Source organism: Prochlorococcus sp. MIT 1327, from assembly GCF_047304785.1.
Classification (GTDB): Bacteria; Cyanobacteriota; Cyanobacteriia; order PCC-6307; family Cyanobiaceae; genus Prochlorococcus; species Prochlorococcus marinus_D.
In genome coordinates this window covers 2,392,195-2,507,537 of the sequence record NZ_CP138972.1, presented here as the reverse complement: position 1 = coordinate 2,507,537, position 115,343 = coordinate 2,392,195, and the positions used below count along the sequence as shown (strand labels likewise).

Genomic DNA, 115,343 nt, shown 5'->3' with positions numbered 1-115,343 from the left:
TTACGATTCGATCAGAATCTTGCAGGCCTTGATGGCTCGTTATTTCCCCTCTGCAGTTGCTCTGGTCCTGGTGGGTGCGACTGGCCTGACTGGATGGTCGTCATCTGTCCAGGCGCAGGGATCTCTCTTTACAGCAGCCCCTGTTGAGCAGAGCCGATTCATTTTGGTGGCTGCCCCGATTGGCAAGGGTGAGAGGTCGCAGTTGAATATCTACGAACAACGCAGTAGCAAACGAGCCTGTTTTGCAGTTGATGGAAGCTTGCCGGCTGTTGTTGATCCTCTGCTTGCGAGGTTTGATTTCACCGGGATTTGCAATCGATACATTGACGGCAATGGCTATTCGTTGCGGATAGGGGGCGATGACCTAGGAACTCACTATCGCTTGAGTGTGGTGAGGGCTGATGGGGATATGCATTTGCTAGCCATCCCCACTAGGGATACCTCTAGCCCAGCCCTGATCGTGGCCAGGGCTGGTGGTGCTGGGGTTTCTAGCAGTGATTTCCTTAAGTTGAACTTCGAGCCTGGTTGGCAATTGATGCGTCGCCAATATGGGCAACGTACGCTTGGCCATCTGTATGTGTTCAGCGAAACTTGGCCTGGAAGTTCAGATGAAGGTGTCACGGCAGAGGAAGTTGTAGTTGATGAAGTCGTTGAGGAGGTAACTGCAGAGGAGGAGGTAGATGTTGAGGAAATAGTCGTTGAGGAGGAAGCTTTTGAAGAAATAACTCCTGAGACATCAACTGTTGAATCTCTTGATCGATAAGTAGATTCAGCCTGTTACTCTGTCTTTCTACGAATTTGTTGCTTGCTCAATGAACCAGGCCATGCTTGGAGGAAATTAGTGAAGTTAACTTGTCGGAGCCGTTTTAGTGGCAAGTTTTTAAGAGTATGGTCTTTGCTGGCCTGAAGAGTGCCTTTTTCACGAAACTTCTGTGGAGAATGATATTCGTAAGAATCGGAAATATGCTGGCCACAGTGCATTCCATTGGCGTGAGTTTTGGTAGGTTAAGTAATTTTTTTGAGTTGATTGGGCAGTGTGGTTACCTGTTGAAATGACTCGCATCCTGATTGCCTGTTATGACGTAACTAAAATCAGTTCAACGGTCTCTTCGCTATGGTGCACATTGTTAATTGCTTGTGCAAATAAATGGTTTGCCTACGGGCTTGAATAGAGCTTGAATGATCTTGGCGAAGATTAATGATCAACTCCATCTGATTCGACTTTAGCGTTGTAGGAATAAGCTTGATACGGCTGATTGCTGAAGGCGAAGGGGATTAGCTGGCGAAATCTTCTTTGGCATCGCCACAATCAAAACTACGGAAACACATTGTTTCCGCTATCGCACTTTTATTGACTTTGTCTTGATCATGAAGATCGGCCAGAGATCTGGCGACTCTAAGAACCCTTAGACCGCTGCGGGCACTGAGTCTGCGGTGATTCACAACTTGCTCCCAGAGCTCTAGAGCCTTTTCATCCAGTTGGCCGATTTGCCCTAAATCCTGGGCCGAGAGGTCACGATTCAGCTTGCCATCAGGATTGCGAACAAACATCCGCGCGCGCGCGCGCAAGATCTGCTCGATGCCTATTAACTCTTGATCATTGAGATCAGTGGGAGTGAAGCCGGTAACCGATTTGCGCAGCTGAGCTGCGGGCAGGTGCTTGAGACGCAGTTGTAGATCCAGGCGATCCAATAAGGGGCCAGAGAGGCGGCTCCAATACCGCTGGCGTTGGGATTGGCTACAGCGGCAAGGATGCTCTTCATCTCCAAACCACCCGCATGGGCAGGGATTGGTTGCTGCTACAAGGGTGATTTGAGCAGGGAAGGCACATGTCTGCCTGGCTCGATTCAGACGAATGACTCCTTCCTCGAGTGGTTGTCGAAGTTGGTCGAGAACTTTGCGTGGAAATTCAGCTAGTTCATCGAGAAACAACACACCACCATGGGCGAGGCTTAGTTCTCCTGGCCTGGGGTTTGCACCGCCTCCAACGAGTGCAGCAATCGTGCAACTGTGATGGGGAGCCCGGAAGGGTCGCTGTTGTATTAACTGGGGAGTGCTCTTCAGCATTCCTGCCACAGAGTGAATACTGGTGATTTCCAAGGCCTCTTGGCGCGTGAGCGGCGGCAGCAGCTGGGCTAAATGTTTAGCCAAAAGGGTTTTCCCACAGCCAGGTGGCCCCACCATCAGGAGGTGATGGCCTCCGGCGGCAGCCAAGGCAAGGGCTTTATGGCCCAAGGCGCAACCAAGCAGTGGATGAAGTTGATCGTTTGGTCTGGGCGTGATTTTTGCCGTGACGGCCGCTTTGGATATGTGTTTAGGTGCTAGTGGTTGGGGTTGGTGCAATAGATCTACAACCTCGCTGAGGGAATGAGCAGCTCTTACTGTTAAGCCAGGCACAAGGCTTGCTTCTGCGGCATTGGCTGATGGCACCACTAGCGCTCGTACGTTTTGCGCGGCGGCCAGGTTGGCGATGGCAAGGATTCCTCTGCAGGGCCGCAAGCTGCCATCGAGCCCGAGTTCTCCAGCGCAGCAGAGATTGGCAAGCAACGGACCATCCAGCTGGCCACTGGCTACCAATAGGGCCAGGGCGATAGGGAGATCAAAAGAAGGTCCCTCTTTACGAAGATCGGCAGGAGCCAGGTTCACCACGACTCGCACGAGTGGCCCGCGAAAGCCACTGTTGCGGAGTGCTGATCGCACTCGCTCACGAGATTCCTGTATGGCGGCGTCGGGTAGCCCTACCAGTTGCAGCCCTGGCAGCCCAGGCAATAGATCCACTTCCACGGTGACGGCTAGGGCCTCAATGCCATGCAGAGAACCACTCAGGCAACGTGCCAGCATTTGTAATCAGACGGTGCATGGATTTCATGCCCAAGCCGTCCCATCCTCAGACTGTGACTCAATGGCTGGTGACACTATTTTTGGCCAGATGCTTCGCGGTGAGATTCCTTGTGATGAGGTTTATAGCGATGAGAGATGTCTGGCCTTTCGCGATATTCAGCCTCAGGCCCCGGTTCATGTGCTGGTGATCCCCCGCAAACCGCTGGAAAGCCTGCGGGCCGCTGATTCCACGGACATGGAGTTGCTGGGGCATTTGCTGCTGGTGGCAGCCAAGGTGGCCAAGCAGGAGGGCCTTGATGACTTTCGCACCGTGATCAATAGTGGTAGTCAGGCAGGGCAAACCGTTTTTCATCTTCATGTTCATGTGATCGGTGGCCGTCCGCTGGCCTGGCCTCCCGGTTGAGGCTTGAACTGGCAAGAATGAGGCGATGACAACCACCAACAGCAAGGGAACTTCCAAGGGGCTCTCTAGCCAGCTCGGCAAGCTGCAACGACTAGCGCAGCCTTACTTCCTTCCAGTTGAGGAAACTCGCACTTGGCAATTCCTGTTGCTGGTGATTGCTCTGCTGGTACTGGTAGTCGGCGTCACCTTGCTGTTGTTGACGGGGGCTTTAGCTCTCAGTGGTGAGCTGATCCCTGCCATGCAGGATCGATTCCTGCCAGGCGTGCCGGAGCGCCTGGCAGCGATTTGGGACGGATGGATTGGGCCGCTGCTCATCGGTCTCATGATGTTGGGCGCTGGATGTTTCATCGCCTTACGCGGCAAGCTCCGCGAAGGACGTTGGTTGCCTTGGCTGCTGCTGGGCGTGATCTCGTTAATGATTCTGGTGATTAACGGAATCAACGTTGGCATCAGTTTCGTTGCCCGCAATGTGGACAACACCTTGGTTGCTTATGACCGGGATGGTTTTTGGAAGATTGTTGCTATTTATGCTTTTTGTTTGGTATTGGCGCTTCCTATACGTGCCTTTCAGAGTTATCTGATTCCCAAGCTTGGGCTGATGTGGAGAGAATGGCTTAGTGGTCGGCTGCTGATGCGCTACCTGTCTAATCGTGCTTATTATATTCTTAACCCAAATGATGAATCTTCGCCTGAAATTGATAATCCTGACCAGCGAATTTCTGATGATACTCGTAGTTTTACTGGGACAAGCTTGAGCGTTCTGGTGGAGGTAATCTCTGCTCTTCTTACATTCGTGAGTTTTATTATTGTCTTATGGAATATAAATGGGAATCTGGCTTTGCTGTTGCTTGCTTATTCAGTGATTGGAACGTCATTAATCGTTTTTGCTAGTCGACGTTTGGTTGCTCTGAATTATCAGCAGTTGAAGTTGGAGGCGGATTTCAGATATGGCTTGGTTCATATAAGAGATAATGCTGAATCGATTGCATTTTATGGTGGTGAAGCTCAGGAGGGTGTCGAGGCTAATAGGCGTCTCGATGGGGCTATAAGGAATTACGACAGGTTGATTGTTTGGGAAGCCCTGATTAGCGTTATCCAGCGCTCTTATGATTACTTCTCGCGCTTTCTTCCCTGGCTGGTGATCGCACCGATCTATTTTGCTAGAGAGGTTGATTTTGGTGTATTTGGGCAAGCCAGCATTGCCTTTTCGCAGGTTTTATTTTCCGTCAGTTATATCGTTAATAACATTGACCGGCTTGCTGCTTTCTCGGCCAGTATTTCTCGTCTTGAGGGGTTTCAGGGTCGGGTAGAAGAGATTGGTGCAGGCAATGAAGATGGGTTGCCTGGTAAGCCCAAGGTGTCAAATGTGGTTGGCGGAAATCGTCTTCTGCTTAGTCACGTGAATCTCACGCCGCCTGGCAGCGACAGGATGCTGATCCGAGATCTCAGTCTCAGCCTCGAGGAGCAGCAGCGTCTGCTGGTGGTAGGTCCATCGGGCTGCGGAAAAACATCCTTCCTGCGCCTTGTCAGTGGGCTCTGGCCTGGTTCTGGTGGTGGTGAATTGCAGCGACCAGCTGCTGGGGAACTTTTATTCATCCCTCAGAAGCCCTACATGCTGCTAGGGACATTGCGCGAGCAGCTTTGTTATCCAGCTGAGGAAGATCGTTTCAGCGATGATCAATTGAAAGCAGTTTTGGAGGAGGTCAAGCTTGATCAGATGATTGAGCGCTATCCCAATCTTGATGTCAAACAAGATTGGCCGCGGATCCTTTCTCTTGGAGAACAGCAGCGCCTGGCTTTTGGGCGGCTGCTATTGAATGCGCCTCGTTTTGTTGTTCTTGATGAAGCGACCAGTGCTTTGGATGTCAAGCTAGAAAAGCATCTCTACAAGCTGCTAAAGGATCGTGATTTGGCTGTCATCAGTGTCGGTCACCGTCCTACTCTGATCGAATTCCACGACTCAGTGCTGCAACTTGTGGGAGATGGAAGCTGGCGTTTGATCCCTTCCGCAAGCTATGACTTTGATTGATCCTGAGCAGGTTTGATGACTTCAACAAACCAAAACCTTCCAGGCGATCAGGACCTTCCCAGCGAACAGGCTGTCTTCGAGGAATCCGAGCAGGGTTCTGAAAGTTCAGAGGTCCAGCCACCCATCAATAGTGCGACGACGGGAGATCCCCCCGCTTTTGGTTGGAGTGCCTATGCAGAACGGGTCAATGGACGTTTCGCGATGATTGGATTGGCCGCTGTGCTGCTCATCGAAGTGGTGAGTCGCGACACCTTCGTGCATTGGGCCGGTTTGCTGTCCTGAGTGGTTGGGTGTCGAATCAGCTTGGTAAACGGATCAGGTCCACATCCCAACGACCATCTCGGCTGACTTGAACTGCTAGAAGCCGACCCTTGCCATCCAGAATCACATGGCGAGGGATCCCTTTGGCGCTGAGCTCAAGCCGATGAACAGTGCCCATACTGCGGTGATAGAGCAACAGTTCCGTTTGGTCGTCACGCTGTCTTACTAGCGCCAGGCGTTCGCCATTGGCACTCACGCTCACACTGATTGGCTGAGCATCAGGTCGATTCAGGCCTGGAAGTAGTACCGATCTGCGGCTTCGTAGGTCGATCAATTCAATTCTTTCTTTTCCTTGATGGTTGGCCAGAGTGGCCAACCAACGCTTGCCAAGGGCCGGTTGGCGACGACTACTAGCAGATTGGAGCAGTGAGCGATTGATGCCTTGGAGTGGCCTCAATCCTTCTCTTCCGCAAGCAACCAGCCCAAAGCAAAGAAGCAGAGTTGCAAGCCAACTCGGCAGATCTCGTAAGAGCCCATATTTCACGGTCTAACCTCTTTCGTTGGAGTTGAGCGCTTCAGCCCTCTGATTGGATCTGGTTCAAGGATTTGTGATAGATCGAAGAGCTCTACGCGCCAATGCCCCTGATCGGCTACTTGCAGAGCTAACTGGCGTGCATCTGGTGCCAGGCTGAGGCTCACAGGATCTCTCCCCCCCGGTAGGGGAAGCGGGTGGATTCTTCCGGTTAGACGGTCTTCAATGATCGTTAGACGACGATTGCCTTTTTGTGTGATCACTGCCAGATAACGTCCATTCCAGCTCAGGGAGGGAGAACTGTGAGGTTGGTGACGGGAGAAATGGCGTAGTGGCAGGATCTTGCCGTCTCGAAGATCGCGGAGCTGAACGGTTGGCCTGCCTCGCTGATCGACGATCACTGCCAGCATTTCGCCATTGCCGCTGAGGGCAGGGTCTTGCTGGCTGCGCTGAAGCAGGCCACCTGGTGCTCTCTCAATCGAATTGATGCAGCTCCCAAGGCCCAGGCACCCCAAAAGCAGGATCAGTTGCTGCAGGTTGTTGGCAATGGGCTTCAGTCGTCAAAACGGGAACTGTTGTCGCGAGGTCTTGAACTTCGCGGAGCTGAGCGTCTTGGCTCAGGCATTGATGATGAAGGAGGTGCGGCTTCTGTTCTGGTGGCTGAGGGATTGCCTTGTGGGCGGGAGGGTTTTGATGCTGTGGGCCTGGATCCCGTCGGCCTGGACTTTGCAGGAGAGTAGGCCGCATCTTCAGCCTCGGGACGAATCTGAGACCCCTGAGGTACACCAGGTTTTCTTGATGAGGCGTAGCCCCCTCTAGTCGTAGGCCTTGGCTCGTTGCTTAATTGGGTTCGATTGGTGGTTTGTTGATTGGCTGAGGGACGGCTGCCCCGGCGCTGATCTTGGCGAACATTGCGGCGTTCGCCAAAGTCAGGACGATTGTTTTGTTCATCATCCTGGCGGCCGAATCGGGCCATGCGACGAGAGCGTTCTGAGTCTTCGCCCCAGGACTCTTCCTCCTTGTTGCGGCGACGGCTTGCTGCTTGTTCTGGTATTGCAGCTCTTGTGGTTCTGCGAGGCCTGTATAAGTCTTCTTGAGGGCGATCAGCATCGTCGTTGTCTCGACTGGAGAAGCGTCTTCGAACCGGTTGGGGTTCCTCAAAGCGGTCGTAGGGTTCATCCCAGCCACCCCTTAGGCCACCGCCTCGACCCTGGTTGATAGGCGGAGCTGGTTCATCATCGAAATAGGAGGAGCGTCGAGCCCCCTCGACAGCTACGCCTCTCAACCTGACACTTTCGTAGGCGAAAAACATTGTGGTTCCGGCTAGCAGGAACACGCCGAACTGCAGGATCGGATCCAGGCGCCACCCCTGAAAAAAGAAAACTCCTCCACAAAGGAGGCCGATGGCTGCGAAAAAGACGTCGTAGTCGCGTGCTAAGGCAGGCTTGAACGATCGCATGAAATACAGCAGAGCACCGCCTACTGCAAGCACGATTCCAACAATGCTGCCCCAGTTAAGACTGGCATTGACCACAATTGCGCCCCCTGAAAACGCCTAAACTGGAGGTTGAAAACCAACCTCGTTGGGCTCAGTCTACGAAGTGCGCCAAGGGTGCTTTGAAGTTTCGGTCAACCCGATCACTTGCGATACATCTGGTCGTTTTGACTGATCAACACAAGGGCAACGGCAGCTGGTATTACCACGATTACTGCGGCCCAAACGAGGCTGCTTAGATAATTGGCGAGAGAAGCGGTCATAGCAGTGGTTCTGACTTGGGCGAGGCCATCATGATCTTAATGATCAGGGGTGACTTTCTACGATGGAACTGCTGATGCTTTGAGCTTTGTGACACCAGTTCTGATTCAAGCGCTGCCAACGCTGCATCTGGTTCTGGCCTTTTCGCTTGCGTTTTGGACGCTGACATTTATCTTTCGCATCGTGCTCTCTTGGTATCCCCAGGTAAAGCTCAGCGAGGGGTTTTGGCCTTTGGTGAGTTGGCCCACGGAGCCTCTTTTGGCGATGACCCGCCGTGTGGTGGCTCCCATTGGTGGAGTGGATGTCACTCCCGTGATCTGGGCTGGATTGATCAGTTTGTTGAGGGAGTTGTTGGTTGGCCAGCAAGGACTGCTCTCTCAGATGCTGCTTAAGAGCCAGGCCATTGCTTGAGATTGAGCGAAGGAATTTCAGTCGAGCATGTCCTGTTCGACAAATTTGGTGTGAACATCTCCTCTCAGAAATTCTTCCCGATTGAGCAGTTCGAGATGGAATGCAACTGTGGTGGGGATGCCTGTGACAGCACATTCATTGAGTGCTCTTTTCATGCGTTTGAGTGCCGCGTCTCGGTTATGCCCCCAGGCGATCACCTTGCCAATCAATGAATCATAGAAAGGCGGTATGTCGTAGCCGGTATAGACGTGGCTGTCGATGCGTACCCCTGGTCCTCCTGGTGGTAACCAGCCTGTGATTTGCCCTGGTGAGGGGCGAAAGTTGTGGGTGGAGTCTTCAGCATTGATTCGACACTCGATGGCATGGCCTCTTAGTTGGATGTCCTCTTGTTTGATGCTGATGGGATCGCCTCCGGCGATGTGAAGTTGTTCTGCGATCAAATCGATGCCTGTCACCATTTCTGTGACGGGATGCTCAACCTGAATACGGGTGTTCATTTCCATGAAGTAAAAGTCACCCTTGCGATCAAGGAGGAATTCCACGGTTCCAGCGCCTTCGTAGTTGATGCTCCTTGCGGCGGCCACCGCAGCCTCCCCCATGCGCAGGCGTAATTCGGGGGTGAGGGCTGGGCTGGGGGATTCTTCCAACAGTTTTTGATGACGTCGCTGAATGGAGCAGTCACGCTCGCCGAGGTGGATGACGTTGCCGTGTCGATCCGAGAGGATCTGCACTTCGACGTGTCGGGGCCGGTCAATGAATTTCTCCATGTAGAGCCCAGGATTGCCGAAGGCCGCTTCGGCCTCTCCTTGGGCGGCCTTGAAGAGGTTTTCTAGTTGGTCTGGCGTGGTGACCAGGCGCATGCCGCGGCCACCCCCACCTGCGGTGGCTTTGATCATTACTGGGTAGCCCATTCCCTTCGCCAGCTCAGCTGCTTCTTCTGGACTGGCGAGCAAGCCCTCGCTACCTGGCACAGTCGGAACACCGACTTGTTGCATGGTCGCCTTAGCGGTCGACTTGTCTCCCATGGAGCGGATGGCATGGGGTGAAGGACCGACAAAGGTGATGCCATGGTCACGACAGATTTCGGCGAATCGATCGTTTTCGGCTAGAAATCCATAGCCAGGATGAATTGCATCGACCCCGCGGGAGGTTGCAGCCGCGAGGATATTGGGGACATTGAGATAGCTCTTGCTGCTAGGGGCCTCGCCAACGCAGACGGCTTCATCAGCAAGTTGAACATGCAGCGCATTGCGATCCACGGTGCTGTAAACAGCCACTGTGGGGATATTCAGCTCTCTGCAGCTACGCAGAATTCTGAGGGCAATTTCGCCGCGGTTGGCGATCAGCACCTTGCCGATGGTCATCCCGCAGTAATCAGGCTTTGGGCGGATCGTATCAGCGCTCCTTACCAGGCCACTTTGCAAAACGTTGGACCATTGGCCGGTATGATCCTCGATCGACGAAGCCCGCGAGGTTGAGTCGGCCACGCGGATGTGGTGGAATTGGTAGACACGCACGTTTGAGGGGCGTGTGGCTTCGGCCTTGCGAGTTCAAGTCTCGCCATCCGCATTCTTTCCTTACAACTTGACCTCACTCCCTCCAGCTGTCATTCCGGACACTTCGCTGGCGGTTGTTCTGGTTTCCAATGGTCCAGGGGAACTAGCGACTTGGGTTAGGCCCATTGCTGAGAGCTTGCATCGCAGCATTTTGATGCGTCCTCGCGCTGCAAGCTCGCCTATTGACCTGAGGCTGGTGTTGGTGCCTTGCCCGAATGCCACAGGACAGGAGGCTGATGCGGCTAGGCGATGGATTCAGTTTGAGCAGATCACGCCAGCAAATCAGTTTTGGAATTTGTTGTTCTTTCCCCGACGCTATGGGCCGTGGCCTCGCCAAGGAGTGGTCGTTTTCCTTGGTGGAGATCAGTTCTGGAGTGTGCTTCTTTCAGGCCGCTTGGGCTACCGCCATCTCACCTACGCCGAGTGGGTGGCCCGCTGGCCTCGTTGGAATGACTGCATTGCTGCGATGTCTCCCAAAGTGCGGGATCAGCTGCCACGTCGTTTCCGGGACCGTTGCACTGTGGTGGGAGACCTGATGGCGGATTTGTCTTGTCTTGCAAGAGCTGAAGCGCCGCTGCCACAAGGCGAGTGGGTGGCTTTATTGCCAGGGTCTAAACGGGCCAAGCTCTGCGTGGGGGTTCCTTTCCTGTTGGAGGCGGCTGATCAATTAGCTCGGCTGCGACCTGGATGTCGGTTTTTGCTTCCTGTTGCACCCACCACAAGCGTAAAGGAGTTGGAAAGCTTTATGAGTTCGAGCAATCCGATTGCTGCTGCCTATCGCTCAGCCATTGCCATGGTCAGGCCAGCTGAGCATGATCAGCCTTGGCGAAGATTGATCACCAGGGCCGGCACGGTCATCTATCTCCAAGAGGACCATCCTGCGCATGGTCCCTTGAGCCAATGTGATTTAGCTCTCACCACTGTGGGGGCAAATACGGCCGAATTGGGGGCGCTTGGTTTGCCAATGATTGTGATCGTGCCCACCCAGCATTTGGCTGTGATGCAGGCATGGGATGGCTGGCTTGGTGTGCTGGCTCGGCTGCCTGGATTGCGTTGGTGCATTGGTGTCTTGCTCAGTGCATGGCGGCTGCGTCGCCATGGATTCCTGGCTTGGCCCAATATCTCTGCTGGACGCATGGTGGTTCCGGAGCGAGTGGGCTCAATTTCGCCACAGGATATTGCTCATGAGGCGTCAGCTTGGCTGGAATCTCCTGAACGGCTCAGGGGGCTGCGCGAGGATCTGCGCAGCCTGCGTGGGCAACCTGGGGCTGTGTCTGCTTTGGTTCAGCAGGTGCGTCGTTTGCTGCCCAAAGCTCTCGGTGCTTTTTAGAGTCGAAGGCTGTTTAGGGTCTTGCAGGTCCTCTTCCTTTTCCCTTCCATGTCCAGGTCTGATGCCTCCGCTTCCGATTCAGTGGATTGGATCAAGCTCAGCCCTGAGGAATGGCAGGCCAGGTTGACGCGTGAGCAGTATCAGGTTGCCCGTAAGGGAGGCACAGAGCGAGCATTTACAGGTGCTTATTGGAACCACAAGGCAGCAGGGATGTATTGCTGTGTCTGTTGTGGAGCCCCACTCTTCAGCTCAGCGACAAAATTCGATTCAGGCACTGGTTGGCCGAGCTTTTCGGATGGAGTCAAGGCAGGTGCGATTACCACCCATCGGGACACGAGTCATGGAATGGAGCGTACTGAGATCAACTGTGCTCGTTGTGGGGCTCATCTGGGCCATGTCTTTAACGACGGACCAGCGCCTACAGGTCAGAGGTACTGCGTGAACAGCGCTTCGCTTGATTTTTCCGAGGAGGCAGAGGTTTGATTTGAATCGAACGTCACCAAGGGTCGTCCAGTTCGGTGCCATTACGGCGTGGTGGGGGCTCCTCTACCTCTGCATCTCGGCCTCGGCCAGCTTGGTCACGTCCTGAAAAGTCGAGGGGCTCCACATCAAGAGGATCACCAAGGCTCTGTACAGGTCGACGTGAGGCTGGTCTTGGTCTCTGGGGTTGTTGATCTTCAAAGGTTCGTCTTGGTTCATAGGCAGCTGATTCTTCGAAGACTGGCCTTTGTTGATAGGCAGGAGGTTCTTCAAAGGTCATTCTTTCTTCTCTGTCATTGCGATAGCGCGATGGGGAGCTTGATGGTGTTTCATCGAGATAGCGCTGTTGGGGGATGACTTCCTGTTGACGCTCTTCAAGTTCAACGTATTCAAGTTCTTCTTCCGGCTCAAAGGTTTGAGTGGTGGAAGGTTGGAGCCGGCGCTGTTCCTGTTCAGTGGGCTGTCCTGAGTTGAGCTGGTTTTCCACTGGCACAAGATTCATCCTGTAGCGCTCTCGCTCCTGTTCTTCCCAGCTGGGGCCGCCAACTCCGAGTTTTTCGAGGAAGCCGCTATTCAGTTGCTTGAGCTTCTCTTCTGCGCCTTCATAGACAATGATCCTGTCTGCGCCGCTGCTGACCACCTCGTCTACCGGCATCTCCCAGGTACTCAAGACCCCTTCACCCAATAAGGGCACACCGATTGCTCCAATCACCAGGGTGGTGAGTTCCCCTGTTTCGATGTCGAAGGAGAACCCCAGGACTCTTCCTAGTTGCTGGCCAGATTCTGTGATCACTTGGCAGTTGATCACTCGGCTGTAGCGATCTGGGGTGAAACCCTCTTTGAGTGAGTCAGAGGAATCCACGAGGATGACGTCCCCCACCTGACGGATCCGATCAAGTGGCATCCAACGTGGGAGGCCGGGCAGGTATCGCGTTAGGGGATTGTCTCGCAGGCCTAGGGCCACCACTTCGCGGCGATCAATGTCGACCACGACTTCTCCTACTACGCCGAGACGACGTCCGGTATCACGGGTGATTACGTGGGTCCCCATGAGCTCGGAGCGCAGCCAGAGGCGGTCGCTAGGAACTTTGTCCAGTGGATCGTTCAGGGATGGGTTTGTCGTCAAACGCAGGCCCTCAACAGGGGGCGAATCGAGTCATTTTGACTCAAGGGCTTGAGGAAACAGCTCACGCCGCATTGGGTAATCCCACGACTTGAGTGTGAGCCCCACGGGCCTGGGTTACCCCGATGGTGCGGTTGGAGGCGCCGATCATTGGTCGGCGGTGGCTCACAACCATGAACTGGGCTTGTTCTGCTTGGCGGGCGATTAGAGCTGCAAGGCGTTCAACATTCACCCCATCAAGGAAACTGTCCACTTCGTCGAGGGCATAGAAGGGAGAGGGGCGGAAGCGTTGAAGAGCAAACAGAAAGCTGAGCGCCGTAAGCGATTTTTCTCCACCAGACATAGCCGCAAGGCGTCTCACTGCTTTGCCTTTGGGATGTGCGACCAGGGTGAGGCCGCCTTCGAGGGGGTCGTCAGGGTTGTCGAGTTGTAGGTGGCCATCGCCCTCAGAGAGGCTGGCGAAGATGTCACGGAAATGACCATCAACTGCTTCAAAAGCTTCCATGAAGGCTTCCTGACGAAGAGTGGCGACGGTCTCGATGCGGAGCAGGAGTTCTTCTCGCTCCTGGGAGAGAACCTCAAGCCTTTCGACCAGATCACCGAGTCGTTGTTCGAGTTGTTCGAGTTCTTCAAGGGCCAGCATATTCACTGGTTCCAGGGCTTCCATCCGGCTTTGAAGCTTCTGCAGATCGGCTTGAAGAGCCTCAAGTCCTGCGCTGCGAAGCTCTGCGGGGATCTCCGGAGGGGGGTCTGGCAAGGCTTGTTGGAGTTCTTTGAGTCGGAGGCCGCCGCTGCGAAGCTCTTCGGCAAGGGCTTGGCGATCCTGTCGGAGGCGTTCCAAGTTCCACTGGGCCTCTTGTAGGCCTTGGCGCTGGTTTGCTACTTCTGCTTCAGCGGCATCCCTGGCGCGCCGTTGTTCGCCAAAGCGAGTCTGTAGGTCTTGTTGTTGGCTTTCTAGTGTTTGTCTTCGCGCTTGCAGTTCTTGCTGCTGGTCACGCCATTGAGCATGGGCAGTTGCCAGCGCCTGGACAGCTTCCTGCAGTCTTTTTTCCTCAGCCTCCAGCCCCTTTTGTTGATCGCTTAGGCGTTCGAGGGCGAGGTGGCGATGCTGCTGGGCAGTCAGCAATTGATCCCGATTCGTTCTGGCTGTCCCAAGTGCGTCATCGGCGGTTTCAAGATCCGCTTGTAAGCGTTGCCAGGTCTCTGCATCGCCATCCGCTTGGGCTTCTTGCTCATGTTGTTCAAGTTGCTGCAGTTCAAGGGTGAGGGGAGAGAGCTTTTCGAAGAGAGCATTCAGTCGCTGCTGCTGTTGTTCTTGATGAGCTTGTAGCTCCTCCACTTTTTGAGAGCGTTGATGACGTCTTTCCATCAAGGGGCCATGGGAGCGGCGGGCTGCGCTGCGTTCGGCTTCCAGAGCGGCTTGGCGCTGTTCAAGATTCCTGAGGCAGGGGCGAGCTTCCTCGAGAACTTGGCTGAGTTGAGATTCCTCTCTGCGGCAGGCCACCAAGGTTTCTCCAAGTTCAAGAAGCCTGCGGCGTAGGGGTTCGGCCTCATCTCCCTCGTTGCTGCTACCAAAGCTAAGGCTGTTGCTACGACCAGAAAAACTGCCGCCTGTCATGGCACCGCTCTTCTCTAGCAGTTCTCCATCAAGAGTTACGGCTCGAGTTCTTCCCAACTGCAGCCGGGCAGATTTCAGGTTGCTAAAGACCAAAGTTTCGCCGAAGACGTAAGCAAAAACCTCGGCATAAATGGGCTCAAAGCGAATGAGTTCAAAGGCTTTGCCGATCAGGCCAGTGCTGCTATCAGCGTTGTCAGGCTTTCGCCCTCGCGTCAGAGCGCTACTGCTGCTGGCTGTAGGTGCTTTGATGCGATTGAGAGGCAAGAAGGTGAGTCGGCCGGCTCGCTTGCTTTTGAGCAGTTCGATGGCTTTGGCGGCAATGCGATCGTCGTCTACGACGACTTGAGCGAGTCGTGCACCCGCAGCGACTTCCAAAGCAAGTCGGTGGCGATCGTCTACCTCCCCAAGCTGGGCAACGGGGCCGTGGATCCCTTCTAGACCTGCTTCAAGCAGCAGCCTTAGAGCTCCAGTGCCACGACTCTCCTGCAGGGTCTCGCGACGACTCTCTAGCCGGGCGATCTCTTTTTCCAAGCGGGTTTGTTCTTGCTCGAGTCGACTGCGGGTCCGTTGCTGCACTGCCAGGGCTTCAGCGGCTTGCTGAACCTGCTCTTTCTTGTCGCTGATGTTCTCGAGGAGTGTTTGCCATTCCTGTTCGAGTTGATCCAGTTGTTTCTGTACCTGCTGGTCTTCGGTGCCGTCACGCTGCTGCTCTGCTTCGAGTTCCACGCGCCGCTCTTCGTCTTGTCGCAGGCGTTCTTGAAGTTGTTGTTGCTCCTGCTGCAGTGGTGTAAGGGTGGATTGAAGTTCCTGACGGCGAGAGCTGCGCTGCCGTTGTTGCTCAAGCCAAGCACCAGAGCGACCGGCAACGTCTCCAAGGCGGCGACGGGAGACCTCTACAGCGGCTTCGGCATCTCTGCAGTGCTTTTCAGCATCTTCTAAGGCCGTGCGATGGGGATCTTCGGCCTGACTGTGAGCCTCCTGTTGCAGTTGGTTGCGGCGGTTGCTTAGGTCTTGGCGAACGCCTTGGAGGCGCTGACCTTCATGTTGGTGTTGCTCTGCTTGGCGCTCGAGTTCACGAGCCTGGGTCTCCATTCCCGCCAGTTCGGCTTGCACCGCTAGCAACTGGTCTTCGCCGAGGGCCTTCACGTTCTCTTGCAGAGTCTTCAGGTTGGCGGCGGCCTTGGCCAGCTTTTCTTCGGCCTCTTGGAGGTTCGCAGCGTCGCGTACCTCTTGCTCGCCAAGCTGTTGCTGTCGGGCTTGAAGATCACGCAAACCTTGCTGGGCTGTTTCAAAGGCCAGCATCAGTTCCTGTTGCCGACCCAATTGAAGTTGCTGCCGGAGTTCCTGGTAGGTGCGGGCTTTAGCGCAGTCTCGTTCCAGGCGTTGCCGTGTGGTCAGCAGTTCCTGTTCCACGATCCGGCAGCGTTCCTGCCGCTCTTGAACATCATCGAGCTTGGCGCGAGTTTGTTCGATGCGGCTGTCGAAGAGTGCTACACCAGCCAGTTCGTCGATCAGGCCGCGGCGATCGCGGTTACTCATCGAGACGATGCGGGTCACATCACCCTGCATCACAACATTGCTGCCTTCTGGGTCGATCCTCAGTCGGCGCAGCTGGGTTTGAAGTTGCTGCAGGTTGCAGGGTTCGCCATCGGCGCTGTAGCTCGTGCTGTAGGAGCCGCCAGGCATGACCCGCAGGCGGCGGGTGACGGTCCACTCTTGTTGATCAGCTTTGATCCAAGGACCTTCCTCTGGTGGCTCTAGACCTACCTCGGCTGGATCGGGCTGCCAGTCGCTGAGGTCAAAGCGCACACTCACCACGGTTTCAGCTGCCTTGCCTGCTCGAAGGATTCGGCTGTTGACAAGATCAGGCAGTCGATCTGCTCGCATCCCCCTGCTTGTGGCAAGACCAAGGCAGAAGAGAACGCCGTCGAGGATGTTGCTCTTGCCCGAACCGTTGGGGCCTGTAACAACTGTGAAACCCTCTTCGAGGGGGATGGTCATCGACCCCCCAAAGGACTTGAACTGCGTAAGCCCAACCTGATTGATGTGAACCAACAGGTTGCACGGGCTCTTTGCAAGCCAAGTTTACCGAATTTTCTTTGAAGCTCAAGGGGTGCTACTCGGTTCAGATCTGATCCGGCAGAGCCTGTGTTCGATCTCCAAGTGCCCCTTCAGATCAGTACTTTGCAGGCGCACACTCAAGCGATCTTCGCAGTTGATCGGCAGAGAGCCGCTGAACAGTCCGCCGACGATGCGTTTAGCCCAACCGCGTCCCCCTGAGACGGCGGCGTCATGATGGTCCAGCCAAGCGAGCCGATGGGCATTGATAGGAATGGCTTCTACCGCTGGGCCATCTAATCGTGGGATCTGCGGCAATCGCCAGGTTCGACATGAGGGGCCGTCTTCCAAGAGCAAATCAAAATGACATCCGAGCGGATCGTTCGGCGCTCCACGATGTTCCAATAGGACGAATCTATTCAGAGAGAAAAGCCTAATTGCAATAGCTTAGTTGAATCAGTAATAGGAATAGAGCCAGTATTGATCAGCCTTGTATTGATGTTTGCGATCTTTAATGGCTCGCCTCCCTATGTTCTTCGTGGGAGCAGAAGTGCAATTGATCAGTACTCATGATTGATGTTTTACTCGCGGCTGCGCATATAGATTCTCTATTGTATCCACCATATTAACCAGTGATCACATTGACTGCCCTTGCTTAGGTATGGGATTTGGTCACATTTAAGTAAGGTCTCTTTGAAAAGGATGCGCAAGCTGCCTTGCCCTGTAAAACGTGATCTTTTCAGCATCGCAGGATGGTTTTGAATATCATGGCTTGAAGCCTTTGTTCACTCAATTTTGTCCCTCGAGCAACTCCGAGCCTTTCTTGTCAAAATGCAGGATGATGCTGACCTTCGCCAGCAGGTCTTAAGTGCTTCTACGGCGGATGAGGTAGCAAATCTTGCTAGCGGCTTTGGTTATGAATTTTCAGGTGACGAGCTGCTGCGTATCTCTGGACAAAAGGTGGACCGAGTGACTGTTAGAAAACAGGACGTGCCTGGAGAATATAATTAATGTTTTCCTGGAAGACTTGTTGATTTGATCCGAAGCCTAAATTTGAGAAGGAGAGTAGAAGTTTAGGGATAAGTTGCATCGGCATAAGGCTCTAGAGTTATCATTTTGGGATGGAACTTTGGCATTCCTTTGCTTGGCCTAGTATCTCTTTGTTTTGTCTACTGCCTTTTGCTTTGCATCTTCTTCGCTTCCGCTAAAACTTGGCAAAGCTCCAGAAGGCTCTCTGCCGAGATTGCAGCAAGCGGATTGATCTAAAGGAGATCATTATTATTTCGCCAGAGGTGCGCTGATGAGCTTGAGTAAATTGGTGTATTGGCTAGACGTTCTTTGAATACGATCAAGAGCTAGCAAGGATGTTTCAGTCTGATTGCTGTGGGGTGCAAAAGATCTAGGGCTATCGATCCGCTTGATTCAGTGGTTATAGACAGCAAGCCAATATTGGAGTTGATTCGAGTCAAGTCTTGCTCATCGATGCAGGCAAGATTGTTGTGCTGGTGGAGTAGATGTTTTAGCTCGCGATTCCTTCAGATAGCTCATTAGAGGTTGGTGGGGTGAAGCCAAGGCGCGCCAGGCTTAGTTCAAGCTCTTGGATGCTGATTTGCTGCCGGATGCGCTCTAGGCGAGGAGGAACGATAGGTTGCAAAGTTCCTAGAGGTTCAGCTACGGAATTGCTCATAGACTCCATCAATGCAGAGTTGTGATCATGTAGGAGTTGTAACGCACTAGATCTGGAGATGGTAGTAGCGACAGCTACACCATATCTGGCAAGTTGAGCGAAAGCTTTGTTAGAGGAGCCGTTCTGGAAAGGGCGATTCGTTTCAAGGGGTCGTGCTCAGGATCCTTTGAGTTCTGAGATACCCAAGGATTGTTGATCAACGTTTGAGCAGGTCAGATCCTCTGCAAATCAATGACGCTTATTCAATGTCACTACTCGGAGGTGGGTGATGGTTGCAGTAGCAGTTGGTATTCAGGCAGCAGGCTTGAATGCATTCCAGCTACAGGGGGTTTCGCTCTCGCACAGGCCTAACTAGGCTGAGATCAACCGTCTGGAATTCATGGAATCAGAGAATTCCGCATCCGGCGATCAACAGACCCAAGTCAACACTGAGCCTTCGCGTCCTGCAGATCCCTCTGAACTGAGGTTCCGTGAACGATTTGAAAGCTTGTTGCCCACGATCCAAGAGTATTGGCCAGATTTGGCTTGGGACACACTGGAAGCGACACGAGGCAGCCTTGACGAAATGGTTCGTGTGATTTCACAGCATTCGGGATTGACTAGCCATGGTGTGCGTGATCAGCTGGAGGACCTGTTTCAGGTTGCTGGTGACCGCACCAGGAATCTGGCCGATAGCCTGGAGCCATTGGAGAAGCAGCTCGAGCAGCTTCTCGATGAGCTGAACAGCACACTGCGGCCGCGGATTGAACGTCCTGTGCGGCAGCGCCCGTTGCTTGCTGTTGCAATGGCTGCTGGAATCGGTGTACTGATTGGAGTTATTTTCGCCGGAGGTCGGCGGTCCTGATGAGCGAAGAGCAACGTTCAAGCGGATCAGGAGCGGGTGCGCGCGTGACGGCGATTGCTGCTTCAGTCATGGATTTGCATGTGCGTATCGCTTTACAGGAGGTTGATCGAGAGAAACGCCGTTTGATTAGTGGAGGCGTTTTCCTGGCCATGGGAGGCACGTTGATGTTTCTGGCGCTGTTGGCGGTGGAAGTGGCTTTGGTGCTTTGGATGCAGGAGGTTTGGGACTGGAGTTTGATGAAGGGTTTGCTGGCTATGGCAGTTCTTGATGTTGTTTTGGCAGGAGTGAGCCTGCGGCTTGGTGGTCAGCTCGCCAAAGGGCCTTATTTGCCTCAGACCTTGGAGGGTTTGTCGAAAACCACTCGGGCGGTGCTCGGTCGCAAGTGATTCAGCGAATGGCGAAGTTTTCATTCGAGACCTCTGCATGAAAACGGGCTCTCTTGCTTTGAAGGGAGTGATTGGTATGAGAGTCGAAAAGCAGAAAAGATGGCATGCAATCAACACATCATGAACAGATTGAATCAGTCTTCAATGAGTGACCTATCCTATTTTTCAGGCTTTTAATTCAAGATGGATTAATAAGCACAACAAGATTTGATGTATGACGTTAATTGCCAAAGGAAAACTATCTTCTTCTTGGTTCTAGGGCTTTATTTTTTAAGACCACCTCGCGCCATCATTTCTAATAACGACCAAGTGATCATGCAATTCTTTTGCGTACTTTCAAGATCACGTAGCCAGCCACAAGAAGTTTAATTGTAAATGCAACAGCAAAAATAACTAGGTTGGTAGGAGTTAAGAGGTGGCTAAGCATCTTTCCATTTGAGCTTGTCTTTTATTTTAGGGCAAGAGCTTGGCAGATTGCAGACTGATGTTTTCTTTGATACCTCTTGGTCCTTATTGGATGATTAGAGCCTATAAAAAGTGCCGTGAATTTGAAGATTGCTGCTGATAGATCAAGTTTCCCTGCGGTTCAGCGAATGGCGTAGTTCAGCCAGCGGCATTCGATGCCGCCATTGCTGACTGGAATCCGCCGACTCGCTTTCATTTGAAGTGATCGGCTGAGGCTGGGATTGCCGTTCAGCAGCCATAGCTGCCAACCTGATGCATGTGTTTTCGCGTACTGACCGAGGCTTTCATAGAGAGCGGTTAGGTTTTCATCCTGGCCAACTCGGATGCCATAGGGAGGGTTGCAGACCATCACACCTGGCTGTTTTGGCAGTTCTAGGTTGCGAAAATCACAGGTTTGAATGCCTACAACATGGTCGAGGCCTGCCTCAGACAGGTTGGCTTTTGCTTGTGTTGTGATGCTGGGGTCTCGGTCGCAACCAATGATTACTGGCAGCGATTGATTTCTGCGTTCTCGTTGCTTGGCTCGTGCTTGTTCCTCGCTCCAGATTTGCGGATCGAAGTCTGCCCAGCCTTCTAGGAGAAAGGAGCGATTCAGACCTGGAGCAAGGCCAAGCTTCATACTGGCTGCCTCGATCAGCAGGGTGCCTGATCCGCACAGGGGGTCAACTAAGGGTACGCAGCCATCCCAACCGCTGAGTCTGATCAATCCGGCGGCAAGGTTTTCTTTGAGAGGCGCAGCGCCGACGGCAGCTCGGTAGCCCCTGCGGTGCAGGCTGCCAGCTGAACCGTCCAAGCTCAGCACCGCACAATCTCGACTGAGATGGAGATGTAAACAGAGAGCAGGGTCTTGCAGATCGATATCAGATCGCTCACCCCATAGCTGCCGTTGCAGATCAACGAGGGCGTTTTTTACCTGCAGGGCTGTGAAGTGGCTGTGAGTGAGGCCAGGGCCGCTGCCGGTAACATCAACGCGAAAGCTCATTGATGGATGCAGCCAGCGTTCCCAGTCGAAGGCTGATTGCACACCTAAATAGAGTTCTTTTGGCCCTCGGCAAGGGAATTGGGCAATCTCCCTGAGCAGGCGAAAGGGCAGGCGCGCTTGAAGATGTAGCCGATAGAAGCAGGCCATGTCGGCTTCAAAAGCAGCAGCGCGTCTGAGCGGGCGAACTGCTTTGGCCCCAAGCGTGGTGAGTTCTTTGGCGCCTTCTTCTTCTAATCCTTGGGGGAGTACGGCGATCGCTTGCATTGAGCTTTTACACCCCAAGGGTTGTTGAGCGACAGAACAGCATTCCTGTCAGAATGGAAGTGTCCACCTTTTGGCGGACTAGGTGATCCACACCAGTGTCTCGGACAGCGGTTCGATTCCGCTCAGCTCCATTCCTCTTTTAGGTGTCTTGGGGCTGCAATGGTTTCGACGGGGTATGAGGAGGGTGACTGAAGCCTGCTCGGTAAGAGCAAATCCGTAACTGCGAACAACATCGTTCGTTTCTCCCGTCAGCCTGCCCTCGTGGCTGCCTGACCCTAATAAGGGAGATGGGGTGAGGTCAGCCTTATCACCCAAATGACCCATGGGGCCTGAGAGGGCCCTTTAACAATCTTCAGCACTGGGTTCTACGAAGTGAAGACGGATGCGCAAAAGGACCTTGCACGCAAATCAGCACGCAAACTGGTCTGAGCACCAGCGAATTGAGCACAAGCATCAGTACCTAGTTCTATTCGCTGGGTGCTTACTCCTGGGGAGTGGGTCAGGTGTATTGCGTCGTTACACTGATAAGCACTAGATTTACTAATAGAATCTTCGATGGAAATAAAACAACCAGAGCTCCCTACTGAAATTCTTACATCAGAGTACTTTCTTGACTGGATTCAGCACACTGATCTTGATAGACAGAATTGAAGAGTTGGCCGATGAAATTGAGCATGGAGAGTAAGGAGCGGCTGATTCACTCAAGCTAGACTCATATCCATTCCTGGCGGAATTACCTAAAGATATGATCACCCAGTTCCTAGGTGATCATAAAATTTTTAAATCTAAGGAGCAACTCAGAAATTGGCTTTGCGTTGAATCCGGTGATGACCTCACCGAAGAGGGGGAATCAGTGCATGAAGATCCTGAAAGTGTCGAAAATAACCGCGAAGAATGGATCCAAAGCCTCAGAGAGAGGCTTTTTACCTACTGGTAATGAACCCAAAGAACCAAAAGATCTGTTCGGGTGATCTAATTGCAGAGTCAATGCTTGTCGCATTGGTCTGGCTCCGGCGATTGCTTGCCCGTAGAAGCGATTGTCGTCGTGAGGCGCATAAATCGCCTGTCTTCCGCAACTCGTCATCTTCGCCTCCCAGCTCGGTCTCTGATATACCAGGCAGTGATGAGTCTTCTGGGGCGATGGCTTTCGGCTCTCCTCAAAAACCTGTACCTCAACTTTCCATTGAGTCATTATAATATTAGATATTGTATTTACAAAATAATATGCTAGCGCCATGTGAGTAAATCTTGATTGCGCTACCGGATGCTAATTAGAGTCAGCCCAAAGCTTTTCATTCTTCTGGAGGTCAAACGCTATACAGATTCTTTGCGTTTTGGATTGAAAGGGCAGGGTCCTGTGAAAAAGAGCGGACGAGAAGATGTTTAAGTCTCTTGCTTCTGGTCGTATTACTCTTCTATCGAATGCTACATCTCCTTGAGGGTATTTTGGTCCTTGATGGCTGAATTCAATTGCTCCTTCTTCTGGCCTTGCCTCTCTTTCTGGCATTTGCAAATAAAAGGTGCCGGTAAGCCAGCCATGCTGATGGTTGTGAGATAGAAGGTTCCCGCCTGTTTCCATTACGATTGCCCATCCTCGCAAGATGTACATATTTTTTTCCCAGTTAGCCTTGAAATCTTTGTCTGTATTTATGCTACATGATTGATTGTAGCCGTGAACTTGCTTTATCAAGAGTTTTTTTAGTTCTTGGAATGGCTTTTGGGGGTTGTCAAGTATATTCCCTGCCGTTTGCACTCCGTTGGCTAGATGTCCTTGGACTCTTGATTGAAATGTCCCGTCTGAAAGGTGAATAAGTACTTCCTGGAGCAGTGTATCTGAGAATTCATGATTATGGATCTTATAAGTAACTATTGAGTTTAAGGTATTTCCATTCAGACCATTGTCTAATGCTTGATTATATACTACATTGGCATGGTCTATTGCTGCTATGCTTCTTTGGTCGAACCAGCGCTTGTCTATTAATTCTTTTGCACATAAATTGAATTCGATCTTTTTGTCGAGGCACAGGTAAAGGGAAAGAAGAAGGCTTTTCCCTGATTTGGTCTGGGTTTCGCTTAAGGCTTTTACTCCTTCGCTATATAATCCCATATAGTAATAAGTATCGGCTAAAAGTACTGCAGCTGTTTCTCTCGTTTCTTCGCTTTTTTTAGCTTCTCTCAGGTAAGCAAGAGCATGATCAGGTTGACCTAGATCTTTGTAGATCCCGCCCAGGTTGATGAGGGCCGTGGGGTTATCAGGCTTGAGCTCTAGGGACTTAAGGGTGGAAGCAAGAGCATGATCGAGTTCACCGAGATCTTTGTAGATCCCGCCCAGGTTGATGAGGGCCGTGGGGTTATCAGGCTTGAGCTCTAGGGATTTAAGGGTGGAAGCAAGAGCATGATCGAGTTCACCTAGATCTTTGTAGATCCCGCCCAGGTTGATGAGGGCCGTGGGGTTATCAGGCTTGAGCTCTAGGGATTTGAGGGTGGAAGCAAGAGCATGATCGAGTTCACCGAGATCTTTGTAGATCCCGCCCAGGTTGATGAGGGCCGTGGGGTTATCAGGCTTGAGCTCTAGGGATTTAAGGGTGGAAGCAAGAGCATGATCAAGCTCACCGAGATCTTTGTAGATCCCGCCCAGGTTCATGTGGGAATCGGGGTTATCAGGCTTGAGCTCTAGGGATTTAAGGGTGGAAGCAAGAGCATGATCAAGCTCACCGAGATCTTTGTAGATCCCGCCCAAGTTGATGAGGGCCGTGGGGTTATCAGGCTTGAGCTCTAGGGATTTAAGGGTGGAAGCAAGAGCATGATCAAGCTCACCGAGATCTTTGTAGATCAAGCCCAGGTTCATGTGGGAATCGGGGTTATCAGGCTTGAGTTCTAGGGACTTAAGGGTGGAAGCAAGAGCATGATCAAGCTCACCGAGATCTTTGTAGATCAAGCCCAGGTTCATTTGGGCATTGGGGTTATCAGGCTTGAGTTCTAGGGACTTAAGGGTGGAAGCAAGAGCATGATCAAGCTCACCGAGATCTTTGTAGATCCCGCCCAAGTTGATGAGGGCATTGGGGTTATCAGGCTTGAGCTCTAGGGATTTGAGGGTGGAAGCAAGAGCATGATCGAGTTCACCTAGATCTTTGTAGATCCCGCCCAAGTTGATGTGGGCCGTGGGGTTATCAGGCTTGAGTTCTAGGGATTTAAGGGTGGAAGCAAGAGCATGATCGAGTTCACCTAGATCTTTGTAGATCCCGCCCAGGCTGATGAGGGCATTGGGGTTATCAGGCTTGAGTTCTAGGGATTTAAGGGTGGAAGCAAGAGCATGATCAGGTTGACCGAGATCTTTGTAGATCCCGCCCAAGTTGATAAGGGCATTGGGGTTATCAGGCTTGAGTTCTAGGGATTTAAGGGTGGAAGCAAGAGCATGATCAGGTTGACCTAGATCTTTGTAGATCCCGCCCAAGTTGATGAGGGCCGTGGGGTTATCAGGCTTGAGCTCTAGGGATTTGAGGGTGGAAGCAAGAGCATGATCAAGCTCACCGAGATCTTTGTAGATCCCGCCCAGGTTCATGTGGGAATCGGGGTTATCAGGCTTGAGTTCTAGGGATTTGAGGGTGGAGGCAAGAGCATGATCGAGTTCACCGAGGTCTTTGTAGATCCCGCCCAGATTGAGGAGAAATGGCACAAATGTTGGGTCTAGGTCTCTTGCTCTCTCAACTAACTGTTTGGCTACTTGTAAATTCCCTTGTTGTTTGGCGATAAGTCCAAGATTATTGATTGCTGGTGCGTAGTTAGGGTTGATTTTTAGTGCAAGATCATAGTATTTTTCTGCTTCTTGGTAGTTTTGAATAGCATTAAAAATATTCCCAATGTCTTTGACTGTCTCTGCGTCGCTCCCATCGAGTTGATGAGCTTTGGCTAGGCATTGATGTGCTTTTTCGAATTGCCCTAAAGCGAGTAAGGATTTCCCTGCGTACTTATAGGCATAGGTCTCTTCTGGATTGGCCTGCATAGCATTTTGGCAAGCCTGTAGGCATTCCTGATGGCGAGCAGCGGCTGAGAGCTCTTGGATCGTCACCAAATCTGTCACGTCTTCAATCGTCGAATTCCATAGATTTTACTGGTAATTCTAAACCCTCCTCCAGGGAGATCAAAGCCTCTCTCAATCTGTCTGCAGCCTTGCTCTAATCCACATCCCAAGTATCTGAACTGATCTAAGAAGGCTTGTAAGCCCAGAATTGATACATGCCTGAGAATGTTGTTGGTTGCTGCTCCTCAAATCTACCCCAGTTATTTAGATTAGTCATGTCGCTATCATCTGGGAATTGCTCTTTATAGACTTTGAGAATTGATTCTGGGAGTATAAATCCACAGAAAATCAATCCGTGATTATCAAGGAGTGCTTGAAGTGATTCAGTAGTGAATAGATGCTCTTGGACATGAAAGCAGAGGTCCCGGAATTCTGAGAGTGAATAAAAGTCTCGTCCGAAATTTGGAAGATTCGTCAGTTCTTTGAATTCTCCTTGGAGAACTTGTTGGCGAAATTCTTTAATGCAGTTTACTGTACTTTTTAGCCCTAACTGTTTGATCCGATTACGAGCTTTGGTAATGTCATGCCTGGCAATTTCGCTATATAAGCCAAGTTTGATATAGCCATTAGGTTTTAGTTGATTGTTTAATGCCGTTAGTCCTTTGGCTGGGTTTTCCATGTGATGCAAAACACCACTGCATTCAATGGTATCAAATTTCTCGCTAAGATCTATTACGTCTAAAAGATCCATTTTTTTGAAGGATACATTGTTCATCTTATACTCTTGTGTTTTCCTTATGGCGTATGCCAGGCTGCTTCTGCTTAGATCAATTGAGGTGATTTGTGCATTTTTATAGCGGCTAGCAGCTATGACTTGATTGCCAGTCCCGCAGCCAGCAATGAGCACTTTGGGCTGTGCATGATTGGTGCTTAACGCTTCTGAGAATGGAAGATAGTCTGTTGTTGACTCCAGTTTAATGATTTCTGATATTTTTTTGGTCAATGACTTATGGGTATGGTCTGCATGGCGATAGCGAGGATATGGGTTGGCCTCGTAAATGGCCTGGACTTTTAATGAGATTGCGTCAGCAATCTCCAAACCACTTTGAATTGAGACTTTGATTCTTTCCTCTTTTTTCGGCTCCTCCAGTTGGGTTTGGAGGAGTGCCCGGCTCTCGTAGCACGGTCTTGGATAATTCTTTAGCCATTCTGAGCTCAGATTTAGTTGATGGATGGGTTTGTAGCAGGCAATAATGGCGAGGTATTGATTGAATAAATCTTGACTTACCCGTGAGTTCTTGATGAGCCAATTGACCAGTTCTTCTTCCTCTGGTGACTGGGCGTATACATATTCATTGAGGAAGCATTGGGTTGCTAAAGCTTCTGTGAAAGGTTTTAAATATTTTGGAATTGACTTATGATTGGCTGCCAGTATTAAAATCTCTTTTCTTAAGTCTATGAGGAAGTTCTCAATGTCTTGATGAGGCGGGATTAGTAATGTGAGTGACTTCCTTAGGCGCCAATCTGCTACGAGGTTGTTCAGAGCATTGTTATCTGCTGAGATGAGGGGATCTGATTTGGTAGCTTCTTGGATGGTTGGAAGGAAAGCTTGATTAAAAAGTGTGGATAGTTTTTGGTGGGTGATATTGTCTGAATTAATAAGTACTTCGTATGCTTTTGTGAGATAGTGCGCGTTGGCTGGGCTAGTTGTCAGCTGGTCGATAAATGCTTTTATGTTGTTCAGGGCAGTAGGGTTATCTGCCTTGAGTTCTAAAGATTTGAGGGTGGAAGCAAGGGCTTGATCAAGGTTGCCGAGATCTTTGTGGATACCGCCCAGGTTGCTGTGGGAATCGGGGTTGTCGGGTTTGAGTTCTAGTGATTTAAGGGTGGAGGCAAGAGCTTGATCGAGGTTACCGAGCTCCTTGTAGATGCCGCCCAGGTTCATGTGGGCAGTGGGGTTATCGGGCTTGAGCTCTAGTGATTTAAGAGTGGAGGCAAGAGCTTGATCAAGGTTGCCGAGATCTTTGTAAATACCGCCCAGGTTGTAATAGGCATCTGGGTTATTGGGCTTGAGCTCTAGAGATTTGAGAGTGAAGGCAAGGGCTTCATCAAGCTTGCCATGCTCTCTGTATAAATTGCCTAGATTGGCATGGACGTTCGGATCATTGGGATTAATCTCAATGGCTTTTTTGTATAAGGCAATTGCTTCTTCTGGCCTCTCACTGTTTTTATAAATAACCCCTAAGTTTGAAAATGTAGTTTCATTTAAGAATCCAATATCGATTGCTTGCCTATAGAGATTTTCGGCATTTTTGATATCTCCTTGTATGTGTAGTCTTATTGCTTCTTTGTGAAGAGCTTCTCCTTCTGACTGCTTCTTTAGGTTGGCAAGGTTATTGATAGCAGGAGCGTAGTCATTATTGATTTCTAGGGCTTTTTCATACCATCCAAGGGCATTAACTTGATCGCCAAGATTCATAAAAATGTTGCCTATGTCTTTAGCTATTTCAGGATCACTGCCATCGAGTTGATGAGCTTTGACAAGGCATTGCTGTGCTTTTTCTAATTGCCCTAGAGCGAGTAATGATTTCCCTGCGTATTTATAGGCAAATGCCTCCTCAGGATTCCCCTGAAGAACGTTTTGGCAAGCCTGTAGGGACTCCTGATGGCGACCAGCGGCTGAGAGCTCTTTGATGGTCGCCAGATCACTCACGAAATTAATGGCCGAATTGGGTCGACTTTACTCCCGATTACGAGCCATTCTCCAAACAAGATGAGAAGCTCTGGCTTCTCATCTTGTTTAATGCACCCTCGCTTCGCTCCCGCATTTCTTTCGCTGCCGCAGGTTGCGAGATCAATTTCTAGCGTTAGCGCCAAGGCTCAGCGGTGTAGCAATCGGCTGGCGAACTATCTCAGAAGCAAAAACGGAATTAATCACAGGAGTATCAACAGTGTTGGCGGCTTGGTGAACCACGAACAACGGCCTGCCGCTAGCGATTTTGAGGGCTGGGAGGCCACCTTGATTAATGCACTCCAGAAGAACCTAAAGGGAGGGGGGGGCTCCTCTAACTCCACTTGAGACTGCCTTGGATTTCGAAGTCTTAGCATGGGGTCATGGAAATATTCATTTGACCGCAGATCGAACTGAATCCATCAGCTTTGCCTACCTGGGTGATTATTGATTGAGAGTTATAGGACCTACCATGGCTAGTTTCATCTCCGACCCTTGAATAAGCACAGTCTTTAGGTGGCTATGATATTTAAGGTTATTGATTGGGTTGTATGAATAGGCAGGCAAGACCTCGCACTATTTAATAGCTCAAAAGTGCACTGGCCAAGCCAGTTAAATATATTTTTTGGATATAAAAAGGATGTTTCTTACAACAAGCTTTATTGTTGCTTTGCTTTAACCGGTGAGCGGATCCTGGAACTCTGTGCCCTGCATATCACCATCGTTAGCAGTGGTATTGCCATCAGCGCCGATCACACCCACAGCCGCTGGTGATTCGAGTGCCGTACATCTGCAAATGTGGTTCATCTCAGCGGTGAACTTATTTACTAGTCACTCTCTTGAGGTCTTCCATCATTGGGCTCCAGTCATGCCTATTCATTTGGCTGACTAGCCAAAGGCTTGCTTGAACGAATCACGTATTGTGCGAAAGCTGGTGGTTCTGTAGCTGCGGTTGTGAACTTCTTCGGAGTGGCCCATTGCTGCGCAAAGATCAGCCTTGTGCACCTGCATTGATTCGCAAACGAGTGAATAGGTGTCGCGGAAGCTATAGGGCCTGAGCCATTCACCTTGCTCGGCTTTCTGTTTCACCAGTTCCTGCCAATAGGGCAAACGGCGCAGGGTTTTCCCAAGGTTGGCGCCACTGATCTCCATGGGATTGCCATCGCTGCCGATCGGTAGCTTCAGCTCACAGCGCTGGATTTGACCCACAAGCTCAAAACTCTGGCCGGCTACGGGAACGGCCTCAAGCCAGCGGGGCTCATTTGATCTCTTCACGCCACGTGTTGTGTAGACCTTGCCCTGGCTGCAAAAGAGCTGAGCTTCACCGTCGGCATTGGTTCGAACGATCAGGCAGTTCACTTCCCACATCCGTAGACCGAACACCCGCAGCAGTCTGGCCACATTCGCCCAACCTTCTTCTAGGAGCTCGAATAGTTGCAAGCATTCAGCATCAGATAAGGTCGCCTTGATTCTCCTTTTAGCTGAGCTGCCGCGGAGTTTTTCGTATTCACGTGGGCTGATCAACCAGCACTGGGATTGCCTGTGTTCATGCACGGCGAATTCAAGGAAAAGTTTGAGGGCCAGGCTGCATTCGAGCCTGCTGGCCGGCATGTTGATCCACGGCTTAAGAGGCTCCCCAAATCTCACGCCTGCTTTCTGGTTTGTTCTCTTATGTCTAAGGACTTTGTCGGCAAGTTTTTTGCCTGCTCGATAATGTAAACCACATTACTCGGACATTGCAGCTTCTGCTAAAATGTAAAATACTATTAAAAAACCCTGAAGATAGAGTCTATCGAGCAACTCATGTTGATTCCAAAAAAATCAAGGAAGAACTGGTCGACTCTGTACTTTTCGCCCTGAATCAAAACAAATTCCTCTATTTGCCTTTGCTTGCCGGAACTGTCTTCAATAACCAAGTAATCACCTTTATAGAGAAAAGTATTTAACTCATTCATAACGTTTAAAACGTTGACATGAGCATCTTCGATGACAATTTTTGATTTGCCCATGAAGGAATTAGCCAGTGGCAGGCAAGCGGAATTCCCTATTTTGCAGAGATCAAACTCTATAAATGTGACATTCTTATTGACTATATCTGGTTTCTTGATGTCATAGCTGTATATATGGGTTTCAAGGCCCAAGGCGTTGCATATGTCTGACATCCAAATAGCACTACCGCCAACGCCAGAACCGATTTCAATAATTATTTCTGGCCGGACCTCGTTGATTATCATCGAATAGATCGCAAGATCATTAGCGGTCTTAAAGATCTCATAATCTTTCCATTTTATAAGCGAGTGCGTGCCTTGGGAGACAGAGATTGGCATTCCATCCAATTGCCTTTGGCCTTGCGTCTTGGCTTTTCTTTTAGCAAGAGTAATAAAACGATCTTTTTTTGAGTCAACTAGAGATTCATATATTTTAAGTTCATCACACTGTGAAGCGCCAATGCCTCTAAGAGCCCTGTCTACTGCCTTGTCAAAAAATGTTGGAATATTGTCTTGGCTGATTATTTTTCGCACATGCGAATCGATGACATTTGAAATAATAGCCTTTGTTTCTACATGGGCTGACGTCAATTCAAAGTGTTGAGTAAAGCTGGCTATAGCTTGATCGAGGTTGCCAAGATCTTTGTAGATGCTACCTATTAGCATATGGGCGTCTGCATTGTCGGGTTTTAGTTCTAGAGATTTAAGCGTGGAGGCAAGAGCTTGATCAAGCTTGCCTAGATCTTTGTAGATCCCTCCCAGGTTCATGAGGGCAGTCGGGTTATCAGGCTTGAGCTCTAGAGATTGGAGGGTGGAAGCAAGAGCTTGATCGAGTTCACCGAGCTTTTTGTAAATGCCGCCCAGGTTCATGTGGGCATCGGAGTCATCAGGCTTGAGCTCTAATGATTTGAGGATGGAAGCCAGGGCTTGATCAAGGTTGCCGAGCTCTTTGTAGATGCTGCCCAGGTTCATGTGGGCAGTGGGGTTATCGGGGTCTAGCTCTAAAACTTTCTGTGTTGCTGGCAATGCTTCTTGATGTCGACTTTCGCTTATAAGAGCAGCCCCTATATTTCCCCACGCAGCAATAAATGTCTCGTCTAGTTTGATGGATGTTTGGAATGCTTTTATGGCAGCGTTGTTTTCGCCAATTTCAAGCAAGCAGAGCCCAAAATTGAATGGAATCAACTTGTTCTGTGATTGATGAGCGTTAAGCTTTTTGTATTCAATAATTGCTTCTTTGAATTGTCCGAGATTTTGATGTGTCTGCGCTAAAAGCAGTGAGCATTGTTCGCTGGGTGCAAGAGCTGATGCTTTTGCGAGCTGTTCAAGGGCTTTTCTAGGTTGATTTTGTTGTAAAAGTAGTAGCCCCTGATTGAGCAGTGCGTTGCTGGCATGCGGATGAATGTTTAATTCCTTCTGATAGTGCTCAATTGCTCGCTCGGGATTGCTTTTGTTTTGGAAGACGAGACCAAGGATTTCATTCGCTCCTGGCGTGTTCTCGTTGATGCCTAAGGCTTGTTCCGCGAATGATTCGGCTTGATCGAGATCCTTAAGTGCCAGATGGCTTGCTGCTGCTCCGATATATGCTTGAACCAGCTTTGGATCTGCCTGTATGGCTCGTTGGAATAGCTCGACCGCTTCTTGATTATTGCCTGACTGCTTCTTTAGGTTGGCAAGGTTATTGATAGCAGGAGCGTAGTCATTATTGATTTCTAGGGCTTTTTCATACCATCCAAGGGCATTAACTTGATCGCCAAGATTCATAAAAATGTTGCCTATGTCTTTAGCTATTTCAGGATCACTGCCATCGAGTTGATGAGCTTTGACAAGGCATTGCTGTGCTTTTTCTAATTGCCCTAGAGCGAGTAATGATTTCCCTGCGTATTTATAGGCAAATGCCTCCTCAGGATTCCCCTGAAGAACGTTTTGGCAAGCCTGTAGGGACTCCTGATGGCGACCAGCGGCTGAGAGCTCTTTGATGGTCGCCAGATCACTCACGAAATTAATGGCCGAATTGGGTCGACTTTACTCCCGATTGCGAGCCATTCTCCAAACAAGATGAGAAGCTCTGGCTTCTCATCTTGTTTAATGCACCCTCGCTTCGCTCCCGCATTTCTTTCGCTGCCGCAGGTTGCGAGATCAATTTCTAGCGTTAGCGCCAAGGCTCAGCGGTGTAGCAATCGGCTGGCGAACTATCTCAGAAGCAAAAACGGAATTAATCACAGGAGTATCAACAGTGTTGGCGGCTTGGTGAACCACGAACAACGGCCTGCCGCTAGCGATTTTGAGGGCTGGGAGGCCACCTTGATTAATGCACTCCAGAAGAACCTAAAGGGAGGGGGGGGCTCCTCTAACTCCACTTGAGACTGCCTTGGATTTCGAAGTCTTAGCATGGGGTCATGGAAATATTCATTTGACCGCAGATCGAACTGAATCCATCAGCTTTGCCTACCTGGGTGATTATTGATTGAGAGTTATAGGACCTACCATGGCTAGTTTCATCTCCGACCCTTGAATAAGCACAGTCTTTAGGTGGCTATGATATTTAAGGTTATTGATTGGGTTGTATGAATAGGCAGGCAAGACCTCGCACTATTTAATAGCTCAAAAGTGCACTGGCCAAGCCAGTTAAATATATTTTTTGGATATAAAAAGGATGTTTCTTACAACAAGCTTTATTGTTGCTTTGCTTTAACCGGTGAGCGGATCCTGGAACTCTGTGCCCTGCATATCACCATCGTTAGCAGTGGTATTGCCATCAGCGCCGATCACACCCACAGCCGCTGGTGATTCGAGTGATTCAACAAAGTCATTACCCGCTTCTACGGCGTTTTGATCCTTAAAGGCTTGGTTATCCCAGGCGGCATCGCCTGTTGTTCCCTGATTATCGAGTTCATCCCAGGAGATTTGATCAGAACCGGTAAAGCTTGATTGTGTTCCATTGGCGCCATTGATTGGTTGTTGATGCAGGCTTTGGCCCCAATCGGCATCCAAGACAGCTAGATCTGCCATCGAGATCTGGCCATCAAAGTTGGCATCGACTCCTCGCGCCACACTGGCATCAACAAAGCCATCGCTATTGGCATCCACTGCATCTGGATGCTCACTGGCTTGTTGTTGTCTTGCAGCACCAGCATTGAGATAGGCCAGATCTTTCATTGAGACCCGCCCGTCGTAGTTCAAATCGCCTTGGAAGGTAATTAGGTTTTTCGAGCCCTTTTGATTCTCAAAGACGGCTGAGCCTGCTGCTTTAAGACTCAAAATGCCGTCGCTGAGATCAACAACATTGCCTGCAGCTCCTGTGATTTCAATATCAGCAACCAGTTGCGCTGTTTCTTGGCCTGCTTGCGCAAATACGCCATCAACAAAACTGCCACTCGCGAGGTTTGTTGAGGCTTGATAGCTTTCTGTTGAACTGATATAAAAACTGGAGGTATTCAACAAACTTGCATTGTCATTGGCAACTCCCGTAATCGCTATGTCTTTGGCCTGAATATTGCCCACATTGGTCCATTCGCTTGTGGCTGTAATCGTATCGCCTGTTCGTACCAGATTTGTTTGTTTTGAGTTATAAGAGCCAATATCCAGATCACTACTTAAGATCAAGCCATCGCCTTGTTCTTCTAGATTGATTGTTGCCTCATACAGGGTGACTTTGGTTCCATCAACAGCTAAATCACCACCGAGATCACGCAGGCTCTTGATCTCGCGATTCACAAAACCACTTTCATCGTTTAAAGCTTTAGAAAATACTGTTTCATCTTGATTGGCACTCAAGCCAAAGAACAGCGGTGTGCTGAGATCGTCAATGCTGCCATCTGAATTTTGATTGAGTTCGGCAAGATTAAGTTCATTGAAATCAAGATCGATCGACGCCAAAACAGCACCATCTGAGCCGATGCTCGCGCCGGCATCGGTTAGATGGTTTGCATAGAGATCACCTGGATCTAGATCTCCAAGACTTGCAGCAGCAATCCGGATGGTTCCCACATCATTATCAATGCGTACCGCATTGGCGATGGGTAGTTGCCCGCCAATCGTGATATCAGATGCCTTGATCTCATTAAACAGATAAGGATCAAAGTTGATCGTGATATCTGCTGTTTCTAGGTTGTATCCAGCGGCCAGGCTCTTGGCTGTGATATCCAACTGATAGATCTCACTGAGATCAACTGAATCACCAAGAACGGCTAATTGCTTTCTTGCTTCGGCTTGTTCTGCTTCTGTTCCTTCTTTTAAATGCAGGCTATAGCCAAGTTCGACATCAAGATCTAATTCATCGAATTCTGTTCTGGCTTTATTCTCTACCCAGCTACTGGCTATTTCAGGGTTGGTTCTTTCGTCTGCTAGACCATTAACAGCAAGGCTAAATGATTTTTCAAAAGTTAATTGCGAAGAATCGCTAGTTTCTACTCGAATCCTATAACTATCTTTGGATTGATGTTCTGATGAATCATTGGCCTTCAGTTGATTTCCTTCTATTACGAACAAGCTATTGTCTTTGTCGCCTAAGCCAGCGACAAGCGAATAGGTATGGCTATCTCCAAAATTCTGGTCGCTAGTCGAGAGAGTAGCGACAACGGAGTTAATCGCTAAACTCTCTTCAAATATTAGATTGGAAATATCAATATTATTAGGCGCCTGTTGCTCAAAGCCCGTTGTAATTCGCGAAAGGAATATATCCTCTGAACCAGTATCATCAGCTCCTGCGCTAGAGGCACTGGTTCGGGCGCTGAGATACATCTGTCCATCAGCGACGAAAAGGCTCTTATTAAAGTCAAGAGGGTCAGAGAGATCAAAAGTTAGCTCACGGCTGATCGAACCATCTTTTTCAATCTCAAATAATGTGGTTTTCTTTGGCGTAGCTGATAATTGCATGCCATTACCTAAATCGTCATAATCTGCCCCAATTGCATAGGCACTGCCTCCATAGGAGACAATGTCTTCTATTCTTTGATCATCAGAATCTCCCCAGTGCTTGTCCCATAATATGTCTCCAGTCTCTAGATCACGGCTGACCAGTCGATAAGAATAATTGCTTCCCCATTTATCTAATGCTGTCGTTCCAGCAGTTAAAAGTTGATCTTCAAAGATCGTTGAACGCATATCGGCACTCCAATTCCCTACCGTTTGTGTGCTAAACCACTCCTCGTTGCCATCTAAATCGACCTTTACAACATGTGCTCCTCTTCCGGCTGCTTTGCCTTTTCCATGTGACGACGTTCCAAGATAAAGACTTGAACCATCGCTCTCAACATCAACAAAACTACTTAAAGGTGTGTTGTAATCTTTCTGCCAATTGATCTCGCCAGTTTCCGTTTTCAGAGATTTATAGATTGCTTTGCTACTTCCATCTTGAGTACCACCAACAGCATAAAGCTGATCATCAACAACTTTTAGGTCGTAAATAGCATGGTCTTGAGTGAGCGCCTGAGTCCATTGTATTTCACCATCTGTGTTTAGCTTGTTAATCTTAGAATCACCGTTAGTTTCACTCCAAGAAATATAGATATTGCCGTCCACATCAGTGGTTGTAGTTGTATTTAAGCCTGCATTGCTACTAACAGGACGAATCCACTTGGTGGATCCATCGAGATCGGTTTTAAGTACTTGAAGTTCATTTGTTTCTTTTTTAAGAAGTGGGATGAATAGATCTTTTTTGCTGGAACTTGCTTCGCGTAAAGACGAATTAGAAAACTGTTCAGCAAATGATTTTATTTTGCTATGTTTAAGATCTTTACTCATCACCCAAGCATCTGCCAAGGTGCGATTGCCATCAATAAAGGATAGGTCTTCAATATCAATGAGTGTATCTGTACCGTCTGGGGACTCATTGCGTGTATCTACAATTTCAATAGTGTCGTCTAATAAATAGTATTGATAATCAGATTTCTTACCCGTAAAGCGTGCCTTATCTCGACCCAAACCTCCATTAATTCTATCCCTACCAGCTCCACCATGAAAGACTTCGTTTTCTTCACTGCCCTGAAAATGATCTTCACCTGCAAGGCCGAAGATATGAGTCACTCCAGCTCTGCCTATTAAAAGATCATCGCCTTGTGTTGCATTGAGGTCTTGAGTTATGTTGATACTGATTGGTATGTCAGTATTGTGATAAAGATTGGAACTATCTGTCGCCCTAAAACCAATTGAATGCAAGCCAAGATCTTCTTCATCAACAGGACGACCACTTAGGTTGCCTTGACTATCCATATACAGCCAACTTGGGCCCTGAAGATGTGAATACGAAATCGAATCTCTATTAGGATCAACATAACTATCAGCTACAGAGAAGGAATAATCTTTTCCTATAGGAACATTACCAAGGATCCATTCTTCAGTTTCATCTAAATTTTCTTCCTGCATTTCTAGCAAGTTAATATCTTTTTCGCCAGGGTTGTCAAACAGTGGAGCGCGTTGCCATTGATTATTCCAACTGGTTATAGGAGCAAGGCTAACTACTCGAAAACCAATTTCATCAGATTCAACATCGGCATTATTGCGATGTCCTTCAAAGTTCCAAGTGATACGTGAATCTGAGCTAAAGCCTGGATCTTGATCGCGAAAATCTCCGCCTACCCGATAACCTCGATTTTCAGTCCACTCATGAACATTACCAGTTTGATCATAAGTTCCATAATGACTCGGAGTTGCATAGGAGCCGACAGCTTTTGCTTCACCATCTATATCGCCAAAATTTGCATCATCAGTGGAGATTGTATTGCTTTGCGTCGCATAAGCGAAATAGCCTAATTCTCCATCCTTGCCGCCATTTGGACCACCTGAATAATAAGCAGCTTTATGCCATTCATTTTGATCAGCAATGGCAACACCTCCATTGCCCCAGAGATTTACATCGTGCCAACGATCTTGATATGAATTATTACTATTTATATTTCCATAGGTGCCAATATCAATGGACCCAGATGTCATCCAATTACTGAAGCGTGCTGCATCCTTCCAGCTGACGTTGGTTACTGGGTGGCGCTCCATGTCGGCAACACTTTTATAAACCCAATTCCCTTCCTCTCCCTCACGAACAATATTTTTTGAAGCCATATTGGGGCTCCATAATCCGTATTCGTCGTTATAACGAGCGGCATTATTCAGGAAAGTTGCATACTCGTCATTGGTGACTTCATATTTGCCAATGTAATAACCATAGCCAACACTTCCGACATCATTTTTGCCGCCAACTGTTTTTTTACCATTTGGGTTGTTCACATCGCCTACATAGACAGATTCAATTTCTAGTGAATCAAAGCTATCGTCAACTGTAAATTGCCATGTATCACCTAAAATAACAGTGTCATCAGTAATTAAATCTATATCTTCGCCCTGATTGGTTACCGTATCAATGCGCCAGTAATAGGTTTTGCCAGGAGTAAGTACTGATGGTGTGAATATATTATGAGATTTAAGTTGTGAAGCTTGGAATGTTAATTCAGACGGATCTGAGCCAAGATAAATATTATTAGCAACAGCCTCTCGCCCCTCCAGCCACATCAGGTCTGCATCAGCCTTAACGGTTAATGATCCATCTGGAGCGATAGGCATCCTGGCCGTATCCGTTTGATGGCCTGGAATCCAATAGGTTGTATCACTAAATTCATATGGTCCGATATCAGGAGATTGCCCTAGCGTTCCAGAGGTAACTCCTTCAACAGGATCGCTAAACCCAGGGATTGATTTACCAGCATCAATCAGTACCGAGTCGCTGCGAAGCCTGAAATCAAGATTGCCTGGATCACGGAGCTCTTGATGGAGAAGTTTTGGTTCTCCTCCATGACCACGGTCAAACGCTGATGAATTATTTGTTTTGTCCTCGGGGTTCAGAACAGGAAGCCATGGGATCGAATTAGCAGAATTATTGTGAACAACAGAAAGGTGATTGCCCTTTTGGGGTAATGAGGTGTCTCTGCTTATTATCCGATCATGCTTCGTAATACCATCGCCGTTATAGCCGTAGAATTTTACAGATGGAATACCAAGATCCACTGTATTATTAAAGGCTAGGTTGTTATGTATTTGGTGTTGATCTCCTTTGAGGTAAAAACCACGTCCATTTTGGAAGCTGACGTTATGGTCAACAATTCGGTCAACTCCCCCAGGGTGTCCATCAAGACGAATGCCATTGCGTGGTATGTCATGAACCCAGTTACGTCGAATGACAAGATTGTCAATTGATTGGTTGGCTGTAATACCACCAGTATCAGATGACCACTTTGTGTCATAAATATGATTAAGTTCTAAATGATTGTTGTGCCCTGGTCTCCCCAGGCCGCCCCAGCCCATATCATGTACGCTATTACGAATTGCAGTTACATTGCTCTGGCTCATCACAACAGGGCCACCATTGGAACCCCAAAGCATGATATTTGAATTATGAAAATGATTATTTTCAAGGTGAATATCAGATGATGAATTTCTGCCACCATCAAATAAAAGTCCATAACTATATGCGAATTTATTGTTCTTAAGGGTTAAATCTGAAGCGTGATTTCTTACACCCTTAAATACATTTCCTCCTGGGAATTGATTCTCTCCAAGCATCAGCCCGTTATGGGCTGGATAGAGAAAGCTACTATTTTCATAAGCAATATGATTAGAGTTGATAATCGAGAATGCGCCTGAGAAAAGGTTTACGCCATCAAATCGAAGATTATTGCTGCCGTTGATTTCAATAAGATTGTTGCCCTCGTAGCCACCTTTTTGATGAGTTCTAGCCTCTATATTTGCGTTGTTTGGGTTTTGATCATTTTCTAGCCAGGCAAAGAGATCTCCCGTATTTTTGTCGTAATACCACTCCCGTGGAGTATCAAGAAGATCAATATCACCCTCAATAAAATAATCTCCACCACCCAATTTCCCACTGCTTGTTATATTGAGAGCCTGAGGATCAGACAAGAACTGGCTTTCCCCTGCATCATGCGACGTGATGACAGCAGCACCTTTGCCTTTGATATAAGCAGTAGCACCTTCAACACTGACACCAAGCTCTTCTAGACCGCCATTATCCTCGTAAGAGCCATCAGCAATCTTTTTGGCTGAAGACCAGGTGTGCCAGAAATCAGCATCTGGCTGGTCATAGTCTTTATTGATATTGGGCCAGCGGGCCCCAGTAAGCATCTTGTTATCGATGAATAGCTGAGAGACATCAAACTGAACATCTTCATTCCATACGTTTGTTTTCCAGATGTTCCCTTCGTGAATTGCCCATGGGCTTTGGATTTGCTTGGCTCCAGAGAGCAGAACATCTTCATTGTTGTAATTCTGGAAAGTAATCCAATTATCTTCTGTGCCATGAACACCATCGAGAGTCAAAGCCTCTCGATAGATCCCGCCTCGAATATTAACAACATCGCCTGCCCCAACTTGATTGATCGCATGTTGGATTGTTTCAAATGGTGCATCAATTGTGCCTAAGTTGGCATCATCTCCATCATTAGAAACGTAATACTCAAAAGAGGTATTAGTAGTGCTTGATGCTGTCTCACCCTCAGCCTCAGCCTCAGTATTTGTAGTTGGTGCAGACACCTTTTCTGCTAGGTGAAGGCTGGGAATTGGATTGGCGACGCTATCACTGTTGGCGCTGTCATCACTAATAAGGTTTTCGCCAATACCAAGTTGCTCACCAGCACCAGCTTGGCTTGCATTGATGCTGGCCTGATCGTCTTGTTCGTTGCTGTGATCGAGGCTGCTCATCGCCGCAAGCCTCGCCAGCGGCTTAGAGCTTGCCCTTGCCCATGCTCATGCCCATCGCCATGCTCATCCGTTTGGCCTTGCCCTTGCTCATTCACTTGGCCTGCTTCCACTCGCGCCAACGCTGGCAGCATGATTTGCAGGCAGGCTGAACCATCAAGGAGCTCGCTCAGCTCCCTGGCCAAAAGATCAGTGTTGGCGGGGGGTCGCACCTTACAAGCGGTTGATCAGCACAACTTCAACCCTATTTCTAGGGGAAAACGCTTATCTCAGGCAATCACCTGCCAGAAGACTTATCGATTCACTGCCGTGATGTCGTTGAGTATGAGTTAGAAGAAGAGATGACTAAAACCTTGCGAGAGCTTGCTTTTTAGCCTTTTTCTTTTGGCTTTTAGCCTTGCCTCTGCTTGGCAGCCTTGTTGTTGGCTTTGAGGCCGTTAAGCGGTGAGCGGATCCTGGAACTCTGTGCCCTGCATATCACCATCGTTAGCAGTGGTATTGCCATCTCCGCCGATCACACCCACAGCTGTTGGGTTTTCCAGTGATTCAACAAAGTCATTGCTGGCTTCTACGGCGTTTTGATCCTTAAACGCTTGGTTATCCCAGGCGGCATCGCCTGTTGTTCCCTGGTTATCGAGTTCATCCCAGGAGATTTGATTAGAACCGGTAAAGCTTGATTCACTGCCATTGGTGCCATTAATTGGTTGTTGATGCAGGCTTTGGCCCCAATCGGCATCCAAGACAGCTAAATCTTCCATCGAGATCTGGCCATCAAAGTTGGCATCCACTCCTCGCGCCACACTGGCATCAACAAAGCCATCATTATTGGCATCCACTGCATCGGGATGCTCACTGGCTTGTTGTTGTCTTGCTGCACCAGCATTGAGATAAGCCAGATCTTTCATCGATACCCGGCCGTCGTAATTGAGATCGCCTTGGAAGGTAATCAGGTTTTTTGAGCCCAATTTATTCTCAAAGACGGCTGAGCCTGTTGCTTGAAGGCTGAGGATGCCTTGGCTGAGATCAACAACATTGCCTGCAGCACCTGTGATCTGAATATCGGCAACCAGTTGCGCTGTTTCTTGGCCTGCTTGCACAAATGCTCCATCAACAAAGCTGCCACTCTCGAGGTTTGTTGATGTTTGACTGTCGTCAGGTGAACTGATATAGAAACCAGAGCTTGCCAAACTTGCATTGGCATTAGTTAGGCCAGTAATTTGTATGTCTTTGGCCTCAATATTTCCCACATTGGTCCATTCACTTGTTGCTGTAATCGTATCGCCAGTTCGTACCAGATTTGTTTGTTTTGAGTTATAAGAGCCAATATCCAGATCACTACTTAAGATCAAGCCATCGCCTTGTTCTTCTAGATTGATTGTTGCCTCATACAGGGTGACTTTGGTTCCATCAACAGCTAAATCACCGCCGAGATCACGCAGGCTCTTGATCTCGCGATTGCTTAACCCTGCAGCATCGGTGAGATCCTTAGAAAATACTGTTTCATCTTGATTGGCACTCAAGCCAAAGAATAGTGGTGTGCTGAGATCGTCAATGCTGCCATCTGAATTTTGATTGAGTTCGGCAAGATTAAGTTCATTGAAATCAAGATCGATCGACGCCAAAACAGCACCATCGGTGCCGATGCGCGCTCCTGCATCGGCTAGATGGTTTCCATAGAGATCTCCTGGATCTAGATCTCCAAGACTTGCAGCAGCAATCCGGATGGTGCCGACATCATTATCGATGCGTACCGCATTGGCGATGGGTAGTTGGCCGCCAATGGTGATATCAGATGCCTTGATCTCATTGAAGAGATAAGGATCAAAATTGATCGTGATATCTGCTGTTTCTAGGTTGTATCCAGCTGCAAGACTCTTGGCTGTGATATCCAACTGATAGATATCACTGAGATCAACAGAATCACCAAGAACGGCTAATTGCTTTCTTGCTGTGGCTGGTTCTGCTTCTGTTCCTTCTTTTAAATGCAGGCTATAGCCAAGTTCGAGATCAAGCTCTAGTTCATCAAAATCTGCTCTGGCTTTATTCTCTGCCCAGCTACTGGCTATGTCGGGGTTGGTTCTTGTTTCTACAAGGCTATTGACCACTAAGGGAACAGGCACTTCAGTGTCGTCAAAGGATCCAGAGGAATCAGTTACTCGAAGCATCACCTTATGTTTACCTATATCTTCTGCAGAAGGTGTTGCTGTCACTGAGCCATCAACATCTACAGCAATCCATTCGGGTCCACTAAGTAGGGAAAATGACAGGGGATCATTTTCAGGGTCATAAACAGAGTGGATCAGTGATGTCGAGAAATTTTCGCCAGCTATAGATTCACCAAGTGACCATGTGGTCGCTATCCATGATGGAGCTTGATTTTGATAGTCTGGTTCATTAGAACCAATCGGCAAAAGGCTGACGACACGAAATCCTGTATCAACCTCTGCATTGACACGTTTTAGATCTTGACGACTCTCTTTAGATAGATAGGTAAGATTCTTATCGCTATTTGTTGAGCCTCCACGAACAAAAGTTCTTATCGTAGTATTGTCAGCTGCTTCTTCTAGAAGTTCTCTAACGTTGCCTGTTTGATCATAAGTGCCATAGTAACTTGCATAGTCTTCGTAACTGCCTACATCAGTTAATAGGGAAGGAGCCGATCCAATACCATAGTTAGACTCTTCTAAACTGAGATCATTACTTTGTGTGGCATAGTTCCAGTAACGATTTTCTCCATCATCTTGTCCGGAAAAATATGCAGCTTTATACCATTCATCTTCATTGGCCAGTGCAACACCGCCATTCGCCCAGGCATTTTCACTACGAGGATTTGCTCTGTCAGTAGCTATCCTGTCGTAAATCCCTTCTTCTGTGTCGCCACTTGTCATCCAATTGCAGAAGCGAAGAGCACTCCAATAATTGACGAAATTAACTGGGTGATTTTCACGATCTTCAATCGTGGCGTATGAATAACTACCATCTTCACCACTGCGAATAATAGCGCCATACTCTTCCATTTCGGAACCAAATAATGGATATTTCTTGTTGGGCTCAGTCTTTGCTGCGTTATTGAGGAATTCTATATATTGTGAATTAGTTACTTCATATTGTCCGATATGATAAGGGTAGTCTACTGAACCAAAGCCATTGACATCACTCTCGTTCCCCTCATTCTCAATGAGTACTGTTGGAATATAAACAGGCTTTTCTGATGGATGAGGGACTGTAAAGTTCCATAGATCGCCTTCAATTACATCATTATCAGTTACGGTATCAACTCGCCAAAAGTATTCATTACCCATTTCTAGATCAGGGGTGAAAATATTATTTTCCTGATTGCTCACTAACTCCAATGTGTTGGCATCTGTGCCAAAGTAAATATTGCTTGAAACAGCATCTCGACCTTCAAGCCACATTAAATCGGCATCTTTTTTTACTGTGAGGGATCCATTGGGTGCGATAGGCATACTTGCTTTCTTTGCTTGATAACCAGGTATCCAATAATTAAGATCTCCATATTCGTAGGGGCCAATGTCTGGACCATCTCCTAGATAATTATCTGTATATCCAGGAATATGAGTGCCTTGATCTATGAGTGGTGAATTCTCCTTAGGTCTGAAATCAAAGTTATCAGGATCACGTAACTCATTTTGGACATTTTGGCCAAAATCACTTCTCGAGATATTGTTTGTGATGTCGTCAGGATTAATAACAGGAGCAATGCTGTTATTGTTTCCAAGATTATTGTGAACGATTGAATAATGATTGCCTTGGTGCAAATCTTTCCCCTCTCTTCGACCATCCGCTCTATTCTCGTAGAGCTCAAAAACATCTTCAGTAAATTTTATATCAGGATCATCATAACCATAAAATTTATCATGTGAAACATGAATGTCAACATGAGTATTGTCAAGGGCTAAATTATTCAAAACAGTATGTTGGTCACCCTTGAGACGAGTGCCACGTTTTACATTAAACATCACGTTATTATTGACTGTTCCTCTCATGCCAGCAGGGTCACCATCAAAGCGAATACCGTTCCGGCCGGGTAGATCGTGAATCCAATTATTGCGAAGAACCAGGCCAGCCACACTCCCTCTATTGACTTGAATGCCTGAATCATCACCATGGAAATGGTAGTCATATATATGAGCAAGCTCGACAAGACCCTCCTGATCTTTTTTTAAGTTGTTCCCATTACCAAATTTTCCAATTCCACCAAAACCTATCGTATGGGCGGTTAACCTACTGACTACATTCCCTCGTGCTACACCAGCAGTCCATACTGCGCCACCACCAGTAGGCTTATTATGAAAATAACAATTTTCGATTAAATAATCCTGACCATGCTTACCATGATTCAATAATGTGTTGTAGGAATAGGCGAATTCAGAATTACGATAACTTATATTGACGGACATATTTGCGACGTCTCCGACAAAATTCCCCCTTGAATTATGATTATTTTCGTAATTTGAACCTATGTCATATAAAGCATCCGCTCCCAGCATATGAGTGTTGTGGCCTGAATACAAGAATGAACATTCGTCAAAATCTATATCAGTACTTTTCCAAAGCTCAAATGTACCTGTGTGCAATGTGATTCCATTAAAGTTTAAGAATGAGGAGTCATTTACTCGTAGTAATTGATCTTCATTGCGATAGTCGCTAGTTAAATAGCCCCTAGCATTAATATCTCGATGATTAGGATTACCATTGTCATCCATCCATACATAAAGCTCTCCAGAATTCTTGTCGTAATACCACTCTCTAGCTTGATCTAGCAGATCTATGTCAGATGTTATGTAATAGCTATCCTTGTAGGCCCTGTCTAAATCAACATCACCACCTTCTATTATAAAATTAGATTCACCTGCTTTGTGCTCCGTTATATGGCTGACTGATCCTTTGTAAGTGACAAGTAATCCATCTTCAACGCTGAAGTCTAAAGATGCAAGGCTATGCTTTTCTTCTACGTTTTCGAAACTACCATCATCACCTGGCTTTAGCTCGAGACTTGTATTATTGATGTCCCAATAACTATAAGGTGTTGGGTTCTCACCATCCGAATCATCGAGCTGATCCCAATCCTTCGTGATGTTTGGCCAACGGGCAGCCGTGAGCATCTTGTCATCAAGGAACAGTTGTGTGACATCAAAATCAACTGTTGTTTTCCATATGTTGCCTTCGTGTTGTTCCCATTGAGTTGTTATTTCTTTCGCCCCAGTGATTAAGACATCCTCACCTTGATAACCTTTAAATGTTATGGGATGATCCGCCGTTCCATGTATATCTTCTAAGAGTAATTTCTCGCGATAGATGCCGCCTCTGATATTGACAACATCTCCAGCTCTAACTTTTGTGATTGCATGCTGAATTGTTTTGAAAGGATTATCGAACGTGCCTAGATTGTCATCATCTCCATCATTGGAAACGTAATACTCAAAAGAGGTATTAGTAGTGCTTGATGCTGTCTCAGACTCAGACTCAGACTCAGACTCAGACTCAGACTCAGACTCAGACTCAGACTCAGACTCAGACTCAGACTCAGACTCAGGCTCAGGCTCAGGCTCAGTATTTGTAGTTAGTGCAGACACCTTTTCTGCTAGGTCATCGCTGGCAATTGGGTTGGCGACGCTATCACTGTTGGCGCTGTCATAGCTAACAAGGTTTTCGCCAACACCAAGTTGGTTATCAACATTCGCTTGGCCAGCATTGATGCTGGCCTGATCGACTTGTTCGTTGCTGTGATTGAGGCTGCTCATCGCCGCAAGCCTCGCCAGCGGCTTAGAGCTTGCCCTTGCCCTGGTTCCTCTGGCCGCAACGCTGGCAGCTTGATCTGCAGGCAGGCTGATCCATCAAGGGGCCCGCTCAGCTCCCTGGCCAAAAGATCAGTGTTGGCGGGGGGTAGCACCTTACAAGCGGTTGATCGGCATAATTTCAATCCTATTTCTAGGGGAAAACGCTTATCTCAGGCAATCCCCTGCCAGAAGACTGATCGCTTCACAGCCGTGATGTCGTTGAGTGTGAGTTAGCAGAAGAGCTGGCTAAAAGGCTTGCAATAGCTTGCTTTTAAGCCTTTAAGCGTTTGCTTTTTAGCCTTTGCCTTTTGTCTTTTAGCCTTGCCTCTGCCTGGCAGCCTTGTTGTTGGCTTTGAGGCCGTTAACCGGTGAGCGGATCTTGGAATTCAGTGCCAGCAATGTCGTTATCGCTGCTGTCGCTATTGCCATCAGCGCCGATCACACCCACAGCTGTTGGGTTTTCCAGTGATTCAACGAAATCATTACCCGCTTCTACGGCGTTTTGATCCTTAAACGCTTGGTTATCCCAGGCGGCATCGCCTGTTGTTCCCTGACTATCCAATTGCTCCCAAGAAATTTGATCAGAACCGGTAAAGCTTGATTGTGTTCCATTGGCGCCATTGATTGGTTGTTGATGCAGGCTTTGGCCCCAATCGGCATCCAAGACAGCTAAATCTTCCATCGAGATCTGGCCATCAAAGTTGGCATCCACTCCTCGCGCCACACTGGCATCAACAAAGCCATCGCTATTGGCATCCACTGCATCGGGATCCTCACTGGCTTGTTGTTGTCTTGCAGCACCAGCATTGAGATAAGCCAGATCTTTCATTGAGACCCGGCCGTCGTAATTCAAATCGCCTTGGAAGGTAATCAGGTTTTTAGAGCCCTTTTGGTTGCTAAACAGATCTGATCCATCAGCTTTCAAGCTGGCAATGCCTAAGCCGAGATCAACAACATTGCCTGCAGCACCTGTGATCTTGATCGCTGCATGCAACTGGCCTGATTCTTGCGCGGTGGAGTCGAATGCACCTGTGTCTGAACGAAAGCTGCCGCTGTTGAGGCTGTTGCGCGTGACCTGATCACCGTTTGCGCCGATGCCTTGGTAGGCAAAATAACTTTTCTCTTCTAATAGCTCTGCATTGCTGTTGGTGATGCCAGTGACTTGGATGTTTTGCGCCTCGATATTGCCAAGATTGGTCCAGGTGCTTGTTGTTGAGATGGTGTCACCTGAGCGAAGCAAATTTGTTTGTTTTGAGTTATAAGATCCAATATCAAGATCACTACTTAAGATCAAGCCATCGCCTTGTTCTTCTAGATTGATTGTTGCCTCATAGAGGGTGACTTTGGTTCCATCAACAGCTAAATCACCGCCGAGATCACGCAGGCTCTTAATATCGCGATTCACAAAACCAGTTTCATCTTCTAAAGCTGTAGAGAAGACAGTCTCATCTTGATTGGCACTCAAGCCAAAGAACAGTGGTGTGCTGAGATCATCAATGCTGCCATCTGAATTTTGATTGAGTTCGGCAAGATTGAGTTCATTGAAATTCAGGTCGATCGATGCCAAAACAGCGCCATCCGCGCCGATGCTCGCGCCGGCACCAGACTGATCAACTCCATAGAGTTTTCCTGGATCTAGATCTCCAAGACTTGCAGCAGCAATACGGATGGTTCCCACATCATTATCGATGCGTACCGCATTGGCGATGGGCAGCTGCCCGCCAATCGTGATATCAGATGCCTTGATCTCATTAAACAGATAAGGATCAAAATTGATCGTGATATCGGCTGTTTCTAAGTTATATCCAGCTGCAAGACTCTTGGCTGTGATATCCAACTGATAGATATCACTGAGATCAACAGAATCGCCGAGAACGGCTAATTGCTTTCTTGCTTCGGCTTGTTCTGCTTCTGTTCCTTCTTTTAAATGCAGGCTATAGCCAAGTTCGACATCAAGATCTAATTCATCAAAATCTCCTCTTGCTTTATTCTCTGCCCAGCTACTGGCTATGTCGGGGTTGGTTCTTACATCTGCTGTCTGGTCTTCTACGTTGTCATCATTAACGGGTTCTTCTCCATCATCATTAACAGAAGAAGCCTCTGCTTCTCCAGGAGTAAACAAGAGCGAGAAGGTTGAACTTGCACCTGGCAGGGCTAATGCTGATTGCTCCGAGGATTCTTGTGGCTTTAATTGCCTGAACTTCAGTGTATATTCTTCTCCTGAACCCGAAGTTAAATAGTCAAGGCTATTGCTGCCTGTTCCAGTAACAGTGCTAATAACATTGTTGTTAGAATCAAGGATCGCGGCTTCATATTCTGCGCCGTCAGCAACATTCACTTCGACATTCATGTTTTGCTGGATACCCGACAACGCTGATGTTTCTATGTTGTAGTAAAGCCATTCGCCATCTTCTGTTGCCGATGAAGGAGAGGTTGTGCCAAGCTCAAGTGTAGGAGCAGAAATCACACCTAATTTGGCCGCTTTGTTTTCTAGGTTGTTGTAATTAAATGATGGAGTTGGATCATTCGGCAGGTTGAATTTTAATGAGGCATTCGGTATTGGTAATCCATTATTTTTAATCTCTAATAAATACTCGGCAACTTCCAGGCCAGCCAAATTAAGCGTATGAGCATCTGATTCAGGCAGTTCAAGTGCACTTTGATCATCTGTGCTGTAGAGATTAAGTTGAAGATCCTTCAAATCATCAACAGTTTCTAAGCTGAAGAGCTTGATCGCGGTTTCTGCTTCTCCAGTATTAACAAGCGTAAATTTAAAGTATTTAGACAGACCTTCGTCGATTGCCAAGCTGTCGATATCAATATCATTGCCACTGAGACGGCCTAAATGAAAAGCTCCGGAAGCTACGGTATTTTTAGCAGACCAATCATTAACTGGTGTATCAAGCCATTCTGTTGGAATTGCACCAGTTTGGGCTTTTAAAAATTGATCCCACTGAGTATCTTGAATAAATTTTGAATGCTTATCAATGTATGTGAGGTTATTTTCTTGTCCGCCCTGCGGATAGAAAATGGAAATGCCCCGACTTCCTCGGTAATCAAAACTTTTGTTGATAACAGCCGCTTCTACAGCCAAGAAAACTTCTCGGGCAGCATCTCGAACAGTTTGATCCAACTTAGAGGATCTGTATACACCATCCATAAAGGAACCGAGGTCAGCTGTATAATTACCTGGTTGTGGCCCGCTTATGTCATATTCAGCGGCAAATGCTCTGGCTACTTCGATACGGTTGCGATCAATAAGACGTAAGTCTTTTGTTGTATCAACAAAAGCAGATATCTTTGCGGCCAATACATCCAAGTCATCAGTATTAATCGCAGACAATGTATTTTTACGATATCCGGCCTTGTAATCCTCAACAATGGACGAGGCTAATTGTTGAGGTCCAATCTGATACGGATTGTCAACCAGAGAGAGAGCATGGGTGGCATATCTTCCACTTCCAACTCCAGAGATAGCTTCACTGCCGATGGTTACCTGGGCAGAATCCTTTAACTCATAGGCTAATTCTAAGGTGCCTGTAAGGCAACCATCCATTCTCAATATTTCAAGATCAATCGATTCCTCTTGTTTGAGTTTCTCAAGAGATTCTGCAACTTCCTCAACATAGAGATGATCTCCAGCCTCATTATCAGAAATAATGGATTGAAGGCCACTGGAATGGCCATGAATCACTAAGGCCTGATTTTCTGCTGGGGCTTGTTGATTAGCCCATTTAATAAAATCAGTTAATGTTTTAGGGTCACCCATACTCTTTTCATCTAATACTTCAAAATCAGATGAAATCCAATCTTGATGGCCATCGCCGCGCAGCAGGGAGCGGCCAACAGTATTCCATTTAATTGGCTCTCCAGAGCCTGTTGCAGAATTATCATCCAAGTCAACCCAATTAGGTTGATCCCACATCACTGCAAAATTAACATCATCGGATAATTCGAAATTGTTGATCTGGCCTTCTAAATAATTAATCGTCTGATGAATATCAATATCTATATAAGCAGGAAAGTAATACAAGAACTGCCACGCATCCTTGCGATCTGGATCCATAGGCAAATGATATTTAATTTGATAATTATTTTTAGCCTTATTATTAGTATTGGAGTCAGGATTATCTACATCAGGGCCCTCTAAATCAGTACCACTAACTTTAATTGAATACTTGCCTGCAGCAACATCCTCTAGAGATAAGAACGATCCTTTAGAATTTTGTGTTGAAGAAGCGATCAGTTGCTGGCTATCGCGGTCGATCAAATCAAATTGCAATACACCATCGTTTTGGATGTAATCGAGCTTAATGAAATCTGTTTCAATCCCGTCATGCTTGGTTTCAAAGCCTATGTAGTCAACATCATTATTGTCATGAATGGATAATTGTTGTTGGTAGCGAGTGCCTGTAAAGGCACCTAGATCAAAGATTGTCTCTGGGCTGTTATTAATTTCGTAAGGATCAGCAGTTATTGTCTTTATAGGTAGATTAAAGGTTAAATCATAGTCAGCTGAATTATAGTATTGAGACCTGGCTTCAGCTCTAAGGAAATAGTCGCCAACAGGGAGATTATGGAGCGAAATCACCTCGTTATCTGAATTACTAAAAGAACCGTCTATATAAAATGGATAAGGAGAGTTCGCTTCGCGTGTATTTTCGCCGTTCTTGTAGCCATGCTCTGTTTCTATGGCTTGTAAAAACTCCTTATTATTTTGATCATATAGGTATAGATCCAAATCCATATCCCATTGATCAAACTCTGCCTTGATATAGTGATGCTCGTTTCCTGAGTCACGCATCGAGAACTGATAAATATCTCTATCACTTAGGTCATGGATTGCTGTATGAGTCAGTTGCTGCTTGCCTACAAATTTGCCGGAATCTATTAATTGATCGAGCTCAAAATTGTAATCATCAAAATTGAACGGATCAGGATCCTGCCATGAATTAAAACTATCATTTGAATGTTGGTCATCATAAACATCGCCAAGTGGCTCAATATTGATATCATCATTCCATGGATATCGTCTTTCGCTTTCAAAATATTGTCCTTTTCTGCCAGTAAGAAAAGCAAATCTATATGGAGTTACGTCTTTAACTCCATCAGCCCATCTATGATCGTAGCTGCTAACTCTGAAATAATATGTGCCAGGTTGTGCAAGTGGCGTTTTCCTGCCTGCTGAGATAAATTCCTGGCCGTTACCAGAACCCTCTACATTCTGATCTCGAGTCCTCTCCCAATGAGGAGAATATATGGGGTTTAATGTTTGATCATCGGGATTTAATCGAAAAGCCTCTAGTCTTAAGCGGCCATCACCCGAGTTGTAATCTAGATAAGCGCCTACACTCTTATCAGCGTTTATTGGATCAGTAATTGTATACTTGTACCAATCTTCTCGATTGTCAGGGCTGAGAGTTTCATAGACATCCTTGAATTGATGGTTATATATACCTGTTGGCATGTATCCATAGAACGATTTGAAAACTGATTTGATTCGATTCAATTCTTCTCCGTTACGCGTAGCCTCAGGTTCGTAGGCAAGATCATCTTTGTGTTGTTGTAGTGCTCGTTCTATCTCTTCTTGGGTTGTTGAATTATTTAAATTAGCCTCTTGCAAGAGATTTTTAGTTGGCAAATCATAATGAAGGGAATAGTTGTTGTTTTGCCCTCTTCCTATAATCTTGATGATGTAGTCATCAGCAGGCAGATTCAATAAGTCGATACGTTCGCTATTGCCAAAACCGTGTGAATAATCAATGATTTCATCGCCCTCTGAACTCAATAATTCAAGATCAATATTTCCTAGTTGGTCCCAAAAATCAACTTGTATGTAATCCTCTTCTTCTTCAAGCCAATGAGGGCGAGATTTAAATACTGTAGAGAACTTATAATAATCAGTGAAATTGTCTTCAGCAAAAGACAAATTCTTAAGCTCGCCTTGGCTATTGCGTAATGCTGAAGAGGTTAATGCGATTGAATTAGTATCATATACTTGCCCCAATTCAGTATTGGGTTCGTATTCATGATGGCGAATCTGATCAACGAATGAGCCTGTAATCGCGACTGCATTTTCTATGCTGCTATTTTGATAATAAGGCTGAGAGTTAAGATGGTCTGAACTTGTAATCAATTCAAAATCATAGTTCGTAGGCATTCCTGAAACCCTTGCCTGATAGGTTCCTGCTGATAAGCCTTCAAGGGAAATCCACTCATCGTCAGTTGGTTGAGCATAAGCAACAGAATCTGCTGTCTTGATCACTTGTTGGTTATCTTTTTGTACTAGCTCGAGTTTGAGATCTCCATCTTGACGATCGAACCTGATTCCTATGCCTTGATCTGTAGAGCCATCTCCAGTAAGCGTAAACTCGCGATTATCGATATCATTTAAAATTATAGCCTGATCTTCTAATCGAAGGATACCATCAACTACGCCTAAATCTACGTTTCTATTTTCATCTTCAAGAGTTTCATATAAGTCATCAGCGTAAAGATGATAATCTTCAGCTATGTTGTTTGCAATTATAGAATAAGCAATCGGATTTGATCCGAAATCACCTTGATCTTCATCGTAAACAACACTAATAATGTGCTCTCCTGCCGAGTAGCCAGCAAGATTTAGTTGATCACTACCGCCAGCAAATTGAAGTTTGTTTTGTGTTGATTCATGTTCAGTAACGATTTCTATTGATTGAGATGCAACTCCATCTCGCGGCAAAATAAACTTGTAATAGTCTTTATCGCGTGCATAATGGATCGTTGAGTCTTCATAAATAGTTTGATTAGATGATTGATCAAGCGTTACAGCATTCTCAGCTGTGTCAAAAACATCGCGTTGATCATTTTTATCTCCTTGAATTGGATTTGGTGGCCCATTAAATTCGAGAGAATAGTCTCCTCTCGGGCCTTGCCCTACTTGTAAAATATACTCTCCAGGCCCTAATGGTTTCCCTAATCTCCCCCCCTTATAATTTCCACTTCCGTCAAGAACAATGCTGGCACTTCCATCCGCGCCTTCTTCAACAGCACCGCGCTCCGTAGTTCCTCTGAAACGCCAATATGAATTAAGCCCGTGGTTAATGGGATTATACCAATTAGGGCGTTCATATTCACCATAATTTATGAGTGTTGGAGAATGACTTCCATTTCTATCCCAAACTCCCTGCTCTCGAGTAGGAGTAATATCATTAGAACTTAATTGTATTTTGGGTGTATTACGACCATCAAGAGAATTGATTGTAATATTATCATCAATATCTGGCCAATGATTGAGAGTTAAAGAATAAGTATCAAACGATCCTTTATTGTAAAACCAACCAGGATCCGTTGCACCCCCAATTACTTCGCGTTCTTTATTGTAAAACCAACTCGGATCCTTGTCAGCAGCCCCATTGACTTCGACGGCTTGATTCCAGCGGTCGTCGGCTGCTGTTGATTCCCATTGAACTTTGGCTGAATTCCAGCGGTATTTTGATTCCGATTCAGGATCAGGTGGTATATAAAATCTCAGATCTTCTTCATGCTGGATTTCCAGAGTTAGGTCATCAACTATTACAGGCGATCCATCTTCATGTTCATGTATTAGGCCCAGCGGGGTTATTGCTTGAGTCGCTTGCGGATCAACAGGAGAAGGCACATAAGGTCTACCATCATATAAAACATCATTATGTTCAAACCTATCGGCAGGAAGTGGATCAGCATATATGTTCTGGATATTAACTGTATAGTCTCCAAAATCCTTATCGCCTTCAATGACTCTTTGAGCTTGATTTGGTTGTATTTTTAAATAGTATTCTCCAGGATCTAAATTTTCTTCTACGAGATAGTTAAGATAGTTTATCTCTTTTTCAGACCTATAGTTATCATAGCGAAAACCTTCTGCTAAGACCTGTTTGTCAGCATTGAGCAGGAAAGTATCTACATTGTTTCTATTTTCATATGTTTTATCGGGCCGGGCAACAAAAATTGTTGTTTTTTCTGTATTGTCTTCAATCGAAAATTTGTACCAATCGTCATCTAGCTTGTGATTCAAACTGCCAGTGGTTGAATCCTGAACTCCTTGGTATATATCACCTGCATTGAAGGCTTCTGTTGCCGTTTCAAACGTATCGTTGCCTACTAGCCCTTCATGGCTATCACCATAGCGCATTCCAGTCGTTGGATCAATCGTTATACCAATCCTTGGATCATCCTGATCTAGGTTAATACTAATAGCGTATGAATCAAGATTTTCATCGGAAGTATTATATAAATGATTTCCAAAACTATCACTTCTAACGACTAATCCATACTCACCCGCTGGCATTCCATGCCAGGTGCCAGTGCTTTCGTCGCGCCATCCAGGAAAAGGTTGTTGTATTCTTTCTGAAAAGTCTGATGTCCATATTTCAGGAGTCCCAACGACTTCGTCACTGCTTGAATCAACAATATCAATCGAATGCCACCTCGATGCATCGTTGACTAAATTGAACGTAAAAACATCAACATCATGCTTCCATTCGTGATCAAGTGCATTCTGCACTTGAGCATCGCGGGGATGCAGATCCAATGGCTTACCTGTAGGGTTAAATGGCCCATTATTGAAATACACATGCGAGCTGAACCCACCACTACCCCAGAGCCCATTATCTGGTGGTTTATGGGTTAAGGCTAATTCTTCACCATCAAATGTTAGATCCGTAATGAATCCACTAACAAGATCGCCTAACGGAGTTGCTGTTTCTGGCGTGTCGTTTCTATTATCGCCTTCAAACCTATCTTTATCGGGGAAGAAAGTCTCAGGAGGCAATGGCCCTGCTGGAAGGCTAAATTCGATTTCATAACGCTCTCTATTTTCTATACCTGTAAATCGGTCCGTATAAAAACGAGACAAATCTCCTGCTATTTCAAGATAATAGTCTTTGCCTGCCTTAAGTTGTTGATATTCCTCTGGCCACCAAGAATCTGGCGTTATACTTTCTGTGGGTCCAACAGAGCGTATAGGGGCTACAAAAGGTAGGTGATAGTTATTCCCGTCTTCGTCAACACTAAGGTGGCCTCGGGCATAAGGGCTTACTACTTCTGTACCAGGTCCAAATTCAATCCCATCTTCGTCGAATATCCTGATACTTATATCAGCCCCATCTGTAACAGATGCTGTTATTTCTGTAATATCGTTTCTAAACTGGCTAATGTTAAAAGCTCTATCCGCACTCGATTTATAAGAATAATCTCCGATTGCATGTCCGCCATACGGGCGGCTGTAATTGTTTCCAAGAACCCCGTATGACAGCTCATCTGTACTGTATGAGACATCTCCATTATTGTTTGTAGTATCACTAACTTGAAACTTATAATAATCAATATCTTCTGCTGAATGTAATGTTAGATTTGAAAGCTTGAAGCCATCTGAGATCACTCCAAGGTCTACAGCATTTTCTAATTTCTGATTACCTAAGTTATTGCTATCGTATACATCAGCTCCAAATATCTCTTGGGTATATTCCTTTATATTTGAATGTTCGCCAATGCCAATCGAATATTTCGTGGGAACATCTGATTTGAGCTCGACTACATAATCGCCTGCGGCAAGCCCATCCAGCGGAATGATAGTTCTTGAATCAATTTCGATCTGGCCATAACTTCCCGACCCCGTTGACTTGGCATATTCTGCTGCTTTTATGAATGTTGTTCCATCAGCTTCAAGTAGGTTGACTTCTTGACCTTTAAGGCCGGCTAAATCTGTAAAAACAAAATCCTGAGCCGTTCCTTCTGCCAATAAACTAAATTTATATTTATCAATATCGTTTGCATTGTCTATTGTTTTTCCTGTAACAACTCGATTTCCAGTCCCACCCATTGTTCTATCATTTTCTGTTATTATTAAATCAATAATCGACTCCACATTGTTTTGATCTTCTTTGTCTTTTTTGAGATTTACTTCTAAATCACTATAACTTGTCTGGGCTTCAATTGTATATGAATTGGTCGCACCATCGACTCCAGAAACTCTGATGACACCATATGATGGTGCACGAGAAGGATCGCTTGAGTTGTTGTTGAGGATTAGCTCAGAATCATCGTCAAGGCCGGTTAACTGAAGCCCAATTTCACTGTACTCATCCGCGGACTGTTGCGGCAATGAAAGATGGGTGTCAGCGTAATAGCGCTGACTGTCTATACCCTGCGATATCCATGGTTGACTTGAATGGGGCCGGATACCACCTTCAATTACATTTAAGGGGCCAGAGCCACGATTAAATTTAACTTCTAATCGATCAACATTGAGCGCGCGATCATCAGGGTGTTTGTAAATATAATAATCAACATCATCTGATGTATTGATTGAAAATTGGCCTAATGTGGATTGCCCAGGCTTTAGTTCTCCTAAATATACTGCATCTTTTAATGTATCATTTCCAGATCCATAGATTGCATCAACATCCCATCTTAGGCTTGGGTTGTCATGGGGATTATCAGGGCCAACATGGCCGACTTGCAACAGCCTATCGTAGCTTTCATACCATTCAGGGCTATCTTTGCTTGCTGTTGGCTTAAAGCTAAGATCATAAAATCCAGCCTCATTATTTGGGCTTGATACAACCAGATCATATGAACCTTGCGGCAAGTTAGCTAGGCTAATCGATTCTATCCAATCAGATTCCGCAACAGGAAACGATTTTGGAATGATATATTCACTTCCATTCCATTTACTTAAGAAATAAGGGTCTGATTCTGAGGTGTAAATAGGCTGATCGCGATCAGCTTGATGTAGCGCTAATTGAAGGTCAGCTTGGCTATGGTCAAATTCTAGAACAACTTCGTTTACCTTTGTATCTTGATCAATTGAGAATCTATAGCGATCAACATCAGTGGCATCATTAATTGCTTTTGATAAAAGTATTGTGTTTTCATCGACACTGCCAAGCTGTAGGGCATGAGAAGATCCTTCTTCATCTGCCTGATCTATCGTAAGTGGCGGCGGTGCATCAAAATGCAAGCCATAAATACCATCTATTTTATCCGCATTTGTTGAATGGTTGATTTCAAGTAGATACTTACCTGCTGTTATGCCATCTAATTCCAATTTAGTTGCGAAGTCTCCACTGGTTCTTGGGAGACCATTCAATCCATATTCAAAGACGCTTGCTACGGAGTTGCCTTGAATATCTGACAACTCCATTGACAAATAATTCTCATCAATAAAATCATCTCTAATTAAATTAATCGAATGCTCTGCAGTCGCATCCGTTTCGAAGGTCAACAAGTACTTATCAGGTTTATCTTGGTAAAGCGTTAAATAAGGATTCGTCCCTGCGAATCCATAGCTTTGTTCACCCGTTACCTTGCCAAGATCATGCTTATATGATCTGCCAACGATCAGTTGATCAAATGGATCCGCCTTTACATTGTTACCAATAACGAAGGGGATGCCTTTTTCACCACTAACGTTCTCCCTATTGTTTGCTTCATATATTGCTTGATCGCTCTGATAATTAATATCACCTACAACAAGATAATATTGCTTGCCATTCTCCATTTTATCGATTGGATTCTCCCCACCATTCCAACCAGATCCTGATTCATATTCGCTCTCATTCTCAACCATCAAGCCTTCGCTATCATAATAAGTTTTAGATACCAGAGATTGTGAGTATGGCTCTATATTCCCGCTATCTTGGCCTGTATATGTGAAAGAATAGACTTTGCGCTCGTTCGCTTCTAGATAACCTGTTGACCTCCACTCTGTTAACGGCTCAACAGTTCCTTGGGTAATTGCATGATCAATTTCGTTTGAAACGTTTGTATTTGCAATTGATCCGATATTGTTTCCCGTAATCGATTGCAATTGCTCTTGGCTAGCTTGCGGTTGTGTATAGCCTGCCTGAAGAGTTTGCCCCGTTTCTATATTGGTATCAGTTTTAAGGTAAACGACATTATCAACGATTCGATAACTCTTGAGTGCAACATCTTCTCCATTGACATTCACATTAAATGCATCTAGAGGAGTATCATTAAAGCGACTTAATGATTGATCAAAGTAGAGAGCAACCTCTTGATAACTATCGGCTCCTCCATTGAGATCATTCCCTGTCCAGGTGCGTGGAATCGCTAATGCATGTGTTAATTGTGCTGTTGATTCTTTTGTTGTACCAGTATTGAACTTTAATGCTGATTGGTTTTCAAGTGCAGCGCTATTTCTGGTTCCATCAAGAATAACTCCTTTGCCATAGCCGATCGTATAGGCTGCATTTTCTCTTAGTGGAGAAGAGGGGTTAACGACGATGAGATTATTCTTTATTGTAACTTGATCAGGGTCATTGATATCAATCTCGATTGTATCGCCATTGTCATTAGAAATTATGAGATTACCTGACCCGGCAAAAACTTGATCATCAAAACTAAATTCAATCCTACTCTTTGGATCTACATCATTGCTCTTGTTATTTGTACTTGCAACATATAATAGAGGAGGTGTTGCGTCAGCACTTATTTCTAATTCGTAGTAGGCATTCCAGGGCCTATGATCTCGTTCCCAGGAGACTTGTGCATAATATGTTCCGGCTTCTAGATTCTGCTCTGTTGTGGTTATCTTTTCACCGCTCAATAAGTTACCATCGCTATCCAAAAGCTCAAAAACAGCAGCGCCTTGTGTTGGGGTTGGCCGGTCACTGTTGGAGCCATTGGTGTAAATCTCTTCGTTTTTAATTGCAATCGTATAATTTCTATCTTCTTCTACTATCAATTTTACCCAGTCTACATCGCTAGAATTGGAAAAATTACTGGCCAGTTTGTTATTGGGATCATCAACTGAATGAACATATTCAATCACTGCAGCGGTTGTATTATTGGCCTCAGGATCTATTCCTTCGGTTGAAAAATTCCATTCTGTTGGATCTTGAATGCCAGCATAATAGTTGCCGGATATATCTTTAATGGCTGTCTCGTCGATCAGTACAAAGTAACTCTCATTTGGCTTGAGTTCTTCTCCAACCTTGAATCTTACATCTGTTGTAAAATTGTAATAATCTCCATCAGTGATTTCTATTGATAATTGTTCAGCATCGCTCACGTCTATTTGTCTTACGTCATCAGAGCCATTGCTTAGCGTGATATATCCACTGCCTCTTTCTACTGCCTCATTAAATTCAATGGGCATCCATTCCAATGAAGTATCAACGTATTGTGCATTGTTTGATAGATTGTAATCTGGTTGCCAAACTGGCGAATCTTCATCATTCCGTTCTTCTATCTTGAATGATAATGTAGTGCCATCATCTAGCCCTTGCCAGTAATTACCTGCTTGATCTTTAATTGCATCATCACTAAATGTAAGTTGATATTCAGTGCCTGGTTCGAAATTGATTGATTGGAAATCTACTCTTTGATCATCAACAAAGCGGCTGGGAGCCCAAGGTAATTCAATTTTTATCCTCCCTAAGCTATTAGAGACTTCGATCCCTGGTGTTGTATAAACATAATCTGGCCATGGCCCTGATGGATTAGTGGAATAAAATGCAATCTCATTGTTATATCCATTATTATCTGTAAGAGTTATCGAGCCATTTTCCCCTAGCTCAATTGGTTCGTCGAAATAAAACCCAAGCGTTCCAACTTTATCGGTAGTTGGATAATCAAATGTCAGTGGCCCATCGCCCCACCGCGCTCCACTCATTGGATCCAGTAGGTATTTAAGTTGAGGTTGAGTGGTGTCTACAGGGTCTGCAACTGTTGCGGCAACGACAGAATTTGCTGATAGACCTGCTGTGATTGGAGTTATTAATGCTGCAGCGCTAACAGGAGGGCTCAAGCTGAGAACTGGATCATGGTTGCTGCTACGAATGCTGGTTTGGCTGCCATTGCCAGACAGATTGCTGTCTTCGCTATTGGCAGCAGACGTGTTAGCAGGTCTGGCATTGCTGTTATTTGTTGCTTCTCCATCAGCCGCTAAGGGCTGTTGGCCTGCATTGATGTTGGCCTGATCGTCTTGTTCGTTGCTGTGATCGAGGCTGCTCATCGCCGCAAGCCTCGCCAGCGGCTTAGAGCTTGACCATGACTTTGGCCATGCCCTTGCTCATTTCCTTGCCCTTGCTCATTCCCTTGCCTTTGGCCTTGCCCTTGCTCATTCCTATGCCCTTGCCTTTGCTCTGCTTCTACCCCACCCACAGCCAGCAGCTTGAACTGCAGGCAGGCTGATCCATCAAGGAGCCCGCTCTGCTCCCTGGCCAATAGATCAGTGTTGGCGTGGGGTAGCACCTTACAAGCGGTTGATCGGCACAATTTCAACCCTAGTTCTAGGGGAAAACGCTTATCTCAGGCAATCACCTGCCAGAAGACTTATCGATTCACTGCCGTGATGTCGTTGAGTGTGAGTTAGCAGAAGAGCTGGCTCAAAGGCTTGCGAGAACTTTCTTTTTAGCCTTTAAACCTTTTCCTTTTGGCTTTTGGCTTTTTAGCCTTGCTTCTGCTTGGCAGCCTTGTTGTTGGCTTTGAGGCCGTTAAGCGGTGAGCGGATCTTGGAATTCTGTGCCCTGCATATCACCATCGTTAGCAGTGGTATTGCCATCAGCGCCGATCACACCCACAGCTGTTGGGTTTTCCAGTGATTCAACAAAGTCATTGCCGGCTTCTAGGGCGTTTTGATCTTTAAAGGCTTGGTTATCCCAGGCGGCATCGCCTGTTGTTCCCTGGTTATCGAGTTCAACCCAGGAGATTTGATTAGAACCGGTAAAGCTTGATTGGCTTCCATTGGCGCCATTGATTGGTTGTTGATGCAGGCTTTGGCCCCAATCGGCATCCAAGACAGCTAGATCTGCCATCGAGATCTGGCCATCAAAGTTGGCATCCACTCCTCGCGCCACACTGGCATCAACAAAGCCATCATTATTGGCATCCACTGCATCGGGATGCTCACTGGCTTGTTGTTGTCTTGCAGCACCAGCATTGAGATAAGCCAGATCTTTCATTGAAACGCGGCCGTCGTAATTCAAATCGCCTTGGAAGGTGATCAGGTTTTTGGAGCCCTTTTGATTTTTAAAGACGTCTGAGCCTGTTGCTTGAAGGCTGAGGATGCCTTGGCTGAGATCAACAACATTGCCTGCTGCACCGGTGATCTCGATATCGGCAACCAGTTGCGCTGTTTCTTGACCTGCTTGCAAAAATGCGCCATCAACAAAACTGCCACTCTCGAGGTTTGTTGATGCTTGATAGCTTTCTGTTGAACTGATATAAAAACTGGAGGTATTCAACAAACTTGCATTGTCATTGGCAACTCCCGTAATCGCTATATTTTCGGCTTTGATATTACCTACATTGGTCCATTGGCTTGTGGCTGTAATCGTATCGCCAGTTCGTACCAGATTTGTTTGTTTTGAGTTATAAGATCCAATATCAAGATCACTACTTAAGATCAAGCCATCACCTTGCTCTTCTAGATTGATTGTTGCCTCATACAGCGTTACCTCCTCTCCTTCAACAGCTAAATCTCCTCCCAGTTCTCGCAAGCTCTTGATTTCGCGATTATCAAAACCACTCTCATCTTCTAAAGCTGTAGAGAAGACAGTCTCATCTTGATTGGCACTCAAGCCAAAGAACAGTGGTGTGCTGAGATCGTCAATGCTGCCATCTGAATTTTGATTGAGTTCGGCAAGATTAAGTTCATTGAAATTCAGGTCGATCGACGCCAAAACAGCGCCATCCTCGCCGATGCTCGCGCCGGCATCGGCTAGATGGTTTCCATAGAGATCACCTGGATCTAGATCTCCAAGACTTGCAGCAGCAATCCGGATGGTTCCCACATCATTATCGATGCGTACGGCATTGGCGATGGGTAGCTGCCCGCCAATGGTGATATCAGATGCTTTGATCTCATTAAAGAGATAGGGATCAAAGTTGATCGTGATATCTGCTGTTGCTAAGTTGTATCCAGCGGCCAGGCTCTTGGCTGTGATATCCAACTGATAGATATCACTGAGATCAACAGAATCACCAAGAACGGCTAATTGCTTTCTTGCTGTGGCTTGTTCTGCTTCTGTTCCTTCTTTTAAATGCAGGCTATAGCCAAGTTCGAGATCAAGCTCTAGTTCATCAAAATCTGCTCTTGCTTTATTCTCTGCCCAGCTACTTGCTATGTCGGGGTTGGTTCTGATGTCAGGTCCGGTTCCGATTGTTGTGATGACAACAGAAGAATCAAAAGCACTGGCATCGATCTCAAAACCTTCTGGAACAAAAACAGTCGTCAGGGGCGTGCCATCAAAAGCACCATCACCAATCGACGTGACGCTAGCTGGGATCTCAACAGTTTTTAGTTGAGTATTTGAAAATGCATTATCACCAATCGATGTGACGCCATCACCAATAACAGCACTCGTCAGTTGACTGTTCTGAAATGCATTATCTCCAATCGTTGTGACGGTAGATGGAATAACAACACTCGTTAGTTGCGTGCCTGAAAATGCCTCATCTCCAATTGATATGACGTTCTTGCCAATTACAACACTTGTTAGTGGAGTATCTCTAAAGACGCCATCACTAATCCTTGTAACGCTATCTGGAATAACAACACTGGTTAGTTGAGTATTGTCAAATGCTCCTTCTCCAATCTCTGTGACGCTATTAGGGATTTCAACGCTTGTTAGATGAGTATCAGAGAATGCGCCACGACCAATCGACGTGACGCTATCTGGAATAACAACGCTCGATAGATTAGTGCTTTTAAATACATTATCGTTAATCGAGGTGAGGCTAGCTGGTATCTCAACTTGCGTTAGCTCAGTGTTCCTAAATGCGTTATGAGCAATCGTAGTGACACCATTTGGTATCACTACACTCGCAAGTTGAGTATCATAGAATGCATTTGGACCAATTGATGTAACGCCGCTACCAATATCCACACTCGTTAGCTTGGTGCCAGCAAATGCAGATTCGCCAATCGAGGTAACGCTATCTGGAATGACAACACTCGCGAGTTGAGTATTTAAGAATGCGCCACCACCAATCGTTGTGACACCATTTGGTATCACTACACTCGCAAGTTGAGTATCAGAGAATGCATTTTGACCAATTGATCTAACGCCGCTACCAATATCCACACTCGTTAGCTTGGTGGAAGCAAATGCATGACGGCCAAGCGAGGAAACGCTATCTGGAATTACAACACTCGCGAGTTGAGTATTGAAAAATGCTTTATCACCAATCGATGTGACACTATTTGGTATCTCAACAGTTGTTAGTTGAGTATTGAAAAATGCATTATCACCAATCGTTGCGACACCATTTGGTATCACTACACTCGCAAGTTGAGTATTATAGAATGCATTTGGACCAATTGATGTAACGCCGCTACCAATATCCACACTCGTTAGCTTGGTGCCAGCAAATGCAGATTCGCCAATCGAGGTAACGCTATCTGGAATGACAACACTCGCGAGTTGAGTATTGATAAATGCATTAACACCAATTGATGTGACACTATTTGGTATCTCAACTTGCGTTAGCTCAGTGTTCCTAAATGCGTTATTAGCAATCGTTGTGATGCTATTACCAATCACAACACTCGCCAATGGAGTGTCCATAAATGCAGAATCGCCGATAGATTGAACAGAATCACCGAGTTCTACACTCGTCAATTGTGTGTTTTGAAAGGCATTATTACCAATTGATGAGATGTTATTGCCAAGATCAACACTCGCGAGTTGAGTATTGAAAAATGCATTATCACCAATCGATGTGACACTATTTGGTATCTCAACAGTTGTTAGTTGAGTATTGAAAAATGCATTATCACCAATCTCTGTGACACTATCTGGTATGACAACATTCGCCAAATCTCTATCCTTAAATGCACTATCACCAATCGATCCATACCCTTCTGGAATAGTGACTTGATTGCCTTGATCTAAAATGAGCGCTATCGCTTCTGACTGATTAAGAGTTGAGCCTATTTCTACTATTGGGCCATCATCATTAACAGAAGCCGCTAGAGCTTCTCCAGGTGTAAACAAGAGCGAGAAGGTTGAGCTTGCACCTGGCGGGGCTAATGCTGATTGCGCCGAGGCTTCTTGTGGCTTTAGTTGCCTGAACTTCAGTGTATATTCTTCTCCCGATCCCGAAGCTGAATAGTCAAGGCTATTGCTGCCTGTTCCCGTAACAGTGCTAATAACATTGTTGTTGGAATCAAGGATCACGGCTTCGTATTCTGCGCCGTCAGCAACATTCACCTCGACATTCATGTTTTGCTGGATACCCGACAACGCTGATGTTTCTATGTTGTAGTAAAGCCATTCGCCATCTTCTGTTGCCGATGAAGGAGAGGTTGTGCCAAGTGTGAGTTCAGGGCCAGCAATCAAACCTAATTTGGCGGCTTTGTGTTCTAGGTTGTTGTAATTAAATGATGGAGTGGGATCATTCGGCAGGTTGAGGGTTAGTAAGGAATTTGGTATTGGTGCGCCATTATTTTTGATCTCTAGTAAATAATCATCAGCTTCTAGACCAACCAAATGAATCTTCTGGCCATTTGAATCGGCTGAATCACGTAATTTTTCACTATGGTTATTGGTCCATAATAGTACTTGCAAGTCAGAAAGATCTTCTGTTGGCGAGGAGAGTTCTACAGTTGTATCGTCGGCTGCTGCATCAACCAAAGTGAATCTAAAGTACTTTGAGGTTGATTCGTCTACTGCCAAGCTATCGATATCGATGTCATTACCACTGAGGCGGCCTAAATTAAATGCCTCCGCAGCAAGGTTATTAGCAGCCGACCAATCATTAATAGGAGTTAAAAGAAAATCGCCAGTTGCTGCTTCGGCTTGCCCTTCAAGGAAACGATGCCATTGGGTATCTTGATTAAACTTAGAATGCCGAGGATCAGTAGTAAATGAGATGGAAATGCCATCACTTCTCTGTGCATCATAATTTTTATTGATTACTGCAGTTTCAACGGATTCAACAACATTTTGAGCTGCAATTCTTACAGATTCAGGCAATTCACTGGCGTTGCTTACAGAACGCATGAATTGACCAAGATCAACTGTCATCCCAGCACTCGCACCCTTGCCATAGCTAGGAGCAAATGAGCCCGCAAGATTGATACGGTGGCGTTCTTTAGGGCTCAAGCCATCAGTTGAGTCGACAAAAGCAGAAAGAGAATCTGCAAGAGCTGTTAATTTGCTGGTATCAATTGCAGATAAGGTATTCTGAAAATTAGAGCCTTGTGGATAATTGATCTTAAAATCTTCAATCATGCTCGAAGCAAGATCACGAGCATCTATTTCATAAGGATATCTATCTAACCATTGTGCATGGCTTCTATAAGTTCCACTTCCGGCTCCTGATATCTGTTCACTACCGATCGTAAACTGTGCAGAATCTTTTAATTCATAGGCCAACTCGAGGGTGCCGGTGAGGCATCCATCCATTCGCAATAATTCTAGATCTATGGATTCATCTGTTTTAAGTTGCTCGAGGGATGCCGCCAATTCATCTACATGGAGCGGTGCGTTGACTTCATTGTCAGTAATAATCGATCCCAAGCCAAGTGAATGGCCATGAATAAATAAGGCCTGGTTTTCGGCAGGGGCGACACGATTGGCCCATTGAATAAATTCAGTAACTGTGGTTGGATCGCCCATATTCTTTTCCTCTAATACTTCAAAATCAGAGGAAATCCATTTTGTAGTGTTATCGCTACGCAGGATGGAACGGCCTGTCGTATTCCACTTAGCTTGTTCGCCAGCGCCAGTAGATTTATTAGCATCTAAATCAACCCAATCCGGCTGATCCCACATGACTGCAAAATTCACCTCATCAGGTAAATCCCATTGCTTAATTTGAGCCTCTAAAAGATTAATTGTATAGTGCATATCAATGTCTTGATAGGCTGGGAAGTAATACATGATTGTCCATGCATCCTTCCGATCAGGATTTGTTGGTAAAACATAGTCAATTTGATAATTATTAGTAGCTTTATCATTACCATTTGAATTAGGTTCGTCTAAATCAACTCCGCTAACCCTGATTGAATACTGACCAGGCGCAACCCCTTCTAGAGAGAGATTAGATCCGAAAGGTTTTTGAGTAGAAGATTTAACAATGCTTTCTTGATCGCTGCTGTCACTATTGCGATCGATCAAATCAAACTGCAGCTCTCCATCATTAATAAAATAATCGAGATTAATATAATCACCTGCTGCGCCGGTATACTTGGTTTCAAAGCCTATATAGTCAACATCATTGCTATCGTGAATCGATAAGTTGTATTGACTGCGTCGGCCAGTAAAAGCCCCAAGATCATACAATGTTTCAGGGCTATTATTAACTTCATAGGGATCAGCAGATATAGTTTTTTCAGGTAGATTAAACTTTAAATCATAGTCTGCTGAATACAAATAAGCTCTATGTGGTACTACGGCCAGCACATATTCACCTTCTGGCAAGCCGTCGAGATTGATTTCTTCATTATCGGAATTACTAAGTGCATCCTTGGAATAATATAGACCCTGTCTTTCGCCATTGGAACCGGTTGTGTTTGCAAAAATATTGCCTTTGAACCAGTTGCCTTGCATCCATATGTCTTCTAGCTTGCTTCTAAAGGCTTGATTGTTTTGATCAAACAGAAACAAGTCTAAATCCATATCCCATTGTTCAAACTCTGCTTGAATAAAATGATTCTCATTGGCATGATCGCGCAGATTGAATTGGTAAAAATCTGCATCACTCGGATTAGAAATCGCTGTATTGGTTAACTCCTGCTTGCCGACAAATTGGCCAGATGCTAATGAATTATCAAGTTCATAGGTGAAAGCATCAAAATTAAATGCGGATTCATCATATACACTATTAAACCAATCATTCGTACCATGATCTTCATAGACATCTCCGAGAGGCTTTGGAAAGTTTAGATCGCTTGTCGTTATATTTCTATTTTTATATTCGTCAGTAAAATATATTTCTCTACCTGAGTAGAAAATCATACTGTAGGGCGTAGTATTTGTAGTATCATCAGTGCTGACTCTGAAGTAATAACTACCCGGGCCGCGTTCTTCGAAGCTGATGCTCTCTTGACCCTGCCCTGATGTTAAGCCAATTATTGGGGTAAGCTCCGCCTCTCCAGGGAGTTTTTCAAATACTTCGAGCGTGACATTGGCATCCCTCGGATCATAAAAAAGGCCTGCGGATGACTGAAAATGATGTGTTACATCGATCTGATACCAGTCTTCTTTATTATCAGGGCTTAATGTTGCATTGACTGGTTCCCAACTTGGACCTGTTTGAAGCCCACCGGAATTAGCAGGTAATGTTGGAAGGATCTCTTCATGCCATTCCGGGCCATCAAATCTAGTGGCTGGAGTAAAGGCTTTATCGTCTGAGAATACTGAGAGGGCAAGTTCTATATCTTCTTTTGTTGTTTGATTGTTTAAGGTATCTTCGTATGTGAAGGGAACAACTGGTAGTTCGTAGTTAAGAGAATAGCTATTGTTTTGTCCTCTACCAATAACCTTGAGGATATAGTCATCAGCTGGTAAATCAATAAGTTCAATTCTTTCTGTATTGGCAAAACCATGGGAATATTCAAGAATATCCTCACCATCTCCACTCAGTAGCTCAAGGTCTACATTACCGAGGTCATTCCAGAAATTAACTTCAACAAAGTTCTTTTCTGGCTGCCATCGGTTGCTTGAGCGATAGGGTGTGGAAAACTTGTAGTAATCTATAAAATTATCATTACTAAAGGAGAGTTGAGAAATCTCGCCCTTTAGATTTTGCCCATCATTGCTCGAAAGGTAATTACCAGTTAAGTAAGATTCACTATTCAACTGTTCGTCTTTTGAATCCGTAAGCAATTGTGCTTGGGCAATCGTATGATTCTGTCTGCCAGAAGTTGTTAGGATACTATTTTTATCAGTTATGATTTCAAAGTCATATTGATTAGGGACACCAGAAACCACGGCTTGATAGTTGCCAGCTTCAATACCATCGAGAGAAATCCACTCATGGTTAGCATTTTTAGACTGACTAGAGATATCAGATGACTTGAGCACAGCCTGATCTGATGGCCTGATGAGTTGAAGCTGAAGGTCTCCTTCTTGATGCTCAAAGGTAATGCCAATGCCTTGATTCTTTGTGCCAGCAGTATCAAGAGAGAATGCGCGTTTATCTATATCTTTAAAAGAGATAGTCTGATCCAGCAATTGCGTATGCGTAGAAACAAGCCCGATATCGATGGTTTCGTCTAAACCTTCTAACTTCTCATCGAAATTAACTGCTGATAACGACTCATCAAAATAGGGTATATTGGTCGCAAGTTGATATGTGATCGGTTCGAATTGGTAGTTTGAATCAACAGCCCAATATTCATTGTCTGGCTCGTCGTAGTTAACTTTGATTATATATTCACCAGGCTGGTAGCCAGCAAGCCCGCCGCGCTTTGTATCCTCAATACTTCGATCATTGTTGGTGACACGGGTGTATTGTACATCTCCATAAGGATCCAAATATCCTATATCTTTCAATATACTAGTGCTTATAGTTCCACCAATATTTGCATTGTCAGAAGAGAGGTTTATGGAATCAGTTGCTAAACCTTCTCGATCTAGAGTAAACTTAAAATAGTCTTTATCCTCTGAATAATGAAGGGTTAAATCGTTGATGATTATATCTTTATTTGATGATTGATCTATCTCAATGGCATTAGCGGCCGTATCTAAAACATCGCGCTGATCATAGATGTCGCCTAGTAGAGAGTTTGGAGGGCCATTAATTTCAATTGTATAGTCTCCTCTCTTCCCTGGTCCTACAGTGAGAAGGTATTCGCCTGGCTCAGGTGGGTTAAATTCCTGATAAACGTTGCCAAGGCGAAAATCATTATGTATTCCCGTGGAACCCCAGAGAATATTATGGTTTCCTTCGTGGTAAGAATGTGCACTTCCATTTCCTGAACGTGCTCCCCATTCTGCAGGATGATTCGTTTTATCATCGCCGAAAAATTTACTGGGGTCATAACGAAAGTCTTCATTGATCAGATCGAATCCAGGAGACTCATACCCTTCAGGAGAGGTAACTTTGATAAATCCATCTTCTTCAAATTTATGGTTAAGAGTGAATGAATATGTATCATAATCTCCAACGCCGTTGCCGGTTGGGTCCAGGCTAGTGATGAGAGAATCACCACGCTTAAGGCCTTGATCTAGATTTGCAGAATAGATGGTACTAGTACCATCTATATTATTACTGATAACGCCTAGGTCTGTAGCCTTGTCTAGATTTAGATCATCCCAGTAGTTGACATCATTACGGCCTGCTTCTGAAGCATCATAGTCATCAATTGATAATGGTTCGGAATAATGAAGGTTGATGTCGAGCCTGTAATCACCATGGTCTGCTAGCTCAGGCTGCGTATTATTTGATAAGGTTCGATCAACCTGATCAGCCTGGACTTTTAGATAATAATCACCAGGTTCTAAACCAAACTTGATGTCGTGCTTAGGCAGTATGATTCGATTGCCGAATACATCTGTGGTTGCCGCTGAATTATCTAACCCTAGAACCTCTTCAGCTTTATATACAACCTCTTGATCTGAATTAAGCAGGTATAAGTCGATATCCTGTTCGCTAGAAATGAGGATATAACTGTGAGCTATTTGGTTTGGGTCACCTAATTGATAGCTTTCATTTTCAGCAATTGTAAATTTGTAGAAATCGTCATCCTGCTTGTCATGCAGGCTGCCTCTTACAGATTCATATCCCTGCCAGATTTGTTTATTATTTAACTGCGTTGCATCCTGCCATCTGTCATTGCCAGTTGCTCCTTCATGTTGATCTCCTGCTCGGCTTCCATCCTCAAGATAGTTGGAGGTATCAAATTCGATATTGTATTGATTAAAGCTATCATGCCACTCGGCGCCTGTATTATATAAAGATCTAACGACCAGGCCATAGTCACCTTCTGGCAGCCCAAATAATGAAAAACCGTCCTTATAACCATCTTTTGATATCGATTGTGTAAAGTCTTCGTTCCAAAGTTCTGCTACTAGATGGTCCCAACGTTCTTCTCTCTCATACGTACTATCCCCACTACTAAAGAACCCTCCATCATGGGTGACGTAAATACTGTCATTCAAATGCTGATCACCCTTTAATGAGAATGTAAATGCATCAATCTCAAAGCGGGGATTAGAAGCTCCTTGGCTCTGCATTGGTACGCCAAAGCTCAATATTGGCTCTCCTGTGTTCATAGTCAAATGCTCGATATCAAATGTCAAATCATTTAAGACAACATCGCTATTGATTTCACCTAGGGGGGTAGCGGTTGATTTATGATCATTTCTATTCTCTCCTTCGTATTGATCTTTCTCTGGATACAAAGTATCTGGAAGAGTTGTAGGCGGTAAAAAGAGATCTAATTCATAGCTAACGTCTTTATAGATTTGCTCAACTCCACCATATGAGCTTTCAGTATTGTATTGTTGGATTGGAACCCCATAAGCACTTAAGTAATAATCAGTTCCTGGGAAGAAAGCATGTTCGCCATCACTAAAAGCCGTTAAAACAGTTCCATGGCTGAAAGTATGATCGGTATCCCTAAAGCCATAAACTTCGGTTTCAGGAGATAAACTTTGGTGGATCTTATCTTTTGGTTCATTGAAATAATTCTCACCACTTTCTGAAGTCCCCGGCCTTGCACCATAGGGTTGTTGGTTCTCATCATGTAGACCTAACTTTAGATAGCCACCATCTTGATCTCTCGTTAAATGTATTTCGGTAAAATCAAAATGGGTTCGCTCTTCAACTTGGAATTTAAAATAATCGATATCGTCTTGAGAATGTAATGTAAGGCCAGGTAGATTGTAATGGCCTTTTAAAACGCCTAAATCAACAGCGGTAGCGAATGTGTCATTAGTGGCTTGATCTAGATCATATGAATCCTCAACGATGAAAGGCTTTATATTTTCAGTTTGCTCGCCTATTCCTATCTTGTAATGAGTAGGTGTTAATGAGCTTAGCTTGACAACATAATCGCCAGCCGCAAGCCCAGCCAAGGGAATGGTTGTGTCGTAATCCGCTGAACTACTTAAATCACTACCAACGGAGATCGCTGATTTGATCCATGTTGAAGCATCTTCTTGATATAGATTGATATCCTGGCCTCTAGAGCCTGGAAGATTGGTATAGATATAGTCTTGAGCAGTGCCTTCAGATATCAAGCTGAATCGATAAGCATCTACATCATCCTTATCATGAAGAGTTTTGTTGTATATCATTTTGTCGTCTCTCGATAGAGACAAATCAACAATTTGCTCTGCTACACCAAGCTGATCATTTCCATCTCTATCCTTAGAAGTTTTGCTATAAGTATTCGAGTATTGCGGTAGATCCTGTTTGCTATCGATTTCAAGTGTATAAGTATTCGTTGCTCCATCAACGCCAGATATTTTTATCAATCCTGAAGTCGTCCACGATGGATTCTTGCCATCAACTGTTGACTCATTATCATTGTACGTAGAGATGCTATTAATAACCGATCCGTTATTTTCACGGCAGAACTCAAGTTTTAGATCACCTGATCCATGGGCAAATTTGACTGATATATCTTCAAATGAGAATGGATAGGAATAATTAATGTCAAAGTAATCGACATCATCAGCAGAGTCGATAGAGAGATTTCCAATACTAGTTTTTTCAGCTAAAATGTTGAGCAACGCTGCATTTTCTGGATTGTCATTACCCGAACCCTGTTCATATTGATCAGGTGTGGTTGCTAAAATATGATTATTTTCAAATTCAAGTTGATAATAGCCAACTTCTTCTGTAGGGCTTGAAACAACAAGATCATAAGTTCCTGGAAATAATTTATCGATGGATAGCGACTCTCCTTGCCATTCAGCCTGTTTTCTTAAACCAGAGAAACTGTGATCGCCTTCGCTCTTTAGGCGCGAGCCAGTGCGATTTTCGGGGATTGCTGTGGTTTTAACAATTGGATCAACTGCATTTTCTAAATAGAGCCCGAGTTGCAGATTGGTTTGATCTCTATCAAAAATCAAATTAATATCTGCTGCTGTTGAGTTTTCTTCAATATTGAATCGATAACGATCAACATCGTTGCTGCTATTAATCGCATTAAATGAGGTTGTTAAGCCAATATTTGCTTCGCCCAGATTTACAGCTTCTATGTTTAAATCTTCATCTTGCTGGCTCGCAAGAACACTGGAAAGAGGATCAGGAGTTTCAAAATATAGGCTGTAAGTTGGCGGAGCTGCGTTACCCATCGCCCCCAACTCTGATGATGTCTTGAGTAAGTAGGCTCCAGCCTTGATACCATCTAATGACAAGGAAGTATTTTTAGAATATTCATTTTCTTTCTTGTCTCCTGCGTATTCTGTCTTTAATAGATTATGTGACGCATCATATAACGCCAACCTTACAGTTCTATCTGAAAAATCTGATGAATATGCTGTAATAGAATGATCAGATGTTGCGTCCGTCTCTAGATAAAATTCAAAATTGTGAGGCTTGGAGGTCTGGCTTGTTCGTAAAGTTTCTATTTGCGGTGAACTCGCTGAGCCGCCAACATAAAAGTCGCCTGATACCTTGCCTAAATTGAAAAATTGGCTATTTAGTGAGTCGTGTAAATAGGCGTTGTTCGGTTTTGTATTATTGGCGTTCGCTGCTATGTAAAATGGTGTGCCTATCTCATCACTATTGTAATTTCTGCTGTTAAGAGCACCAATCGATTGATCTGTTTGATAATTAATATCTCCAACAACCAAATAATATGTTTCGCCATCTACTAGCTTGCTTGTAAAATTTGAGCTAGAGCTTTCATGCTCAATAAAATTACCACTGCTATCGTAATAAGTTTGTGATACTGATTGGTTAGAATTTGCAATAAAATTACCACTGCTATCGTATGGTCTTGCTGTTAATTTGGAATTTGGTGAAATCTCAGCAAATTCTTGCCCATCTGAATAGGTAAAAGAATAAACTTGTCTGCTGTTTGCTTTTAAACGGTGTTCAATCCGATCACCAGTTAACGGAGTAATTGCTCCTTGATCTTGCGCATATGTTATTTCACTACCTACATTAAAATCTAAAACCGTGCTTATGTCTTCTCCGGCAGCAGATTGGAGTTTGTTGTTCTCTTGCTCTGGAGCTTCATAGCTTGCTTGAATTGTTTTACCCAATTCAATAGCTGTCTTGGGTGTTAAGCGAACTGTATTGCCAAGGATGCGATAATTATCAATTTCGATGGTTTCATTATCGGCTTTAATTGTAAATGCACTAACAGGTGTTAGGTTTTCTCGACTTAGATTTTGATTGAAATAGAGTATCACCTCCTGGTAATCATTTGATGCTTCAGTTTCTACACTTCTGGTATAGTCTGTCGGAATGCTTGCCGCATGTGTTAACTGTGGCGGCGAGCTAGGAGTTGTTCCTGTTTTGAATTCTATAGCAGATTGCCCTGCTAAAGATGAACTATTTCCATCCCTATCTGTAACTACATCTTTTAAAATCTCAATCTTATATTGGCTCGACTCATCCAGGGCTGTTGTTGGCTTGATAAATAATCGATTGTCTTTTATGGTGACTTGATCCGCATCATCAATGATATCGATCAGCCTTGTATCACCTTTGTCATTTGAAATTTTAATATTACCGACACCACGTTTGATATTTTCGCTAAAGCTGAGTTCAATTTTGCTTCTTGGATCAATATCGGTGCCGTTAAGTTGTGGGCTTGCTAAATAAAGATCTGGGGTAGTTTTATCCGCTGCTAATGAAACAGTATACAAACCTTTATTCGCATACAAGCCTTCGGCTTGCACGCTTGCGTAATAGGTTCCAGGATCTAGTCTTCTTTCAATTGTTGCTAACCGATCAAGCCCAAGTTTAGGGCTACTAGCTGCTTGTTGAGCGATCTCTTGGCCTTGATCATCTAAAAGCTTCAGGAGGTTATTGATTGTGCTCCAATTGCCAGGATGCTCTAGAGAAATTGAGTAGTCTCTGGTGTCATTAATCTCTAACTTGATCCAGTCAATATCATCATTTTCAGCAAGTAACTGCTTAATCTGATTAGCGTTCTGATCTAGATCATGGTCGTAATTAATTACGGCTGTGGTGCTGCTGTCTGCAGGTAAGTCAGCAGCAGCAACATGGAAAGACCAGCTTGTTGGGTCTGATATACCAGCGAAATAGTTCCCTGCAGGATCTTTGAATGCATTATCATCGATCAATATGGAATAATCTTCTCCAGCGCTGAGCTCAATTCTGCCAGCGTCCAGGTTAAAATCATCTCCACTATAAGAAGGCCATTCTTCAGCCACTGAGATTTGCCGTGTTACATCTGTTCCATTGGTGATTGTTATATTTCCTTCACCAGCGACGACATCCTCAGTGAAGGAGAATCGAAACCAAGGTGTTGTTCCCGGAAGGATCGCGTGAACTTGTTCACCGTCGTACCTTAACCAGTTCCCAGAAGCTTTTATATTATCCACCGTTGGAGCAGTTGTATCTAGTACTATTTCTGTTTCTGAAGTGTTAAATGTAAATATATTCCCGTCAAAACCTGGAAAACTATTGCCAGCTTCATCTCTTACTGCATCCTCGCCGATTGAAACACGATATTCTGTATTAGGGCTCAGCTCCAGAAGCGACAAATGTGGGTCGAGGGTGTCAAACGGTTTAACCATAAGTTGATATCTTCCAATCGAATCAACATTTGATACATATTTGCCTGTTGATCCAGCGTATTCCCCCGCGTTTTGTATTTCTAAGTTAGTCTCATTGTTTCCATTCCCATCTGCTGTTGTTCCAGTAATCGTTATTGAGCCTTCTCCTAACTGAATGGGCTCGTCAAAATAAAAGTTAAAGTAAAAATCATCTGGCGTATATGTAAGCTCAAATCCTTCCTCTTCCAGAGATTTGACTTCAATTGTCTCAAAGTTTCGGTTGTTGGGGTATCTGCTATCTAGCCAAACTTCATTATAAGGTCCCCAAAAGTGTCGATCAACGTCTAGCTGAGGTGGTGTCGTATCTTCTGGGCTGGCTTCAGATGCAGCGACAACAGATACTGCTGAGAATTCGGTTGACAGATTGTTCGTTAACGCTGCAGCCGAGTTCGGCGTTGTAAGGCCTAGCGCAATGTTTCCCCCATTGGACGCATCTCCGGCTTGCCCCGCTACAGAGCTTTGTTCTGCCATAGCCGTTGTTGCCAAGGCGTCATGGCCGGCGCTATTGGCAGCAGACGTGTTAGCAGGGCTGGTATTGCTGTTATCAGTTGCTTCTCCATCAGCCGCAAAGCTTTCTTGGCCTGCATTGATGCTGGCCTGATCGTCTTGTTCGTTGCTGTGATCGAGGTTGCTCATCGCCGCAAGCCTCGCCAGCGGCTTAGAGCTAGACCGTGCCCTTGGCGATGCTCATTCCTATGGCCTTGGCCTTGCCCTACTTCTACCTCACCCAGCGCTGGCAGCTTGATCTGCAAGCAGGCTGATCCATCAAGGAGCCCGCTCAGCTCCCTGGCCAAAAGATCAGTGGTGGCGGGGGGTAGCACCTTACAAGCGGTTGATCAGCACAACTTCAACCCTATTTCTAGGGGAAAACGCTTATCTCAGGCAATCCCCTGCCAGAAGACTTATCGATTCACTGCCGTGATGTGGTTGAGTGTGACTTAGCAGAAGAGCTGGCTCAAAGGCTTGCGAGAGCTGCTTTTTTGCCTTTAAGCCTTTTCCTTTTGGCTTTTGATCGATGCTTGATTGGTTAGTTACTGCCCTAGAGCTAGTTCTGCTGTTGCTTGCTTTTTTAGCCTTGCCTCTACCTGGCAGCCTTGTGGTTGGCTTTGAGGCCGTTAAGCGGTGAGCGGATCTTGGAATTCAGTGCCAGCAATGTCGTTATCGCTGCTGTCGCTATTGCCATCAGCGCCGATCACGCCCACCGCTGTTGGGTTTTCCAGTGATTCAACAAAGTCATTGCCGGCTTCTACGGCGTTTTGATCTTTAAAAGCTTGGTTATCCCAGGCGGCATCGCCTGTTGTTCCCTGGTTATCGAGTTGCTCCCAAGAAATTTGATCAGAACCGGTAAAGCTTGATTGGCTTCCATTGGCGCCATTAATTGGTTGTTGATGCAGGCTTTGGCCCCAATCGGCATCCAAGACAGCTAAATCAGCCATCGAAATCTGGCCATCAAAGTTGGCATCCACTCCTCGCGCCACACTGGCATCAACAAAGCCATCTCCATTTGCATCCACTGCATCGGGATCCTCACTGGCTTGTTGTTGTCTTGCAGCACCAGCATTGAGATAAGCCAGATCTTTCATTGAAACGCGGCCGTCGTAATTGAGATCGCCTTGATAGGTAATTAGGTTTTTGGAGCCCTTTTGGTTGCTAAAGAGATCTGATCCATCAGCTTTCAAACTGGCAATGCCTAAGCCGAGATCAACAACATTGCCTGCAGCACCGGTGATCTTGATGGCTGCATGCAACTGGCCTGATTCTTGATCGGTGGAGTCGAATGCACCTGTGTCTGAACGAAAGCTGCCGCTGTTGAGGCTGTTGCGCGTGAGCTGATCACCGTTCGCGTCGATGCCTTTGTATTCAAAATAACTTTTCTCTTCTAATAGCTGTGCATTGCTGTTGGTGATGCCAGTGACTTGGATGTTTTTCGCCTCGATATTGCCAAGATTCGTCCAGGTGCTTGTTGTTGAGATCGTGTCACCTGAACGAAGCAAATTTGTTTCTTTTGAGTTATAAGAGCCAATATCCAGATCACTACTTAAGATCAAGCCATCGCCTTGTTCTTGTAAATTAATTGTTGCCTCATAGAGGGTGACTTTGGTTCCATCAACAGCCAAATCACCACCGAGATCACGCAGGCTCTTAATATCGCGATTCACAAAACCACTTTCATCGTTTAAAGCTTTAGAGAAGACAGTTTCATCTTGATTGGCACTCAAGCCAAAGAATAGTGGTGTGCTGAGATCGTCAATGCTGCCATCTGAATTTTGATTGAGTTCGGCAAGATTAAGTTCATTGAAATTGAGGTCAATCGACGCCACAACAGCACCATCTGAGCCGATGCTCGCTCCGGCATCGGCTAGATGGCTTCCATAGAGATCTCCTGGATCTAGATCTCCAAGACTTGCAGCAGCAATACGGATGGTTCCCACATCATTATCGATGCGTACCGCATTGGCGATGGGTAGCTGCCCGCCAATGGTGATATCAGATGCTTTGATCTCATTAAAGAGATAAGGATCAAAATTGATCGTGATGTCGGCTGTTTCTAGGTTGTATTCAGCTGCCAAGCTCTTGGCTGTGATGTCAAGGCGATAGGTATCACTGAGATCAACTGAATCACCAAGAACGGCTAATTGCTTTCTTGCTGTTGCTTGGTCTGCTTCTGTTCCTTCTTTTAAATGCAGGCTATAACCCAGTTCGATATCACTATCGAGTGTTCGCTCCAGGTTCTCTGCCCAGCTACTTGCTATGTCGGGGTTGGTTCTTATGTCTGCTGTTTGGGCTTCAACATTGTCATCATTAACGGGTTCTTCTCCATCATCATTAACAGCAGCCGCTACCACATCTCCAGGTGTAAATAAGAGCGAGAATGTTGATGCTCGCGGTGATTCTATAGGGGTAAACTGATTGGGATCAACTGTTGTCTTGAGTTGTCGGAACTTGAGGGTGTATTGCTCTCCAGCTCTAGTTGATAAGTATTCAAGGCTATTACTGCCTGACCCTGTCGTAGACGTAACAACTGTATTATTAGAGTCCAAGATCACTGCCTCGTATTCGACTCCGTCAGCAACATTGACTTCTACATTCATATGTTGCTCTATACCGGATAAAGTTGGAGTCTCAATGCTGTAATAAAGCCAGTCACCATCTGTGACCGGAGTGGATGGTGATGTTGTGCCAAGTGTCAACTGGGGCCCGCCTAGAACACCAAGCCTTTGAGCCTTATTAATAGAGGTGTTTATATTCTGCTCTGGATTTGAATCACTGGGGAGATCAAGTTTTAGGCTTGCACTTGGCATAGGCAGGCCATTATTCTCAACCCTTATAACATAATCTCCTGCTGCCAATCCATGAATATTGATGGTTGAATTTTCATCAGAGACAAGATATTGATTGTTACTGTTTATCAATGAGAGTTTTATGTCAGCAAGGCTTGTTGCTTCCGGTGAAAATAATTGAATATTAGAATCAGCTTGACCAGCTTGTGCAAGAGTAAATCTGAAATACTTAGAAGTGCCCTCATCTACCGCAATGCTATCAATATTAATATCGTTACCGCTCAGACGACCTAGCTGGAATGGATTTGAAGAATGTTCATGACCAGAAGCCCAATCATTAACGGGTGTTAAAAGATAGTCGGTTCCTGAATTACCTGAATTACCTGAATTACCTGAATTAGGAGCATAGAATCCTTTTTGCCCCTCTAGAAAACGATACCATTGTGTATCCTCATGGAATTGCGAATGGCTCTGTATATATGATTGAGTATTATTACCACCGCCTTGTGGATAAAAAATAGAAAGGCCACTACCATTATTTTTATGGATAACTGCTGCTTGAATGGCGTCAACAACATTTTGAGCCGCATTTTTTACTGAGTCGTCCAATTCGCTAGCATTGGTAATAGCATGCATGAATTGGCCAAGATCTATTAACCTGGAGGTATAATTTTTAGCAAATGAACGCGCTACTTCAATACGATACCGATCCTTACTGCTCAAACTATCAGTAGTGTCAACAAAGTCTGATAGAGTTTGTGCGATTGATTCTAATTTGTTGGATTCAATCGCCGAAAAAGCTTGAGTTCCTGCAGAGCTATAATTCGCTCGATAATCGTTAACCATGGTGATAGCAAAGGTTTTCGCATCAACTTCATGTGGGAATCTATTTAGATATTGTGCGTGAGATAGCCATGATCCAGTTCCTGCTCCAGCCGATGATTGTGAACCCATGCTGACCTGGGCTGAATCTTTTAATTCATAGGCAAACTCCAAGGTGCCGGTAAAGCAACCATTCATTCTTAATATTTCCAAATCGATAGCTTCATTTTTTTTGAGTTGCTCAAGTTCTTGAGAAAGCTCTTCAACTTCAAGAGGATCTTGAACTTCAATATCATCAACAATGGAACCAAGGCCACTACTATGGCCAGATATAATCAGAGCTTGGTTTTCAGCTGGTGCAACCTCATTTGCCCATTTGATGAAATCAGTAACTGTTTTAGGATCACCCATATTGACTTCATCTAGCACTTCAAAATCAGAGGAGATCCATTTTGTAGTTTGATCTCTTCTAAGAAGAGAGCGGCCTACAGTATTCCATTTGGGTTGAGCCCCGGCCCCAGTTGATGCATTTTCATCAAGATTGCGGTTATTGGGTTGATCCCACATAACTGCAAAGTTAACATCATCAGGAAGATCCCATATTTTCCTTTGAGCCTCTAAATGATTGACTACAAGTTCGAAATCTATATCTAGAAATGCCGGCAAATAATACATCATTGTCCAAGCATCAATCCTGTCTGGGTCGGTTGGAAGATTTGTATAAATGTCGTAAGTATTATTTGATGAATTTACCCCGCTCACTTTAATTGTATACTTTCCAGGATCTAGTCCGTCAAGAGATAGGATCGAACCTTGATGAGTCTGTATGGAAGTAGTTTGTATAGAATCAGTATTTATAGATGATGATAGAGGCAAGAAAGATTCGTCTAATAGTTCAAATTCTAATTCTCCATCATTTGGGAAATAGCCTAGATTGATGTAATCACCTGTTTGGCCAGTGTAAAGAGTCTCGAATTTAAAATAGTCAATATCCTCTTGTTCACCATTAGCAACAGTGTGAATAGAAAAATCAAATACATTTTTATGTCCAGTATGTGAACCCAAGTCAAACGCGTCATTATCACCATTATTAGTCTCGAAATAATCTGGAGAAAAATCGATTTGCGGTAAATTAAATTCTAAGTCATATTCCGCTGCGTTAGTGTTTGGGGTATGGGGAAAAACTACAGCAAAATATTCTCCTTTTTCAAGATTATGCAGGCTTATCTCCTCATTATTACTATTAGACAGGGAATATCTGTCTGCTTGTATGCGACCTTTCCAATCCCAAAATATCTCTTTTTGACGAATTTGAGTTAGTATATTTGGCCCCCCCAAATCGTAGATTTTCTTCAACCTGGATAAAAAGGCTGTATTGTTTTGATCAAACAGATACAAATCCAAATCCATATCCCATTGATCAAACTCTGCTTTGATATAGTGATCACTTGAGCCTTTATCACGCAGCTTAAATTCGTATATATCTACATCAAAATCGTCTGATATTGCTGTATTGGTGAGCTTTTGCTTGCCGACAAACTGCCCTGAAGGAAGGGAATTATCAAGTTCGTAGGCCTGAAAATCTAACCAATCACGTCGTTGTGAAGTGAACCAATCATTAGTACCATAGTCTTCATAAACATCACCTAATGGTTCGATTACATCGCTTGGCGGATTAGGATTAGCTGGTTTCCATTCTCCAAAACCAACGCTCTCAAAAGATGGTAAGACATAATCAAGTGTTCCCGTAATATTATCTGCTGAAACTCTAAAGTAATATTCACCAATACCTAAAGCTGGTTCCAGCTCATCTCCACTAAACCCATCCCAAAATACCCCTTTCCCTATATTACCCGCTTCACTAAGCACTCCACTTGAATAGCCTACCCACGATTTCTCCAGGTCTCCAGCCCCTCCGTATATTTCTGTTAAGGCAGTTTCTCCAGGTAATCGCTCATATACTTGGAACTTTAACTCTCCAGATGTATGGTCCCACTCTATAGATTGTCCAGTCAAACCGTTAGGGTATACCGCTTGATACCAGTCTTCTGTATTCTCTGGATTTAATGAGCCCTTGAGATCCTCAAAACTCTCATAATCTCCTGGAGGAACAAATGAATTATGAATCAAGTCTTCGATAGTTGTTAAATGACTACTAACGCTATAGACTTTTGGGGTTTCCCCACGCCCTAAGGCATCTTCAATCTCAGATTTCGTCGTCTTATTATCATAAATATCCTCAAAAGCAGGATCTCTTGTTGGCAAAGATAGGTTCAGATCGAAAATATTGTCATCACCCCTGCCTATAACCTTAATAAGATAATCATCGGCTGGTAAACCAGCTAAAGTTAGTTTTTCATCGTTGCTAGCCTTATATGAGTAGTCTATTAACTGGCTTCCATCTTTATTAAGTAACTCTATGTCTAAATTTCCCAACTGATGCCAGTGGTTTAATTCAAGAAAACTTTGATCATTCTCCCATAGAAGTGGTGATCTATAATTAGTGGTAAATTTATAATACTGAGCATCATTACCCGCATCAAGATAAAGATTTGATGTTTGGCCTGCAGATAAAGGAACAGCAGTAGCGATCGTAGTATTGTTTCCTAATCGATCCGATACGGGAGTCTGATTGCCATCAGTAATGTCTAAACTATATCTATTCGGAGATCCAGAGATCACTGCTGCATATTCTCCGGGCAGGAAGCCATCGAGAGAGATCCACTCGCTATTTACATCATGATTAGAGAAATTAGAGCTGGCTAATACAGAATTATCTAATTTGCTTATCAAATCAAGTTTGACATCGCCTAATTGGTGATTGAATCTTATGCCAAGGCCTGAATCTTCCGTGCCTTTTGAACCAAGACTAAAGCCACGTATATCGATATCATCATAGCCAAGATATTGTTGCTCTAAATGGTGGCCTCCTGATACATTTCCTAAATCAACATATGACTCATTATCCTCTAGTCTTTCATAAAGGTCATCAACTAGCAGTGATTCTGTATCTTTATACGAGGGTAAATTGGTCAATAACGTATAGTTAACTGGGGTAAAGCTGTCAAAGTCGCCTAATCCATATATATACTCTGGATCTGTATTACTGTATATACTTAAATAATAATCGCCTGCTGGTAATCCATGCAGGTTCATTGGTGCAGTACTGTCTTGTGCAACGTTTCCAAACCTGCGGAAGTCATCAATGGACCCTGTTGCACCGCCGCGGATTTCAATACTTGAAGGACTTCTTGAAGGCCTTGCTCCCCATGCATCGGATAAGACAAGCTCAACTCTCTTATCTAGGCCACTAGGAGTGAGTTTTGTGAGCTGGGCAGGGTCTTCATATCCTAAATAATCTTCTGTATTAACTACTGGAGTTGGTAAGTCTTCAGAAATAATTTGGATGTAATCATTGATGGTACCTGTTCTTGGAAGGCTGAATTTAAAAACATCAATATCCTCAGAATAGTGAATAGATAGGTCTTTATCTAAATTGAGCCCTGCTGATATTTGATCAATAACTACAGCTGTACTCTTACCATCATTAGCATCTCCTTGTTCATATTTATCTCCTAATCCCTGAGCAGGCGGGCCCTTGATTTCAAGTGAATAATCTACAGCTACACCTGGGCCAATCGACAGTTCATATTCTCCAGGCCTTACACCTAAAAGGTTTATATATTCACCATACACAGGGTGGTATGTAGATTCTAAACTACTAATTTCAAGATGCGTCAGTTGATATTTATTTGGGATATAAATATCATCTGGTTTTCTTTTTATGCTGAAGGAAGGTGGGGCAGAGTCGTCAATAGTTGTTGTGCGAATGTAATTACCGTCTTCTCCTCGATTGATAAGATCAAATCTATATTCATCTATATAATTACCTGCGTTATCTGTGACTTCCAGTGGCTCTGTAAGTTGATCTGATACTTCGAAATCAATTTCATTTGCTCTTTTAAGTATGCTTGAGATTGGAGCTAAATGCCTTGCTCCCACAAACACATCACCAATCTCAGCTTCATCAAGCGGTCTTTGTTTATAGTAAAATGTATTGTCGATACTTAAATTGTCTAATTTTATAGTATCGCCTTGTATGATGCCTAGATCTACGATTCCAGATTCATCAACTTGGACGTCTTTGTATTTCAGGTAAAGATTAAAGTTATAATTTCCATAGTCAACTACTGGAGTTGACTCTGTAGATCTGAGCACTTGATCTGCTTGAACTTTCAGATAATAGTTACCTGGTGATAGATCTAAACTTGCTATTCTGGAATTAATCGAACTTGCTTTAAGGTCAAGGTTTACTTCACCATTTTCACTTTTACTTTCTTTAAACAGGTGAGCATCAATAGATAAGCCCGAAGATTGGAGGTCTGACCTAAATTGTATTAGATTGGATTCCCTGTTAGGGCCCCTCTCATCATCTGCCAAAGCTACAACATCATTCTCAATCGAAAACTTATACCAATCATCATCATGCCTTGTATGTAGGCTGCCAGATACATTGGTAATCCCTACTGAAATCTCAGATGGATCTAAACTTATAGCATTAACAAACTCATCATTATCTGGCTCGGCCTCACTAGCATGAGGTATACGTATACCAGTATCCTGATCATAATTAGAAACATTGAATTGGATATCATATGTGTTGTAGAAATCATTGAGAACCTGATTGGCTGGATTTTGAGCATTAAACTTACTTCTTACAACTAGACCGTATTCACCTGCTTCTAAACCATCAATAGAATTAGTGAACTCTTGTCTACTGAAGTCAGAAGACCAAAGTTCAACATTTCCGAACGCAGGAACGCTCCAATTATTATTCGATGTATCATACTTATAATGTCGCTGTATTCCGAGCTCCGTAGGAACGTTTAATGGATCATCCCTATTTGCCCCTCCGACGCCCCTGATCCAAGTGTCCAGGAAATCCACCATTTCCGGGTTTATTTCAATATTTTGTTGAAGCCAACTCGATTTCTCCCACGGAACCCTTTCGTCTTTATATGATAGAACAATATTGTCGCCCTGATATTGTTCTCCTGTTACTGAAAACGTAAAAACATCAATATCGTAAGCATGTTTGTCCCAAGATGCTGCCCATATCTCCTGAACATTTTGATTGTATAGACTTGGATCAATGTAGTGTAAGAGAAACTGATCATCAGGATTCCAGTGGTAACGCTCAATATCAAGTTCTTCAATATCAAAAGTTAAATCTCCTACAATTTGCTTGTCACTTACTTCGCCTAAATTGTAAGCTGTTTCGGGTGTATCATTCCTATCGTTGCCTTCATAAAAATCCTTCTCAGGAAATACTGATTGGTCGTGAGGAAGTATGATTGAAGGTACTTTTAAATCCAGGCTGTAATTAGCTGGTCTATTTGACGTTACTTCTAGATAATAATCCTGATTAGGTTCCAGTTCATAACCTAAACCACCACCCCTAATTTCAGTATCCCAATTATGGCGACCATAAACTATCTGCCCCATAGCTGGCTCTGGATACCCCTGTAGCCAGGAGAGAGGGTGTTGGTTCAGTTGCTCTCTATTTTGGTCGTAAAGGTTTAACTGTATATCTGGATTCTTATTGTCTCCTATGGCTTCAAAAGCGGTTTTCTCCCAGCTGGTTATAGCGTCAACTTGAAATTTATAATAGTCTTTATCATGCAATGAATGAAGAGAAAGATTGGTAAGGTTTAGCTCATCTCCTTGCAGAACAAGCTGTGTAGCATTATCAAAATCATCGTTACTGGCGTCGTCATGATCATATTGATCTGCAATTATACTAGGCTCTAAATTATTATTAGAACTAGCTCCAATCTTATATGTTAATGGTTCTGCTGAGGTTATCTTTGCAATATATTCCTGTTCAGGAAGATTGGCTAATGGCAACACAAAATGCCTGCCATGAGTCACATCAGTTGAGATATATGATTGGCTGACCAATGTAGTTCCATCTGTTAGATAAAGATTGGCCTCTATTCCCTCCTGATTTCCATGATATACTGTTTCTTGCGAATTAGAGTCATTATTTTCATCTACGATATCTATATAGATATTGTCTTCTAGTGTTCCCGTTGATTTTAAACTCATCTTATAGGAGTCAATATCATCTTGGCTATGTATTGTTCTTTGATGAGTAAATATGTAATCTTCGGCGACACCAAGATCTACAACTTGTTCCTTTTCTCCTAGCTTTTCATCAATGTCTGGGATTTGTGTTTTATGCCTAACTCGTGAAACCCCTTGGTCACCAGTTCCCCCCGGCCTCATATCTTTAGCATAATAATAATCAGGGACATAGCCTTCTATTGAATAATTATTTGTTGCTCCATCGACGCCAGATACTTTAAAAAGCCCTAATCTAACTTGCTCATCATCGCTGAAGGTATTCGAACCAGAAAATAAGAAATAATTTTCTATTTTGTCAACGTCACCTGATGACAGATCAATCCAGGTATCTTCTTCGCTTTTATTTCGCCACCAATCTGACTCATAAGGGTTCATATTTAAAGCAACGTTTTCTACCTTTAAGTCGCCTAAAGCGTGATCAAATTTAATTGATAGATTTTCTGGATATTGCATGTCTTCACCAATGCCTAGGATGAAGTAATCAACATCCTCGCTGGAATGAATAGATAAATTGCTAATTATATTATTCCCTGTACTAAGCCCTCCTAAATATATTGCATCTGCTACCGTATCATTTCCAGTAAAAGTTCCACTACTGTAGGGATACGCGTGCCGATATTCATTTCTAGTATAGTCTTCATATCTATCTGCACTGATATTTGTTGCTTCACCCCCAAAACTCAAATCATAGTAGCCTATTTCATTTTGGGGGCTCGATACCACTAAATCATAAGTACCTTTTGGGAGTTTATCTATTGTTATTAAGTCATTAAGCACATCATTTCTAATTAGATTTTCATCACTAATCTTCCTTGACACTGATTGCCTGCCATACTGTTCAAGGTCGTTATTCCTATAAATACTGCTGGTAGAGCTCCACTGGGGATCACGCTCAGATGGAGTGGTGGGGCTTTTGGAGAGTGATCTATAGATAGGGGTATCACCATCCGGGGTGTATAGTTCTAGATTGAGGTCTAGTTGATTTCTATCAAATATCAATTTCACTTCTGCTGCTGTTGATTCGTCGTCAATCACAAACCTATAACGATCAATATCAGAGCTACTATTGATCGCTAGGGAGGATTTTGTTTGCCCTGCCTTCACACTACCTAGATCGACAGGACCATCTAGGTCTTCATCTGCTATATCCACTATTAGAGGCTGCGGAGTATTAAATGCAATCCCATATTGGTGATAGCCATCGTCATTCTCGTATATCCAGTATTCACCAGGAGTGCCATATTGCTCACCAGTTACTTTGAGGATATAATTTCCAGCTTGAATGTCATTTAATGGAATGCTGTACCAACCATGACGAATATGTTCGCCACTAGAATCTAATAAGGATATTCCATTTGATTGAAAGAAATCATCTGTAAATAGTGATATCGAATGATCCGATGTTGCATCAGTTTCTAAAATAAAATCAAAATATGAACTAGGATTTCTAAGCGTCAACAAGGGATTTGTTGGCTCTCCTCCAACGTTAAATTCTCCTGATATCTTCCCTAAATCTAGCCTAGAAGAAGAATTTAAAAATGAACTAAATGAACTATCGTTACCTCTAGATAATTGATCCTGGTTTGGAATTTTATTGATTACATATGGTATCCCAGATTTTCCAGTATTATTAATGCGTGCATTGCTGTTGTATATACCTTGATCGCTCTGGTGACTTTCGCTGCCGACAACTAGATAATAATCTTTACCGCTCGTAAGCTTGTCTACTATGCTATTAACTCCATCATCTACCTCAATATAAGAACCCTCGCTGTCATAGTAGGTCTTGGTAACTAATGATCCCGAACCCCAGGCCCCCGCGCTGGACCCCACCCCGTCGTAATCGCTGCCTGTTTTGGGTGTGTGTGGGGAAATCTCATCAATAGTTTGGCCATCATATGTGAATGAATATACTCTTCTTTCATTTGAATTCAAATAATCCTTCGTCTGCCAACCTGATAACGGAGTTGCATCTCCAGCATATTTAATTTCACTCTCAACAGTTATGTCACTAAACGGTGTTATGTTATCTCCCGCTGCAGACTGAATTGCACCCTCTTCTTCATTCTGCTCAACATAACTAACTTGAATTGATTTTCCTGCCTTGATGTTTTCATCTGGCCTTATATATATAATATTTTCGTAGACTCTTATGTTTTTGAGCTCTACTTTTTGCCCTTCAACCTTTACTTCGAATGCTGTTAATGGCGGCTGTTTATGTAATAAATTTTGATCATAATGGAGGGCTATCTCTTGATTGGGAATGTTTATTGCATATTTTAATTCTGGCTGTGATTCAATCTCATTTCCTGTTGTAAAAGCAATGGCTGATTCCCCTGACAATGCGATGCTATTGCGTTCAGTATCAGTAATCACCCCTTCGCTGTATTCAACCTTGTAGTTGGTATTTTCTTCTAGTGGCTGTGAAGGGTTGATGATTAATATATTTTCATCTATGTTGATTTGGCTTGCATCACTTACATCTATTTCACGCTCATCAACTTCGCTAATGATTCTAATCTTACCGGAACCTGCCTGAATCTGCTCATTAAATATAAATTGAATCTGATCACGAGTGTTGATATTGCTTGCATTATTATTGGGAATGGAAAAATAGATCTGCGGAGGTGTTGCGTCAGCACTTATTTCTAATTGATAGTGAGCATTGTAACTGCGCCACCAATTATCGTAATAGGATACTTGAGCATAATATGTTCCGGCTTCTAGATTCTGCTCTGTTGTGGTTACCTTTTCACCGCTCAATAAGTTACCATCGCTATCCAAAAGCTCAAAAACAGCCGCGCCTTGATTTGGCGTCAGCAGTGTTTCGTTATGACCATAGGTTTCAATGGCTTCATTTTTAATTGCAATCGTATAATTTCTATCTTCTTCTACTATCAGTTTTACCCAATCTACATCGCTAGAATTGGAAAAATTACTGGCCAGTTTGTTATTGGGGTCATCAACTGAATGTACATATTCAATCACACCAGCAGTTGTATTGTTGGCCTTAAGCTCTATCCCTTCTGTCGAGAAATTCCATTCTGTTGGATCTTGAATGCCAGCATAATAGTTGCCCGATATATCTTTAAAGGCTGTGTCATCGATGAGTACAAAGTAATTCTCATTTGGCTTGAGTTCTTCTCCTACTAGGAATTTCGCAGTCGCTGTGTTATCGCCATGGCTATCATTAGCTAATTCAATTGTTAATTCATCATTATTGCCAACTGAGATTTTCCTTGTGTCGTCAGATCCATTGGACAGCGTTATAAATCCACTGCCTCTTTCAACCGCCTCGTTAAATTTAATAGGTATCCACTCTAATGAGGTGTCTATGTATTTTCTGTTATTCGAAAGGTTGTAATCGGGGATTAAGGCTGGAGGTGTCCCGTCGCCATCAGTTTTGAAGGTTATTGTTGTATTATTGTTTACTCCAGAGAATGGTTTGTTTGATAAATCTATAGCAAATCCTTCATCAATTAAGACATGGTAGTCGGCTTCTGGATTTAAAAGCGTACCATTGTCTTCAGAGTTTAATTGGTAGGTGGCATGGCTGTATATACTCCCGCTGGGTGTTGAGTAGGAGCGGTATTCGTCATGCCAATTGAAATCATCGGCCGATAAGATGATCTTGTGTTCGCCTGATTGGAGTGTTACGTTGCCACTACCTGCCTTTACTTGTTCATTAAAATATAGAGAGAGTGGAATTTGGGATTCGCCAATATAAGTTTCTGTCGAAATATGCGGGACTATAGAGTCTGAGTTGGGTGATGTTCTGCTTATTATTGGCCCTGCATCGTCTTCAAGGATTGTTAATGAATTATTTGCTTGCGTAGCTATAGCATTAGCACTTGATGAATTTCCAACTGTATAATTCAGGTCTATAGACCCTGTGTAGCCAGAGTCTGGTGTTATTAGATAGTAAAGTCTTTCTTCAATAACCGTACTATTACTTGCCTCAAGCTCCCCAACGTCTGTCCAAGATGAATCACCCCATAAGTTTTGGTATCCTTTGGCTAGATCTTCTTTCTTGATTTTATAGTCATTATTCTCTAGGCCGTCGCTAAATATTACTTTTGGACCAACAAGAAATACATCTGGGCTGGGTGCCTGTGCGTCATTAGCAGTGCTTGCTGCGACCTGTGCGCCTGCGCTTGCCGTTAATGCTGCAACAGTGTTAAGGCTGAGCGCTGGATCGGCGCTGCTGCTACGAATGCTGGTTTGGCTGCCATTGCCAGACAGATTGCTGTCTTCGCTATTGGCAGCAGACGTGTTAGCAGGTCTGGCATTGCTGTTATTTGTTGCTTCTCCATCAGCCGCTAAGGGCTGTTGGCCTGCATTGATGTTGGCCTGATCGTCTTGTTCGTTGCTGTGATCGAGGCTGCTCATCGCCGCAAGCCTCGCCAGCGGCTTAGAGCTTGACCATGACTTTGGCCATGCCCTTGCTCATTTCCTTGCCCTTGCTCATTCCCTTGCCTTTGGCCTTGCCCTTGCTCATTCCTATGCCCTTGCCTTTGCTCTGCTTCTACCCCACCCACAGCCAGCAGCTTGAACTGCAGGCAGGCTGATCCATCAAGGAGCCCGCTCTGCTCCCTGGCCAATAGATCAGTGTTGGCGTGGGGTAGCACCTTACAAGCGGTTGATCGGCACAATTTCAACCCTAGTTCTAGGGGAAAACGCTTATCTCAGGCAATCACCTGCCAGAAGACTTATCGATTCACTGCCGTGATGTTGTTGAGTGTGAGTTAGCAGAAGAGCTGGCTCAAAGGCTTGCGAGAGCTTGCCTTTTAGCCTTTGCCTTTTGGCTTTTTAGCCTTGTCTCCGCTTGGCAGCCTGGTCGTTGGCTTTTAGCGCTTATGTCGAGAGCGGATCTTGGAAATAGTCGCCAGCAATGTCGTTATCGCTGCTGTCGCTATTGCCATCAGCGCCGATCACGCCCACAGCGGTTGGGTTTTCCAGTGATTCAACAAAATCATTGCCTGCTTCTAGGGCATTTTGATCCTTAAAGGCTTGGTTATCCCAGGTCGCATCGCCTGTTGTTCCCTGGTTATCGAGCTCATCCCAGGAGATTTGATTAGATCCGGTAAAGCTTGATTGTGTTCCATTGGCGCCATTGATTGGTTGTTGATGCAGGCTTTGGCCCCAATCGGCATCCAAGACAGCTAGATCTTCCATCGAAATCTGGCCATCAAAGTTGGCATCCACTCCTCGCGCCACACTCGCATCAACAAAGCCATCATTATTGGCATCCACTGCATCGGGATCCTCACTGGCTTGTTGTTGTCTTGCTGCACCAGCATTGAGATAAGCCAGATCTTTCATCGATACCCGGCCGTCGTAGTTCAAATCGCCTTGATAGGTAATCAGGTTTTTGGAGCCCAATTTATTCTCAAAGACGTCTGAGCCTGTTGCTTGAAGGCTGAGGATGCCTTGGCTGAGATCAACAACATTGCCGGCAGCTCCTGTGATTTCAATATCAGCAACCAGTTGCGCGGTTTCTTGGCCTGCTTCCGCAAATACGCCATCAACAAAACTGCCACTCGCGAGGTTTGTTGATGTTTGACTGTCGTCAGGTGAACTGATATAGAAACCAGAGCTTGTTAAACTTGCATTGTCATTGGCAACTGCCGTAATCTCTATACCTTTGGCATCTATATTGCCTACATTGGTCCATTGGCTTGTGGCTGTAATCGTATCGCCTTTTCTTACCAGATTTGTTTGTTTTGAGTTATAAGAGCCAATATCAAGATCACTACTTAAGATCAAGCCATCGCCTTGTTCTTCTAAATTAATTGTCGCCTCATACAGCGTTACCTCCTCTCCATCAACAGCTAAATCTCCTCCCAGTTCTCGCAAGCTCTTAATATCGCGATTGCTTAACCCTGCAGCATCGGTGAGATTCTTGGAAAATACTGTTTCATCTTGATTGGCACTCAAGCCAAAGAACAGTGGTGTGCTGAGATCGTCAATGCTGCCATCTGAATTTTTCTTGAGTTCGGCAAGATTAAGTTCATTGAAATTCAGATCGATCGACGCCAAAACAGCAGCATCAGTGCCGATGCTCGCTCCGGCATCGGCTAGATGGTTTCCATAGAGATCTCCTGCCTCTAGATCTCCAAGACTTGCAGCAGCAATACGGATTTTTCCGACATCATTATCGATCCGTACCGCATTGGCGATGGGTAGTTGCCCGCCAATCGTGATATCAGATGCTTTGATTTCGTTAAACAGATAGGGATCAAAGTTGATCGTGATATCAGCTGTTTCTAGGTTGTATCCAGCTGCAAGACTCTTGGCTGTGATATCCAACTGATAGATATCACTGAGATCAACAGAATCGCCGAGAACGGCTAATTGCTTTCTTGCTTCGGCTTGTTCTGCTTCTGTTCCTTCTTTTAAATGCAAGCTATAACCCAGTTCTAGATCACTATCGGGTGTTCGCTCCAGGTTCTCTGCCCAGCTACTCGCTATATCAGGGTTGGTTCTTGTTTCTACAAGGGTGTTGACAACTAAGGGAACAGGCACTTCAGTGTCGCCAAAGGATCCAGAGGAATCAGTTACTCGAAGCATCACATTATGGCTACCTATATCTTCTGCAGAAGGTGTTGCTGTCACTAAGCCATCAACATCTACAGCAATCCATTCGGGTCCACTAAGTAGGGAAAATGACAGGGGATCATTTTCAGGGTCATAAACAGAGTGGATCAGTGATGTCGAGAAATTTTCGCCAGCTATAGATTCACCAAGTGACCATCTGGTCGCTATCCATGATGGAGCTTGATTTTGATAGTCTGGTTCATCAAATCCAATCGGCAGAAGACTTACGACACGTAACCCTGTATGAGCATCTTGAATTTTGCGTTTATTGATTACACGCCCAGACTTATAGAGGTTAACCAGTTTCTTATCGCCACCACTAGACCCTCCACGAAGAATTGAATTGAAGCTATTGTTATCAGTCTCTTCTTCCAGCCATTCTCTAACGTTACCTGTTTGGTCAAAGGTTCCATAGTAACTTGGATGATCTTGATAACTTCCCACGTCAATCAATACTGAAGGCGATGAGAGAGTTCCATAGTTGGACTCATCTAAACTTAGGCTGTTGCTTTGTGTGGCAAGATCCCAGTAAGAGTCTCCATTGGCCCCGTCAGTTGTTCCGCTGTAGTAAGCAGCTTTATACCATTCATTCTCATTCGCTAGAGCAACGCCACCATTTGCCCATGCGTCTTCACCACGTCGATTCGCATCTCCATGAACGAGCCCTTCATACATGCCTTTTTCAGTGTTACCACTTGTCAACCAGTTGCAGAAACGAAGGGCACTCCAGTAGCTCACAAAATTAACTGGTTGATTTTCATGCCCTTCGATAGTGTTGTATGAATAACTGCCATCTTCACCATTGCGGATAATCCCACCATCCTCTGCCATTTCGGTGTTATAAAGTGGTTTATCATCCGTGCGCTTTGTTTGGGCTACGCTATTCAGGAACTGTGTATATTCTGAATTTGTTACTTCATATTTGCCAATGTAATAGGGATAGGAAACAGCCCCGAAACCTGTTGAATCCACTTCATTTCCTTCATCCTCAACAAGAACAGTTGGAATGTTGATGGGCTTGGATTGCGCAATTGGAACGCTGAAGTTCCATACATCACCAGTAATCAGCTGATCATCAGTAACGGTATCGATTCGCCAAAAGTATTTTTGACCTTGCTCTAAATTAGAGGGAGTGAAAATATTATTTTCTTGATTTTGCTGAAACTCTAGAGTCTCAACGCTGGAGCCAAAGTAGATATCGTTAGATATGGCTTCACGTCCTTCAAGCCACATTAAGTCAGCATTTTGTTTTACCGTGATCGATCCATTAGGCGCTATAGGCATACTTGCTTTTTCCGCTTGATAACCAGGAATCCAATAATCAAGATCTCCATACTCATAGGGGCCAATGTCTGGAGCGTCACCGATAAAATGATCTGTAAATCCACTAATATGAGTGCCTTGATCTATCAGTACTGAATTCTGCTTAGGCCTAAAATCTAAATTATCAGGATCACGTAACTGATTGCGTACATTATTACCAAGATCATTCCTAGATCTATTGTTTGTGATGTCGTTAGGATTAATAACAGGGGCGATGTTGTTGTTGTTGCCGAGATTATTGTGAACGATTGAATAATGATTCCCTTGGTGTGCCTCTTCCCCCTCCCGTCGACCTGCCGCTCTATTTTCGTAGAGCTCAATAATATCATCAGTAAATTTTTTATCAGGATCGAGATAGCCGTAGAATTTGTCATGTGAAACATTGATGTCAACATGAGTATTGTCAATTGCTAAATTACTCAGAACAGTATGTTGGTCTCCCTTGAGACGAGTTCCACGTTTTACATTAAACAGCACGTTGTGATTGGCTGTGCCTCGCATCCCGGCAGGGTCACCATCAAAGCGAATACCGTTCCGTCCGGGAAGATCGTGAATCCAATTGTTGCGAATAACCAGGCCAGCTACACTACCTCTATTGACCTGAATTGCTGCATCATCGCCATGAAAGTGGTAATCGTAGATATGGTTTAGTTCTACAAGGGCTCCCTCATTATCACCATTTCCAACTTTGCCGATTCCTCCTTTCCCAATTGTATGTGCTGTTACTCTGCGAATAACATTCCCTTCTTTTGTACCGCCTGACCAGATAGCTCCACCACCAGAAGGTTTATTATGAAAATAACAATTATCAACTACAAAATTTCTACCTCTATTCCCTTCATACAATAGTGTGTCATAGGAGTAGGCAAATTCGCTATTTCGCCAGGTAATGTTGGCGGGCACACCGCTGCTTCCTCCTCCTGCTTCGTTGCCCCAATGATTTGCATTCTGTTCATACTTTGTTCCTTTGTTATAGATAGCATCAGCGCCCAGCATATGAGTGTTATGGCCTGAATATAAGAACCTACAATCATCGAACTCTATATCAGTTGTTCGGTCCAATTTAAATGTTCCTGTCCGAAGTGTAAGCCCGTCGAAATTCAGGAAAGAACAATCATTCGCAAGCAGGATATCATCCTCATCTCCATAATTATTTGTTGTATAACCTCTTGCTTCAATACTACGTGTGTTTGGGTCGTCATTGTTTTCTAGCCATGCATAAAGCTCGCCGGAGTCTTTGTCGTAATGCCACTCTCTTGGTTGATCTAAAAGGTCTATATCGGCAGTGAAATAATATATTTTGCCATCCTCTTTTAAATAGTCAGTATCAGATAAATTAACTGTGCCGTTAATTGCAAAACTGGATTCACCAGCCTTATGCTGCGTAACCTCTGTTACGTCCCTGCCATAGCGGACAAGCATTGCGCCTTCAATGCTTACACCTAGCGAACTAAGACTATGCTTTTCTTCTAAGTTCTCGTAATGCCCAGGTTTTTCCTCAAGTTCAGACTTGATCTCCGCACTTGTGCCTAAGTCCCAATAGCTACCTGGCGTTGGGTTGGCGCCATTTGAATCATCGAGCTGGTCCCAATCCTTCGTGATATTTGGCCATCGAGCAGCCGTGAGCATTTTGTCATCAATGAACAGTTGCGAGACATCAAAATCAACTGTTGTTTTCCAGATATTGTCTTCGTGAATTACCCAGGGCGTTGTGATTTCTTTGGCGCCAGAGATTAAGACATCTTCGCCTTGGTATCCTTGAAATGTAATGCGATGATCTTCTGTTCCATGTATGTCTTCTAGTAATAATTTCTCGCGATAGATACCGCCTCGGATATTAACAACATCACCTGCTCCAACTTGATTGATCGCACGTTGGATCGTTGCGAATGGTGCATCGATTGTGCCTAGGTTGGTATCATCTCCATCATTGGAAACGTAATACTCATAGGAGAGATGAGCATTGCTTGTTGATTCATCTGCTTCTTCGCCGGCGGTTTGTACTGATGCCGTCGCAACAGGGTTAGGGCTGAGAACAGGATCAGGGCTGTTCTCACTAACAGGGTTGTTTTCGCTAGCAGGGTTGTTTTCGCTAGCAGGGCTGGCATCAACAACGCTTGTCTGGCTTGCATTGATGTTGGCTTGCTCCTGTGTGTTGTCGTTATTGAGATTGCTCATCGCAGCAGGCCACGCAGCAATGCACAAGCATGCCGATGCTGCAAAACATCCGCCTCAGCTTGATGAGCAGGCTGGTTGCCGTTGCCACTTGGCTGCACTCGCGCTCGGAATGCTTGGCATGGAGCCGCCGCGCGCGCGGCCATTAGGCTCTTGCTCCCACATGCTGATCTCTTAAGGAGCTCGCATGAGCCCCAGGCTGCAAGATCAGAGTGGTTGACAGTACGCACCTTACAAGGCGTTTATAGGTACAATTTCATTAATAGATCTAGGAAAAGAGTATTGATTAGGCAATCGTTTGCCAGAAGACTTATTCATCGCAATTAAGACTATCTGATAATTGTATTAATATGATGAATTGGGCATAGGTGGACGTTGTGGGTTGCTTTGTTCCCTTTTCAGTGCTTTTAAGCCTTTTCCTTTTGGCTTTTTAGCCTTGCCTCTGCTGCGAAGCCTTGTCTCTGGCTTTAAGCGCTTAGGTTGAGAGCGGATCTTGGAATTCAGTGCCAGCAATGTCGTTTTCGCTGCTGTCGCTATTGCCATCAGCTCCCAGACCTGGCGGGACGCCCAGTTCAGCACCACGCCAGAGACGGTTCATTTCACGGGTGAAGTGTTTCGCAAGTTGGTGTGAATGAATCAATAGCAGCGTTTCGTCGTTGGGGTGAGCTGCAGTAGGGCTCCAATGAAATGAGCCTGTGATCACTTTTTGTTGTTGATCACGGCGAACTTGTGATGGAGCTTGTCGCCGCGGGCGAGGCGCGGGGTGCCGATGCCTCGTGGTTGCAGTGGCTTTGAAGGAATCGCTCAGTAATGCTCAGGGCTCTCCCGACTCCATAAGCCAGAACCCAACCCACAAAAGCACTGGATCTCGTGCTGAGATGCCCTAGGGCTAAGAAGAGCTACTGGATCAATGGATCTGGCTTGGCTTTTGAGGGATGTCAGCCCTAAGCCCGAATCCCATGCAGCGGAGAGGGATGTTGAAGAAACCACCGAGGGTGAGGGACAACAACGGTGCTCTCCAGATACGGGTGAGGCTTGAGGGGCGAGATTGCGCCAGAGTGGTGGAGAGCCACCACCGAACTGGCTAACAGCTAGAGGCCGCTTGGCTCAGGCTGAGTTGATGTTTTCCTAGTGGGGCGCTCCCTCCAATTGACTTCATGCCTCTAAGACACCCTCTCTTTCATCGAACGATTCAGGCGCTGTTTTGGGATGCAAAAGAGGCCGGGTTTGTGCACCCCACACTGGAAAATATCGACAGCTTTAGAGAAGAGCTTTTACGAGAGTTGGAGGAAGGGATCAAGCCGATCATTGAAGAGCGTTGCTATAGGGATCCCACAGTCGAAAGATCAGAAGAAGACTCTCAAATTCCTCAGTGTTAAGACCCCTCCTATCGGTATCCCCAGGAATGGCCCACAGAAGGGTGATCACGTGCTGCCCGTGTTGGCCAGTGAAGCCCTCTGCCTGAGAGCGGGGCTTTTCTTATTTGCTTTCTAGCCCTGGGGCGGTGATGACTTTTTGTTTTCATCCTTCACCGCTATCCATAAGTTGACGCAACTTCTTTAAAAACGCAGTGACCTGGCTCAATGCCATCGATGAGTTCGAACACAGACTGATCAAAGACATGCTTAGCTTTTTATAAGCAGAGCAAACACCTGACATGAAGAAGGGCACCCGCGTTGGATGCCCTCAAGTCCAGGACAGGTTTTCAGGGTTTCTACGTCCTCGGACTCCTGATCTAGGTCTAAGCAAGCAGGACCAAGGCGTCAGCAGGGATAAATGCTTATTTGTATCAGCCAGCTTCTCATCAGTGCGGCGTTTTGGCGGCTTGCTGGAAATGAATGGATTAGCATCCATGCTCATGGTCGCCCCGAAAGCATTCTGTATTGTTCGCAAGTTGAGAGCGCTAACCGCAGCTTGCTACATGCACTCCAAACAGTATTTTCACTTTGGATAAGCACACAGCCATACGAGAGGCAGAGTTGCGTCGTATTGAGGCTTCTCTGATTGCAATGCACCAAGCTGAGCAGGCTTTAAAAAAGGAAAAGCGCAGTGCGCTCTGCCAGCCAACTCACTGGAAGTAGTCTCTGGAGCTGAATAGTCTTCAGTACAGCAACGCCAAGCGAACAGCTCGTGACGGCTGTGGAACTGACACGGTCAACTGGCACAGTGACAGTTTGCATCGTTAAGGTTCATTTGTGAGGAGGACTTCTCCTCGGAGTGGAAACAAGGAAACACGCCCAACGAGAAGTCTTGAGACCCTGCCTTTGGCGGGGTTTCTTTTTGCCCATACATCTAGAGCGTTTAGCCCGACGAACAATGGCGCCAACCCTTTTTGCAGAGGGAGTAAGAGAACTGTCTGGTTAGCACCAATGACTCCCCAAGCATCCATAACTAGACCTAAATAAAGCCACTACAACCCCCTTGGGCTCGAGGGGACCTGGGCGTGATTCCCGGATGAGGTGGCTTAGGGGCCCTCCTTTCTCGGGCCCCGCAAACAATTGGCAACCCATCAAGTGATAGCCCATCTCCTAGCCTGATTGGCTGAACAGAGATAGCGATCTGCGATCTGTTGCCAGATTTATCCCATGCATCGATAGCACTCAAGCGACGTTTGGCGAGGGTTGAGAACACATCACCTCAAGGAGGGGATCTGATTTCATTTCACTTTTGTAGTTGCAGCATTCACCTTTGAATAGAGGCCTGACTTTGCATTCGGTATCAAGGATGCATCGCTATAGCTACTCAGGTGCACCTCAAGCGCGTGCCCTATGTCAGAGTTGAAGATGGGGCTTCAATTTAATAGCAGTCAATAGTAATCATAATTGCTGATCATGTAGTTAACATTGCCAAAGAGCATAAGCAAGGTTGCAAAATAAATATGCTCTAGTAAGCTCAACCTTTAGGATATGAGTCGTAGGCTTAGCTGGATCAAATGCTGGAGGTAGCAGCTACTTAAAGGTAAAGATTTGAAGATAGGATTTTGCTACAATTAACTATTTCCACCAAGCTTAAAAATAAGGCCTTTTAGGATCCATTGATCAAGTTGTATCAGTGATTCATCCCTCTTGCGAACTCTCAGCCGAAGGGCCGATCACAATCCAAAGCAGCCATAAGGCCCCAATGAACGGAATCAGAGCGATGAAAATCCATTGCCACTGACGGCCGGTATCGCGGATTCGACGAACCTGCATGGCAATTCCAGGAACAATGCTGGCAACAGCAAACAGTGCGTAAATCGAGTAAAATCCTCCTTGAAGCTGCCCTAGAACAAGACCGAGCAGAACATTGACGAGAACAATGGTCCAGTAGTCAATGCGCTTGGTTCGACCCTTGAAGTCAAAACCCTGAGTCCAGAACGTGCTGTAGCGATCGAGAACTGACACGTTTCAATGTCAAAATATCAATCAATTGTAGCCCCTTTACACTCTCTACTCACTGAAACAAGCAAGCACCAAAATCTTCCAGACCAGCAGCGCTTTCTTTTATTAGGCTCTAGGTTTGTTCTATTCATGGAAGTCAAACCCTCAAGTAAGAAAGACGCCTGCCTCGAAGCTTGTGATGAATGGAGTTGAAACGTTCTAAGCCTGATCAGATAGTCTGCTTCCTAGAACATTGGGATGAACGTAGGCTTCCGTTTCGTTTGCTGACTAGGCGCGTGATTGGATTCAAGAAATAGGCGGATATTGCAAGCAAGTCTAAAAGTTGAAAACCCTAACTGTATGAAAGGGTTTCAAACTAGCGAAAGTCATCGATTGCGACTTAACGCTGTGCCGGTCGATTATGTCTTGGAGCTACCGAGGTTTAAGGATAAAATTGACCGATGGCCCTTGTTGCGAACTTAGGCCATGAGCTCGGTTCTTTTGAAGGTGTCAATCATCACGAATGGTGTGGCGTAATGGAGCCTGGAATTGTCTCTATTTGAGTGGAAGACGGCCATGAATAAATGCGTTGCGACAACTCATGCCTGAAAATGCCCCTACTGTTTGATTGACAGCTGTTGGTATCTGAGATAAGGCAATGCATCCGAGTAAAAGAACGACCCATTTTTGATAGGTAGTCAATGAGACAAAGCCTTTGCTTAGCCTTCTTGTTATGTTTGTAGTCATGGTTTAAGTTCTTGTGTTCGAAATAGCTTGTTGACTATCTGATTTTTGATAGTGGCTTAAAAGGCCAAGATTGCTATGTATTGCTTCATTCCCTGTAGAGGGGTGGCTACATCAATTGGTAACCAGCGCAGAAGCATTACAGAAAAAGAGTTTTAGGTATGCATGAATTTTGCTATTGCATAACGTCTGCCATATTCAACGCTAGATCTTGTCTCATTGGCTTCTTCTGTCGTTTTTTGATTATTTTTGTCTAAATGAGAATCCATGAGAATCACTTTTGAGCTTCCTAAAGCACCTTTGTTAGCAAGCCATCTCGGGGTGTAGGGCTTGGCAGCATTTGCAGAGTGAGGTCTTGATCAGGGATTAAGTGAAGTCGCAACTGGTGAAACAAGCCGACCACCATCAAACGTATTTCAAGTTCTGCTAATGGTTTACCTAGGCATACTCGCTCTCCCCCCCCAAAAGGCAGCAGGGTTGCTGAACAGCCATCATCTAGGTGGCGCTGGGGACGAAAGGCTTCCAGATCGCCAGCACCATGACGGTTAGAAGCTGCCAGAGCAACCTGTACCACACGGTTTTTTGGCACTTCCACACCGTCGATGACCAAGGCGCATTTCGTGCGGCGAAAAAACCCTCCCACCGCTGGCGTGAGTCGCATCACCTCAGAAACGACAGCGTCCAGTTTTGGTGCGTTGACCTGGTCGTAGGCAGTGGTGGCCTGCTCGGGTGCTGGAGGCCAGTCAAGTCCATCGATTTCCTCTCGCAGCCATGTTTCCACTTGCGGGTTGAGAAGCAGCTCCCGCATCAGACAGCTGAGCGAAGAAGCCGTGGTTTCGTAGCCTGCGAACAGAAGAAGCAGAAGCTGCTCCACCACGTCTTCGTCCGTTAAAGGAAGTCCTGCTTCATCGAGACCTCCCGCAAGCAGATCAAGACCACCATTGCCATTGGATGCTTTTAAAAGCACCTTCTGAAGCCTCTTCAACAACCGTTCCCGGGCCTTAAGCGCTTTGGCAAAGGAGCTACCTGGAAGAGCTATCGGTATTGAGAAGAGGGCTCTGGTCCAGATCTCGAAATCAACGAACAACTCATCGCGATCAGTACCCTCCAATCCGAGAACCGTCGTGGCGATCACCGAGAAAGCGAAACGACGCATTCTCTCTGCGAGAGGCAGAGCTGTTTTTGCAGCTTGTAGTTCGTCGGCAAGATCTTGAACCATGCTGATGATGCCAGCGCTGTAGCGCTGTAGTGCTGAGGCCGAGAACAGTTGGCCTATCACTCTTCGGCGTGCTCGATGGGAGGCTCCGTTGCGGTTAGCAAGCGAATGGCCGCCCAACAGCTGCCGCACACTCTCTGGCCACCAACCTTCTACTGCGTCGGGCTGAGCGAGCAGATCACGAATCGCTTGCCCGCCCTGAATGAACACCATTGGCTGTCCGAGCATTGATGTTTCAAAAACATTCCCGTGACGCTCAAAGCGCTTCTGTGCAAAGGCTGGATCGCGAAAAAATGCAAACGCTTCAAGTACCCCACTCAGGGCCGCTGTATTGGGAAGAGGGCGAAGCTTGGCATCATCAGAACTCGCCATGACATTTGCTATCCAACAGCAAAGCTAATGGGGCGATAGAGCAAACCTTGAAGAATTGACGAAACACCCTGAAGGAAATAAGGGGCTTAATACGTTTCTATTGCTAAATCACTCGTCCCAATGCAAAAAACAGCAGACCCTTGGCATGAAGAAGGGCACCCGCTTTGGCTGCCCTCAAGTCCAAGCCTCATTTTCAGGGTGTCTGCGTCCTCAGACTCCTCATTCAAATGGAACCAGGTTGGATTAGAGGCGCAGGAGGATTAACTGCTTCTTTTCAGTTGCCTCCATTGCAGAAGCGAACTGCCTCAGCATTGCTCCTGCCTGTGGCGATGGTTTCCTCTACGCAGCCGTTGAATACCTTGCTTTCTTGTTTGATGGAGCAGACACCCAGAGCAATTGCAGCAAGGGAGATTGCGGAGACAACGGTGGCGGTGATCTGAATGATGCCATAAGCAAGCATTGAGCTCTTTTTGCTGATGCAGTCCTTTTTGGTCGTGGTCTCTTCAGTCATGGATAAGCAAATGTCTGCAAATAGCCTATGAAGATCAATGGCTTCAATATGGGATACAGAAGGCCGTAATAACCACACTCATGGGCTTTTTGATCAGCATGGAGGCTTAGACGGCACCGCAAGACTCAACTTTTAACAAATCTCCTCACCTCATAGTGTTGATCCATTGCTAGGCATCAACTACTAGTTTTCAACTGTATCTATGCCTCATATTATTTGTTTTTATCGATAGCTAGATTTCTGTTTGGATAGTTGATTTAGTCACCTCTGGCAACCAGTTCCTCAAGGAGGTAGTTTTTACCTGGTGTTGTCTCCAGAGAAGCTGATTAGCCTTAAGACACATATATCAATGGTGCTTTGGCTGGATGTCAGGCTCGATTCAACGCAAGAAGCTCGCTCTGACAGGCCAAGCCTCAAAGACATAAGCAAAGGATTGGAGTGTGGTTATAGTGCTTCTAGCAAAAACTCTGCAACGTTAATAGTCTTTAGAGATTTATACGTTTTCGCTGAAAAGATTTTAGCTTTAGATATACTAATGGAGAATTGGGGCGATGGATCAATTGCCAGAGGTGTCTCCCGGCGTAGTAGAAACAATTATGGCCTTAATGATCAGTGCTTGGATTTTCATATTGCTAATGCCAACCGATCACAATGAGGACGAGTGATTGGGGAGATTGTTTATTGAAGCCAATTTTCAGGTTCTTTAACTCCTTCTTCTTCATCATTGCTGATTGTTCCCTTTTGCCAGGCTTCTTTGTCTTGAATTGAACGGGCTGATGAGGCCTTGGGGTCAAGTAAGGCAGGGCCTTTGGCTTTTGTTTGTTCTTCTTGCTTCCTGTGGCATCCGATTGGGTATGCCTGTATTGATATTAATAGTGAGTTATGTTTGCGATTAAGCTTCTGGCTTGTGATCGAGATGCCTTTCCAGTTAAGTGACTGTCTAATGACATTAACTTGCATTCAGGCTCCCCAGCGATAATGGCATCTGAGATAATAATTATCAGTTTAAGCCTTGATAATGAAGTGGTTGGGTGGGAGGTATTGAAAGGCTCAGGGATTGAGGATTGTTTTGCAGATTGTGGTGACCAATCTCAGTCTTTCAAAACTCTCAAAATCATTTATTATTGGTGCTCAATGCTGACTTCGATAAAGTTTAGTATTAAGCTCTTGGTCGATGGCGGTTCACATTTATTGCAGTTACTTATGTTCAACTCATCCTTCGGGGGTGTTAATTTTTCTTGGAAGTTATCTAGCTTTTCTGCAACACCTGAAGGGCTCGTCGTGAACCCTCCTATTCCGATTGCGTGGTGTTGAACATAAAGCTTGAATGACAGACACAACATGTGGCTACAGTTTGCTGATGGACCCTACGCCAACCACGAAGTTCATCACCTACTGCGCTGAGCAAGAATTTGGAGAAGATGCTGAAGTTACAAGAGTGAGAGACGAACAAGGCAGAGCACCTTGCAGGGACAACAAGTACCTCATCGTTAGTGCTCAGAAAAACTTCTATGAGTTCAAAGGTCTGGTCAACATCAATGGCATCACATTCGGATTCAAGGCCAAAACATTCAAAGCTCAGCAGCCCGAGTGGTCGTTCACTCCAGAAGCCCTTCTTAAAGAGCGCAAGAGCTCCACATAGTTTCCCCTAGGCAACAATGGTGGAATGGAACAAGGGGATCCCGAACCTTTAGCCACCGTTGCAAAAGCGAGTCGCCCTGGGGAGATCGTATTGCTTGTAACTGTGCATCTCAATAATGCAGTAAACCCTGAGAATTGCCTCATTGGCAACTGGAACTTGGGTTAGGGCGAGCAGGGCCAAGGCTAGTCCTGTTCCTGGGGCATGGATGTTTGCGGTAAACCAAGGCTTTTTTGTCACGGAAGAGCTGTGCGGTTAGAGATGCTTAAAGATCAAGCAACTCTGCCTCATAGATTAGCTTTGCGCTTATCCAATTTTTAAATGCTGGGTGATGTGGCGGTGGTAAACCTTCAGCTGCGCTTCCAACACGCAAACCTTGGAGGTGCTAGAGAGACGCCCATAAGTGGAATTACCGCTTAATTTTTAGCCTTCAGGCATCGGCGCTTAGGTGAATACGGCGGCATCAAATCAGCTCACGAAGGGCTTCCTCTGGCCAGCATTGCTTGGGGATGTTTCGAAGCATCTTGAAGTCTTCGAAGTCAAAACCTGGACCAACACAGCAGCTCACCAAGGTATAGGCACCTTGGCTGCAAGCAGCTTGCCAACATCCTGCGGGGATCATCTGCATTGGCTGTGCTGCATCCAGAGTCAATCTGACAATTTCATTGCTAATTGGATCTAGTCGCCAAAGAGAGAGCGGTGCTCCCTGAAGGTGAATCCAGATTTCATCTGCACCATCAACGCAATGCCAACAACTTTTATCATCCTTGCCTAAGAGAAAAAAGATCCCTGTGATGGCATTGCGTTGATGACCATCACTTCGTTTTACTGTTAGATCACTTCGGATGACTTCCCGGTACCAGCCTCCCTCGGGATGTGGGGATAACTGGAATTGCTCAATGAGTCTCAAGATGCTGTTGTCTTTCAATGGATCCAAGAGATTTTTTGCATGCCCTCAGAGTAGGCAGAGTGTTCTGGGTGGGAGGAGGTGTGGGCGTTTTTATTTCTTTGCGTCAGTCATTTGACTAGTCTCAAAAAGAAGGTGATCATTCAACTTGCTTGGGAAGCTGGTATTTTCTCAGTTAGCAGGATCTCAGGTGCTTGTCAGGCCAATTTCGACAATATTACAGCTGGGCTAGTAAGTATTTGATCACTGCTACCAAGTCATGCCTGTGCTGATGTTCATACAAAGATTTCTTTCTGCTTATCCTAGACCAGATAGATTGTGCGGCCTGATTAATGTTCTTATATTCTTTTTTGACTAGATTAATTCATGAACTCAATTGTTTTTAGATGTGTCAAATGCTAGATTTATTACCTCGATTAGCATCAGTTTATGTCGTCATGTCTTGATTTAAAGTCTGTTGTTTACTCAGCCAATACCAAGATTTTTCTACTATTAAATCCCCCAACTATCTCACTATTGATAGTTAATCAAAGGCAGGCGGCTCGGCAAGCCGGTTCCCGTAAAATATCAATGGTTCAAAATCTACATCTATCGTTTTAGAGATGGGCGCAAGAATGGGAATGATGTCTATTCTATGGCCTAATTAGACATACAGATGCAAGTTATTGTGGGTGCTTGGATACCGAACGCCCTCTTGGCGGCAAGAGTATTCGTTGCTCTCTTCGTATTGGACTAGTTTAGAGATAAGCCTATTATTAATAGACTTAAGCTTATCTTTTGGATTCTCTATATCTCAGTGAAGCTAAGGATAGGTTTTTTAGCACTCCTTCTTTAAGGCAATTGATCTTGCTCTAGGCTAAAAAGTTGTTCACTAAAATGAGGGTTTTGGCAGGTGAGATGAATGAAGTCTATGCTCCAGGAATCAGTCTCTTGCTAGAGTTGGCTGCCCTATGATTGACTCATAATGATCAGAAGAATTGGCTGAAGGGAACTTGCGCTATCAATAGCAGTAAATAAACATTTTTTGAATTCAGTAATTAATTGAATAAGGAATCCTTCAGCAGATTTTGCATTTGTGCGGGTGATCATGTAGTATTGAATAAGCCGGGAATTTATGATGACTGATCAAAAGCACGATTCAGAGGCGCCATTGGCAAGATTCATTAATTGGATCAAAGGAGTAATGGGAGGCATGGGAAATGCAGTTGTTTCTGAGAAGAGTAAAAATGTACCGCCCAATATTGGCGCGCAACCATTTAAGGATAAGCCAAAGAAAGGGGTTCTATGAATCGATGAGGAGTCATTAACCCACTATTTATATTCAAAGAAATAAACTTGGATTTGTCCGTATTGACTTTTATGGGCCATCAGATTTGGGATGGGAGATTTAAGCATTTAACGCCTATCCTGAGGAATAACCTTTTAATTTCACTTAGACAAGGAGAATTTAGAATTAGAAGAATCCTGCTTTGCCAAATTTTAGCTAGCAAGAGATGCTTATAAGCTCTTCATCGATTATTGGCAAGGTACTCCTTATCATCCTCGTCGCTCTCTCTTCAGACCCTTTAAACACAGTAGAAGTGCTCTCTGTTGAGGATGGCGACACACTCAATGTTTTTGAAGCATCTTGAGCAATCAAAGTGCGTCTTGCTTGCATTGAGGCGCCAGAGAAGTCACTGGCGCCTCAATGCATCACCACAACCACTAAAGTCTCTGCTAAAGGTAGGTTCTGATTTGAATTTACTCCCGAAATCAACAGACCTTTATGGAAGAAGCTTTGTACTTCAGTTCAGCATAGTATCTCCTATCAGCCTAACCTTACAATGCTTTTCAGCGCTTTTTAGGCAGTAGGCTTTTGGTGGTCTTTTTACATTTATTAGGCCCTCTTAAGCGGTTTCTCCACTCAGAGACAACAACCAAAGCTATTAAGCCGTAAGAATTGGAGCAGCAAGCCGAGAAAGGGGCAGAGTGCGAGTTGCCAATGCCTTATAAGAATTAAATTATGGCGTTCAATTCAACATCCATCAGACAAGCCATATCGAAGCATTTGAGGAGATAGCTAGGTAACAACCCAAAGAGCTAGGGAAGCCCTGGACGCAAGAAGCAACGATCAGTAGCGCAACCAAGTAGAAAATTACTTACCTGGCATGGGAGCGAATGCGCGAAATGAATTGTGCCTGAAGCGAATCAAAATCTTTTATTGATACTTTCTGTCAACCTAGATTCGGGATTTATGGATAAATAGGAAATCAGGTGTAGAGCCTATTTGCCCATAGAGATAGCCAAGATCAAGCAATTCTGCGAAAATCTTTTTTGGATGATTGATATCCAGTGTCCCTGCATGGTCTGACCAGACCTCCATTGTGATAACTGGCTGAAATTCAGCTATCGCTGTTAATCCCCCTTTAATCGCTAAGGGCTCATAGCCCTCAATATCTAATTTTATAAAATCCAGCCTTTTAAGGCCAAGACTATCAATCGTAGTAGTTTCAACCTCTATTTTTTTTGCGTTTGGGTCATGCCATTCTGGCAGACCCATAGGATTATTAGCTAGCCCAGATGCCCCTGGATTTTGAGCAGTAGACCAGCCATAATGAGCTATTGAACTTACATTTGAAAGTGCCTTCTGATGAAGAGTGATGTTCTGAAATCCATTTATCTCAGCATTTTTGGAAAGCAACGAAAAACTACTTGGTAGTGGTTCAAATGCATGCACATGCTGTGCAAGAAATGCAAGCTTTAATGTATGGGAGCCAACATGGCATCCCCCTTCAATGACAACACTATCTTTATCAATAAACCTTTCAAATACATTGTGCAAATATTTTTCCCATACAACATTGCCTCTCAGTTTGTCTGAAATTATGCAGCACCCCTCGCTATAAAGATGGAACCTGCAGGGACAACCATTGTGGAAATTATCTACGGTACAGACCTGCGTCACAAGAATAAAAACAGCGAGAAACTTTCATTCAGCGTAGCTTGGGACACGATATTATATATAAATAATTACAATTATATGCATTTTAAGGCACATTGCTGCTGGGGGATAAGCAAACTACCCCTGACTTTTTATGTGTTGAAGCGCACCTTCTGATAGATCTGAATCACCTGTCTGGATTTGGATGAGCGAGGCCTCTGAGCTGTTCAGATCAACAGATTCCCGCTGATGCTAGTTTCGTGTCGACAAAAGCAAGATTGGTCCGACTTTAGGCGGAGCTTATTTGAATGATGCAAGCAAGATGCCCTTGAGACTATTCTTGAATGGCTGTTGTTCTCTTTGGTGTTGGGATGGTGTTAATAAGAAGCTCACGCTTACTCTTTAAGAAGACACTCATGAGATCTTTTTCAAGGCAAGACTAAAGTGAATTGTTTGAATGTTTCTGATTGAATCCGGTCATGAGATGAATCAATATCTGCATGCTTTGGGGATAGAACTTTACTGGCATGTGATGCTTTTGCTAATTAGCACTGTTAGACTTTATTGGCGAATTAACAATAGTAAAGATCGCTTCATTCCTCTTGGTTTTTTAAAAAAAATATTAATCGTTAATTTCTCTGGCCACAAAGTAAGGCTTTGGCCATCCCATTTGCCGCAGATCGTTAATCTCAAAACAATTATGGAGTTAGATGATGCTACTAATCGCCCTATTCAATTATCCAAATCATTGACATTATAATCTTCTTACGCTTGGCAAGAGACTTTTTAAAGCCAACTGAAGAATAACTGATGATGGTCTTTGCCTTGTTGCTTAATTGGTAGATCGCGCAGTTCTCAATGTGACATTCAAATAAAGTGTTATGCCTGGGATGAAATATAATTGAATTTTTTAGGCATGTCTTATATGCATTAGATCTTATGTCAATGAAGTCCCACTTAGGTAATCAACTTAGATATCGGCATTGTCAATGCATCTAGATGATTGACTAATTCTTGATCGCAGCTTCAGCCAAATTTGGTAAGATTAAAAATATAGTGACAGGGCCTAAACACAACTCGAATGTTTTGGATAATCTCACTTTTATAGCCTTTGCTTAAGCGTGATCGTAATTCTTTAGACAACTTTGAGCAGTTCTGAGGCAACCTTAAGCTCATTTTCAGAGATACCACGTTCTTGAGCTTCCTCGACGACTTGATTGAGTTGATATCCGAAATTCAGGTATTCGAGTTCAGAATGTTGATTGCTAAGTATTGCCATGATCTTATCTTTGTATTCAGCAGCCAGCTCCTCCTTTGTAAACCCAGTCAGATCTGTATAGCTTGCAGGAAGAACAGTTGCTGTAGTGGTGTACATGGTGCGCTATTTATTGATAAGAATCTAGCTGCGTTCCTTATCTTGGGCTGGATACAGTCAGCAGATCTAGACACAAAGGGAGGCCAGTACGCTGCTCATCTGAATGATGAGCAGCCTTTGCTCTTTCTCTGCTCCTATTTTGTTGTCATGCCAACGCTGATGTTGTTTTTTTGATAGCTTTCTCTTTTTGTTTAAGTGTGTCTAAAGACTTTTCAAGTGTTATTTTAGCTTTTTGATGCTGGGTAACCTTTAAAATGAGATTCTCCGCAGAAGCGTCTTGCTGGAAGCTCTGATTGTTATTAATGCTTATTCACTATGTTTAGGCAGTGCAATGAATCAGTAGGCCGAGCTCGAGAGTGTGCTAATTGAGGTTGGCAGTAAGGCTGCTGCACCAGATCAGGCTTTTGCTTTGATTTTGTGCCTTGGAAGTGACGGAATGGCTGGGATTTAAGAACATTTCAGCTCTTTCAAATATCTTTTCCGATCTGTACACTTTTGTGGATAAACTTTCAAATGGCAGGTGATCTTCTTGTTTTATTATTCATGCATTAATCAAATCACTTTCGCAATAGTTTCTCCTGAAAATCAAAAAAACTTCAAGACGTAATCTTTTTGCTCAATTTATAGTGAGCGTATATATTTATTGTCACCGTTCCCCTCATGTCCTATCTAAAACGTATCTAGCTCTTGGCAATAGAGGTATAGGTGAGCATTGCAAAAGCAAAGTTTACATCATCAAATATCGATTTATTTTTTACTTGCATTCTTCAATGAGTATAGGCAAGTCTTGCCAGCGACTACACGTGAACAAGTTGATCAGGGCTTCTTCTCATGCTTGATGAACACGATCAGAGTCAAGCAAGTCTAATAATGGTTTTGTTAGTCAACCAAGACTCCCGGTTCGGAAGCCCTCAACGCCAAGATTCTTTTGGGCATCTGTTCGGGCGGCGATCTGAATAGCGTCAGACTAGGCCGGTTTAAAGCATCATTCCAGTAAACACTCCTTTTTGATGGTCTCTATGGGCGTGGCTGCTGGGAAAATGTATTGAGCGGGGTATGGTGCGGCTTAGTATGCATGAGAAAAGCATTGACTTTCCCCCCGCTCAGTGTCTGGTTAGGGCTTTTGCTCATAGCGATTGGCGTGTGCGTGGGGATTGAGTTTCAGGTTCGAGTGGATTCAGATTCAGATTCAGATTCAGATTCAGATGACTAGATACCATTGCCCTTTCTGCTCAATTCGCTACCAGATTCATCAGCAACGGGCGGATGGGGTTATGGTCTGCGGCCAATGTGGTGACCCCTTAGTCAAGGTCCCATTCATTAGGCCGACTCAGATCGTTGGGTTAGTAGCCGCTGCAGCATTCATTGCACCCTTGCTGTTGATGGTATTTGTGTTCATTCAAGACGAGCAACGCCCTGAGCTCAAGCGTCCTTTATCTACAATGGCACTTTTTGCTTCGACTGCTTCTGTAGAGATTTGGTCTTACCGAGGTTGAATTCTTTTAAGTAACTCTTTTGTTTGGTGTAGTTTAAGGTGGCAACGATAAACCAGAAGAGGTTCTTCTTGTTTTGATGTGCATACGCCAATGACATATGTTTGCGACTATTCATCTGTCGGACGTGCTAAGTATTGAGTAGAAGCCAACAAGCATTAAGTTTCTTTCTGCCTATGAACTTCAGCTGCCTGGCTGAGTGAGTGTTCTTTCTGCCTCTGTTTTTCTGCATTCTCCATTTCTTGGTGAATGGATCACTCCAGGTCAGAATTCAGCCTGAAAGGGATATGGGATGGAGTTGACCAGTTCACAGACCGTCAAAACTGATCAACCAGCTCAGTTCGGTCGGCCTGCGCAGATGCCAGTAGTTGAAGTGGAAAAGGCCTAGAGCTCATACTCCTGCTCAAAACGTTCCAGTAGACCCCTGTAGAGGGCCAGGGTCCCCTCTGTTTCCTCGCAGAAGCCCTTCAAGACATAGCTCTCTGAGAGGTGAGAGGCTGCGGCGTTGATCTGCTCAAAGCCGGATAAATATTCGCCCTGAGTCTCTTCATCGGCGATGTCGTAGATCATTGCCATCACCAGCTCCACCTTTCTTTGAGCCGCTGCGATCTCGGCTTCCATGTCCTTGCTGAGTTTGCGGCGCTTCCTCGGCATCTCTTCCTCTAGATCCAGAAAAGAGATTAAGGGAACGGCCGTTTTCAAGAGGAACCTCTTTGCTCAGAGGTTGGTTCTCATAGCGCTTGATGCTGATCTAGAGATCAACCAGTGCTTAAAAGCCCAAATATTTAATTTTCCTCCGGATCAGAGCTGCCTGCAATCAGCATTAAGACTGATTGCCATCAATGGCTGACAAGGCCAAATTATGTACATCGAACACGGAGGCGCCTAATTGGACGACACGCCACCTGAGTACGCAGCAGAAGCAAGCTGACTTCTGGCCCCTGCTCCAACAGTCTCAAAAAATCGTGGGCTAATCGTCTGGTGCGACAATGTCTATTTGTGCGTCAAACCAGTCGATACTCTTCTGCATCGTTCTAGGTGCCCTTAAACGAGTTTTACAGCCACACACCTTGACAAATGGCCCCAGGTGCCAATCCTCAGAAGCTTCGCTTAATCACTAAAAGACATTAAAAACCGACCCCCCTTCTAGAGTGGGTCGGTTTTTTTATGCATAGAGCAATCTTTTGTCTTATGCCATGACTTTGCAAGTGGCTCAAATGTGAATTGCAATGGCCGCTACTTTTGTTAACCACTCATTTAAATTGGATTCAAAATCTGAATGTGGATAGATTGCTCTACTAATTTAGTTGTGCGATGAAGTGCTTGCAAAAGCTGATCACTAATGTGGAAGATCAACACCATGATTCATGTCTGCTAGTAACTTGACTTTTGTTCACATGTATTGAGTGAAATATTGCAAAGGTTTACTTACATATCTCGAATCTGAGTTGCTCGTTGCTCCTCTCCTTCATAAGTGCGTTGGCAAGTATCTGCAAAATTGCAAAGAGTTTGATTGAAGTTGGAGGTAGTAGAGGGCTACAAGCTGTGGAGTCATACAGCCCAGTTGAGGATTTATGTGAGCGCAAAGCCAGTTAAAAGGGTAATCTCCCAGCTCAGCCAGAGCCTCTGGTAGCTGCTCAATCGCAAGTGTTGCTGAATATTCTTGTGCGGCACTTCTGTCTAGGGCGATTAGACCCATCAATTAGGCCTACCAGTGATACTCCTTGTGTGGATTTGGTTTGCGTTCAAAACCTTAGAGTTGGTTGCGTTCATGTAGATCCACTGCGAATGAATCCAGTCACATTCACTTATCGCTTGATCAACGCATCGGTTGGGCTTGGTCTTCTTGTCCAGATGGGACAACGCTAAAATAACTCTGCGGGCATTGCTAGGAGGAGGTTAATTGCAACTTGATGACTTCAATTACCACAAGTGATGCCAGGCTCGCCATTGCAAATCTCCCGTGCAAGATCTCGACTTGACTCAATCGGGCGAAAGTCATGATGGTAAATCCCCCTAATGATCAAAGAGAAGAGCCGTCGGTGCAGAAAGCCTGCGACTTATCTCCATTACATAAAGACAGCTCTCTCAACCTGGGTCAATAGGTCAATGCACTGGACAACTCGTTATCGGTCGTTGATCTAGTGCAGCAATGCATTAAAAGTATCCAACACCAAAGTGCTTGAGCTAGATCCTTACAACCTTGATTTCATTCGACTCAACCGATTTCTGCTTGCAAGATTGCGCATATCCTGCAATCAAAATTTTGGCTCTGCATAGGTTGTGGACTCGTGACTCGCTATTCTCTTGTTAGAGTCTACGAATACCAAAGGTACTTAGCATTCTCAAGAGGTCCACGTAGGTGTCTTTCTTAATGAGTTCCAGTGCATAGAGAGCTTAGAGAAAAGAACAGAGCCGAACCAACTTAGAACTAGAAAATGTGATTAAAATTGGCCAGTCAATTCCGGTGATAAATCTAGAGTCTGTTGAATGTTAGACGAAGAAGGGTATCCCAGAAAGGATATATTCTTGGCTTTAAATGTTTGCAGAAGATGAGTAGGCATTTTAAGTAATCTCTATCAAATTCCTGGCATTGCTAATTCCATTGTTCTGAGGAAGGCCCTTGGCCTGAGACTCCGAAAGTATTCATATATGCTCCAATGATTATGCATATAAGTGCTGTTCCTGCAATCCCATAAATTATTGGGGTGATAGATCTTCTGGATATGACGTAATATATCTGGACAAGAGGAATCCAAACCGATGACAATGCATAACCCCAGCCAGTGTCTTGTTGACGTTTTCTGAAAGCTAGGATTTGTTGGGCTGAGATTGGATGGACAATTTAGCCTGATCAAGAACTATTTAATAGCACAATATCTTTATTGTCTTCTACATATTGAAGAAGCTCAAGAATAGTAGAGCAAGCAGCAGATGCTGAATTGTAGTTACTGTTATTCATAAGCGTGCAACTTTCTTTAAACTCTTTGCTCGATTTTTAGCGATCACTCCTGAACCCTTTGCGAGGCCAATATGTTTCTGGCTGCAAGCATATATGAAGTAAACTATTGCTGAGAAATTGAAATCAACGTTCTTGCATATTTAGTCTACTCTCTCAGTCTTGGAAGATGTTCGCATCAATACATTTTCTCATCCATTAGTCGCTAAAAATCCGCCTTCTTTAGGGTTGATTAGGATCTCAACTTCTGAAGTTAGAATAAAATAAAGTCCTTAATTTGCTTCTCATGCTTTTTATAGTGCGCAGTAAGAAGTAATTTTATTAGAGTGTTTTTACTTAATTCATCTGTTGCCTGCAAGCTTCATGCAACGTTTTGCGCTTGTAGACTGAATGTTTCATGAAATAGTGAGATAATTTACTTGGCTTGTGTATCCCTTAGCTAATGCACGTGCTTGACCGCGATATTTTGTTGCCCTCTTATGATGTCTTGGTAGTTGGCGCTGGGATTGGTGGACTAACAGCAGCGGCACTTCTGGCTAAGCGTGGTTACAGAGTTTTGGTGGTAGAGCAGCATTATCTCCCTGGTGGATGCGCGAGTATCTTTCGCCGTCAAGGGTTTACATTTGATGTAGGAGCTTCTCTCTTTTTTGGGTTTGGAGAAAAAGGCTACAACCCACATCAATTTGTGATGAATGAGTTGGAGGAAGACATTACTCTTGTGCCGATGGATGAAACCTTCACTATCCATCTAGATCAGCAAACCAAAGTTTCTATGTATACACAACGTGAAAGATTTTGGGCAGAAATGTGTTCTTGTTTTCCACACCAATCAGAAGAAATCAAGGCATTACTAAGTGAATTTGAATCTTTTTATCATGAGTCATTGGATAGCTATGGTGGTCAGTTTTTTGCGCCAGCGGAAACGCCACCGCAACATGGCATCAATTTGATGTTTACGCGACCTTTTTATTTGGGAAGGTTGCTTAATTATCTGCTTTCAACTCAAGAGCAACTATTTCGACGCTTCACACGTGATCCGCAGATTCTCAAACTATTTACGCTTTTAAATCAAAATATGACCACTTGTGGATTGGATCAGACACCTGCCATCGCCGGCCCAATGATCCACGTGGAATCTTACACAGGTGGTTGCTATTATGCTCAAGGCTCACCACAGACTTTGGCGAATAAGCTAGAAAAAGCTATTCATAAATATGGTGGAAAAATATTATATCGTAATCGCATTGACAAGATCTTAATTAAGAATGGGAAGGCGATTGGCTGTCAGCTTGAAAATGGCCTTAAGATTAAATCTCATACAGTAATCTCAAACACAACCGTCTGGAATCTCTATGGTAAGTTGATCGATTCGCAGCATATCTCCCGCAGAAAAAGAAAGTGGGCAAGGAAATTTAGGCCAAGTTATAGTGTATTTGGTGTTTATCTTGGTGTTAAAGCAGAAGCTGTCCCCCCGACGATTAAGCCTACACAAATCCTGCCCTTTAATGACAATGGCTCTTCAAGTTATCTGACAGTCTACGTCACGTCGATGTTGGATCCTGAAGCTTCTCCGCCAGGGACCCATACACTCTGTATATTTCTACCGGAATCTACTCCAGAGATCACACTGCCAACCGATGGTAAGGATAAATATCATAACCGTACATATCGAGATCAAAAGCAGAAAAAAGCATCCGCAATTATTGATTACTTAGAAAAGAATTATTTCCCAGAACTTAAAAAACATATCTTGGTTCAGGAAATAGCTACCCCACAGACGATTCAGCGCTATACCCTTAAAAGTCATGGCTCTATTGGTGGTCCACAGGTGAATATGAGCCAAAGCTATATGAGTCGGCTGGCCGCTCGCAGTGATTGGCAAGGACTTTATTGTGTAGGCGATTCCACCAGTCAAGGGATCGGCGTAGTGTCTGTGACAGTGTCCGCAATAAGTGCAGTGAATGCCATTTTAAAGGATCTTCGTCAACCTCAATATCTACCATTAAAGCATTATCCTAAAAATTATGTGCATTTTGCTAAAGCCTCTCTATCTCAAAAACAACATTCTGCGGATTTGTGTCGTGACCAACAGAAGATAAAAACTGTGGAATTAGAGCCCCGATCTTGTTTGTCTCCGCGCTGCGTTCGGGCGGGTCCAGACAGTACTCATCAAGCCCATATCGCTCGTCTTGTCGAAGCCGGCAATTGGCTAGGTGCTGCCCAGTCCTTACGTGCCGTTAATCCATTTTCAGAAACAACCTCTTACCTTTCTCAATCAGACGATTTTTGTGGCTCGTCATGTTCGCAATCGTTATGTCCTGACGCTTCTATTCCCATTAAGTCATTAAATCGCTATGTATGCGAGAAAGTCCCCAACTACATACCAGAGGTAGCTCCGGATAATGGTAAGCGAATTTCTATTGTTGGGGCTGGCCCTGCTGGTCTAACATGTGCACATTATTTGGCGCGTTTGGGCTACCAAATAGACATTTACGAGAAGAAAAGCGAAGCTGGAGGGACGTTGACATCGATTGCTCTAGCATCAAGGATTCCTATGTCAGTATTACATCGTGAAATATCAAACCTATTATTACCTTCTATTAGGATTTATTTTGGTCAATCTTTAGGAGAAGACATTACAATTGCTGAGCTTAGGCTTCAATATGATGCACTCTTTTTAGCCTGTGGTCTAGGAGAGAAGCAAATTCAGACTAAAGATGTCGATCACGATTTTGATTTGATTCATGGGTTGAAGTTTTTAGACCAATTTACTCAGGAGCCAACTATTGTTAGAGGGAAGACCTTGACAATAGTTGGCGCTACCTACCTTGCTATGGATATCTCAAAGTTGGCAATTCAAAACGGTGCCAAGAAGGTTTATCTGATTGACGAGCAGTCTGAACTTCAATCGAAATCTCAGGCTAAGCGTTTAAATGAAATGCAAGAACTTGGAATTGAGATTCACTCCAGAATAGATCCTTCAGCTTTCTCTAAACTCTGTAGTTCTTCTCATCAGGTGATCATGGCAGGTTTGGAACAACAGCGTATTGAGGCTCAATTAAGGGAGCATCTAAGTACAAGCCTTTTGGTTGACGTTGATGCCTTGGTTGACTTAGACACGCTACAGGTTCAGGGTCACGTCAATGTATTCGCCGGCGGAGATATCATTAGAGGCTCCAGTAGCATTCATGAGTCAATTAGAGACGGTCGCAAGGCAGCAGCAGAAATTAATCATGCCTTCATGATCAAGCAATCTTGATTCATGGAATAGACATTTCACGCTTTAACTCATAGCATTATTGAAGATGGAGTATATTTTAGAGGTCAATCAACATGAGCCGACGCTTCTTCGTCTTGAATAATTTTTTGCGATCTTTTTAATTATCACCGATATGAGCTTTATTAGTGTATTGATGCTTGAAGGCCAAGACGACTTTCTCCGAGCTGAACGGGAATTATTTCAGTGGTGCATTCGGATCGAATCAGAGGTTGAGTTTGATGTAGAGCTCAAACAGCTAGCAAAAGAAGAGG

General features: G+C 45.0%; 55 protein-coding genes, 1 tRNA gene and 4 pseudogenes (1 of these 60 running past the window's edge). 19 read left to right on the top strand and 41 right to left on the bottom strand.

The features are described 5' to 3' along the window. On the top strand, positions 1–763 hold the 3' portion of the coding sequence (locus SIB80_RS12365) for a DUF3747 domain-containing protein (RefSeq protein ID WP_328585570.1). The gene continues 26 nt to the left of window position 1, outside the view; the window shows 763 of its 789 coding nt (coding positions 27–789); its start codon lies off the left edge, out of view; it ends in the stop codon at positions 761–763. Between the two features lie 512 nt (positions 764–1,275). Here the strand turns inward: SIB80_RS12365 and SIB80_RS12360 are convergent. Further along, a complete protein-coding gene (locus SIB80_RS12360) occupies positions 1,276–2,841 on the bottom strand; it encodes a YifB family Mg chelatase-like AAA ATPase (RefSeq protein WP_063419121.1) in 1,566 nt (521 codons plus the stop codon). A 61-nt stretch (positions 2,842–2,902) separates the two neighbouring features. Here SIB80_RS12360 and SIB80_RS12355 point away from each other — a divergent pair, with 61 nt between their 5' ends. The 3 genes from SIB80_RS12355 to SIB80_RS12345 all read left to right on the top strand — a co-directional run bounded on the left by SIB80_RS12355 (position 2,903) and on the right by SIB80_RS12345 (position 5,555). Continuing rightward, positions 2,903–3,244, top strand: coding sequence for a histidine triad nucleotide-binding protein (locus SIB80_RS12355; protein ID WP_063419120.1), 342 nt, complete (start codon positions 2,903–2,905; stop codon positions 3,242–3,244). A 25-nt stretch (positions 3,245–3,269) separates the two neighbouring features. Further along, positions 3,270–5,273 (top strand): ABC transporter ATP-binding protein/permease, encoded by a 2,004-nt coding sequence (locus tag SIB80_RS12350; protein WP_063419119.1) that lies wholly within the window; start codon positions 3,270–3,272, stop codon positions 5,271–5,273. Between the two features lie 123 nt (positions 5,274–5,396). Further along, a complete protein-coding gene (locus SIB80_RS12345) occupies positions 5,397–5,555 on the top strand; it encodes a chlorophyll a/b-binding protein (protein WP_063397328.1) in 159 nt (52 codons plus the stop codon). Between the two features lie 16 nt (positions 5,556–5,571). Here SIB80_RS12345 and SIB80_RS12340 read toward each other — a convergent pair whose 3' ends face one another. The 4 genes from SIB80_RS12340 to psbX form a co-directional block, all read right to left on the bottom strand. After that, on the bottom strand, positions 5,572–6,078 hold the full coding sequence (locus tag SIB80_RS12340; RefSeq protein ID WP_063419118.1) for a hypothetical protein: 507 nt from the start codon (positions 6,076–6,078) through the stop codon (positions 5,572–5,574). Then, entirely contained in the window at positions 6,075–6,581 is a 507-nt protein-coding gene (locus SIB80_RS12335; RefSeq protein ID WP_156486870.1) for a hypothetical protein, read from the bottom strand. The genes SIB80_RS12340 and SIB80_RS12335 overlap by 4 nt, the downstream gene beginning before the upstream one ends. Positions 6,582–6,619: 38 nt before the next feature. Further along, positions 6,620–7,600, bottom strand: a complete 981-nt coding sequence (locus tag SIB80_RS12330; RefSeq protein ID WP_063419117.1) for a Ycf66 family protein — start codon at positions 7,598–7,600, stop codon at positions 6,620–6,622. Between the two features lie 104 nt (positions 7,601–7,704). Then, the gene (psbX, locus tag SIB80_RS12325; protein ID WP_011130957.1) at positions 7,705–7,824 is read right to left on the bottom strand and encodes a photosystem II reaction center X protein; all 120 of its coding nucleotides are present in this window, start codon (positions 7,822–7,824) and stop codon (positions 7,705–7,707) included. 88 nt (positions 7,825–7,912) lie between these two features. Between psbX and SIB80_RS12320 the strand changes: the two genes are divergently transcribed. Continuing rightward, complete coding sequence (locus tag SIB80_RS12320) at positions 7,913–8,233, top strand: YggT family protein (protein WP_063397329.1); 321 nt, start codon at positions 7,913–7,915, stop codon at positions 8,231–8,233. A gap of 17 nt (positions 8,234–8,250) precedes the next feature. Here the strand turns inward: SIB80_RS12320 and accC are convergent, their stop codons facing one another. Beyond that, entirely contained in the window at positions 8,251–9,597 is a 1,347-nt protein-coding gene (gene accC, locus SIB80_RS12315) for an acetyl-CoA carboxylase biotin carboxylase subunit (protein WP_063399205.1), read from the bottom strand. Positions 9,598–9,720: 123 nt separating this feature from the next. Between accC and SIB80_RS12310 the strand changes: the two genes are divergently transcribed. The 3 genes from SIB80_RS12310 to msrB all read left to right on the top strand — a co-directional run bounded on the left by SIB80_RS12310 (position 9,721) and on the right by msrB (position 11,602). Then, positions 9,721–9,802: transfer RNA gene (locus tag SIB80_RS12310), tRNA-Leu, on the top strand. Positions 9,803–9,817: 15 nt separating this feature from the next. Next, positions 9,818–11,119 (top strand): hypothetical protein, encoded by a 1,302-nt coding sequence (locus tag SIB80_RS12305; protein WP_063419116.1) that lies wholly within the window; start codon positions 9,818–9,820, stop codon positions 11,117–11,119. A 48-nt stretch (positions 11,120–11,167) separates the two neighbouring features. Further along, complete coding sequence (gene msrB, locus SIB80_RS12300; RefSeq protein WP_063419115.1) at positions 11,168–11,602, top strand: peptide-methionine (R)-S-oxide reductase MsrB; 435 nt, start codon at positions 11,168–11,170, stop codon at positions 11,600–11,602. 13 nt (positions 11,603–11,615) lie between these two features. On the opposite strand, the gene SIB80_RS12295 is transcribed toward msrB, so the two are convergent. The 3 genes from SIB80_RS12295 to SIB80_RS12285 all read right to left on the bottom strand — a co-directional run bounded on the left by SIB80_RS12295 (position 11,616) and on the right by SIB80_RS12285 (position 16,803). Next, the gene (locus SIB80_RS12295; protein WP_063419114.1) at positions 11,616–12,725 is read right to left on the bottom strand and encodes a PRC-barrel domain-containing protein; all 1,110 of its coding nucleotides are present in this window, start codon (positions 12,723–12,725) and stop codon (positions 11,616–11,618) included. A gap of 61 nt (positions 12,726–12,786) precedes the next feature. Continuing rightward, the gene (smc, locus tag SIB80_RS12290) at positions 12,787–16,395 is read right to left on the bottom strand and encodes a chromosome segregation protein SMC (RefSeq protein ID WP_063419113.1); all 3,609 of its coding nucleotides are present in this window, start codon (positions 16,393–16,395) and stop codon (positions 12,787–12,789) included. A gap of 51 nt (positions 16,396–16,446) precedes the next feature. After that, positions 16,447–16,803: a hypothetical protein gene (locus SIB80_RS12285; RefSeq protein ID WP_063419112.1), complete on the bottom strand. Its 357-nt coding sequence runs from the start codon at positions 16,801–16,803 to the stop codon at positions 16,447–16,449. Positions 16,804–17,193: 390 nt separating this feature from the next. On the opposite strand from SIB80_RS12285, the gene SIB80_RS12280 reads away from it, so the two are divergent. Beyond that, complete coding sequence (locus SIB80_RS12280) at positions 17,194–17,409, top strand: Nif11-like leader peptide family natural product precursor (RefSeq protein ID WP_063419110.1); 216 nt, start codon at positions 17,194–17,196, stop codon at positions 17,407–17,409. A gap of 508 nt (positions 17,410–17,917) precedes the next feature. Here the strand turns inward: SIB80_RS12280 and SIB80_RS12275 are convergent. Further along, on the bottom strand, positions 17,918–18,085 hold the full coding sequence (locus SIB80_RS12275; protein WP_157859868.1) for a hypothetical protein: 168 nt from the start codon (positions 18,083–18,085) through the stop codon (positions 17,918–17,920). A gap of 379 nt (positions 18,086–18,464) precedes the next feature. Between SIB80_RS12275 and SIB80_RS12270 the strand changes: the two genes are divergently transcribed. Both SIB80_RS12270 and SIB80_RS12265 read left to right on the top strand, forming a co-directional pair. Further along, a complete protein-coding gene (locus SIB80_RS12270; RefSeq protein ID WP_011825011.1) occupies positions 18,465–18,929 on the top strand; it encodes a DUF883 family protein in 465 nt (154 codons plus the stop codon). Beyond that, positions 18,929–19,315, top strand: a complete 387-nt coding sequence (locus tag SIB80_RS12265; protein WP_063419108.1) for a phage holin family protein — start codon at positions 18,929–18,931, stop codon at positions 19,313–19,315. Before SIB80_RS12270 ends, SIB80_RS12265 begins: the two co-directional genes overlap by 1 nt. A 586-nt stretch (positions 19,316–19,901) precedes the next feature. Here the strand turns inward: SIB80_RS12265 and SIB80_RS12260 are convergent. The 6 genes and pseudogenes from SIB80_RS12260 to SIB80_RS12235 form a co-directional block, all read right to left on the bottom strand. Then, positions 19,902–21,026 carry a THUMP domain-containing class I SAM-dependent RNA methyltransferase gene (locus tag SIB80_RS12260; protein WP_063419106.1) on the bottom strand — a complete coding sequence of 375 codons (1,125 nt, stop codon included), beginning with the start codon at positions 21,024–21,026 and terminating at the stop codon, positions 19,902–19,904. A gap of 78 nt (positions 21,027–21,104) precedes the next feature. Continuing rightward, positions 21,105–21,350 (bottom strand): hypothetical protein, encoded by a 246-nt coding sequence (locus SIB80_RS12255; protein WP_162009602.1) that lies wholly within the window; start codon positions 21,348–21,350, stop codon positions 21,105–21,107. 526 nt (positions 21,351–21,876) lie between these two features. Beyond that, positions 21,877–22,110 (bottom strand): hypothetical protein, encoded by a 234-nt coding sequence (locus tag SIB80_RS12250; RefSeq protein WP_236065946.1) that lies wholly within the window; start codon positions 22,108–22,110, stop codon positions 21,877–21,879. A gap of 183 nt (positions 22,111–22,293) precedes the next feature. After that, positions 22,294–25,107, bottom strand: coding sequence for a tetratricopeptide repeat protein (locus tag SIB80_RS12245; protein WP_413681488.1), 2,814 nt, complete (start codon positions 25,105–25,107; stop codon positions 22,294–22,296). A gap of 124 nt (positions 25,108–25,231) precedes the next feature. Beyond that, positions 25,232–27,325, bottom strand: coding sequence for a tetratricopeptide repeat protein (locus SIB80_RS12240; RefSeq protein WP_413681545.1), 2,094 nt, complete (start codon positions 27,323–27,325; stop codon positions 25,232–25,234). A 195-nt stretch (positions 27,326–27,520) separates the two neighbouring features. Further along, positions 27,521–27,580, bottom strand: a pseudogene (locus SIB80_RS12235) (hypothetical protein); the annotation flags it as partial. 20 nt (positions 27,581–27,600) lie between these two features. Between SIB80_RS12235 and SIB80_RS12230 the strand changes: the two are divergent. Beyond that, positions 27,601–27,741, top strand: a complete 141-nt coding sequence (locus SIB80_RS12230; RefSeq protein ID WP_413352355.1) for a hypothetical protein — start codon at positions 27,601–27,603, stop codon at positions 27,739–27,741. Positions 27,742–28,453: 712 nt separating this feature from the next. Here the strand turns inward: SIB80_RS12230 and SIB80_RS12225 are convergent. The 6 genes from SIB80_RS12225 to SIB80_RS12200 form a co-directional block, all read right to left on the bottom strand. Then, positions 28,454–28,585 (bottom strand): hypothetical protein, encoded by a 132-nt coding sequence (locus SIB80_RS12225; RefSeq protein WP_268873939.1) that lies wholly within the window; start codon positions 28,583–28,585, stop codon positions 28,454–28,456. An 81-nt stretch (positions 28,586–28,666) separates the two neighbouring features. Next, positions 28,667–29,389 carry a hypothetical protein gene (locus SIB80_RS12220; protein WP_236065944.1) on the bottom strand — a complete coding sequence of 241 codons (723 nt, stop codon included), beginning with the start codon at positions 29,387–29,389 and terminating at the stop codon, positions 28,667–28,669. Positions 29,390–29,544: 155 nt separating this feature from the next. Beyond that, positions 29,545–31,764: a CmcI family methyltransferase gene (locus SIB80_RS12215; protein ID WP_063419098.1), complete on the bottom strand. Its 2,220-nt coding sequence runs from the start codon at positions 31,762–31,764 to the stop codon at positions 29,545–29,547. Positions 31,765–32,457: 693 nt separating this feature from the next. Beyond that, positions 32,458–39,471 (bottom strand): SUMF1/EgtB/PvdO family nonheme iron enzyme, encoded by a 7,014-nt coding sequence (locus tag SIB80_RS12210; protein ID WP_063419096.1) that lies wholly within the window; start codon positions 39,469–39,471, stop codon positions 32,458–32,460. Further along, positions 39,468–39,680, bottom strand: coding sequence for a hypothetical protein (locus SIB80_RS12205; protein WP_063419095.1), 213 nt, complete (start codon positions 39,678–39,680; stop codon positions 39,468–39,470). Before SIB80_RS12205 ends, SIB80_RS12210 begins: the two co-directional genes overlap by 4 nt. A 225-nt stretch (positions 39,681–39,905) precedes the next feature. Beyond that, the gene (locus SIB80_RS12200) at positions 39,906–45,065 is read right to left on the bottom strand and encodes an SUMF1/EgtB/PvdO family nonheme iron enzyme (RefSeq protein ID WP_413681487.1); all 5,160 of its coding nucleotides are present in this window, start codon (positions 45,063–45,065) and stop codon (positions 39,906–39,908) included. Between the two features lie 90 nt (positions 45,066–45,155). Between SIB80_RS12200 and SIB80_RS12195 the strand changes: the two genes are divergently transcribed. Further along, positions 45,156–45,503: a hypothetical protein gene (locus tag SIB80_RS12195; RefSeq protein WP_074160133.1), complete on the top strand. Its 348-nt coding sequence runs from the start codon at positions 45,156–45,158 to the stop codon at positions 45,501–45,503. A gap of 127 nt (positions 45,504–45,630) precedes the next feature. Here SIB80_RS12195 and SIB80_RS12190 read toward each other — a convergent pair whose 3' ends face one another. From SIB80_RS12190 to SIB80_RS12145, 10 genes and pseudogenes are all read right to left on the bottom strand, one after another. Then, positions 45,631–59,268, bottom strand: a complete 13,638-nt coding sequence (locus SIB80_RS12190; protein ID WP_063419453.1) for a clostripain-related cysteine peptidase — start codon at positions 59,266–59,268, stop codon at positions 45,631–45,633. Then, positions 59,265–59,507 (bottom strand): hypothetical protein, encoded by a 243-nt coding sequence (locus tag SIB80_RS12185; protein ID WP_063419454.1) that lies wholly within the window; start codon positions 59,505–59,507, stop codon positions 59,265–59,267. Before SIB80_RS12185 ends, SIB80_RS12190 begins: the two co-directional genes overlap by 4 nt. A gap of 242 nt (positions 59,508–59,749) precedes the next feature. Next, a pseudogene (locus SIB80_RS12180) lies at positions 59,750–63,097 on the bottom strand (leucine-rich repeat protein); the annotation flags it as partial. A 1,062-nt stretch (positions 63,098–64,159) separates the two neighbouring features. Continuing rightward, a pseudogene (locus SIB80_RS12175) lies at positions 64,160–73,933 on the bottom strand (Ig-like domain-containing protein); the annotation flags it as partial. A 671-nt stretch (positions 73,934–74,604) separates the two neighbouring features. Continuing rightward, complete coding sequence (locus SIB80_RS12170) at positions 74,605–74,793, bottom strand: hypothetical protein (RefSeq protein WP_063419456.1); 189 nt, start codon at positions 74,791–74,793, stop codon at positions 74,605–74,607. Positions 74,794–75,087: 294 nt separating this feature from the next. Then, a complete protein-coding gene (locus tag SIB80_RS12165; protein WP_063419457.1) occupies positions 75,088–88,611 on the bottom strand; it encodes a clostripain-related cysteine peptidase in 13,524 nt (4,507 codons plus the stop codon). Then, positions 88,608–88,850: a hypothetical protein gene (locus SIB80_RS12160; RefSeq protein ID WP_063419454.1), complete on the bottom strand. Its 243-nt coding sequence runs from the start codon at positions 88,848–88,850 to the stop codon at positions 88,608–88,610. Before SIB80_RS12160 ends, SIB80_RS12165 begins: the two co-directional genes overlap by 4 nt. A gap of 226 nt (positions 88,851–89,076) precedes the next feature. Next, a complete protein-coding gene (locus tag SIB80_RS12155) occupies positions 89,077–94,320 on the bottom strand; it encodes an SUMF1/EgtB/PvdO family nonheme iron enzyme (RefSeq protein ID WP_413681486.1) in 5,244 nt (1,747 codons plus the stop codon). Next, positions 94,317–94,463 (bottom strand): hypothetical protein, encoded by a 147-nt coding sequence (locus tag SIB80_RS12150; protein WP_169189893.1) that lies wholly within the window; start codon positions 94,461–94,463, stop codon positions 94,317–94,319. The genes SIB80_RS12155 and SIB80_RS12150 overlap by 4 nt, the downstream gene beginning before the upstream one ends. Before the next feature lie 329 nt (positions 94,464–94,792). After that, positions 94,793–95,094: pseudogene (locus tag SIB80_RS12145) on the bottom strand (phospholipase D-like domain-containing protein); the annotation flags it as partial. Between the two features lie 133 nt (positions 95,095–95,227). Between SIB80_RS12145 and SIB80_RS12140 the strand changes: the two are divergent. Next, complete coding sequence (locus SIB80_RS12140; RefSeq protein ID WP_255454314.1) at positions 95,228–95,356, top strand: hypothetical protein; 129 nt, start codon at positions 95,228–95,230, stop codon at positions 95,354–95,356. A gap of 118 nt (positions 95,357–95,474) precedes the next feature. Then, on the top strand, positions 95,475–95,696 hold the full coding sequence (locus SIB80_RS12135; protein WP_063398172.1) for a hypothetical protein: 222 nt from the start codon (positions 95,475–95,477) through the stop codon (positions 95,694–95,696). Between the two features lie 651 nt (positions 95,697–96,347). Here the strand turns inward: SIB80_RS12135 and SIB80_RS12130 are convergent. From SIB80_RS12130 to SIB80_RS12115, 4 genes are all read right to left on the bottom strand, one after another. Further along, a complete protein-coding gene (locus SIB80_RS12130) occupies positions 96,348–96,497 on the bottom strand; it encodes a hypothetical protein (protein WP_169189892.1) in 150 nt (49 codons plus the stop codon). Between the two features lie 876 nt (positions 96,498–97,373). Next, positions 97,374–97,700 (bottom strand): DUF805 domain-containing protein, encoded by a 327-nt coding sequence (locus tag SIB80_RS12125; protein ID WP_063419460.1) that lies wholly within the window; start codon positions 97,698–97,700, stop codon positions 97,374–97,376. Positions 97,701–98,709: 1,009 nt separating this feature from the next. Next, entirely contained in the window at positions 98,710–100,008 is a 1,299-nt protein-coding gene (locus SIB80_RS12120; protein WP_063419461.1) for a cytochrome P450, read from the bottom strand. Between the two features lie 274 nt (positions 100,009–100,282). Next, the gene (locus SIB80_RS12115; protein ID WP_063395235.1) at positions 100,283–100,519 is read right to left on the bottom strand and encodes a hypothetical protein; all 237 of its coding nucleotides are present in this window, start codon (positions 100,517–100,519) and stop codon (positions 100,283–100,285) included. A 304-nt stretch (positions 100,520–100,823) separates the two neighbouring features. On the opposite strand from SIB80_RS12115, the gene SIB80_RS12110 reads away from it, so the two are divergent. Together SIB80_RS12110 and SIB80_RS12105 are read left to right on the top strand one after the other, a co-directional pair. Beyond that, entirely contained in the window at positions 100,824–101,174 is a 351-nt protein-coding gene (locus SIB80_RS12110) for a hypothetical protein (protein WP_169189891.1), read from the top strand. 672 nt (positions 101,175–101,846) lie between these two features. After that, on the top strand, positions 101,847–102,161 hold the full coding sequence (locus SIB80_RS12105; RefSeq protein ID WP_063419465.1) for a hypothetical protein: 315 nt from the start codon (positions 101,847–101,849) through the stop codon (positions 102,159–102,161). Between the two features lie 460 nt (positions 102,162–102,621). On the opposite strand, the gene SIB80_RS12100 is transcribed toward SIB80_RS12105, so the two are convergent. The 3 genes from SIB80_RS12100 to SIB80_RS12090 all read right to left on the bottom strand — a co-directional run bounded on the left by SIB80_RS12100 (position 102,622) and on the right by SIB80_RS12090 (position 107,360). Then, a complete protein-coding gene (locus SIB80_RS12100; protein ID WP_063419466.1) occupies positions 102,622–103,095 on the bottom strand; it encodes a cupin domain-containing protein in 474 nt (157 codons plus the stop codon). A gap of 2,188 nt (positions 103,096–105,283) precedes the next feature. Further along, a complete protein-coding gene (locus SIB80_RS12095) occupies positions 105,284–106,009 on the bottom strand; it encodes an FkbM family methyltransferase (RefSeq protein ID WP_169246871.1) in 726 nt (241 codons plus the stop codon). A gap of 1,111 nt (positions 106,010–107,120) precedes the next feature. Then, positions 107,121–107,360: a hypothetical protein gene (locus tag SIB80_RS12090; RefSeq protein ID WP_063419470.1), complete on the bottom strand. Its 240-nt coding sequence runs from the start codon at positions 107,358–107,360 to the stop codon at positions 107,121–107,123. 1,205 nt (positions 107,361–108,565) lie between these two features. Between SIB80_RS12090 and SIB80_RS12085 the strand changes: the two genes are divergently transcribed. After that, positions 108,566–108,856 carry a hypothetical protein gene (locus SIB80_RS12085; RefSeq protein ID WP_205909539.1) on the top strand — a complete coding sequence of 97 codons (291 nt, stop codon included), beginning with the start codon at positions 108,566–108,568 and terminating at the stop codon, positions 108,854–108,856. 381 nt (positions 108,857–109,237) lie between these two features. Here the strand turns inward: SIB80_RS12085 and SIB80_RS12080 are convergent, their stop codons facing one another. Together SIB80_RS12080 and SIB80_RS12075 are read right to left on the bottom strand one after the other, a co-directional pair. Next, positions 109,238–109,507 (bottom strand): hypothetical protein, encoded by a 270-nt coding sequence (locus SIB80_RS12080; RefSeq protein WP_063419494.1) that lies wholly within the window; start codon positions 109,505–109,507, stop codon positions 109,238–109,240. Between the two features lie 1,234 nt (positions 109,508–110,741). Further along, positions 110,742–110,855 carry a chlorophyll a/b-binding protein gene (locus SIB80_RS12075; RefSeq protein WP_082818441.1) on the bottom strand — a complete coding sequence of 38 codons (114 nt, stop codon included), beginning with the start codon at positions 110,853–110,855 and terminating at the stop codon, positions 110,742–110,744. A gap of 1,405 nt (positions 110,856–112,260) precedes the next feature. On the opposite strand from SIB80_RS12075, the gene SIB80_RS12070 reads away from it, so the two are divergent. Next, complete coding sequence (locus SIB80_RS12070; RefSeq protein ID WP_169189790.1) at positions 112,261–115,071, top strand: FAD-dependent oxidoreductase; 2,811 nt, start codon at positions 112,261–112,263, stop codon at positions 115,069–115,071. Positions 115,072–115,343 lie beyond the last annotated feature (272 nt).

What these genes read in the sequence shown, in the direction of transcription:
- SIB80_RS12135 (WP_063398172.1), top strand. Translation starts at nt 95,475, where the DNA reads ATGCCTCTAAGACACCCTCTCTTTCATCGAACGATTCAGGCGCTGTTT.
- psbX (WP_011130957.1), bottom strand. Translation starts at nt 7,824, where the DNA reads ATGACCGCTTCTCTCGCCAATTATCTAAGCAGCCTCGTTTGGGCCGCA.
- SIB80_RS12355 (WP_063419120.1), top strand. Translation starts at nt 2,903, where the DNA reads ATGGCTGGTGACACTATTTTTGGCCAGATGCTTCGCGGTGAGATTCCT.
- SIB80_RS12120 (WP_063419461.1), bottom strand. Translation starts at nt 100,008, where the DNA reads ATGGCGAGTTCTGATGATGCCAAGCTTCGCCCTCTTCCCAATACAGCG.
- msrB (WP_063419115.1), top strand. Translation starts at nt 11,168, where the DNA reads ATGTCCAGGTCTGATGCCTCCGCTTCCGATTCAGTGGATTGGATCAAG.
- SIB80_RS12130 (WP_169189892.1), bottom strand. Translation starts at nt 96,497, where the DNA reads ATGCAAACTGTCACTGTGCCAGTTGACCGTGTCAGTTCCACAGCCGTC.
- SIB80_RS12360 (WP_063419121.1), bottom strand. Translation starts at nt 2,841, where the DNA reads ATGCTGGCACGTTGCCTGAGTGGTTCTCTGCATGGCATTGAGGCCCTA.
- SIB80_RS12075 (WP_082818441.1), bottom strand. Translation starts at nt 110,855, where the DNA reads ATGACTTTCGCCCGATTGAGTCAAGTCGAGATCTTGCACGGGAGATTT.
- SIB80_RS12190 (WP_063419453.1), bottom strand. Translation starts at nt 59,268, where the DNA reads ATGAGCAGCCTCGATCACAGCAACGAACAAGACGATCAGGCCAACATC.
- SIB80_RS12080 (WP_063419494.1), bottom strand. Translation starts at nt 109,507, where the DNA reads ATGCCGAGGAAGCGCCGCAAACTCAGCAAGGACATGGAAGCCGAGATC.
- SIB80_RS12115 (WP_063395235.1), bottom strand. Translation starts at nt 100,519, where the DNA reads ATGACTGAAGAGACCACGACCAAAAAGGACTGCATCAGCAAAAAGAGC.
- SIB80_RS12085 (WP_205909539.1), top strand. Translation starts at nt 108,566, where the DNA reads ATGACTAGATACCATTGCCCTTTCTGCTCAATTCGCTACCAGATTCAT.
- SIB80_RS12270 (WP_011825011.1), top strand. Translation starts at nt 18,465, where the DNA reads ATGGAATCAGAGAATTCCGCATCCGGCGATCAACAGACCCAAGTCAAC.
- accC (WP_063399205.1), bottom strand. Translation starts at nt 9,597, where the DNA reads ATGACCATCGGCAAGGTGCTGATCGCCAACCGCGGCGAAATTGCCCTC.
- SIB80_RS12210 (WP_063419096.1), bottom strand. Translation starts at nt 39,471, where the DNA reads ATGAGCAGCCTCGATCACAGCAACGAACAAGACGATCAGGCCAGCATC.
- SIB80_RS12165 (WP_063419457.1), bottom strand. Translation starts at nt 88,611, where the DNA reads ATGAGCAGCCTCGATCACAGCAACGAACAAGACGATCAGGCCAACATC.
- SIB80_RS12105 (WP_063419465.1), top strand. Translation starts at nt 101,847, where the DNA reads ATGACAGACACAACATGTGGCTACAGTTTGCTGATGGACCCTACGCCA.
- SIB80_RS12155 (WP_413681486.1), bottom strand. Translation starts at nt 94,320, where the DNA reads ATGAGCAATCTCAATAACGACAACACACAGGAGCAAGCCAACATCAAT.
- SIB80_RS12220 (WP_236065944.1), bottom strand. Translation starts at nt 29,389, where the DNA reads ATGCCGGCCAGCAGGCTCGAATGCAGCCTGGCCCTCAAACTTTTCCTT.
- SIB80_RS12250 (WP_236065946.1), bottom strand. Translation starts at nt 22,110, where the DNA reads ATGACGAGTTGCGGAAGACAGGCGATTTATGCGCCTCACGACGACAAT.
- SIB80_RS12150 (WP_169189893.1), bottom strand. Translation starts at nt 94,463, where the DNA reads ATGGCCGCGCGCGCGGCGGCTCCATGCCAAGCATTCCGAGCGCGAGTG.
- SIB80_RS12260 (WP_063419106.1), bottom strand. Translation starts at nt 21,026, where the DNA reads ATGCAAGCGATCGCCGTACTCCCCCAAGGATTAGAAGAAGAAGGCGCC.
- SIB80_RS12275 (WP_157859868.1), bottom strand. Translation starts at nt 18,085, where the DNA reads ATGAGCAATTCCGTAGCTGAACCTCTAGGAACTTTGCAACCTATCGTT.
- SIB80_RS12255 (WP_162009602.1), bottom strand. Translation starts at nt 21,350, where the DNA reads ATGGGTCATTTGGGTGATAAGGCTGACCTCACCCCATCTCCCTTATTA.
- SIB80_RS12140 (WP_255454314.1), top strand. Translation starts at nt 95,228, where the DNA reads ATGGATCTGGCTTGGCTTTTGAGGGATGTCAGCCCTAAGCCCGAATCC.
- SIB80_RS12265 (WP_063419108.1), top strand. Translation starts at nt 18,929, where the DNA reads ATGAGCGAAGAGCAACGTTCAAGCGGATCAGGAGCGGGTGCGCGCGTG.
- SIB80_RS12350 (WP_063419119.1), top strand. Translation starts at nt 3,270, where the DNA reads ATGACAACCACCAACAGCAAGGGAACTTCCAAGGGGCTCTCTAGCCAG.
- SIB80_RS12090 (WP_063419470.1), bottom strand. Translation starts at nt 107,360, where the DNA reads ATGTACACCACTACAGCAACTGTTCTTCCTGCAAGCTATACAGATCTG.
- SIB80_RS12225 (WP_268873939.1), bottom strand. Translation starts at nt 28,585, where the DNA reads ATGAACCACATTTGCAGATGTACGGCACTCGAATCACCAGCGGCTGTG.